The 87,404-nt window shown below is 49.2% G+C and carries 92 protein-coding genes and 4 tRNA genes; 38 read left to right on the top strand and 58 right to left on the bottom strand.

Annotation, left to right across the window (positions count from 1 at the left end; genetic code table 11):
* The coding region (locus McpAg1_RS08830) for a hypothetical protein (protein ID WP_338094945.1) at nt 1–220 on the bottom strand (220 nt) is incomplete at its 3' end.
* Nucleotides 221–491: 271 nt separating this feature from the next.
* Here McpAg1_RS08830 and McpAg1_RS08825 point away from each other — a divergent pair.
* Together McpAg1_RS08825 and McpAg1_RS08820 are read left to right on the top strand one after the other, a co-directional pair.
* Nucleotides 492–740: a hypothetical protein gene (locus McpAg1_RS08825; protein ID WP_338094944.1), complete on the top strand. Its 249-nt coding sequence runs from the start codon at nt 492–494 to the stop codon at nt 738–740.
* A 310-nt stretch (nt 741–1,050) separates the two neighbouring features.
* The gene (locus McpAg1_RS08820; RefSeq protein ID WP_338094943.1) at nt 1,051–1,533 is read left to right on the top strand and encodes a hypothetical protein; all 483 of its coding nucleotides are present in this window, start codon (nt 1,051–1,053) and stop codon (nt 1,531–1,533) included.
* A gap of 632 nt (nt 1,534–2,165) precedes the next feature.
* Here McpAg1_RS08820 and McpAg1_RS08815 read toward each other — a convergent pair.
* Nucleotides 2,166–2,238, bottom strand: a tRNA-Phe gene (locus McpAg1_RS08815).
* A 94-nt stretch (nt 2,239–2,332) separates the two neighbouring features.
* Here McpAg1_RS08815 and McpAg1_RS08810 point away from each other — a divergent pair.
* Both McpAg1_RS08810 and McpAg1_RS08805 read left to right on the top strand, forming a co-directional pair.
* Nucleotides 2,333–3,304 (top strand): DHH family phosphoesterase, encoded by a 972-nt coding sequence (locus McpAg1_RS08810; RefSeq protein WP_338094942.1) that lies wholly within the window; start codon nt 2,333–2,335, stop codon nt 3,302–3,304.
* Between the two features lie 41 nt (nt 3,305–3,345).
* On the top strand, nt 3,346–4,053 hold the full coding sequence (locus McpAg1_RS08805; protein ID WP_338094941.1) for an HD domain-containing protein: 708 nt from the start codon (nt 3,346–3,348) through the stop codon (nt 4,051–4,053).
* Between the two features lie 2 nt (nt 4,054–4,055).
* On the opposite strand, the gene McpAg1_RS08800 is transcribed toward McpAg1_RS08805, so the two are convergent.
* Together McpAg1_RS08800 and McpAg1_RS08795 are read right to left on the bottom strand one after the other, a co-directional pair.
* On the bottom strand, nt 4,056–4,382 hold the full coding sequence (locus tag McpAg1_RS08800; protein WP_338094940.1) for a HepT-like ribonuclease domain-containing protein: 327 nt from the start codon (nt 4,380–4,382) through the stop codon (nt 4,056–4,058).
* Nucleotides 4,383–4,386: 4 nt separating this feature from the next.
* Nucleotides 4,387–4,707, bottom strand: a complete 321-nt coding sequence (locus McpAg1_RS08795; protein WP_338094939.1) for a nucleotidyltransferase family protein — start codon at nt 4,705–4,707, stop codon at nt 4,387–4,389.
* 114 nt (nt 4,708–4,821) lie between these two features.
* Between McpAg1_RS08795 and McpAg1_RS08790 the strand changes: the two genes are divergently transcribed.
* Both McpAg1_RS08790 and McpAg1_RS08785 read left to right on the top strand, forming a co-directional pair.
* Nucleotides 4,822–6,504 carry a glutamate--tRNA ligase gene (locus McpAg1_RS08790; protein WP_338094938.1) on the top strand — a complete coding sequence of 561 codons (1,683 nt, stop codon included), beginning with the start codon at nt 4,822–4,824 and terminating at the stop codon, nt 6,502–6,504.
* A gap of 8 nt (nt 6,505–6,512) precedes the next feature.
* The gene (locus tag McpAg1_RS08785) at nt 6,513–7,169 is read left to right on the top strand and encodes a hypothetical protein (RefSeq protein ID WP_338094937.1); all 657 of its coding nucleotides are present in this window, start codon (nt 6,513–6,515) and stop codon (nt 7,167–7,169) included.
* Between the two features lie 2 nt (nt 7,170–7,171).
* On the opposite strand, the gene McpAg1_RS08780 is transcribed toward McpAg1_RS08785, so the two are convergent.
* From McpAg1_RS08780 to McpAg1_RS08755, 6 genes are all read right to left on the bottom strand, one after another.
* Nucleotides 7,172–7,708: a DUF5714 domain-containing protein gene (locus McpAg1_RS08780; RefSeq protein ID WP_338094936.1), complete on the bottom strand. Its 537-nt coding sequence runs from the start codon at nt 7,706–7,708 to the stop codon at nt 7,172–7,174.
* A gap of 531 nt (nt 7,709–8,239) precedes the next feature.
* Entirely contained in the window at nt 8,240–8,944 is a 705-nt protein-coding gene (locus McpAg1_RS08775; protein WP_338094935.1) for a DUF5714 domain-containing protein, read from the bottom strand.
* Complete coding sequence (locus tag McpAg1_RS08770; RefSeq protein WP_338094934.1) at nt 8,941–9,903, bottom strand: deoxyhypusine synthase; 963 nt, start codon at nt 9,901–9,903, stop codon at nt 8,941–8,943. Before McpAg1_RS08770 ends, McpAg1_RS08775 begins: the two co-directional genes overlap by 4 nt.
* A 210-nt stretch (nt 9,904–10,113) precedes the next feature.
* Complete coding sequence (locus McpAg1_RS08765) at nt 10,114–10,887, bottom strand: CBS domain-containing protein (protein ID WP_338094933.1); 774 nt, start codon at nt 10,885–10,887, stop codon at nt 10,114–10,116.
* Nucleotides 10,888–11,048: 161 nt separating this feature from the next.
* The gene (locus McpAg1_RS08760; protein ID WP_338094932.1) at nt 11,049–11,969 is read right to left on the bottom strand and encodes a CBS domain-containing protein; all 921 of its coding nucleotides are present in this window, start codon (nt 11,967–11,969) and stop codon (nt 11,049–11,051) included.
* Nucleotides 11,970–12,001: 32 nt separating this feature from the next.
* Nucleotides 12,002–12,562, bottom strand: coding sequence for a CBS domain-containing protein (locus McpAg1_RS08755; RefSeq protein ID WP_338094931.1), 561 nt, complete (start codon nt 12,560–12,562; stop codon nt 12,002–12,004).
* 393 nt (nt 12,563–12,955) lie between these two features.
* On the opposite strand from McpAg1_RS08755, the gene McpAg1_RS08750 reads away from it, so the two are divergent.
* Genes McpAg1_RS08750 through McpAg1_RS08740 form a run of 3 tightly spaced genes read left to right on the top strand, consistent with a single transcriptional unit; the run spans nt 12,956 to nt 14,381 of the window.
* The gene (locus McpAg1_RS08750) at nt 12,956–13,582 is read left to right on the top strand and encodes an Era-like GTP-binding protein (RefSeq protein ID WP_338094930.1); all 627 of its coding nucleotides are present in this window, start codon (nt 12,956–12,958) and stop codon (nt 13,580–13,582) included.
* Between the two features lie 7 nt (nt 13,583–13,589).
* A complete protein-coding gene (locus McpAg1_RS08745) occupies nt 13,590–13,964 on the top strand; it encodes a DUF2073 domain-containing protein (protein WP_338094929.1) in 375 nt (124 codons plus the stop codon).
* 30 nt (nt 13,965–13,994) lie between these two features.
* A complete protein-coding gene (locus McpAg1_RS08740; protein WP_338094928.1) occupies nt 13,995–14,381 on the top strand; it encodes a Zn-ribbon domain-containing protein in 387 nt (128 codons plus the stop codon).
* A gap of 19 nt (nt 14,382–14,400) precedes the next feature.
* On the opposite strand, the gene McpAg1_RS08735 is transcribed toward McpAg1_RS08740, so the two are convergent.
* Nucleotides 14,401–15,186, bottom strand: a complete 786-nt coding sequence (locus McpAg1_RS08735) for a TrmB family transcriptional regulator (RefSeq protein ID WP_338094927.1) — start codon at nt 15,184–15,186, stop codon at nt 14,401–14,403.
* 326 nt (nt 15,187–15,512) lie between these two features.
* On the opposite strand from McpAg1_RS08735, the gene McpAg1_RS08730 reads away from it, so the two are divergent.
* The 4 genes from McpAg1_RS08730 (at nt 15,513) to gyrA (ending at nt 22,825) form a co-directional block, all read left to right on the top strand.
* On the top strand, nt 15,513–15,779 hold the full coding sequence (locus McpAg1_RS08730) for a DUF7123 family protein (RefSeq protein WP_338094926.1): 267 nt from the start codon (nt 15,513–15,515) through the stop codon (nt 15,777–15,779).
* A 79-nt stretch (nt 15,780–15,858) separates the two neighbouring features.
* A complete protein-coding gene (locus McpAg1_RS08725; RefSeq protein ID WP_338094925.1) occupies nt 15,859–18,117 on the top strand; it encodes a hydrophobe/amphiphile efflux-3 (HAE3) family transporter in 2,259 nt (752 codons plus the stop codon).
* Between the two features lie 228 nt (nt 18,118–18,345).
* Complete coding sequence (gyrB, locus tag McpAg1_RS08720) at nt 18,346–20,304, top strand: DNA topoisomerase (ATP-hydrolyzing) subunit B (RefSeq protein ID WP_338094924.1); 1,959 nt, start codon at nt 18,346–18,348, stop codon at nt 20,302–20,304.
* Nucleotides 20,294–22,825 (top strand): DNA gyrase subunit A, encoded by a 2,532-nt coding sequence (gene gyrA, locus McpAg1_RS08715; protein WP_338094923.1) that lies wholly within the window; start codon nt 20,294–20,296, stop codon nt 22,823–22,825. Before gyrB ends, gyrA begins: the two co-directional genes overlap by 11 nt.
* 285 nt (nt 22,826–23,110) lie before the next feature.
* Here the strand turns inward: gyrA and McpAg1_RS08710 are convergent, their stop codons facing one another.
* The 21 genes from McpAg1_RS08710 to McpAg1_RS08610 all read right to left on the bottom strand — a co-directional run bounded on the left by McpAg1_RS08710 (nt 23,111) and on the right by McpAg1_RS08610 (nt 38,127).
* On the bottom strand, nt 23,111–23,941 hold the full coding sequence (locus tag McpAg1_RS08710; RefSeq protein WP_338094922.1) for a nitroreductase family protein: 831 nt from the start codon (nt 23,939–23,941) through the stop codon (nt 23,111–23,113).
* Between the two features lie 385 nt (nt 23,942–24,326).
* On the bottom strand, nt 24,327–25,298 hold the full coding sequence (locus McpAg1_RS08705; RefSeq protein ID WP_338094921.1) for a polyprenyl synthetase family protein: 972 nt from the start codon (nt 25,296–25,298) through the stop codon (nt 24,327–24,329).
* Between the two features lie 25 nt (nt 25,299–25,323).
* A complete protein-coding gene (locus tag McpAg1_RS08700) occupies nt 25,324–26,667 on the bottom strand; it encodes an RNase J family beta-CASP ribonuclease (RefSeq protein WP_338094920.1) in 1,344 nt (447 codons plus the stop codon).
* Between the two features lie 42 nt (nt 26,668–26,709).
* On the bottom strand, nt 26,710–27,777 hold the full coding sequence (fni, locus tag McpAg1_RS08695; RefSeq protein ID WP_338094919.1) for a type 2 isopentenyl-diphosphate Delta-isomerase: 1,068 nt from the start codon (nt 27,775–27,777) through the stop codon (nt 26,710–26,712).
* 7 nt (nt 27,778–27,784) lie between these two features.
* Complete coding sequence (locus McpAg1_RS08690) at nt 27,785–28,537, bottom strand: isopentenyl phosphate kinase (RefSeq protein ID WP_338094918.1); 753 nt, start codon at nt 28,535–28,537, stop codon at nt 27,785–27,787.
* Nucleotides 28,530–29,402 (bottom strand): mevalonate kinase, encoded by an 873-nt coding sequence (gene mvk, locus McpAg1_RS08685; RefSeq protein ID WP_338094917.1) that lies wholly within the window; start codon nt 29,400–29,402, stop codon nt 28,530–28,532. Before mvk ends, McpAg1_RS08690 begins: the two co-directional genes overlap by 8 nt.
* 1 nt (nt 29,403) lies before the next feature.
* Nucleotides 29,404–30,261, bottom strand: a complete 858-nt coding sequence (gene amrB / locus McpAg1_RS08680; protein ID WP_338094916.1) for an AmmeMemoRadiSam system protein B — start codon at nt 30,259–30,261, stop codon at nt 29,404–29,406.
* Nucleotides 30,262–30,746: 485 nt separating this feature from the next.
* Nucleotides 30,747–31,355 carry a 30S ribosomal protein S2 gene (gene rpsB, locus McpAg1_RS08675; protein ID WP_338094915.1) on the bottom strand — a complete coding sequence of 203 codons (609 nt, stop codon included), beginning with the start codon at nt 31,353–31,355 and terminating at the stop codon, nt 30,747–30,749.
* A gap of 1 nt (nt 31,356) precedes the next feature.
* Entirely contained in the window at nt 31,357–32,556 is a 1,200-nt protein-coding gene (gene eno, locus McpAg1_RS08670; protein ID WP_338094914.1) for a phosphopyruvate hydratase, read from the bottom strand.
* A 1-nt stretch (nt 32,557) separates the two neighbouring features.
* Nucleotides 32,558–32,746: a DNA-directed RNA polymerase subunit K gene (locus tag McpAg1_RS08665; RefSeq protein ID WP_338094913.1), complete on the bottom strand. Its 189-nt coding sequence runs from the start codon at nt 32,744–32,746 to the stop codon at nt 32,558–32,560.
* Nucleotides 32,747–32,781: 35 nt separating this feature from the next.
* Nucleotides 32,782–32,856, bottom strand: a tRNA-Pro gene (locus McpAg1_RS08660).
* Nucleotides 32,857–32,870: 14 nt separating this feature from the next.
* Nucleotides 32,871–33,059: a DNA-directed RNA polymerase subunit N gene (locus McpAg1_RS08655; RefSeq protein ID WP_011833612.1), complete on the bottom strand. Its 189-nt coding sequence runs from the start codon at nt 33,057–33,059 to the stop codon at nt 32,871–32,873.
* 89 nt (nt 33,060–33,148) lie between these two features.
* Nucleotides 33,149–33,547, bottom strand: coding sequence for a 30S ribosomal protein S9 (locus McpAg1_RS08650; RefSeq protein WP_338094912.1), 399 nt, complete (start codon nt 33,545–33,547; stop codon nt 33,149–33,151).
* A 13-nt stretch (nt 33,548–33,560) separates the two neighbouring features.
* Complete coding sequence (locus tag McpAg1_RS08645; protein WP_338094911.1) at nt 33,561–33,983, bottom strand: 50S ribosomal protein L13; 423 nt, start codon at nt 33,981–33,983, stop codon at nt 33,561–33,563.
* Nucleotides 33,984–33,991: 8 nt separating this feature from the next.
* Nucleotides 33,992–34,345 carry a 50S ribosomal protein L18e gene (locus McpAg1_RS08640; protein WP_338094910.1) on the bottom strand — a complete coding sequence of 118 codons (354 nt, stop codon included), beginning with the start codon at nt 34,343–34,345 and terminating at the stop codon, nt 33,992–33,994.
* On the bottom strand, nt 34,346–35,185 hold the full coding sequence (locus tag McpAg1_RS08635) for a DNA-directed RNA polymerase subunit D (RefSeq protein ID WP_338094909.1): 840 nt from the start codon (nt 35,183–35,185) through the stop codon (nt 34,346–34,348).
* On the bottom strand, nt 35,186–35,581 hold the full coding sequence (locus tag McpAg1_RS08630) for a 30S ribosomal protein S11 (protein WP_338094908.1): 396 nt from the start codon (nt 35,579–35,581) through the stop codon (nt 35,186–35,188).
* A gap of 2 nt (nt 35,582–35,583) precedes the next feature.
* A complete protein-coding gene (locus tag McpAg1_RS08625; protein ID WP_338094907.1) occupies nt 35,584–36,129 on the bottom strand; it encodes a 30S ribosomal protein S4 in 546 nt (181 codons plus the stop codon).
* Between the two features lie 17 nt (nt 36,130–36,146).
* Entirely contained in the window at nt 36,147–36,599 is a 453-nt protein-coding gene (locus McpAg1_RS08620; protein WP_338094906.1) for a 30S ribosomal protein S13, read from the bottom strand.
* A gap of 90 nt (nt 36,600–36,689) precedes the next feature.
* Nucleotides 36,690–36,774, bottom strand: a tRNA-Ser gene (locus McpAg1_RS08615).
* Between the two features lie 492 nt (nt 36,775–37,266).
* Nucleotides 37,267–38,127 carry an alpha/beta fold hydrolase gene (locus McpAg1_RS08610; RefSeq protein WP_338094905.1) on the bottom strand — a complete coding sequence of 287 codons (861 nt, stop codon included), beginning with the start codon at nt 38,125–38,127 and terminating at the stop codon, nt 37,267–37,269.
* A gap of 108 nt (nt 38,128–38,235) precedes the next feature.
* Here McpAg1_RS08610 and McpAg1_RS08605 point away from each other — a divergent pair, with 108 nt between their 5' ends.
* Both McpAg1_RS08605 and McpAg1_RS08600 read left to right on the top strand, forming a co-directional pair.
* On the top strand, nt 38,236–38,508 hold the full coding sequence (locus McpAg1_RS08605) for a DNA-directed RNA polymerase subunit L (RefSeq protein WP_338094904.1): 273 nt from the start codon (nt 38,236–38,238) through the stop codon (nt 38,506–38,508).
* A 65-nt stretch (nt 38,509–38,573) separates the two neighbouring features.
* A complete protein-coding gene (locus McpAg1_RS08600) occupies nt 38,574–39,317 on the top strand; it encodes an alpha/beta fold hydrolase (RefSeq protein WP_338094903.1) in 744 nt (247 codons plus the stop codon).
* Nucleotides 39,318–39,321: 4 nt separating this feature from the next.
* Here McpAg1_RS08600 and McpAg1_RS08595 read toward each other — a convergent pair whose 3' ends face one another.
* Nucleotides 39,322–39,936: a translation initiation factor IF-2 subunit beta gene (locus McpAg1_RS08595; protein WP_338094948.1), complete on the bottom strand. Its 615-nt coding sequence runs from the start codon at nt 39,934–39,936 to the stop codon at nt 39,322–39,324.
* Between the two features lie 561 nt (nt 39,937–40,497).
* On the opposite strand from McpAg1_RS08595, the gene purL reads away from it, so the two are divergent.
* Nucleotides 40,498–42,585, top strand: coding sequence for a phosphoribosylformylglycinamidine synthase subunit PurL (gene purL / locus McpAg1_RS08590; RefSeq protein ID WP_338094902.1), 2,088 nt, complete (start codon nt 40,498–40,500; stop codon nt 42,583–42,585).
* A 310-nt stretch (nt 42,586–42,895) separates the two neighbouring features.
* On the opposite strand, the gene McpAg1_RS08585 is transcribed toward purL, so the two are convergent.
* From McpAg1_RS08585 to McpAg1_RS08570, 4 genes are all read right to left on the bottom strand, one after another.
* A complete protein-coding gene (locus tag McpAg1_RS08585) occupies nt 42,896–43,201 on the bottom strand; it encodes a hypothetical protein (protein WP_338094901.1) in 306 nt (101 codons plus the stop codon).
* 267 nt (nt 43,202–43,468) lie between these two features.
* Nucleotides 43,469–45,133, bottom strand: a complete 1,665-nt coding sequence (locus tag McpAg1_RS08580; protein ID WP_338094900.1) for a CotH kinase family protein — start codon at nt 45,131–45,133, stop codon at nt 43,469–43,471.
* Nucleotides 45,134–45,137: 4 nt separating this feature from the next.
* The gene (locus McpAg1_RS08575) at nt 45,138–45,821 is read right to left on the bottom strand and encodes a DUF4956 domain-containing protein (protein ID WP_338094899.1); all 684 of its coding nucleotides are present in this window, start codon (nt 45,819–45,821) and stop codon (nt 45,138–45,140) included.
* A 59-nt stretch (nt 45,822–45,880) separates the two neighbouring features.
* Nucleotides 45,881–46,567 (bottom strand): polyphosphate polymerase domain-containing protein, encoded by a 687-nt coding sequence (locus McpAg1_RS08570; protein ID WP_338094898.1) that lies wholly within the window; start codon nt 46,565–46,567, stop codon nt 45,881–45,883.
* Nucleotides 46,568–46,911: 344 nt separating this feature from the next.
* Between McpAg1_RS08570 and McpAg1_RS08565 the strand changes: the two genes are divergently transcribed.
* Nucleotides 46,912–48,060, top strand: coding sequence for a type IV pilin domain-containing protein (locus tag McpAg1_RS08565; protein ID WP_338094897.1), 1,149 nt, complete (start codon nt 46,912–46,914; stop codon nt 48,058–48,060).
* Nucleotides 48,061–48,100: 40 nt separating this feature from the next.
* Here McpAg1_RS08565 and McpAg1_RS08560 read toward each other — a convergent pair whose 3' ends face one another.
* Both McpAg1_RS08560 and McpAg1_RS08555 read right to left on the bottom strand, forming a co-directional pair.
* A complete protein-coding gene (locus McpAg1_RS08560; RefSeq protein WP_338094895.1) occupies nt 48,101–49,324 on the bottom strand; it encodes a phosphoglycerate kinase in 1,224 nt (407 codons plus the stop codon).
* Nucleotides 49,325–49,705: 381 nt separating this feature from the next.
* Entirely contained in the window at nt 49,706–50,662 is a 957-nt protein-coding gene (locus McpAg1_RS08555; protein ID WP_338094894.1) for a type IV pilin domain-containing protein, read from the bottom strand.
* Nucleotides 50,663–51,180: 518 nt separating this feature from the next.
* On the opposite strand from McpAg1_RS08555, the gene McpAg1_RS08550 reads away from it, so the two are divergent.
* From McpAg1_RS08550 to McpAg1_RS08540, 3 genes are all read left to right on the top strand, one after another.
* A complete protein-coding gene (locus McpAg1_RS08550) occupies nt 51,181–51,699 on the top strand; it encodes a ubiquitin family protein (protein WP_338094893.1) in 519 nt (172 codons plus the stop codon).
* Between the two features lie 62 nt (nt 51,700–51,761).
* Nucleotides 51,762–52,079 carry a nucleotidyltransferase family protein gene (locus McpAg1_RS08545; protein WP_338094892.1) on the top strand — a complete coding sequence of 106 codons (318 nt, stop codon included), beginning with the start codon at nt 51,762–51,764 and terminating at the stop codon, nt 52,077–52,079.
* Nucleotides 52,064–52,405 (top strand): HepT-like ribonuclease domain-containing protein, encoded by a 342-nt coding sequence (locus McpAg1_RS08540; protein WP_338094891.1) that lies wholly within the window; start codon nt 52,064–52,066, stop codon nt 52,403–52,405. Before McpAg1_RS08545 ends, McpAg1_RS08540 begins: the two co-directional genes overlap by 16 nt.
* 53 nt (nt 52,406–52,458) lie before the next feature.
* Here the strand turns inward: McpAg1_RS08540 and McpAg1_RS08535 are convergent, their stop codons facing one another.
* The 9 genes from McpAg1_RS08535 to McpAg1_RS08495 are packed head-to-tail and all read right to left on the bottom strand — an operon-like array spanning nt 52,459 to nt 60,744.
* Nucleotides 52,459–53,085, bottom strand: a complete 627-nt coding sequence (locus McpAg1_RS08535) for a V-type ATP synthase subunit D (RefSeq protein ID WP_338094890.1) — start codon at nt 53,083–53,085, stop codon at nt 52,459–52,461.
* Nucleotides 53,086–53,091: 6 nt separating this feature from the next.
* A complete protein-coding gene (locus McpAg1_RS08530) occupies nt 53,092–54,468 on the bottom strand; it encodes a V-type ATP synthase subunit B (protein ID WP_338094889.1) in 1,377 nt (458 codons plus the stop codon).
* Nucleotide 54,469: 1 nt separating this feature from the next.
* Nucleotides 54,470–56,215 (bottom strand): V-type ATP synthase subunit A, encoded by a 1,746-nt coding sequence (locus McpAg1_RS08525; RefSeq protein ID WP_338094888.1) that lies wholly within the window; start codon nt 56,213–56,215, stop codon nt 54,470–54,472.
* Nucleotides 56,206–56,508, bottom strand: coding sequence for a V-type ATP synthase subunit F (locus tag McpAg1_RS08520; protein ID WP_338094887.1), 303 nt, complete (start codon nt 56,506–56,508; stop codon nt 56,206–56,208). Before McpAg1_RS08520 ends, McpAg1_RS08525 begins: the two co-directional genes overlap by 10 nt.
* Nucleotides 56,508–57,566 carry a V-type ATP synthase subunit C gene (locus McpAg1_RS08515; RefSeq protein WP_338094886.1) on the bottom strand — a complete coding sequence of 353 codons (1,059 nt, stop codon included), beginning with the start codon at nt 57,564–57,566 and terminating at the stop codon, nt 56,508–56,510. Before McpAg1_RS08515 ends, McpAg1_RS08520 begins: the two co-directional genes overlap by 1 nt.
* Before the next feature lie 8 nt (nt 57,567–57,574).
* Complete coding sequence (locus McpAg1_RS08510; RefSeq protein ID WP_338094885.1) at nt 57,575–58,153, bottom strand: V-type ATP synthase subunit E family protein; 579 nt, start codon at nt 58,151–58,153, stop codon at nt 57,575–57,577.
* Between the two features lie 17 nt (nt 58,154–58,170).
* Nucleotides 58,171–58,419: an ATPase gene (locus McpAg1_RS08505; protein WP_338094884.1), complete on the bottom strand. Its 249-nt coding sequence runs from the start codon at nt 58,417–58,419 to the stop codon at nt 58,171–58,173.
* A 5-nt stretch (nt 58,420–58,424) separates the two neighbouring features.
* Nucleotides 58,425–60,428, bottom strand: a complete 2,004-nt coding sequence (locus McpAg1_RS08500; RefSeq protein WP_338094883.1) for a V-type ATP synthase subunit I — start codon at nt 60,426–60,428, stop codon at nt 58,425–58,427.
* The gene (locus tag McpAg1_RS08495; RefSeq protein WP_338094882.1) at nt 60,415–60,744 is read right to left on the bottom strand and encodes an ATPase; all 330 of its coding nucleotides are present in this window, start codon (nt 60,742–60,744) and stop codon (nt 60,415–60,417) included. Before McpAg1_RS08495 ends, McpAg1_RS08500 begins: the two co-directional genes overlap by 14 nt.
* A 269-nt stretch (nt 60,745–61,013) precedes the next feature.
* Here McpAg1_RS08495 and McpAg1_RS08490 point away from each other — a divergent pair, with 269 nt between their 5' ends.
* The 5 genes from McpAg1_RS08490 (at nt 61,014) to McpAg1_RS08470 (ending at nt 65,438) form a co-directional block, all read left to right on the top strand.
* Nucleotides 61,014–61,826, top strand: coding sequence for a hypothetical protein (locus McpAg1_RS08490; protein ID WP_338094881.1), 813 nt, complete (start codon nt 61,014–61,016; stop codon nt 61,824–61,826).
* Nucleotides 61,817–62,449, top strand: coding sequence for a hypothetical protein (locus McpAg1_RS08485; protein ID WP_338094880.1), 633 nt, complete (start codon nt 61,817–61,819; stop codon nt 62,447–62,449). The genes McpAg1_RS08490 and McpAg1_RS08485 overlap by 10 nt, the downstream gene beginning before the upstream one ends.
* The gene (locus McpAg1_RS08480) at nt 62,446–63,318 is read left to right on the top strand and encodes a hypothetical protein (protein ID WP_338094879.1); all 873 of its coding nucleotides are present in this window, start codon (nt 62,446–62,448) and stop codon (nt 63,316–63,318) included. The genes McpAg1_RS08485 and McpAg1_RS08480 overlap by 4 nt, the downstream gene beginning before the upstream one ends.
* The gene (locus McpAg1_RS08475) at nt 63,308–64,249 is read left to right on the top strand and encodes a type IV pilin domain-containing protein (RefSeq protein WP_338094878.1); all 942 of its coding nucleotides are present in this window, start codon (nt 63,308–63,310) and stop codon (nt 64,247–64,249) included. Before McpAg1_RS08480 ends, McpAg1_RS08475 begins: the two co-directional genes overlap by 11 nt.
* A 262-nt stretch (nt 64,250–64,511) precedes the next feature.
* Entirely contained in the window at nt 64,512–65,438 is a 927-nt protein-coding gene (locus tag McpAg1_RS08470) for a hypothetical protein (protein ID WP_338094877.1), read from the top strand.
* A gap of 472 nt (nt 65,439–65,910) precedes the next feature.
* Here the strand turns inward: McpAg1_RS08470 and McpAg1_RS08465 are convergent, their stop codons facing one another.
* Nucleotides 65,911–66,813 (bottom strand): archaellin/type IV pilin N-terminal domain-containing protein, encoded by a 903-nt coding sequence (locus McpAg1_RS08465; protein WP_338094876.1) that lies wholly within the window; start codon nt 66,811–66,813, stop codon nt 65,911–65,913.
* Nucleotides 66,814–66,988: 175 nt separating this feature from the next.
* On the opposite strand from McpAg1_RS08465, the gene McpAg1_RS08460 reads away from it, so the two are divergent.
* A complete protein-coding gene (locus McpAg1_RS08460; RefSeq protein WP_338094875.1) occupies nt 66,989–67,288 on the top strand; it encodes a hypothetical protein in 300 nt (99 codons plus the stop codon).
* A gap of 129 nt (nt 67,289–67,417) precedes the next feature.
* Here McpAg1_RS08460 and McpAg1_RS08455 read toward each other — a convergent pair whose 3' ends face one another.
* Nucleotides 67,418–67,855 (bottom strand): type IV pilin domain-containing protein, encoded by a 438-nt coding sequence (locus McpAg1_RS08455; RefSeq protein WP_338094874.1) that lies wholly within the window; start codon nt 67,853–67,855, stop codon nt 67,418–67,420.
* Nucleotides 67,856–68,138: 283 nt separating this feature from the next.
* Here McpAg1_RS08455 and McpAg1_RS08450 point away from each other — a divergent pair, with 283 nt between their 5' ends.
* On the top strand, nt 68,139–68,387 hold the full coding sequence (locus McpAg1_RS08450) for a pro-sigmaK processing inhibitor BofA family protein (RefSeq protein WP_338094873.1): 249 nt from the start codon (nt 68,139–68,141) through the stop codon (nt 68,385–68,387).
* Nucleotides 68,388–68,546: 159 nt separating this feature from the next.
* Here McpAg1_RS08450 and McpAg1_RS08445 read toward each other — a convergent pair whose 3' ends face one another.
* From McpAg1_RS08445 to McpAg1_RS08435, 3 genes are all read right to left on the bottom strand, one after another.
* Nucleotides 68,547–70,379: a type II secretion system F family protein gene (locus McpAg1_RS08445; RefSeq protein ID WP_338094872.1), complete on the bottom strand. Its 1,833-nt coding sequence runs from the start codon at nt 70,377–70,379 to the stop codon at nt 68,547–68,549.
* Nucleotides 70,380–70,780: 401 nt separating this feature from the next.
* The gene (locus tag McpAg1_RS08440; protein ID WP_338094871.1) at nt 70,781–72,406 is read right to left on the bottom strand and encodes a type II/IV secretion system ATPase subunit; all 1,626 of its coding nucleotides are present in this window, start codon (nt 72,404–72,406) and stop codon (nt 70,781–70,783) included.
* Between the two features lie 74 nt (nt 72,407–72,480).
* Nucleotides 72,481–72,885 carry a hypothetical protein gene (locus tag McpAg1_RS08435; RefSeq protein ID WP_338094870.1) on the bottom strand — a complete coding sequence of 135 codons (405 nt, stop codon included), beginning with the start codon at nt 72,883–72,885 and terminating at the stop codon, nt 72,481–72,483.
* Between the two features lie 168 nt (nt 72,886–73,053).
* Here McpAg1_RS08435 and McpAg1_RS08430 point away from each other — a divergent pair, with 168 nt between their 5' ends.
* The 4 genes from McpAg1_RS08430 (at nt 73,054) to McpAg1_RS08415 (ending at nt 75,657) form a co-directional block, all read left to right on the top strand.
* Nucleotides 73,054–73,911 carry an RAD55 family ATPase gene (locus McpAg1_RS08430; RefSeq protein ID WP_338094869.1) on the top strand — a complete coding sequence of 286 codons (858 nt, stop codon included), beginning with the start codon at nt 73,054–73,056 and terminating at the stop codon, nt 73,909–73,911.
* A complete protein-coding gene (locus McpAg1_RS08425; RefSeq protein ID WP_338094868.1) occupies nt 73,912–74,640 on the top strand; it encodes an RAD55 family ATPase in 729 nt (242 codons plus the stop codon).
* 268 nt (nt 74,641–74,908) lie between these two features.
* Nucleotides 74,909–75,421, top strand: a complete 513-nt coding sequence (locus McpAg1_RS08420; RefSeq protein ID WP_338094867.1) for a hypothetical protein — start codon at nt 74,909–74,911, stop codon at nt 75,419–75,421.
* Entirely contained in the window at nt 75,418–75,657 is a 240-nt protein-coding gene (locus McpAg1_RS08415; RefSeq protein ID WP_338094866.1) for a hypothetical protein, read from the top strand. The genes McpAg1_RS08420 and McpAg1_RS08415 overlap by 4 nt, the downstream gene beginning before the upstream one ends.
* Before the next feature lie 174 nt (nt 75,658–75,831).
* Here the strand turns inward: McpAg1_RS08415 and McpAg1_RS08410 are convergent, their stop codons facing one another.
* From McpAg1_RS08410 to lonB, 5 genes are all read right to left on the bottom strand, one after another.
* A complete protein-coding gene (locus tag McpAg1_RS08410; RefSeq protein WP_338094865.1) occupies nt 75,832–76,668 on the bottom strand; it encodes a hypothetical protein in 837 nt (278 codons plus the stop codon).
* A 66-nt stretch (nt 76,669–76,734) separates the two neighbouring features.
* On the bottom strand, nt 76,735–77,031 hold the full coding sequence (locus McpAg1_RS08405; RefSeq protein ID WP_338094864.1) for a ribbon-helix-helix domain-containing protein: 297 nt from the start codon (nt 77,029–77,031) through the stop codon (nt 76,735–76,737).
* 88 nt (nt 77,032–77,119) lie between these two features.
* Entirely contained in the window at nt 77,120–78,418 is a 1,299-nt protein-coding gene (locus tag McpAg1_RS08400; RefSeq protein ID WP_338094863.1) for a TldD/PmbA family protein, read from the bottom strand.
* A complete protein-coding gene (locus McpAg1_RS08395; protein ID WP_338094862.1) occupies nt 78,411–79,748 on the bottom strand; it encodes a TldD/PmbA family protein in 1,338 nt (445 codons plus the stop codon). The genes McpAg1_RS08400 and McpAg1_RS08395 overlap by 8 nt, the downstream gene beginning before the upstream one ends.
* Nucleotides 79,749–80,048: 300 nt before the next feature.
* The gene (gene lonB / locus McpAg1_RS08390) at nt 80,049–81,905 is read right to left on the bottom strand and encodes an ATP-dependent protease LonB (protein WP_338094947.1); all 1,857 of its coding nucleotides are present in this window, start codon (nt 81,903–81,905) and stop codon (nt 80,049–80,051) included.
* A 265-nt stretch (nt 81,906–82,170) separates the two neighbouring features.
* On the opposite strand from lonB, the gene McpAg1_RS08385 reads away from it, so the two are divergent.
* From McpAg1_RS08385 to McpAg1_RS08355, 7 genes are all read left to right on the top strand, one after another.
* The gene (locus tag McpAg1_RS08385) at nt 82,171–83,016 is read left to right on the top strand and encodes a ribose-phosphate diphosphokinase (protein ID WP_338094861.1); all 846 of its coding nucleotides are present in this window, start codon (nt 82,171–82,173) and stop codon (nt 83,014–83,016) included.
* 5 nt (nt 83,017–83,021) lie between these two features.
* Nucleotides 83,022–83,507 (top strand): NOB1 family endonuclease, encoded by a 486-nt coding sequence (locus McpAg1_RS08380; protein WP_338094860.1) that lies wholly within the window; start codon nt 83,022–83,024, stop codon nt 83,505–83,507.
* 296 nt (nt 83,508–83,803) lie between these two features.
* On the top strand, nt 83,804–84,400 hold the full coding sequence (locus McpAg1_RS08375; RefSeq protein ID WP_338094859.1) for an orotate phosphoribosyltransferase-like protein: 597 nt from the start codon (nt 83,804–83,806) through the stop codon (nt 84,398–84,400).
* Between the two features lie 80 nt (nt 84,401–84,480).
* A complete protein-coding gene (gene thsA / locus McpAg1_RS08370; RefSeq protein WP_338094858.1) occupies nt 84,481–86,067 on the top strand; it encodes a thermosome subunit alpha in 1,587 nt (528 codons plus the stop codon).
* 138 nt (nt 86,068–86,205) lie between these two features.
* Nucleotides 86,206–86,289: transfer RNA gene (locus tag McpAg1_RS08365), tRNA-Ser, on the top strand.
* Between the two features lie 227 nt (nt 86,290–86,516).
* Entirely contained in the window at nt 86,517–86,780 is a 264-nt protein-coding gene (locus tag McpAg1_RS08360; protein ID WP_338094857.1) for a hypothetical protein, read from the top strand.
* A gap of 513 nt (nt 86,781–87,293) precedes the next feature.
* Nucleotides 87,294–87,404 (top strand): hypothetical protein (locus McpAg1_RS08355; protein ID WP_338094946.1); only part of this gene is annotated, 111 nt, incomplete at its 3' end.

Here is an 87,404-nt window from a genome sequence, read left to right as displayed (position 1 = left end):
AGATCCATCTTGCTTCGTTGGTCACGTCAGCGAAAGCCCGCCGGATGATATCAGCCGGGCCGTTTGTGATCGGTGTGGATCCACCGCCGCCCTCGGAACCCTTCGCAAGAGTCTTGATGTAGTCCTTGAGTACTGCAGAACAACGATCTCCGTAGGTCTGTTTGAACCATCGTCTAAGGTCGTCCTCGCTCTCCGAGAACCAAATTTTTAATTCAGACATCTATCTTGATTCTCCCTTCTACATACCCGCGGATCAGCGTCGTAATTACCTTGGACGCTTTTCCTTTGGGTATCATTTCCAGAAATTTATTCCAAATTTTGGCATCGGAATCTCCGATGTATAGGCTAAAGTTTGATGCTATTTTTTCTCAACTCCTCCGCGCCATCACGGTTTTGTTCGTAAATGTATTGCACACTTACTTACATACACATGGGTGTATGTGGTATTTAATGATAACGATTTATAGTAACGGGTATGACAACTTACTAACATGGTTGCGATTAAAAGCCGGAAAGTTGCCTTGGGTGCACGGGTGAGCCGTGAAATTTACGAAAAAGTGAGAGATTTAACCGAAGGTGAGAATCCACCGTTTGAATCCTTGAGTGATTATCTGAATTTTGTTATTGCTCAGGACTTGGCACGTCGTGAAATGAACGTGAGTGTTGCTACCTACGAACTCATGGAAGCACTCAAAGATCCAGAACTCAGAGCCGAGTTTAAGCGGATGCTCAAAGACTAACCACACACATACACACGGGCATAAGAAAAAATCTCTATGGACGGTAAAGTCCGACCGGACGGACGGCACATCCGGGCGGAAAAACCTCTCATCAATAGCTTTTTTTTTATATTATATTATTATTATTTAGTACTAGTACTAAGTACAGTACAAGAAAGAAGAAGAAAGAAGAAACACCCGCATACATACACACATACACACAGGTAGACCGGACGGGCGGACTTTTTCAGAGACACACTTTTTTTCTTACCCACACACATACACACAGGCGCGGGTAAATTGATTATGAGTAAATGAAATATTATTGTTTATGGGTTGGATAAAGACACTTTTGTTATTAATAGTCGCTTTTGGCGTCTGCGTTCTGTTGATTGGTGCATTTACCGGAGCAGGAGGTTCGGATAATCCTATCGCGGGAAATTGGTATGATGTAGAAGAAGGAACGGGATACTGTAATCTTGAGTTCTATGAGAATGGATTAGGAACTGCGTATGTGCATTACGACAAGGGAGTGCTGTCTGCATCAGATTATGGGTTAAGCGGTTATCTCAAAACCACGACGTTTGACTTCCAATACACCAAAATTGGAGAAAAAGTATATTCTGCGAAGTGTGTGAGTGTATATGCAGAATCCTATACAGGCCAAAATACATACATATCAAAATCCGAATTCCCGGGATTAGATATGGGGACGTTTGAAATAAAACAGGCCGGAAAATACCAGAGAAATCTAATCTGGACGTTGGGCGACGATGAACCCGATATACTCAAGCGCGGGACATACGCACCATAAAGGATGAATATTATTTCAGAAACAGGGAGGATTAGGTGTCCTCCTCTGTAAGAATCTCTTTTGCGAATCTAACAAATTCTGGCGTAAACATCGCCCTTACATACGGATTCGTCCGGTCTATTTTCTTGTGCATCTCGTGATCCCGTGATCCGGGTTGCTGCCGTTTTCGGCTCCCCATCTCCAAACCTCTGTTGCGCCTATGATCGGGTTCCGGGATCACATCAGCACAACCGTCTGATGTTGATTTTTTCATAGGCTCTGAAATCATCGACCCGTATCATGATAAATCCCAGACCGTGCGTACTGAAAGTGCCCGTTAACCACTTTTGAAACGCAGGGTTGTCCCCCCTTTATGACCTCGCACAACGACCACTATGCATACAAAAATGTCCACATGTGTCTGGACGTGTCCAGACAGGAGAAAAGAGAAATGCAAAACAGAGGAAAAGCGAAAAAGACGGTAATCCAAAGGATTAGAAAAAGGTTACACACAACCATCGATCCCGAGACTTACGAGTTTATCAAGAACGGAGGCTTAAATGCGGGCAAATTGCTCGATACGATGATTTCTGAGCTTAGAACAAAAACCAAGGCAAATTTGGTCTTAATTTGCCAAAATAAGGACAATGTGATGCCTTCACCCGGACTTGAACCGGGGACAACCAGATCTTCAGTCTGGTGCTCTCCCAACTGAGCTATAAAGGCCTGTGTGCCAGTAATGTTGTCCTGAAAATTATATAAGAGTTATGATTCACCATCCCTTTCATCTTATCTCGTCAAACAGCCAATATACTATGCAATGCCCTTCTCCTTCCGAAAAAAATCCACCAAAGTAAAACCGACCCTTCAGGAAAAAATCGTCGCGCGAACCACGCAAATCGTCCACCTCACCCATAACGATCTCGACGCAGCAGGATCGGACGCAGTCTGCCGGATGGTTTACGGAAACGACATTCTCACCCTCTTCTCCTCGGTCAACCGGTTCGGCTGGTTCGTCTCACAAGTTGGAGGATGCAACGGAAAAGAAGACACCTTAATCATCTCAGACCTCGGCTACCAGAACGGCATCGAAGATACTATCAAAAAAGCCCATGCTGCAGGCTGGAAAATTCAGTGGTACGACCACCACAAGTGGACCGAAGAGGAAATGAACCGTGTCCGGCCTTTCGTCGTATCCCTCGAAATCGACACAACCCGCTGTGCAACAGGAGTCGTAGCAGAAGCGCTCGCAAAAGATAACTCCACCGCCAAAGAAATCGCCAGAGTTGTCTGCGACTACGACCTCTGGAAACACAAAGACCCCCGCTCGGCAGTTCTTGGCATGGTGACATCCAAACGCGAAAACCTCGAACTCATCCGCAACAAATTCGTCGAAGGAGTGATCATCGACAGCGACGTTGAAAAGATCTTTGAAGGAATCGAACGCGACAAGAATGCCTGCATCAAAAAAAGCATCAAACATGCAAAAATATTCCGCGGAAAACATACAATTGCCGTAATGCCATCCTACGGCTACCCCAGTGAAACTGCCGCTGCCGCACGAAAAGAGCTCGGCTGCACCATGGAACTTTTAGTCTTTGACAATGGAAAGTTTTCTCTCAGAAGTGTTGAACCGATAAGCCACCTCATCGCAAAAAAATTCAACGGCGGCGGTCACCCGAATGCGTCCGGTGGGAGCTTCACCTACGGATGGAAAGAGAAGTGGATGCTCAAACTTTTCGGACGGGTTTCCTGTGCGAAGGAGTTTGTGCAAACTGCTGAAAACATTTGAACGTGATAAGAGGATGCACGCGGAAATTTTTGTGAGGTGATGTGACTGCCCGCAAGTATGAAAACATTCACCACCGCGTAACTCCCAGTTGTAGAATAATGAATCATGCCGACGTTCTCCGGACCGTATCAGATCATGTCCGCTCATGCTCACTTGGCGAAGCAACCGGCCATGACTGGTGGCATGTCGTCCGCGTCGCGAAACTTGCGAAAAGGATCAACGACTCTGCCGGTGGAGATGGGATCAGAGTGGAGCTGACTGCTCTTCTGCATGATGTTTTTGATGAAAAGTTCTATGATGGTGATGCCTCAGCCGCTCTTTTTGATCTCATCGATCAGCTCGGAGTTCGTGCGGCGCTTTCAAATGAAGAGTGGGACGGTATCATCTTTGACATTCTGCATCTTGGTTTCAAAGGAGGTTTTGATCAAACACCTCTGTCCTTGGAAGGACAGATTGTGCAGGATGCCGACCGGCTGGATGCTGTCGGGGCAATTGGTATTGCGCGGGCATTTGCGTACGGCGGGGCAAAAGGCCGCGAACTCTACAACCCTGACGAAGGAGTAGTAGCAGTTGGAACTGCTGCTGAGTATCGAAACGGCAGCCGTCACACCATCAATCATTTTTACGAAAAACTTCTGCTTCTGCGTGACCGGATGAACACATCCGAGGGACGTGCAATTGCCGAGCGACGACATAAGTTCATGGAGGAGTTTCTCGCTGAGTTTTATCTGGAGTGGGACGGGGAGTAGATTTACCAGCCTTTCTCTGCGAGAATCTGATCAATACCTGACCGAAGAGCAGGAATATCATTTTGCAGAACATCCCATACCGTCTTCCAGCTCACGTCATCGTAACTGTGGGTAAGCCGGTCCCGCATTCCTGCAATCAGTCGCCACTCGATTGTGGTGTACTCGTTTTTTATTACATCCGAGAGATTCTTGGATGCTTCGCCGATGATCTCCAGAGCTTTTGTTATCATATGCTGAGCGCGTTTGTCGCTTGTCAGTTCCGCATAGGTAAGATTTTGAAAATTTTCTTCAAGAAATTCTATCTCATCATGAATATGGCGAATGTACACACTGTCATGCCGGCGCAATCATAATCACCTCATCCTCAATGAACGGCCTGAGGTATCTGCTGATTGCATCATCCGGAACCACGTCAACGGATCGTTTCGTTTTTTCTTCAAGATAATCAGCAAGATACACCAAGTTCGCGAGCGTATATTCTCCCTCGCGAAATCCGACAACAATATCCACATCACTTTCCGGAGTATCCTCTCCCCTGCTTACTGATCCGAACAGGCCGATTGTCCGTACGCCAAAATATTCCTGCATGTGCGCCAGCTCACGCTCAAGCAGTGCCAGTACGTCTTTTTTGATACTCACGTAGGATTGTGTCATTTTCCCGATAGTTACACAGTAATAGTCTGCCTGAGATAATGATATTTTCTCGAGCCCTGATGATTGAATGGGAAGCAAGTATAAACACCCCGCACGCCAATATAATTCCCGCAAATGTCCGATACAAATATTCGTGATGATATATTTCTTTTCGCTCTGCAAAACGCAGTAAAACACAAATCGGTTCCAAAAGCCGGAGCAATTCTCGGCTCGGTCATGGGTGCCCACCCCGAGCTCCGAAGTCAGGCAAAAGAGATCAACGCCATGGTTCCTGCAATTCTTGCAGAAGTCGAAGCAATGTCTGTTGAGGAACGCGAGGCAAAACTCACCGCACTCTCTCCAGAAATGATCGAGAAAATGCATGAGAAAAAGGAACGGATTCATGAACTGCCCGAACTGCCCGAGGCCGAAGGCGGTGTTGTCATGCGGTTTGCGCCAAACCCGTCCGGCCCCCTCCACCTCGGCCATGCACGCGCCTCGGTCTTAAACGATTATTATGTCAGAAAATACGGCGGCAAATACTACTACCGCGTTGAGGACACCGACCCGAAACGTGTCGACCCGTCAGCCTACGACATGGTCACCGAGGATCTCAAATGGCTTGGCATTGGAATTACCGACGTCGTCTACCAGTCCGACCGGTTCCAGACCTACTATGACTATGCACGCGAACTCATCAAACTCGGCGGCGCCTACATGTGCAACTGCGACAACGATGAGTTCCGCGAACTCAAGCTCAAAAAGCAGCCGTGTCCCTGCCGCAGCATGAGTGTTGAGGAGAACCTCGCACGCTTCGACGACATGCTTGCAGGAAAATATCAGGAGGGCGGAATCACCATGCGGGTCAAGACCGACATCGCCCACCCCGACCCTGCGGTCCGCGACTTTGCCGCAATGCGTGTCCTCACCTCAACCCCGCATCCACGTCGTCCGGAAATCTTTGTCTACCCGCTGATGAACTTCTCAGTCGCAATCGATGACCACCTGCTCGGCATGACGCACGTCATCCGCGGCAAGGATCACATCGCCAACACCCGTCGTCAGGAGTACATCTATCGCTACTTCGGCTGGAAAATGCCCTACTTCTACCACTACGGAAGAATGTCCATCGCAGGACTTGAGCTCTCAACATCCGGGATGCGCAAAGGAATTAATGAAGGTCTCTATACCGGATGGGACGACATTCATCTCGGAACGCTTCGTGCACTTGCCCGCCGCGGCATCCAGCCCGAAGCAGTTCGCGCCGCGGTCGTTGACATCGGTATCGGCGACACCGACATCTCGTTTTCCTGGGAAAATCTGTTCGCCCAGAACAAAGCAGTCATCGATGCATCAGCTGACCGATACTTCTTTGTCCCTGACGCAGTAGAGGTCACGGTCGCAAACGCTCCTGCAATGGATGCCCACGCACCGATCTACCCGAACATGCCTGAGCGCGGAACGCGCCTTCTCTCCTTCACTGGAAAAGTTCTCTTGCCAAAGTCAGAGATTGAAGCAGGCCGCATGCTTCGGCTGAAGGATCTCTTCAACATCAGAATGACCGGCGAGACGACCGCAGAGTATGCAGGCGACTCGCTCACCGAAGCAAGAGCAGCCAAGGCACCAATCGTTCAGTGGCTGCCTGCAGGAACGGGTGTCCATTGTTCCTTCCTGACACCGGAAGGAACAAGCGAAGGCTTCTGTGAAGCTGCCGTCCTTTCGTACGAAGGAAAAATTGTTCAGTTCGAGCGTGTGGGCTTTGCAAAAATTGACTCGGTGAAGGACGGCAGCGTCACCGCCTACTTCACCCACCGCTAATTTTTTTTATGTCTGCTGCTGAGGTTTCCAAACTGCTGTCATCCGCAGAGATCCTTCCATTCCACGTACGCCACGCAGTGCATCATCTCACCAAACCCGAGCGTGCGATACTCTATGACGAGGCGAGTCCCCAGCATCGTTCGGTTGTCGGAAAATATTTCGAGGCTCTGGTGTATGAACTGCTGCTCAGTTCTGCGGAAAACTCTGACGCAGTTGTTTCGGTTGTCTCGAAGTTTTCTGATGCCTGCTTTGTTCCCTACGACAAGTATGCGCCTGACGGTCTGTGGTACTCCCGCGACGGAGGAATCCGGTTTAAGATGGCAGGCCGCGTTGCAGCCGAGATGGATATCTTGGTAAAAACTACGGACGGTGTCCGTGTGTTTGGCGAAGTGATCGTAAACCCGTCAAGCGTTCGCGGGTTCCGCAGCGAGATTGCCGCAAAAAAACAGCTGCTGTCCGAACTCTACGGCGATCCCGTGGAGTTTCTGCTGATACTCGCCTCCCCTCCAGCCGAGGGCGGTCTCCGCTGTCTTGAGGAACAGGACGCTCATGCAGTTGTTCTGAACGGTGATGCATCCTATACAATGGTGCATCCAGGCGAAGTCATGAAACGAAAGCTTGCACCATCTGCAAGCAGAAAAAGGATTGATGGTAACCAGTGGTAAAATTATGCAGGAAAGTACGGGCAGCGTTCTTTAATGCATTCACCATTATTCTTTGAAAAGGTGCAGACGATATTCTCCGGTATCTCCATACTGACGTTGAAGTACTCTTCACACTTTTTGGCAGTGACGTTGATCGCGGTGAACGTACAGCGTTTGCAGCAGCACGGCCCTTCGATCTCGCTTATTCCCATCAGGCACTCTGCCACCAGTTTTCCTCCTCGGGTCCAGCTTTCCTTGCTGTGTGTATTTAATCCGGTGACCACCGAGTGAAAAATTCCTGCACTCAACGCTCCGCCGCTTGTGCCCGTCTCCATCTGAATCAGGTACGGAATGTGGGCTCCTCGCTTCATGGCCTCATTAAGGAGTGCCTTGAAGTCACCTACCCCTCCTCCGCTGTTTTTGTATGCAGTGAGAAGTGAAGCAGCAACAATGCTGTGATGTTCCTGCTGCCGGAAAGCAATTACCGGAGTGCTCATGATCTCGGTCGCGATCTCAATCGGATCTTTTGATTCGGTACGCATGCAGATGTACCGGATCATTTCTTTACCGGGATTTTTTCTACAATGTTCGCAGATGTAATGTCCATCTTTACATACAACGACATCAGTGTATTTTTTTCCGCAGATGGCACAGTACATTACCTCTGCTGGGTGAATTACTTTCAAGGGTGCGCCACAAAGGACGCATGTGTCCGGATTTTTTCCACCATCCATAATTATCACTCTTATCACGAAATGATCTTATCATCGGTTTTTGTTTGAAAACAGTTGCATCGCATTGCTCATCGCAAAAGCATTGCGCAGTTGTCACCCGGTGAATCCGACTCGTGAATTATTGTAATTACATGCTTTTTGTATTTATACTTATGGTAATTCAGTAGTCCGTTCGTAATACAAACGCAGTATTTTGTTATAACGTATGCCGGTGTCTGAAAAATTGTAATGGCCCTTGTCTGACATTTCAAATTCAGTTCCAAACATTTTTTTCTGCCCTTGATCTTACTTGGAATAACCACGAGTCATGGTCACTTCAGGTAGAGCTACACACCTCAAAATCACACTGTGGAACTCTTATTCAACATAATACGGGCAGAGCGTTTTGTTGCAGTCAGGATTTTTGGACACATAACCGCAGCGGATCTTCTCCGGCATCTCCATTGTGATGTCGAGATTTTCTCTCACATACTTCACCGCAGTCTCGAGTGCAAAAAATGTACAGCGTTTGCAGCATCTCGGCCCGCCTGCCTCCCCGATCTTTGCCAGGCAGCTGGACACCAGCAGGTTTCCGTTCCCCCACTCCTTCACACTCAGGGGACTGGTATGTGCGATGATCGAGTAAAAAATTCCTGCGCTCACCGCTCCCCCGCTTGTTCCTGCATAAGCACAGATGCCATACGGCACGGTTGACCCGCGGCTGATTGCTTCAGTCACTGCCGGTTCAAGATCAACATCACCGCCGCTGTTTTTGTATGCGGCAAGGAGTGATGCGGCAACAAGGCTGTGATGTTCATCGGTATGCATGCCGATAAGAGGATTATCCATCATCACTACCGCTATTGACAACGGATTTTTCGACTGTGTCTGAGTGCAGACATTTTTGATCACTGCATGACCAGGATGCTCTGCACACTCGCAGCAGACATAGTGTCCGTTTATGCAGCTGATGAAATCGGTGAATTTTTTTCGGCAGATGGCACACTCCATCACTTTTTCCTCCTGCATTTTGATCAGCGGCGATCTGCAGACAAGGCATCCGGTCCTGTCGTCCTCGTTCAATTTCTCACGACTCCTGATGTGATAAGTGCTGATGTGATGAGCGGGAGAGCAACGGTTATGTCACAGAAACACTGGATCTTTTTTGACTCAGGCCGCTCTTTTCCCCAGCTGACCGCCTCTTCAAAGGTGCAGCCCGACAGTCCTCCCCAGTGCGGCGCGTCGGTGGTGTACTGAATTGCGTATGCATGCCCGCCGATGTACTCCTGACCGTTTCTTGGAGGAATCACCTCGGTCTGCTGTATGAAATTTTTCGGTGTTCCGCCGCCGAGGTAAATCACACCCGTTCGTTCTGCGTCCTCAACAAATGCGGCAAGTTCGCTCGCATCTGCAATTTGATCGATGACAAGTTCTGCACCGCTGCGGTACGCACTCACGAGACCGATACCAATTGCCGAATCTGCAAGGGCAGGGACATGTACCGGCACGTTATTTTTCGTGCAGACTGCAAGCAGGCTTCGTCCTTTGGGCCGGTCGGCGAGTATTTTCTCTCCAAGGAGACTCAGAAATTTTCTGCTGCTCATCCTCGAACTTCCAAGGCTCTGGGCAAAGGTTGCGATGTACTGCTCAACGTTCTGGAACTCTTTTTCCACCGCGAACACATCATAGATCCGATCGATTCCCTGCTGATACAGCTCGGCATCGTTGACGAGATGGTCGCCCCGGTAATGTCTGACGCCGAGATGTTCGCAGACGTCATGAAAAATATTTGCACCAGTTGAGACGATCGCATCAACAAACCGGTGTTCTACCAGCTGAATCAGACACTCCTGCATTCCCGCAGGGATCATGGCGCCGGAAAGTCCGAGAATGATGGTAACGTTTGGCGTCTCGATCATCTCCTTCCAGATGTGATAACTCTCGCCAAGCTTTCGTCCCTGAAAACCTGTGCGGCTCATTCTATCCAACAGTTCATCCACCGATGCTGCCGGATGCATGGGGTTTGTGGGATTATTCAGCATAGTTCTATAGTTTTATGTCGGCAGGGTTTATACCAATGACGAATCTGATGACTTTGTATTTTCTTCATGAATCTCACAAAAAAGATGGAGCGGTTTTTCTCATCGTGCCCGCTCATCACCAACCTGTTTACTTTTTTCAGAAAAAAAACGACAAAAGATTTTGTGTGTGATATCACACAACAATTCAGAAAAAAATAAATTGAAAATTTTTCAGATTGCATCAATCAGTGACTTGCGTGTTGCAAACCCGATGATCTTTTCGCCGTCTGCAATCGGAATAGTACTGATATTTTTGGACAACATCGTATCAATCACCTTCGCAACCGGCGTCTTTGCAGGCATCGTGATAATAGGGCTTGACATGATATCGGTTGCCGTAACGTTTCGAAGCGCGTTCTCGAAATGCTTGTCGATCTCACTCTTGAGTTTCACAAGAATCTTTGCAATATCGGTTTCTGTCACAATACCGACCGGCTTGTGTCCGTCCATCACCACAAACCTCGTTGCCCCGTCTCCCACCATGCGGCGGTGAAGCTGGACCACGCGATCATCAAGAGCAATACGTGGTGCAAGCTCCATCATCGTATCAATGGATCCTTCCGGCTTTACGATTTTGAGAAGATCACCGGTGGTTACCTGTCCGATCAACCGGTGTTCTTCATCCCAGACAACAACAATTTTGTATCTCTGGAGCAGCGGAATCAACAGATCCACATCCTGATCCTGGTAAACCGAGGTGAAGTCTTCGCGGGTAACGCTTGCAACACGAATCTGTGATGCAGGAATGTTGCCGGTTTTCTTGCTTCCCATCTTCTCTGCAATGGTACGGCGGGACGCGGTCCCAACAACCACACGGTCGTTGGTAACCACAATCGGATCGATTCCTTCAGCAAGCATTTTGTCAAGTGCTTCAGGGATTAACGCTGACTTTGCAATTGACACTGGCTTTGACATTACATCCTTTACGGTTAACTTCTGGTTCATTTTGCTGCCTCCTTTTTATTTTGGGGGTATTCAACGATTTTTCTACACAGGTTTCATACAGCCTTGTAAATCCTGTATGATGGTCTCCTGAATGGTTGGTTTCGTATAGGCACCGGCCGGATCATCCGCTTTTTTTCTGGGAGCCAACCGGTGCAGCGGAGTTACATATTTTCTGCGAGAGCCTTGACAAGATCAAACTCAGTCACAATACCGGTCAGCTTTCCATTGTCGATCACCGGGAACGCACCAATGCCGTACTCAAGCATCTCACGTGCAACCTCATCGATCCTTCTGTCCGGACTCATAGTGCGGATGTTTGTAGCTGCCATCAGATCACGCACCGGCAGGTTCAGAACTTCGTCAACCGAGCCGGTCTTCATGTTGGTGAAGACCTTGCCCTGCCCGAGGTATCCCATGATATCGGTTGCCGTGATCATACCGATAAGCAGATCATCCTTTACCACCGGAAGGCGGCGGTAGTCATGATCCACCATCTGTTTCGTGACATGGCTTATGGGAACATTCGGCGCGACAACTTTTGGTTTTTTGGTCATGATCTCATCCACCATCAGTTCTGAAGTTGTGCCGGCAAGCATTCTCATGATATCGTACTCGGTCACAATTCCTGCAATCGTGTTGTCGGAGTTCGTGATCGGGAAACTTCCGTGTCCGCTTTCGACCAAGAGACAGATCGCATCCTGTATCGAGGTGGAAGGCGTCAGGCAGTCCACTTTTTCTGAAGCAATCTCACGAATCTCATCGTTGAGTGCCGAGAGCAGGGAACCTTTGTGACGGTGTGCCACAAGATTGTACCTGCTGCCGCCTCCCATCATGTTGATGACGTCAGTGATGGTAACGATTCCAAGAAGTTTTTTGTTTCCAGGATCGGTGATCGGCAGTCTTCTAAAGTTGTGCCTGCTCATCATCTCTACGCCTTCGATGATGCTCATGGTGGGGGGTACGGATATTACATTCGTTGTTGCGATAGCGAGAAGGCTGCTCTTTTTCTCAGAGATCTTTGACTTTCCTTCTGTTCCCGGTATCCGGCGCTGTCCCTTTTGTGATTTTACAATATTTGTCATAGTATATCTTGCATGTAAAGTGATCAATCAGATTAGATACGTTCCTGCTCGCGGCAGTTCTGGCAGACGAGGTTGCCGTCAATTGGCATGAGATCTGCTGCCATTGCACCGCAAACGGCACACATCCCGAACCTGTCGTCCGGACGGTTAATAACGAGAAGCTCAGACATGATCTCGTTAATTTCGTTCGTGACGCCAAGAAGGTCGCGGACGGTTACAATGCCGGTGACGGTTCCTTCTGCATTAGTGACCGGCAGTCTTCTCACTTTATGTGCAATCATTTTTTTCGCGGCTTCCGACACCGGCATATCTTCGCTGACGGTGATCAGCGGAGAGCTCATGACGTCTTCCACGCGAACGGAACCGGGCAGCAGATTTTTGGCCATGACTTTACAGTTGAAGTCCTGCTCGGTTACAATTCCCTTTGGTATTCCTTTTTGCGTCACGATGCAGCTGCCGACCTCATTGCGGCACATGAGTGCTGCTGCTTTGTCGGTTGTTGAACCCATGGATATTGTTGTCGGGTTCGGCTGCATGATATCGTTCAGTCGTATTCCTCTCCGGTTATCCGGAATTTCAGTATTTGTTCTCATCAGACTTTTTTCACCTCCTGAGTCGTTTCTGGTGATTATTGAGTAATACTCTGTCAGAGTATAAATTCATTATCTTTTGACCTATTTTCCGGAATGACGCGCGGATAGTTCTTTGTTTATTCTGAGGAATTCGTTTTTATTCGGGTTGTTTTTGCCGGTCCGCAGGATGTTTATATACACGTTGGGGAATGTATTTTATAGGAATGACTGGTATAAGTAGAAAGTATTGAGATTCTGGTTTCGTCTTTTTTTCTTCGCGAGGGTTTGTCTGTGATATTTGTTGATTGACAAACTGTGAGTGAGTCAGAATGTAAAAAAATCAACGCCTTCGCAACATGAATGTTTATATTCATTTACAACCGAACTATTACGTATCCCAATTTAGGTGTTTTCATGGCAGTTATGATGCGTATAAAAGGCTTTTTCTCAAAGCTGTTCGGTAAAAAACGCTCGCGTGTTGGTATTTATGGCCCACCAAACGCCGGAAAGACCACTCTTGCAAACCGTATCGTCCGTGATGTTACGGGCGAAGCGATAGGGCCAGTGAGTGAGGTTCCGCATGAGACCCGCCGCGCCCGGAGAAAAGAGGGCGTTGAGATCAACAGCGGTGGAAGCAAGCTTCTGATCGACATTGTTGACACTCCGGGTGTTACGACAAAGATCGATTATCATGAATTCCTTGAGTACGGGATGGATCAGGATGAGGCCGTTGCCCGTGCCCGCGAGGCAACGGAGGGTGTTGCAGAAGCAATGCACTGGCTTCGCGAGGATATCGACGGCGTCATCTATGTGCTTGACAGTACGCAGGATCCGTTTATGCATGTAAACATCATGATGATCGGCATCATCGAGTCCCGCAAACTGCCGGTAATTATCGTTGCAAACAAGATCGATCTACCTGACGCAGCACCGCAGCGGATCAGAAGTGCATTCCCGCAGCACCCTGTTGTGATGGTCTCCGGTCTTGAAGGAAATAATATGGATGATCTGTACGGAAAGATCTCCGAGGTATTCAGGTGAGAGAAAAATGATTCAGGGCGTTCAGATTGATATGCTGTCAAGCGACCGTCTCAGCAGGATGACTTCGATGGAGAAGATCCGGCTCATTCTGGATGATGTCCGCCAGGGCTACATTGTTGTTCTGGAAAAGGGACTCACTCCGGAAGAGCAGGGCAAGCTTCTTGAGTCGACGATGATGGAGATCTCTCCCGGAGGTTTTTCGGGTATTGAGATCGAGACCTATCCGTCCACCTCCGGTTCAGAAGGCGGTCTGTTCTCCAAACTGTTCGGCGGGGGAAAGACACCTGCCGGCAGGCTGATGGTTATCGGTCCGGTTGATCAGCTGAAGATGCTTACCCGTGAGAAGGACCGGCTTATTGCCTGGGCATCTGCTGCACAGTAAACACCATTACAAAACGGTTCGTAAACAGTCATGCCACACAAATGTACCCAGTGCGGTCGCGAGTTCCGCGATGGTTCGGTGGAGATTCTCCGCGGTTGTCCCAGTTGCGGCGGAAAAAAGTTCCTCTACGTGAGTGACCGCGTACGCAATGCGGATGTGCTGGAAGAGAAGAGTATCACCGACATTGCGCAGGAGACCAGGCAGGAGGTCCTCGAGGTAAAAAGTCAGGGCCCTGCATCCCGCCCCACCGATATTTTAGAGAGAGTGGAAAGTGTCCGCATCGTTAGCAAAGGAAAGTACGAGCTGAACCTTGAACGGCTGGCAGAGTCGCAGGATATTATCATCGGTGTTGATGAAGGCAAGTATATGCTGGATCTTCCGTCGATGTCAAAGAAAAAACGAAGACAGAAAAAATAATTTTTTTTTTGAAATTTTTTTACTCATCGCTCTCAGAAAGAGATCGAATATTATCCAAGATGAATTTACTCAACACTCTTTCCTGCATCCTTCCAAAGAAATAGATGCCTAACTCTTTTTCTGCATGATCTGCTATGGCCAATGACTCCGTTCTGTCGGCCATTACCATGATTTTTGGCGTGATCTCAAGACCTGATGATTCTTTTTGAGATACGAGCATCTCATTCAGCATTTTTTTGGGGACATAGCAGCGAATGGGAACGTCTGCTGCATCTTTTTCTTTGAGGAAAACCACGTAGAGAGCAATCTTTCGCTCTTTTTGCATTGTTCTTGCAAACAACCGAAGGTCAGGGATGTACTTTTTGAGTGATGATGCATCCTGACAAAGAATGATCAGCTCTGTATTTGTCTGTCGAAAAATCATATTGAGGCGGTTTTCAATGGCCCATTCTGAATTGAGTTCATATGCCTGCATCATCATTTTTTCCCGCTGCAGATGATCACTATCCAGTGTCAGAAGATATGCGGCGGCATCTTCAAGGGCAAGCTGGGTATCTTTTTTGAGGCGATCAAATGTTTTGATGATGTCATGAAAATAGTAGCGGATCGGTGTTGTGGGAGATACCTTGAGAAATCCCCGTTCTTCTAAGGCAGCGAGGCATTCATATGTCTTGTTACGGGGAACTCCGCTGAGTTCATGTACTTCTCTGGGCGTTGCAGTTTTCAACCGGAACAGTACCTGATACACTTTCGCTTCGTTCTCACTCATACCGATGCGCCGCATCTTCTCCAGAAAATCATCCATATGTATGATGATGTTTTCTCATGATACTTTAAGAGTGTTTTCGTTTTTTTTTACAATTTTTCATGGCTGTTACCTTCAGAGGTCACACCATTCCTATATTTGCCAGTGTGGAATATGTAGATGACGTCCTGACGTCCCCTTCAGGATATCGGAGGTAGTTTCACAGATTTCAGAACTTGCTGCAACAGACAATTCATCCAACACAGACATAATCAGCGTCCTGCCAAAATGCCCTGCCGGGACGGTTCTCATAGACTACAGTTGAGAATTTGACAACGCAATTTTTTTGCGTTGTTCTCTCTGTCTCTAAATATCACACACATCCCATGACAGATACACTTTGTTCGTCCCCAACCCCTGCTCCCGTCGATAATTTTCTCACCGCTGCAAAGATCAGTGAACATCTGATTCATCGTGCAGCTTTGGGTTGTCGATATTTCCGGGCAAAAGAGATTGCTGCTGATCTTCACCTTACCTCGCATGAAGTCGGTTATTATCTGTGGTATCTTGCAAAAACATCCACTGATTTTGAAATTATACAATGGGGATGTTCAAAATCTGTCTCTTGGAAAATAACTCTTCGAGGTAGATAATTCTTACCTATATTTTGTATCTCCCTCGTCATCTGAGGGGGGATAAGAACATAATTCCATATTGAGGTGAATCAATCCTTTGTTACGTCCATTTGAAACAATTAATGAATTTTTGGCACGAAAACCATTCTTAGTCGGTTGTTTTCTGATAATTATTTTAGCTTTTGCGATAATTGGGGCAATGGGTATTAGTATGGAGGCAGAGGGAATCAACTCTTCTGATTTTAGCAGCCATGCATCCTATGTTTCTGACAGTTATGACCGGCATTTTTCATCTGATTCGATTATCCTGATGGTACAGGCAGATTCTGTTACCGATACGAATATTGTCGAACGAATATATGCGCTGGAACGGCAATGGGAGAGCTATGACGGGGTGAATACAGTCGTAGGGCTGTATGACATTATTGCTGCTGCAAACGGCGGACTTATTCCTGTCAATCAGGCAAGTGTAAACAGTATCGTCGCATCTCTACCCACCGACACTCTCACGTCCCTTATGCCGAATGGTGAACTGACTCTCATAGTGATATCTGTTGATTCGGGGCTTTCGAGTGATAAGGTACAGAGCCTTTTGATGAATTTAGAGAGCAGTCTGTCGATTGCTGATATTCCGCCTGGTGTTACTCTGACATTTACGGGAAACTCAGCGATGATGAGGGATATGAGTAAGAGTATCGGAGCTGATATGATCACGCTGCTAGTTGCGGCAATCATTCTGATGATTATTGCCTGCCGGGTTTTGTTCAATCATGTGCGTAATCCGCTTCTTCCAGTAATCTGTGTCTCTATTGGTCTCCTTCTGACATTTGGCGTAATGGGTCTGGTAGGCCTCCCCATGTCGATGGTGACAATTGGTGCACTGCCGATTTTACTTGGTATCGGTGTTGATTATGGTATTCAGTTCCATTCAAGGCTTGATGATGAGGTTCGGGTCCACCCTCTGCCGACAGCAATAAAACTCACAATTACCAAAACCGGTTCTGCAGTATTTTTTGCGATGTGTGCAAGTGCTATAGGATTCCTTGCGATGCAGGTTTCCCGAATGGAATCAATTCGTCAGTTTGGATATGTGGCAATGATTGGTATTGCCTGCTGTTACCTCTCAGCGCTGCTGATAATCCCACTTTATGCACTGATTACGAACTACACGCCAAAACCACACACACCATCGTCATATAGTTCGTCAACCACGACGTTCTCTGAAAGATACAATGCTTTTCTGGGAAAAATGGCCGTAAAAATTGCAAAGTATGCAGTACCAATTCTTTTGATTCTTTGTATTGTTGGTGTGACCGGTCTGTTTCTGGATGAGGAAGTCCCAATTCAAACGGATACGAAGTCATATCTGCCTAATGATATGCCAGCAATTGTGAATCTCAACATGATGTCACGTGCTATGGGCGATACCGGAGGTTTTCCTGTGTACGTGCAGGGTGATTCGCTGACAAGTCCCGAGACCATAGAGTGGATGTATGACTGGGGAAACCATGAGCTTGCGCTCTATGATACACGGTTTACTTCTGTGTCCAGTATTGCAACGGTTATCGTTCATGCAAACAATGGTGTTCTGCCGACTACCCAGACAGAAGTTGATAGAATTCTTGACTCAATGGAGGATGCAGCTGTGTCTTCCTATCTGCTTGACAATTCTCAGGCAGTGATCCGGTTCGGGATGGTTTCGCTCTCAGAACCTCAACAGCGCTCATTATTGGAGTCGGTTACTGCAGACATCAATTTTTATCCGCCTCCGATAGGGGTTGAGGCACTTGTTACGGGAACGCCATACACATATGTGAATACCATGGATGATATCATGGGTGGCAAATCTCAGATGACATTACTTGCATTTGTCCTGATCTTCGTGTTTCTGGCATTGTTGTACCGCAGCTGGAGGAAAGCTCTCTGTCCGATCATTCCGATAATATTGATCATTGGCTGGAATGGGGCTGCAATGTACCTCTTCGACATCGAGTATACGGTTCTGACAGCAACAATGGGGGCGATGACGATAGGTGTTGCCGCCGAGTACTGCATTATGATGGTGGAGAGAATTTATGAGGAGATGGAAGTCTGTGATACTGAAACTGCGGTGGAACATGGAACCAGTAAAATCGGGACGGCAATCACCGTTTCCGGCTGCGCGACAATGTGTGGTTTCTCGGCATTGCTGTTTGCAAATTTCCCGCTCATTCAGGATTTCGGTCTGGTGACGGTTCTTGCGATGGCATTCACCCTGTTCGGCGCACTTGTTGCGGTTCCGGCACTGGTGTCGCTTATCCTAAAAAATTCCGAAAAAACGACGGCGGACGTAGGACACACGTCCCCATCCCTATGATCTTTTTTTATGTTTGCTCCAGACAGAATCCCCCTATACGAAATTCACCCGGTTATTCTGACAAAAACCCATGGGCATGTCACTTACTTAATATGCTATCCGCACTAATATAATAAGGAATTATAATTTTTCCCGCTCTGCCCTTCCAACAGACGCAGATTGGGAAAAACACCCACAAATTTCATTGTCGCATCGCACACCCGCGATGTGTAAGGAGATCTCTGTTCCATGACCAATAATTATGATGCGTCTCACATCACCGTTCTTGAGGGCCTGGCCCCGGTTCGTGAGCGCCCAGCCATGTATATCGGCAGCACCGATACCCGTGGTCTGCACCATCTTGTCTATGAAGTTGTAGACAACTCAATTGACGAAGCACTGGCCGGATTTTGTAAGCATATCGCAATCACGCTGAATGCTGACGGGTCCTGTACGATCGACGATGACGGCCGCGGAATTCCGGTCGACATCATGCCAAAGCAGAACAAAAGTGCTCTTGAAGTAGTTATGACTGTTCTGCATGCCGGCGGAAAGTTCGATAAAAATACCTATCAGGTATCAGGAGGTCTGCACGGAGTCGGTGTTTCAGTCGTGAACGCTCTGTCAACAAAGTTGACCGTAGAAGTGTTCCGCAACAAAAACGTCTACTCAATGATATTCTCCCGCGGCGGCCTTGTCCAGAAACTGGAGAGCCGTCCTGAAACCGCAGCAGAGTTCCGCGAGCGGTGCATCCGTCTCAGCAATCCGGTCTCAGCAGATCAGGACGAAGTTACCGGAACCCGCATCACGTTTCAGCCTGACGCGAAAATATTCGACACCGTTCAGTTCGACTACGACATCCTTGCCCATCGGTTCCGTGAGCTCGCATACCTCAACAAAGGCCTTGAGATCAAAGTTGTGGACAACCGCACCGGAGACTCAGATTTATTCTGCTACGAAGGCGGTCTCAGCGAATTCGTCGCCCACTTGAATGAAGGCAAAGAGCTGCTGCACAACGAAGTCATCTATGTGGACAAGTCCGACAACGAAAACAAGATCGAGGTCGAGATTGCCCTGCAGTACAACCAGACGTACGGCGAAACACTGTTCACCTTCGTCAACAGTGTCAACACCCGCGAAGGTGGAACACATCTTGAAGGATTCCGCTCTGCCCTCACTCGTGCGATCAATAACAGCGCACACGCAAACAAACATCTCAAAGATGACGTGTCTGTGAAGGGCGAGGATGTTCGCGAAGGACTCACCGCAGTCATCAGCGTGAAAATTGCGAACCCGCAGTTTGAAGGCCAGACCAAGATGCGGCTCGGCAACAGCAATGTCAGAGGTCTCGTGGACTCAATGGTCTATCAGGCACTGACCGAGTTCTTTGAAGAAAATCCAAAGGTCATTGCAGCAATCGCACGAAAAGCTCAGGAGGCAGCAAACGCCCGTGAGGCAGCACGCCGCGCCAAAGAGCTTGCGAGAAGAAAAAGTTCGCTTGAGATGTCTGGTCTCCCCGGCAAACTTGCGGACTGTTCCGAACGCGACCCGGCAAAGAGTGAGATCTATATTGTGGAAGGAGATTCTGCAGGAGGTTCTGCAAAGCAGGGACGTGACAGAAAATTCCAGGCAATTCTCCCGCTTCGTGGTAAAATCCTGAACGTTGAAAAAGCAATCGAGAACAAGGCACTGAAAAATGCCGAAATTCAGACGCTCATCTCTGCGATCGGTGCAGGATACGGAGAGATGTTTGATCCTGAACGCGCCCGCTACCACCACATCGTCATCATGACCGATGCAGATGTGGATGGGGCACATATCAGAATTCTGTTGCTGACCTTCTTCTACCGATTCATGAAACCGCTCGTTGAACTCGGATACGTGTATGTTGCACAGCCTCCGCTGTTCCGCGTGGCAAAAGGCAAACAGGAACGTTATGTCTACACCGAAGAGGACATGCGTGCCGCAGTCACCGAGTTTGGCGACAAGGGAATTTCTGTTCAGCGCTACAAAGGTCTTGGAGAAATGAATGCAGGCCAGCTCTGGGACACGACGATGAATCCTGAGAATCGTATCTTAAAGCAGATCAGAATTGAGGATGCAAGCTATGCAAACGAAATTTTTGAGAAACTCATGGGCGATGATGTGATGCCGAGAAAAGATTTCATTAAACGTCATGCAGGGGAGGTGAAAAACCTTGACATCTGAAGAACAGCAGCAGGTCGCCGAAAAGATAACCCACCGCGTTGCACCGATCAACATCGAAGACGAGATGAAAAACTGTTTCATCGATTATGCGATGTCGGTCATCATCGGTCGTGCGATTCCTGATGCACGTGACGGTTTGAAACCGGTTCACCGCAGAATTTTGTACGCGATGCTCCATGATGAGGGCAACACCAGCGACAAGGCCTACAAGAAGTCGGCAAAAGCTGTGGCTGCAACCATGGGTAACTACCACCCGCACGGAGACTCGGCAATTTACGACACGCTTGTCAAGATGGCTCAGCCGTTCTCGTACCGATACCCGCTGATTGATGGTCAGGGTAACTTCGGTTCGATTGACGGCGACTCGGCAGCAGCATACCGTTACACCGAGGCACGTCTGACGAAGGCAGCAGAGTCGCTTCTCGAAGACATCGAAAAAGAGACGGTTGACTTCGTCCCGAACTTTGATGAGTCTTCCGAAGAGCCGGATGTTCTGCCGAGCAGAATCCCGAATCTTCTGGTGAACGGAACAACCGGTATTGCGGTCGGTATGGCAACAAGCATGATGCCGCACAACCTCGGCGAGGTCTGTGATCTGGTGACGGCTTTTATTGACCAGCCGGAGATGACGGTTGAGGATATGATGAAGATCCTTCCGGCACCCGACTTCCCGACCGGTGGTATCATCATGGGTACTGACGGTGTGAAGAACGCTTACCTCACCGGTCAGGGCAAGGTTGTTGTCCGCGGTGTTGCGGAGATTGAGGAGCGAAAGAAAAACTTTGAACAGATTGTGATCACCGAAATTCCCTATCAGGTGAACAAGGCTGTAATGATCGAGAGGATCGCTGAACTTGTGAAGAACAAGCAGATCGAGGGTATCAGCGATCTGCGTGATGAGTCTGACAAGGATGGTATCCGCGTAATCATCGAGCTGAAGCAGGGTGTGCAGGGCAATGTGGTTTTGAACCAGCTCTACAAACACACCCAGCTTGAGAGCTCGTTTGGTATCACAAACCTCGCGATCGTTGAGAAGAAGCCGATGATTCTCTCTCTGTCCGAGATGCTCAAGCACTTCATCGCTCACCGCATGTCGGTTGTCCGCAGACGTTCGCAGTTTGATCTGCGAAAGGCCGAGGAGCGCAAACATATTCTGGATGGTCTCTTAAAGGCTCTCGATATGATCGATGAGGTCATCGCAACGATTCGCGGCTCGCCCGAAGTTGCGGCAGCTCAGGTTGCCCTTGTCAGCAAATTCGGATTCTCGGAGATGCAGGCTGACGCAATTCTGAAGATGCAGCTCCGTCGCCTCGCGGCTCTGGAACAGCAGAAGATCATTGATGAGAAGAATGAACTTCAAGTCATCATCGATAAGCTGAACTGGATCTTAGCATCTGATGCAAACATCCTGTCTGTTGTAAAGGAGGAGACCGCAGAGATTCGCGAGAAGTATGCGGATGACCGCAGAAGCAAGATCGATTACTCGGCAAACACCGACATGGATATTCTTGATTTCATCGAGGATAAGCAGGTTTTAGTGATGCTGACTTCGCAGGATTACATCAAGCGGATGCCGCTTGAGTCATGCCGTCAGCAGCGCCGCGGAGGCCGCGGTGTGACCGGTATGACGACGAAGGACGAGGATTCGGTCGATAAGGTGTTCCTTGCAAGCACGCATGATTATCTGCTCTGTTTCACGAACAAGGGCCGTGCGTACTGGCTGCGGGTGCATGAGATTCCGGAAGGCTCGCGCCAAAGCAAAGGAAAGGCGATTGTGAATCTGCTGAACCTGACCGATGAGGAGGTTGCAGCAGTTATTCCTATGAGAAGCTTTGACTCAGACAAGTATCTCTTCTTTGCAACGAAGATGGGCAAGGTCGGCAAGATGTCGCAGGAGCTGTTCTCCCGTCCGCGAACCGGAGGTCTGATTGCGATCACGATTCTTGACGGCGATGAGCTGGTGGATGTGATGGTTACTGACGGGTCCTGCGATGTTGTTCTGACAACCTGGCTCGGCCAGAGTCTGCGATTTAGCGAGGATGAGGTGCGAAACACCGGACGCGGCGCTCAGGGTGTAAAGGGTATTACGCTTCGCGGCACTGATGCGGTTCGTGCGCTGACGCTTGTGGAAAAGGATCATCTTCTGACGATCACTGAAGGCGGCTTTGGTAAGAGAACTCCGTTCGAGGAGTTCCGCGGCAAGGGTCGCGGTACGCAGGGCGTCAGAAATATTGTGACGAATCTTGAACGCGGCGGTGTTGTCTCTTCGATTGCTATTGGTGACGATGAGGAGATTGTTATCACGACTGCCGGCGGTGTTGTGATGCGCACGCAGGCCGGCGACATTTCTATTCAGAAACGCAGCACTCAGGGAGTGCGTGTTATCCGTGTGGATGTCGGGGACAAAGTGACGAGTGTTGCTGTTGTTCCTGCTGATGATGAGGCTGAGGAGGAGGGCGACTCTCCTGCTCCGGTCGATGAGACACAGCAGAATCTGCTCTCTGATGAAGGCGAAGAGTAATCTTCTCCTCTGATTTTTTTGAAAAAAAAAGTTTTTTTGTGGTTTTAGTGGTGTTGTCCATTAACCTCTCCCTCCCACGGAAAAACGGAAAACACAGAAATAAAAACATCACGGAGCAGACGTGAACACCACAGAATCCGAAAACAATTCATTTCCGTGATGTTCTCGTCTGCTCCGTGATATTTTTCTGTGAAATATCCGTGTGGTCCGTGTTTTCCGTGGGCGGAGCAATGAACAGTACCGAACAGTGTTTGCCAATAAACGAATTTATGGGCAAAATTGGTTTTAGTTCCAGATGATCTCAGGAGTTTCTCTTGGCGGAATCTGTGAGAATGCCACGCCCTGATATCCGATAAGCATGGCGTACTGCGGTGTCCAGTTGTCCGGGATGCCGAGAATTTTTCCAAGGTCTGGCTTGAGGTTGAGCATTGCCATGACATAGCCTACCCAGCAGGTACCGATTTTCAGACTCGGGGCAAAGATGTCGATGTAGGAGAGGGCGATGATGCTGTCGATGAGTCCAAAGTCCTGACCTGATTCAGATGCTGCGATCAAGAGTGCGGGAGCATTCCGGCAGATCGGGTCGCCTCCGGCATCAGCTCCGGCGATAAGCATTTGTGCGACTCCTGCTGCGGGATGATCTGCGGGAAGGGTTTTGAGGTATGCGACCGAGGCTTTGGTGAACTCCTGTACTTTTTTCGGGTCGGCGGTCACTGCCCATTTGACCGGATGGATGTTCGCAGCAGATGGAGCGTATGCGGCGATGTCGAGGAGGCGGTCGATATCCTCTTTTGCTACCGGCGTGTCCTTCCATATTCTGATCGAGCGGCGGCTTTTGAGGTACTGGGCAAGGAGGTCTGCGTCAACCCCTGAGTGATATGCTTTGATGTTTTCCGGTGAGGTGAAGTCACTGCTGGTTGTTGAGAGTGCGTTTGCCGGGCAGACTGCGATGCAGTGGCCGCAGGAGATGCAGGGACCTGCATTATTGATGTCAGGATTTTTTCCTTTTTCACCGGTAATTTTTCGTGTGGTGCATATGGTTGAGCAGAGGCCGCAGGATGTGCAGGCGTCTTTGTCGCAGATGATTGTCAGGGGTGATGAGAGAGCTGATTTCATTGATGATAATTAGGGATCTGGTGATAAAAAGAGCTTTGTGTATTGCCATGTTTGAGGCGTTAGGCGGTGGTAAATATTTCGAAACGCGAATAGCGCGAATAAAAAAATCGCCAATGGCGATTTTTAGGAAAGTATTAAATATCATATTTTAGATAGAAGCACAAATTTTTTTATTCGCGCTATTCGCGTTTCGAAATATTCGTCACCGCGTAACTCCTATTATGAAAAAAGTAAGTGAATCAATGGTGAGTGAACATGATTAGAAAAAAATCCACTCACCACTCACCCTGACCGAGCGAAGCGAGGGATGCGCGCCGGTAAAATCGTGTGAGTGTCTGAACGCCGTAGGCGTTCAGACACTCACATTACGATTTTAGCGGGTCGGTTAGTATCCTCTCGTAATAAAGAAGTCCACCATCTCAAAGATCAGATCCCGCTCCTCGGATGCAGGCACAACACTTGCAAGACCAGCCTTCGAATCAGCGATCATCTTCTCGGAAATACCGCGGACCTTGCCAAGCACACCTGACATCTCAAGAAGGGCAATTGCCTCGGCAATCTCCTCCTTTGTAAGATGATCCTTGTGGTACTTTGACAGATCAACACCCATCTCGCGTGCCGTGATTGCCAGAAGCGTCTGCTTGTTCTCACGAAGATCAGATGCCTGATCCTTACCAGAAATCTCAGGCGGCGTCATCAGATCAATGATATCATCCTGAATCTGGAATGCAATGCCTGTGTTCTGACCAAGCGTATAGAATGCCGCAATCTGCTTGGCATCTCCTCCTGCAAGAGCCGCACCGATACCGGCAGCAGCCGCATACAACACACCCGTCTTCTTTCGAACCATCTCAAGATACTCAGATGCTCGAACATCATTCCTAGTCTCAAAGGAAACATCCTCCTCCTGGCCTTCACAGATCTCATAACATGCATGAGACAGCATCTGAACAGCCTTCACCTTCGACTCAGCACTTGCATTCTTCACCGAACACAGATACTCAAACGCCCTTGCATACAAAACATCGCCTGCAAGAATTGCGGTTGCCTCGTTCCACACCACATGAACCGTCGGTCTTCCGCGGCGCAGCGAGTCGCCGTCCATAATATCATCATGAACCAGCGTGAACGTGTGGGTCCACTCAAGAGCAAGAGCAGCAGAAAAAATATCTGCCGAAGCACCCTTGCGGACAGCGTCTGCTGCAAGAAGAACCATTGCAGGTCTCAGGCGTTTGCCGCCGCCGAGCAGCAGATGGGCTGATGCCTTCTGCAGCGTCGTGTCGGTCGCTTTGCTGTACTCGTCCGCCTCCTGATCAACCTTCTCAGCAACAGACTTCAGATACTCAGATAACTCCATAATACACACTCTCAAATTTTTTTGGTTATTTCGGAAGAACCAGACGGTCTCCGTTCTGCATAATGTGAACATCACGGTTCAGCGTGTAGCCGAACTCGCGGCTGAGCGTCACATACCCGCCCTTCATCTCAAACGGACCATGGGACGGAACAATGTGTTCAGGGTTCAGCATCGAAAGCAGATCATAATGCTCCTGATAATACGCGTGTCCCGTAACATGCAGACCATCAAAGATGCGGGCACCCTGCCGCAGCAGCAGACGATCAACCTCGGCACGCTGTGCATAGTTCACCGGGTTTGGAATAATGTTTGCGGAAAACATTACCTTGTCACCCTTCTCAACCTTGAACGGTGTCTCGCCCATCGCCATGCGGGAAAGCATCGAGCCCGGCTCACCCTGGTGACCGGTTACCACAAGAAGGAACTTTTCCTTTCCTTCCTTTGCAACGCGGCGAAGCATCCGGTCGGTGGTCTTGCGGTTGCCGTAGATGCTGGTTCCTTGCGGGAACGCAACCATCTTCATGACCTCTGCAGTACCGTTGTACCTCTCCATCGATCTGCCGAGGAGAATCGGGGTCCGGTCAATCTCGCGTGCACACTCGGTGATGGATTTGATCCTCGCAATCTGTGATGCAAACGTCGAGACAATGATCGCGTTCTTATCATCCTCGCAGCGGGTGATAGCATCCCGCACGCGAAGCCGTGCCACCTGCTCACTTGGAGAGTAGCCGCGGTCATCAAGATTCAGCGACTCAACGATCAGGAGCTTCACGCCTTCTTTACCGATCGCACGCAGACGTGCAAGGTCCGGAGCCTCGCCGATCACCGGCGTCATATCCAGTTTGAAGTCGTTGGCATACACCACACAACCGGCCGGCGTGTGAAGCACCGCAATTGCCGAGTCGATGATACTGTGCTGAATGCGAACGAATTCAAGCGTCAGATGCTGCGAGATGGTGTACTTGCCTCCGGCTTTCAGCGCGAAGGTCTTGTTCGTCACCGAGAACTTGCGCTCTCCCTCAATCTGCTGTTTGATCAGTTCTGTCGTGTACGGTGTTGCGATGATCGGGCAGTTGTAACGGTGGGCAAGTTTCTGAACCGCACCGATGTGGTCAAGGTGGCCGTGCGTACAAACGATCGCCTTCACCGTTCCCTCGACAGAGTTCATCACCGTGTCGTCAGGGATTGCACCAATCTGGATCAGATCCAGCGAGTGCATGTTCTCCATTTCTACATTGTTGTTTCCTGATATCGGGTCAAGATACAGACCCATATCAAAGATAACGATCTCTTTGCCGACGCGGACCGCGGTCATATTCCTTCCGACCTCGTTGTATCCGCCAACAGCAATGACTTCTATGTCAACCATTGATATTCTCCAAATTAATTGTGGACCATTGTGACACCGGCATTATTCGCGGGTCATCTCCCGCAGTGCTCCGGTAATATAGGTCCGTGCGGACTGAAGGGAGGAGATGTTTGCAGAGCCGGTCAGAAACATTGCCGCACGAAGCTGGTAATGAATCGAGTCAACGCTTGCATACATCTCCTCTTCGCCGGACAGTGCCGGAGAGAGCAGGGGAAGAGCCATGCCCCCGAGGGTTGCCCCGAGAGCTATTCCTTTTGCGATGTCAAGACCTGAGCGCAGCCCGCCGGTTGCGATCACAGGTCCTTTTCTGGTCCCGGCTACCTCAAAAACACTCAATGCTGTTGGAATTCCCCACGTAAGGAGGGAGTCCCCAAGTTCCCGGAGTGCTTTATCACCGGCAGCCCCGCGCTCATCAGCGCGGATTCCTTCTATCTTCGCCCACGAGGTTCCGCCGACACCTCCGGTGTCAATGGCGGCAACGCCTGCATCCCAGAGCTGGGACGCGACCTCGCGGGAAATTCCGTTTCCGGTCTCTTTGACGATGACCGGAAACTTCACATCTTTACAACACTGCCGGATTGCCTCAAGACACCCGACCGCGGAGCGATCACCCTCAGGCTGAATTACCTCCTGCAAAAAGTTCAGATGAATGCAGAGAGCATCAGCATCAATCATCTCAACAGCGCGTTCCGCCCACTCGGCACCATGCTCAGCAAGCTGGACGGCACCAAGGTTTCCGCACACAAAAGCATGCGGAGCGGTCTCGCGGACAATCGCAAACGAGTCGGCAAGCTCAGGCTTTTCCAGAGCCGCACGCTGGGAACCAACACCGATACCAAGCCAGTACTTTTCTGCGGCAGCTGCAAGAACACGGTTTACCTCAGCAGTATCCGGATGGCCGCCGGTCATTGCCGCAATAAACAGCGGAGAGCCAAGACGTTTTCCGAGAAACTCAACCGAGAGATCAATCGCGTCCATGTCGCATTCGGGCAGGGCACAGTGCACGAGATGCACATCGTCAAAGAGCGTGGTTCCTGTCTCGATGTTCTCCTGACTGCAGATACGCAGATGATCCATCTTGCGTGATGAGGTAAGTTTCGCCTTTGTCATGATTTCGTTACCGAACAGTTGTTCCGCCGTGCTCGTGGTCTTCAAGGAAGTCCATCACACGGGATATATGAAAGAGGTGCGAAGAGATGCCGGCGTCTGCAAGAAGCAGAAGCTCCTCAACTTTTCCTCGCATCCCTCCGGTCACATCAGTATTCGAAGAGTCGCCGAGATCAATGGACCCGACATTTTCGCGGGTGATGACCGGGACAACCGAACCTTCAGAGAGAACTCCGGGCACATCGGTTGCAACACCGACGCGGGTCGCACCAAGAGCCTTCGCCATCGCAGGAACGATCTGATCGCCTGAGACGATCACTGCTCCGCGGACGGTGTCCATCACCACATCGCCGTGCAGTACCGGAACAACGCCGAGATTGAGCATTGCTTTGATCTGTTCCTCGCCTGAGTAGAGAAGGCGTCCGTTCTGTGCAAGACTGCTGCAGAACGGATGCATGCAGACCGCATCAACTCCTTCTTCGCGAAGGAGTGCAACGAACTCTTCGTTGAGTCTGCGGACGGCAAAGTGCGTGACGGCAATGCCTTCCGCATTTTTTTCAGTGACACCGTCCTGAATGTGATAGGCTTTGGCTTCCGGATGGCCGCAAGAACCTGCGCCGTGAACGATCACGAGCGGCACCGACTTTGCGATCGGCGCAATCTGTGCGGCAAGTTCACGAATCCGTGCAGTGTCAATCACACCTGCTTCGGATTTTTTGGTGACAACGCTTCCGCCGAGTTTGAGTACGGTAATTTCACTCATCTTTTTCCTTCCGTGCGCCTTCAGTGTCAATGGTGGTGATGATGGCGCGTGCATCGCATCCTTCGATTGCGCCTGCAACACGGTTGCGGGAACTCTTCGAACAGATTGCATACATGCATCCGCCGCCGCCCGCACCGGTCGTCTTCGCTCCGTGCGCTCCGGCGGATCTGGCGGCAAGCACAAGTTTGGAAAGCATCGGATGACCAACACCGAGCGCGTCAAGAAGCGCATGGTTCATGTTCATCAGGTTTCCAAGCTCTCTCTGGTTGTCGAGACTGTGCATCGCCTGCATGGTGATGGCACCAATCGAGTCAAGAATCGGTTCTGCAATGTCAGGCGAGTTCCTGCGAAGGTCGGCAACTTTACCCACCATCTCAGACGTGCTGTGCGAGACGAGCGTGTTACCGATGACGAGGGAAAAGTTCTGCGGCGGCAGAAGACGACGCTTTTCACTGCCGCGGACCAGAACCATGCCGCCGAATGTGCAGACATAGGTGTCGGTCGCGCTGGCACGGCCGTTCTGTGCGGACATCTCCACCTGATGGGCGAGATCCGCGATCTCGGTCTTGGTCTTTTTGAGCTCGAACTCGTCGTTGATGGCACACAGCGTTGCAACCGTTACGGCAGCTGAGGAGCCGAGTCCGGATGAACTCGGCAGCTGGGATCTGACGTAGACGCTTCCCTTGACATCCATTAACCGGAAGCATTCGGCGATGTAGGGGGAGTTTGGTTTCTGGTGGTACCTGGACTCGCGGACCGTGACGATCACGCGGGGTTTGATTGCCATCGCAATGCCCGGCTTTCCGTACACGACCGCGTGTTCACCAAAGAGGAACACTTTGCCAGGCGCACTCCATGTTGCCATCTCAGACGACCTCCACTGCTGCGTAGCCGACAACCTCTCGGTCGTCGCCGGTCGCATCGCCCGAGGTCTGGTACATGATCAGTTTTGCTTCGCGTGCGCCGAGATGTTTGCAGACAAGCATCATCACGGCGATGCATCCGTACCCGCACATGGATGGTCTGACATCCATGAGCGTCTTGTAAAACTGATCAGCATCAAGTTTTGCTGCTGCGGCAAGGACGGTCAGGTCATCATGCTCGGCAACTTTTGCCGGAACATAATGCGAGCCGTCGCCGGAAGCAATGATGACGACTCTGTCGCTTGCGGTAGAGGTCGCATCAATCGCTTTGGCGATTGCATCAGCAACCGTGCGGGCTGATGCCAAAGACTGGTCACCGAGAAGTACCGGCACAACTTTTGCCTGCGGGAACCGGTAGCGGATGAACGGCATCTGCGTCTCAAGAGAGTTCTCCTGAACACGCATCAGATCATTGCGGTTCGGAATGCCCGCATCAGCGAGAGCGGCAACAAGTTCTGCATCAGCCGCGACCGGACCAAGAGGCGTTTCCCAAGAACAGTCCGCGGTTACGGTCATACATCCTGCATGGCTTGGACCGATAATCACGAATGTTCCGGAAAATGTTTCGGGAATTTTCGCATAAGCGCATGCAGCAGTTTTTCCCGAGTAAACGTAGCCTGCATGCGGAACCAACACACCGTACGGAGAGGTTACAGACGTAACCGTAGAAGAGAAAAATGCGTTGAGCAGAGATGCCAGTTCCTCAGCGCCGGCCGGGTAAAACATACCCGCAAGTGTTGCAGGCCGCACTGTCGCCGTACCGGCTGAGGAACAGCATGCAGAAGTTTCCTCTATTTTCATGGATATCAAACGGGTTTTACGCCGTAACCAAATTTTTCGTCCGCCGATCCCGCGAAAGATACTATTGAGATATTGCGGACCGGCATGTGAAGGTGATTATGTGTTGGTTTGGCGGGGCTTTAATGATTGCGCCATGGAGGTTTTATGAGTCGCCCACCGAAAACACGGAGTACACAGAAGTAGGCACAGAAAAACATCACGGAACAGACGTGAACATCACGGAACTCTAAAACAATTCATTATTTTTGCCTCAACCACCGAGCACCTCATAGATGAAAAGGGCATCACAAATCCGAAAACAATTCACTTCCGTGATGTTCACGTCTGCTCCGTGATATTTTTCTGTGAAATTTCAGTGTGTTCCCGCGAAGCGGGAAGCAGGCCGCAGGCATGCGTTCCGTTTTTCCGTGGGCTGCCTGGAATTAAAGACACAAAATCCAACAAACAAAAGTTCACAAAAAAGAAAAAAATTGTATCTGAGATATTTAGAACTCAGACTCGAAGTCTTCAAAGGTCAGAGAGGACACAATGCCCTTCTGCTTCAGAAGCTCGCGGGTAAGCAGGAAGTAGACCATGGAAAGGGCCTTGCGACCCTTGTTGTTCGTCGGAATGACGAGATCAACATTGTTGGTCTGGTTATTGATATCACAAAGTGCAATAACCGGAATACCGCACTGGACTGCTTCGGTGATTGCCTGTGCATCTCCGATCGGGTCAGTGACAATAACAACTTCCGGCTCAACGTACTTCGGAAGGACCGGGTTGGTGAGCGTACCAGGGATGAACCGTCCCACATGAGAGATTGCACCAATCGTGCTGGAAAACTTCTGTGCAGGGTACTGACCGTACTGACGTGACGTCACCACAAAGATCTTCGGAGACTCGTAGCGTGCAAGGAACTTTGCCACCTGCTTGATACGCTCATCGGTCTTTCTGATATCAATGATATAGAGACCATCAGAGCGGACGCGGTAGATGAACTCCTTCATGTCATCGTCTTTCTGCTGGGTACCGATATGGACACCGGCTGCCAGATACTCTTCTACAGATACTAACGGTTCGTTTAATTCAATTCCAAGTTCATTGTCGGTCATTTTACAAATGCTCCTCAATTCTTATAAGTTCATTTAATTTAGCAATACGCTCGCCGCCCACAATACCGCACTTCAAAAAGCAGCAGCCAAAAGCTGTGCCGAGATGTGCAATAGTAGTGTCGGTTGTCTCACCGGAACGGTGGCTCATAACCGTCTCATACCCGTAGTCACGGGCAAGACGGATAGTCTCAAAGGTATCAGTCAGGGTTCCGATCTGATTCGGTTTGATCAGGACGCAGTTTCCTGCCTCAAGAGCAATGCCCTCTTCAAGCCGCTCCACATTGGTAACGAAAAGATCATCACCGCAGATTAATGTGTCACGGCCTGCGACCTCCTCGGTCAGCAGTGCAAAGCCTGCAAAGTCCTCTTCCTGAATCGGATCCTCAACATAGACCAGATTATACTGATCCACCAGTTCGGCAATGTATGAGATCTGCTCCTCAGTAGTGCGCTTTGCATTCTTATACACATACCGCTCAAGATCAGCATTCCACATCTCGGAAGCCGCGACGTCAAGACCCATGCGGACCTCAATTCCGGTCTCGTCCTGAACCTTGTTCACTGCTTCGGCAACAATTTCGAATGCTTCGGCATCGCTGACGTGAGGAGCCCATGCACCCTCGTCACCTTTGCCGCAGCCTTTTCCGCGCGCGACAAGAATGCTCTTCGCCGTCTTGTGCACAAGTGCATTGGTGAAGACAGCTTCGCTTGCATTTGCAGCGCCGGTCGGCACAATCAGGAACTCCTGAATGTCGGTTGCATCCACTGCGTGGGCACCGCCGCCGATCACATTGCCGAGCGGGAGCGGGGTCTGGTCCACGAAGGCCCCCCCAAGGAACTGGAAGAGCTCCATGTTCATTGCAGATGCCGCAGCTTTTGCGTTTGCAAGAGAGAGTGCAACCGCGATGTTTGCACCGATACCGGAAAGATCGTCGGTCGCATCCACCACATGGAGCACCTCATCAAAACCGCGCTGATCCTGGGAATCAAGATCAATCAGCTCAGGAATAAGGCGTGCCTGTGCATCCGCAATAGCCTCGCGGCAGGGGCGAACCTTTGCCTCGTAGATACCGGTTGATGCACCGCTGGGAGCGCATGCGCGTCCGTATCCACCGCTTGCAGTCAGAATTTCCGCTTCAATGGTCTCATTGCCGCGGCTGTCAAGAATTCTCCGAAGAGTAATTCCATCAATTGTGGTCATATTACAAAACCTCTACCTTCTCACCGATGCGGCGCTTCACAGTAATAGGCACCATATTGCTATCGTACTCAACCAGCGCGATCTCAAGCGGATCGATCTTTGTGGTTCTGACGAGAATAGGAGCACCCATCGAGATCTGTAACGCACGAGCACCGATGATTCTGGCCCGTTCATAACGAGTGTATATCATTGGTAATCACATCCATAAAACATAAAATGGAAAAATGGGGTCGCTGAGATTCGAACTCAGGTCACTACGTCCCGAACGTAATAGGATGGTCCAGGCTACCCTACGACCCCGCATCATTCATGCATCACGTGTAGGGATACAGCTCATCAACCGTCTCTTTATGCGAGAGAAGCATGCGTCTGCAGCAGTACCGATCAAGTCCAAGAGAGTCGAGAATCTCTTTCGGGTCCTCACCGGCAGCTTTGCGCTGTTGATATTCTTCCCATACCGTGGAAATTACTTTACCACAGGTGAAACATCGAACTGGTATCATTAGTTATCCTTCTAAGCTTATTAATTTGTTGTTTTGCAAAGGGAGGGGAGATCCCTCCTTTTTGCAGAACATATGTTCTGAAAGCGAATTTAACGGTACGACTTCTGGAACCGTGCACGTGCACCGCGTCCATGCGGCTTCTTGGCTTCCTTCTGACGGGAATCGTTGACAAGAAGCGTACGGTCGTAGCTGAGGTAAACCTCTTTAATGCGCGGATCGTTGGTCCAGTTAAGGATGCCGCGGCCGAGTGCAGTACGAACTGCCTCTGCCTGGCCCATGACACCGCCGCCGGAGACTTCAATCTCAACATCGGCGCCGTCAATTGCACCCGGTGCAAGAGCGATTGCCTCGGCAATCTTCATGCGGATGATCTCGCTGCCGTAAACCTCGAGCGGAACCGAGTTGATACGGACTCTGCCCTTGCCCTCTCTGAGAGTTGCGCGTGCAATTGCCGTCTTTCTCTTACCGCTGGTGTTAATGATCTTCATCTTCTTCCACCTCTTAGTACTTTGCTCCAAGGTTGGTGCTGATTGCACCAACGGTAACGTAGCGTGCGCTGCTTAACCGGTCACGGTGTGCTGCCTCAAGAACCTCTGCCTCGGCATCCTTCAGCTCGTAAGGAACACCGACATAGGCCTTGACACGGCGGAACGCTGCTGCTCCGGGCCGGGTCTTGTACGGAATCATACCGCGGACAGTGCGTTTAACGATCTGATCCGGGCGTCTTGGGTAGAACGGACCGCCTTCAACTGAACCGCGGACGCGTTTTACATAGTACTCTTCCATAACCATCGCGCGGGAACCGGATACGATTACTTTCTCGGCGTTAATGATAGCAATCTCCTCACCGGCAAGGATGCGCTGAGCGATAAGGCTGCACATTCTTCCGAGAAGAAGATTCTCTCCATCGATAACAGTTACCATTTTTCAGTTCACCTCAGGATACGGACACGGCTGCCTTTCGGGTTTGCTGCAACAAGCTCTTCGATTGTCATGCAGCTGCCTTTGGCTTCCATGATTTTTTCACGCGCAGCGTCGGAGAAGTTGAGTGCTGCAACCTTGACGGGTGCGGCGATCGTACCTGCTGCCAGGACTTTGCCCGGAACAATGATGATCTCATTCTCGCTTGCGTAGCGGCTAATCTTTCCGATGTTAACCTCAGCGTAGTTTTTGCTGGACGTGTTAAGGCGTCCGGCAATCTCGCGCCAGATATTGGCCTCGTTTTCCCGGGATGCCCGCTTGAGCATACCAATTAAGGATTCGAGGCGGGGGTTTGTCTTATTCATTTACAGTCCCTCCGTGGATATGTCCTGTAATGCATCAGTCAGGTCTGTGGATCGTGACTTGATATGCAGCAGTGCTCTTTCGATGATCTCTTTGACCGGCAGAGAACCGTCGCTCTCGACAACAAAGACGAACTTCGTGCTGTCGGCACCAATGGTGATTGCGGGGTTTTCGCCGATTCCGCTGTTCATGCATGCAGTCTGACACAGACGACACATGGAACAGTCTTTTTCTTTGCTTTCGCCGTTTACTACGCGGACACGCACTTTGTTCTCGGATATTTCAAGAACATTGCGGGGACATTCGTCGACGCATTTTTTGCATCCGTCACAGGTGTCGTGGATGGTGATTACCGGGAACTCTTTGTAACCGCATGCAAGCGTCGGCTGCCATTTGGCATGCTCGCTGCCGGTGTTGAGTTCGGCGACCGCTTCCAGAACAACCTTCTGGTTTTCCCAGAGCTTGACGATTGGCACGTTGTTATGTACCGGAACGGTACGCGGGTCCATGGAGATCAGATCACCTGAGGTGACCATTTCCGGGCCTTCAACGCTTAAGGTGAAGGTGACAGTACATTGGGGACAGCCAACACCTTCGCAGGAACATTCGCTGCGGCGGACAAACTGGGACAGATCCGTTTTAATCGGAACCATACCGAGCCGGTGCGCAAGGATCTCGTCAAAGAGAACACTGGTGTTGTCATAGATGCGAACGTCTTCAATGGCAAGGGTTGGTACCTCACCGATCATAGAACGTCTGAGAGCGTTTGCAAATGCCGGGGTCGCTCCGCTGATAGTAAACCGTGCGACAGAGTCATCAAGCCTGCTGAATACAAGATCCATTCAGACTCTCCTGCCTCTTCTCCCACCCGCCGGGCGGATGCTGTCGTGCGGTACCGGAGTCACATCTTCGATTCTTCCAATACGCATACCTGCACGGGAAAGTGCACGGATAGCGGCCTGGGCTCCTGGTCCCGGAGAGCGCTGCTTTCCGTTTCCGGGTGCACGGACACGAATGTGAAGTCCGGTGATTCCCTTTTCTTTTGCTGCCTGGGCAATGTTGATCGCCATCTGCATTGCTGCATAGGGGGATGACTCATTGCGGGCCTGCTTGACGACCATACCACCGCTGCTCTTGCAGATGGTTTCTGCGCCGGACAGATCGGTGACGGTGATGATCGTGTTGTTAAAGGAGGCAAAGATATGTGCAATGCCCCACTTTTCAGTTGCTTCTGCCATAGTTACGCCCTCACATTCATAATACGCTGGCGTTCACCGTTTGCTGAATCTGCAAGGCCGGAGGTTGCATAGTATGCAATGCCTGCCTCTTCGGAAACGGAAACCATGTAACCGGGCACGGAGACACGCTGGCCGTTGATGGCGATGTGTCCGTGGGTGATCAGCTGGCGTGCCTGTTTCGGGCTGCGTGCAAGACCCTTGCGGTAGACGATGGTCTGGAGGCGGCGCTCAAGGATGTTCTCAACTTTTAAGGTAAGAATATCATCCATTGCGGCGTTTGCACCGACCATGCCGTAGCGCTGAAGGGTGTTGATCAGCTCGTCGCGGCGTGCAACGGTTTTCGGGGTCTCGCCTGCGGCGGACATCATAGCGAGCACTTCACGAGCTCCCCCGCGGTGTTTGCGAAGGACTTCGGTTGCTCTCCAGATCTCACGCTTGTTACGAAGACCATAGGTGATTGCAAGTACTCGCTCGCTCTCGATACGCGACTTTTCGAAGCGGCGTTTCGGTGAGGAGTACTGTTTGGTGTTCTTTCCTGGGTATCCCATTTTATCTCACCTGAGTGTTAGTTTCTCCTCTTGGAAACACCGACAATCTTTCCGAACCGTCCGGTGGACTTGGTGCCCTGACCACGTACCTTCAGGCCGTTCTCATGACGAATGCCGCGATAGCAGCGCATCTTCTTCATGAGGTTGATGTCGTCTTCTTTTGCGAGCGCAAGGTCGCTGCCGTAGAGGTGCTTCGGTTCTCCGGAGTACACATCTACCGGGCGGTTGACCATCCATGCCGGAACTGAGGTCGGGTACGCAAGTACCTGTTCCTCAATACGCGCGACATCTTCGTCTGCAAGAAGACCCATTGTTGCATGGGTGTCGACTCCTGCACGGCGGGAGATGACGAGTGCGGCGTGGAGGCCGATGCCCTTAATTCCGGTCAGCGCAAGCTGTACCGGCTGGGTACCGTCCAGATCATTGTTAATGATCCGCACAAAATATTTCAGTTCTGACTCTTCAACCATGATAGTCGCCTCTCAGTGGAGAGATAAGTCTCATACGTTATGAGCGCTTCGTACTCCTGAACGTCGGGGATTGTTTCACCCCGCAATAAGCGCAGACGGAGGGATTTGAACCCTCGAGTCCCAGGGGGACACAGGTTTAGCAAACCTGCGCCATACCAGGCTTGGCTACGTCTACAGAGAACTCCGCATCTTACACCTGCAGAGACTGCAGGCAGCGCAAAAAACCGCGAACAGTTTCGTGCACTTTCGACACTCGCGATGCTGTACTACACAGGTTTCTGTGCAACACTTCCGGGACATGCCCGATACACCGCTCCACTAAATTGAGTGCTCTAATACATAGGGAGTGGGATGATATAATACTTGTGTCAGGGGCTTTGCACCTTTGTGCATGAGCCTCCCACGGAAAAGCAGAACACACTGAACTTCATGGAAAAACATCACGGAGCAGACGTGAACATCACGGAATTCTAATACAATAGGGCTTACAAGAAGATGAATATCATTGTCTGATATGAAAATCAAATATCGATTCAAGTTACATCGGGGAGCTTGATGCGAAGTATCAATAATATTTCCGTGATGTTTTTTTTCTTCCGTGTGTTCAGTGCTTTCCGTGGGCGACTCAGAAATAATAATAATAATAATAATGCACCATTCAAAAAAATTAGGAGGCAGGAACTGCTGTCACCGTGTTCTGATAAAATCCGGTCATCACATCAGCCACCTCATATGGTTTTTCCACAAAGATCTCATGTGTACAGCCCTTGAACTGAACAAGAGACGCCCCCGGAATTTTTTCCGCAACAACAAAACATCCCTCGACCGGCGTGACATCATCCTCAGTTCCGACAATGACGAGAACATCCAAGGTAACATTTCCCAGCTGATCGGTTACCGGCACAGACTCTTTGATGGCAACAGACTCATAGTAGATTCCCTGCTCAGTTGCAGGATCGGCAATTGCACTCTCCACGACATTCATTAAAGACCGGCAGTACGGCTCATGGGGTGACGGCGTAACGGATGCAAGGACAAGCCGGATGATTGCATCAGGATGCATGACCGCAAACTCAAGACCGATCGTGCTGCCCATTGAGTGGCCGAACACATACATCCTCTCATAGCCAAAGGCCTTGACCAGAGCGGCAGCATCGTTGGTAAGCTGATTCATTGTGTACGGAGTTGACGGATCATTGGATGAGTATCCCATTGCGCGATGATCATACACATAGACATGATAGTCGTCGGCGAGCGAAGAGATGAACGTTGGATCCCACCCGTCCATCGTCATCCGGTATCCCAGAATCATTAACAGAGGATCAGCATTTGATGTACCAAACTCCCGGTACGCGATTGTGACATTGTTTACCTCGACATACTGAACCGGAGTGCTGAGATACCATTCCGTCAGATTGACAGTGGAGACCTCGGTCTCTGTGATCGTCTGGGAAACGATACACCCCGCAGCAAAAACAGACAGAACAAGAAAAGAGAGCAGAAAAACGACAGACAATATTTTTCGCATAGTACAACTAATTTCACGCAATTGCCAGATAAAGATATGGTTTTCCAAGGAACAGAGAGTCGGACCGACATCATCTATATAGTCTCGTCCGCCAAATAGATAATCCACATGAAGCTGAAGATCATCGAGCTCGAGAAGGACAAGGTACGAATGAGTCTCGAAGGAGAAGGACACACATTTATGAATACACTGACCGAAGAGATCCTCACCGATCCGGAAGTCGATGTAGCAAGATATGTGATCGAGTACCAGTTCTCTGACCCGGAACTGTTCGTCACCTTAAAGGAAGGATCCAAAAAAGATCCGATAGCAGTTATCCGCGATGCATGCACCCGCATCTCATCCAGATGCGATGATCTGCTTGGATACCTGAAAAACTGAAGATTACTTTTCTGCCCGAACCCTCAGGTTTATGGGCAAAAACCATACTAATACTTTTTTATCTTATGCTTGATGAGATACGGTATGCAGCGTCCAAAGACACGAAGGTCGCGTATCGTATTGTCGGGTCCGGATCGCCGCTGGTGATCGTGAGCGGACTCGGCGACTCGATGAATGACTGGAAAGAGTCGATCGTGCAGGCGCTCGCTAAAGAGTACTGTGTGATCCTGCCGGACAACCGGGGTATGGGACTGACAAGGATAGGGTCGGTTGCCCCGCAGAAGATGACGATATCCCAGTATGCAGAGGATGTTTTTGCGGTGGTCCAAAAGGAAGGGCTGACTGATGTATACCTCCTTGGCCATTCGATGGGCGGCATGATCGCGCAGGAGTTTGCGCTGTCCCATCCTGACAGAGTGAAAAAGCTGATGCTGTTTGCAACCGATTACGGGCCGGAATCTTCGTACCGCGCCCGTCTGATGAACCGGTGCGTTTTGCCTCTGCAGGCGCTTTCGGTGATTGCACCCTGGCACACGAAAGGGTTTCGGGCAGGCGCGTGCGCTATTGCGTCGTGGGAGGGAACAGCGGAGCGGCTGTGTACAATACAGTGCGAAACCATGCTTCTGTTTGGGGACACGGATTTTCTGATGCATATTGATGTCGGTCACGAGATGCATGCCATGATCGATGCGTCAGTGCTGAAGATTGTTCCCGGCGGAACGCATCGTATGCATGATCTCTATCCAAGAGAGTTTACCAAGACGGTTCAGACATTCTTCGGGGAAACTGCTGAGCAGAAAAAAGAGTAAATTTTTAGAGAATTTTCTGGGTGAATGCAACAGAGCCGGAGATTCTGGTGATTCTGACCTTGACGTTCTGACCTGCTTTGGTTCCTGAGACGTACAGAATGTATTTTCCGATGTGGGCAACACCGTCGCCTTTTTTGCTGATGGATTCGATGTGAACCTCAAGCTCTTTTCCTTCTTCGATTGCGGGACCCTGTACTTCGGTCTTGACTTTGCGTTTTCTGATCGGGCGTTTAGAGCCGCATGCCTCACAGAGAAGCATCTGGACACGGTCGTCTTTGACGAGTTTGGTGTCCGGGCGGCCGCATTCTGAGCAGATGACATAGTCGTTGACATAGGTTTCAACAATTGCGACGAACTGTGACTCTTCGAACTTACCGTTGAAGACGGCACGGCTGCCGTCGATTTTACCGGCGGTTCCGAGTTCGCCAAGGATGAACTTCATGAAGTGTTCCGGATCTCTGTTTAACGAGTCGGCAATATCTGCGAAGTTATCCAGAACGGTGGTCTTGCCCTCAATATAGATCTTGGTTTTGGGCATGACGAAACGTTCGCCCGTGTCTGTCGGCTCAGACATTCCCGAGTACGCCGATTTTAACATATCCTCGTATGACTCGACCATGCAGTATACGTTGGTGCTGAAGACATAAAGTTCTGGTGTCATGAAAGGCTTTGCGGATTTATTTGTGAGTCGCCCACGGAACGCGGCAAAGTACCGATAAAATTTGATTTTGTTCCCGTTTCATGTCATCACCAAAATCATAATAAACATGAAGCCGGTAAATATACCAAATAAGGACGAAGAAAAAATCGATATGGTTCACAAAGGAAACTGCCTAAAAAGATCTGTCTGCAATGAAGTCTGCGGCTGAACGTCCCTGATCCCGACCGGCAGAATTACCGATAACGGCCGGTATCATCCGATGTGTGTGTTGTTTGTGATTGAACAATCTCTCTCGCCTTTTCGCGAGACATCTAAGTTGAGGTGCCTGTGCTTGAGGGGCACCTACCACATGCTTTTATATTTTTTTCAGGCAGGAATTATTGCCCGGCTCATCATTCATGAAAACGGTAACCGCATAAAGCGTGATTCCAAAAAGCGAACTAAATAATTTTTTGAGAGTACACGACGCCACCCTGATACAGGTGTTTTTCCCCGTCCAAAACCAATACTCTGATCATTATGCTGGCAGCAAAAGATGAAGCCTACATCAACTCAATTCTCGGACGCGAACTCACCCCGCTGGAGTCCGCAGCATTTGAAAACCTCTGGAGCGAGCACTGCAGCTACCGCTCCACGAAAAAATTCCTGCGAACACTGCCTACCACAGGAGATGCAGTCATTGTCGGGCCCGGCGACGACGCAGCAATCGTGCAGTTCAGCGACGACACTTTCCTTGCTCTTGCGATGGAATCCCACAACCACCCAAGCTACATCAACCCCTACTCAGGAGCCGCGACCGGCGTCGGCGGAATCGCACGTGACGTATTCTCCATGGGAGCACAGCCGATCGCAATCCTCGCACCCTGGTACTTCGGTAAAATCGAAGAAGAAAAAACACAATGGCTGATGAGGAACGCAACCGCAGGGGCTGCCGACTACGCAAACACCATCAATGTCCCTGCACTTTCCGGCTACCAGATGTTTGACGAGAGCTTCATGGGCAATCCACTCATCAACGTAGTGTGCCTTGGAAAGATGAAAGCAGGCAAATTCATGTTCGGCAAAGCATTCAAGATCGGATCAAAACTTCTGCTTTTTGGTGCGGCAACCGGACGCGACGGCCTAGGCGGCGCAGCATTTGCATCAGGCGACATCGCAAAGAATGCCGGAGACGAAGGCGTGAAAAACACCTGCGTTGACGGAAACCCGGCAGTCGAAGCAGACCTGATCAAAGCAACGCTTGAACTGTTCGAACGCGGACTGATTCTCTCCTGCCGCGATCTCGGAGCCGCAGGACTTGGCGGCGCATCATCAGAGATGTGCGTCAATGTCGGCGCAAGAATATTCGCCGACGCGGTCCCTCTTCGCGACACCAACATGAATGAAGTGGAAATCATGCTCGCCGAGTCGCAGGAACGGATGATCGCAGAAGTCAAGCCGGAAAAAGTTGCTGAAGCCGAAGCGGTCTGCAAAAAATACGGTCTTGCGTATGCAATCGTTGGTGAGACGACCGGCAGTGATCAGTACGTGGTCGAGTTCAACGGAAAAGTTGTCTGCGAACTGCCGATCAAACTGCTGACCGAAGGCGTCGTGGAGAACGATTTTCCCGAAAAACCGTATGACGCAGAAACGCCGTTCACAAAACCCGCGGGAACGATTTCAGAACTTGTCAGAAAAGTTCTGTCGCACCCCGACCTCGCAGACAACAGCATGCATGCAGCCCAGTTCAACTCACAGGCGCAAGGGAGGACCTACTGTGTTACGCCGTTTTACTCGGTGCTCGAGCTTGACGGCATGGGACTCTCGGCGGCATGTGGATGTAATGCCCGCCACACGTATCTCAATCCGTACGCGGGCGCGGCAAATGCGGTGCTCGAGCTTGCCTCGCACATTGTATCGGTTGGCGGTATGCCGCTGTGCGCTCTGGATAATCTAAACTTCGGCTCTCCGGAGAAGCCTGAAGTAATGTGGCAGATATCTGAGTCAACCAAAGGCCTCGGTGATATGTGCCGCGCTCTGGCGATTCCGATTGTTGGAGGAAATGTTTCGCTCTACAATGAGTCGGATGCTTACGGTACCAGTATCAAGCCGGCTCCGGCAGTTGCAATGTTCGGCAAGGGAGATCTGATCGGCTGGGAGTGGCCGGATAACGGCGACATGATTGCAGTTGTCGGTGCAACAAAGGAGGAGCTTGGCGGATCGGTGCTGGACGCAGTGACCGGCTGCGGTGGTGCGGCACCGGCAGTGGGCGATGTGAAGGCGCTGCCGGCCATCCGTGAGCTGGTGGAGAAGGCGCAGGTAAGCGGATGTATGGCGATTACCCGCGGCGGGTTGTTGTATGCGCTGGTAAATCTTGCGGCGCAGGCTGAGGTGCAGCTGAGCGGCGATGCCGTGACGAAGCTGTTCTCAGAAACCTACGGACGGTTCCTGGTGACGTTTTCGGATGAGCATTTCCTGAAAGAAAGCGGTATTCCGTATGAAATCATCGGAAAGATTACCGAGAGCGGAAAGCTGACGATTCGTACCGATACAGAAGTTGTCGTGCTGACCCAGCAGGATCTTTTCACTGCCGGAAGCACGATCACGAAGGCCTGCCGTGCACGGTGAAGAGAAAATATATTTTGGAGATTTGTTACCGCAGGATGCGGCAACAAAATTATCCCATTAAAATCAGCGAATGTCGAAATTATTCGCATATATCAGTAATTTATATTTTTGTTGCCGATGTTGCCGCTAAAACAGTACTGTTACTGTGAGTATCCCTTTACCTAGAAACACAATGTCAATAGATCGGCAACAAAAAATAAAAATCAGCAGTATTCGCAGGAAATAGATAATAACTCCTAAATATGAGTTATTTTTGTTGCCGCATGGTGCGGTAACAGATCGTGGTTCCACCAAAATACAAAAAGAAGTTTTACTCAACTTCCAGTCTCAGGCCGCCGAAGATGCCGGCAGCGAGGTTGTAGATGAAGGCGATGATTGCGCCGACAATGAATCCGACAATCATGCCGATGATGGCGATGATGACGACCGTAATGACGATGATGAGAATTCCTTCACCAAATGATGTGAGCATTGATAATCCCGGAATTGCAGTCATGTTGAAGATGGCAATGAGTGCCGAGATGATGCCGGCAATAATGGAGATGACCAGGTAGATTGCCGCACTCAGTTTGGCGGCAGACCAGACGTCGATGTGCTTTACCTCTTTTGTTTCCATAATACAGAAAAATGCTTTCTGCTACTACATATATTTACGGTTTGGCTGAGTGATGATCCGAAACGCGAATCGCATGCCTCCCACACGCCGTTCCGTCGTGTTCAACTCCTCCTTTCAGGAGTCGTTTCGGCCTGCTCACCGCTTCGCGGAAGAACGCGAATAGCGCGAATAAAAAAAATCGCCAATGGCGATTTTTAAGAAGTTATCATAATTATTTTTTTGGACATATCTATCCATTGAGAAATACAGATAATTTTTTCATTCGCGCTATTCGCGTTGCAAAAATGTATTTTGATTTCTGCCTTCACCAAATCCTCCAGCACCGCCGCCGCCCATCGATCCCATATCATTCATATTGAGATTGGACGCATCGATCAGCGCAGAAGGATTCTCAGTCTGCCCGGCATCAGTGGACGGAATGCTCCCGTCCAGCTGACCAGCGATGCTTTCGGCGCGGAGCTCGCCAAACAGCTTCAGCGACTCAACTGCCTTCTGATACTCTGCGTAACTGTAGAAAGCGGTCGGGTCTGCTTCCACCGAAGGAGCAATGAGCTCGTTGAGCGAATCAATCTTTGCCGCGAAATAGCCGCTCGCAAAGTAGCCGTCCACAATCTCCTGAAGATACTGGTGATACCGCTCCTTATACTCAGGCACTTCGAGAAGCTTTCCAATCAAAGGCCGGTCCTCCAGAGACACACCGGTAACCGGCGTGTCAATCGGGAAATTCACCGAACTCGTCGCGCTGCCTGACTGGAACGCACCAAACGCCAGATTGAAGTCCCACGGCAGAATCGAAATCTGCCCTTTGCCATCCTCATAGAGATAGTAGTTGTGCTTCAGACTGCTCACATAACTGTCAAGATTTACCAGAGCAGTGTTTGCCGCAAAGTAGCGGAGAACCTCATCCACATCAACATACGTCTCCAGATCAGTTCCTTCATTCAGATGCTTCAGGGCGGTTACCACCCGCTGCTTGTCGGCCTTTTTGGTCTTGCTCAGGACCGTATTGTTGAAGATATGCGCATAGCTCTCAATACTGTCATCAGTATAGATCAGATCCGCACCTCCGCCGCTGCCGCCGAACCCTCCCATCCCGCCGGGAACCATATTTCCATTTCGTTCCGAGAAGTCGAAAGTGGTGTTGGCATTGGCGTTGCCATTACCATTTTGCTGCTTTGTGGTGGGCATCATGGCAGAAGGATCAAAGTTTCCCATCTCCATACCTGCCGGAATGTCTCCCATTCCGCCGAAGTTCTCCATACCCTCAGGACGTTCGCCGCCCCCGCCAAACCCTCCGCCTCCGGCATTATCCATGCTTTCCGGCTTGTAGAGATTACCGTAGTTTACGCCGAAAACACGGGAGGCGAAGTCGTCTTCGACTGACTCGATCATCACGTACAGACCAAACGGCTCGCCATTGATCGAAATGTTCGCATAGGTCACCAGAGGAGTTGGCACACCCATGTACTCCATCAGATCATAGGAGAGATACTCCTTCATGTAGGTAGCATCCTGATAGACATTGTTCACCACAAACTCGGAAAGTCCGGCAAAACTTTGATCATTCACATACTCATCGGCCTTCAGCTTGAAACTGTACCGGTCCGAGTCGCTGGACGCAACCTGTGAAAGACTGGTCAGCCCCTTGGTCCGTATACCAACCGAAGGATACGTGACTCCGTTGATCACAATGTCGCAGCGGTGATACTCTTCTGCGAGAGGATTTTCCAGAATGTCATTCCACAGGGCATCGCTGATCACAATATTGATCTCGGTTATCGCATCCTCGTCAAACATGGATGCATACGTGACGATGCGTTCCTTCTCGGTGATGCCGAGAAGGCCAGGAGCAAACATCAGTACCGCAATAAGAGCCGCAGCTGCGACCACGCAGACTATGGTGATGAGGTTGATGTACTTTGCATCGATCATGATTTTACGTGAGATACTCTCCGTTGTACGTGACAAGAACGGCGCTTGAGACTCCGGGAAGCGTTGCGATGCGGTTGATGAACTCGCTGGTCTCGCCTGCGAGTCTGACCTCAACGGTCAGCTCGACCGAGCCGGTCCGAACGGTTTTGGACCTGAGGACGAGTTTCTTCACGCTGAGCGAGAGGATGTCCATGATCTTCTTCTCGGTTGCATCTCCATCACAGTCGACAACCAGAATGAATGGCTGGTCGCGGGATTTTTTGCGGGAGAAGACGAGCAAAAAGACACCGATCGCAATCGAACCGAAGAAGGCAAGCGGGATGAGGCCTGCACCGAGAACGATTCCGGCAGAAATTGCCCAGAACAAGTAGGTGATGTCCATGGGATCTTTGACTGCGGACCGGAACCGAACAATCGAGAGTGCACCAACCATTCCGAGAGACAGGATGATGTTGGAGCCGATAGCGATGATGATCATGGTGGTGATGAGGGCCATGGCAATGAGGGATATGCCAAAGCCTGATGAGTACATGACTCCGCTGTAGGTTTGTTTGTAGACGAAGAAAATGAAAAGACCGAGTACGAAGGCAAGGCCCATGGCTATGATCATGTCCGTGAGCGAGAATGAGGTCACGGTGGTCAGGAGGTTTGAGGAGAGGATGTCGTTAAAGGTCAGCTGTTCTGCCACAATTCTCGCCTCCAGGTAATTGGTATGATGTGTATAATGTCATGATGAGTATCCTGTAATTATCCAAACATCCGAGCGACGGCGTATTTGGAGAAGGCTGTTGCTTTTCTGTTTTCGACCTGAATCATGTTTCTGATGATGTCAGGGAGATAGTTGTCGTATTTTACTTCGAGGATGATGACTGAGACGCCATAGGTTGAGATGGTCGGCATTGCCGGGTCGAAGAGGTCGGTTGTTCTGATGCCGGTGGTAATGTTGGAGTCAAGGGTGACTCTGACATTTCCGGGCCCATAGGTGAAGGGTTCGCGGGTGTAGTCGACGAGAGTTTTTGGCCGGAGTTGTTCGTACCGCATTTTTGCGTAGAGTTCGGTGAGAAGAGCGTGTCCGGCATTTTTCATCCAGTCGGTGTCTCCGACAAGCAGTTTTTCACACTGGTCGCGGGTGACGGGGGCTGATATTTTGCAGGTGAGTGCGTTTACTTTGGTCTTTTTTTCGAGGCGAACGAATGAGTCGTCGTTGTTGTAAAGTCTGATGCGAAATTTCTCGCGATTGTTGATGCCGTAGAGTTTTTCGTAGAGGGCTTTGTCGCCCGGGGTGTCAAAGTAGAGGCTGCGGATTTTGTAGGTTCCGTTTTCATCTGCATGTTCGTCACTGCCTGCGATGGTTGACATCCGCTGACGGATGGTGAGATAGTCTGCGTGGTTGATGTAATATTTGAGTTCGTGTCTGAATTTTTGTTCTTTCAAGTTGTCTACCACTCCTGAGTACGATCCCCAAACACAAGCAGGAGATTCGTTATGATAGTGTTTGTTGTAAAGATATATTAACATAATGGAGTTAAGAGATTACATTATGATCAGGTACTGTGACAATGTATAGAGTTGGTGTTGGGAAAAAATCTCGATGGATTTTATCCCGGTTACTTCAAACAAAACCGTATACAAAAATTCCGATAAATAAAAATCATTTTTTCGCTTGAAAAATTTCTGTTCACGGCATCAGATGTTTTCCGGATTTTTTGATCAAAGCATACTATGGAAATACGTTGATTAGGAAGCACGCACTATAACATATTATTTTGTCAGGGGGAATGATGCGAGGCAAAGGAAACAGCGGAGTATCACCGGTGATTGGTATGATCCTCATTGTTGCAATTACGGTTGTGATGGCCGCGGTTGTCGGAGTGACGGTTTTGGGATTTGGTGATGCGGTCAGCGGAGGAAAGACTATCGGAGTGGTGCCGCATACTACCGGAGATGATACGAAGCCGCTGCAGTTGACGTTCTGGGGAGAGGATCTTGTGAAGATGAAAGGGGTTCAGGTGGCTGTTGCAACTGCTGGCGGAGTACGGATTGGTACTCCTGTGAATAACCTGACAGTATTTTCTGACGGGGTGCCGGTACTGATTGAGTTTGAAGAGGGATTTGATGAGGGCTATTATCCGATGGTGATCACGGCGACGTTTGATGATAAGACGGAGCAGGTGATCTATACTGGAAAGATGCGGGTTGGGGCGAAATGGAAGACTCCACAGGAAGTCAGTGATCGGGCACGTATAGCAATAAGTTGTGATGTGATGAACTACAGACTCAATATCACGGATAAAAGCACGTATGTGGAAGAATACCCGGTAAAAAAATGGACATTGGACTATGATGACGGAACACCTATTAAAGAATATTCTCCGTTAGAATATCCGAAGGATACAAAACTATTTTTGCATGACTATCCCAAATTAAATGCTATTCTTTCTGAAAAATCCTATAATGTGACATTTACTGTTTACTATGAAGATGATAAATGTACCTCTGTAACTGAAGAAGTCACTACGTATCTTTCCATAGAGGATGAGGGTATTAGAAAATACCTGAAAGTTTTCAAATTTCAAACGAAATATCTATTGAAGGATGGGGAGGATCCGGAGAATAACATGGACACTTTTATGGATCTGCGTTTTGTCAACACAGTTACAATCTGGAGAGAAAGTCTACCGAAACAAGGCGTTCAGGTAACCATCGCTCGTAATATAGATACTAGGTACAATTATTGGATGGATGTTGATGGATGGTATTTCTATGATGATGAAGATAAAGATAAAGAAAATCCAACTGACTCACCCACAGGAATAACCGTTCTCGCAAATGCAAAACCAGGTGATGTACGCTCAATTACCGTGGCACCATACAATAACACCGCTGGGATACTAATGACTCACACGGTGACAATTACCATACGATAACATCTTAGGATCAAAATAAAAAAATGATGGGGGAAGTACGTTAAAATTTCCCGCCGAACAGTTCCCATGACTTTTCCAGCGCATCAAGCGCCGGCAGCTTCTTGCCGGTCAAAAACTCGATGCATGCCCCTCCGCCCGTAGACAGATGCGAGTACTGCGGCTCAAGTCCGAGCTGCTCAATAACCGCCGCCGTATGACCTCCGCCGCAGACCGAGAAGTCTGACTTTGCCGCTGCATGGAGAAGTTCATACGTACCAGTAGCAAAATCCCGCTCCTCAAACATTCCTGCTGGACCATTAAACACAATCGTTCCCGAGTTGCAGAGAAGCTCGGAAAAAATTCCGATAGACTCACTGCCCATATCAAGAATCGGGCAGTCAGCCGGAGTTGCCTCAACCGGATACTCACGGCGTCCGCCGTTCTCCTTCACCGCAACAAACTCAGGCAGAACAACCTTATCACCATAAGCATCAAGAATCTTTTTCGCCTTCGCAACCTCATCCTCATATCCGAGAATTTTGATCAGATTCGTTGACGGCGCACCGATATCAATCCCCTTCGCAAGATAAAACACATTCGCGACAACGCCGATGATCGCAATTTTGTCTGCCGTACCATTTGCAAGAACATGGCCTGCAACAGCAATCGAGTCATCCACTTTTGTTCCGCCGAGAACAAACGTCACCGGTTTTGGTGCTGAAGTAAAAACGCGGGACAGATTCTTTACTTCCTTCTCCATCAGAAGACCTGCGACCGTCTTCATCGCAAACGGCAGGCCAGTGATCGTTGGTTGTGAGCGGTGCGCAGTACCGAACGCATCGTTCACAAAGATGTCAGCCATCGAAGAAAGTTTTCTGACAAGATGCGTGTACCGCGAGTCCTCCGGCTTCATCGTCAGATTCTCCTCAGCGCTAAACCTGACATTCTCCAGAAGAATCACATCGCCCGGATGCGACTTACGGACCGCCTCTTTAGCGCACCTGCCGATAATATCATCAACATACGTCACCGGCATATCCAAAAGTCGCTCAAGCCGCTCGGCATGCGCTTCGAGCGTTGTGAAGTCTTTTTTGCCCGGCCTGCTCTGATGGGCAAGCACTACAACTTTGGACTCCTCCAGAGCCTGAATGGTTGGGACATGCTCGCGGAACCGTTTGTCGTCAAGAATTGTATTCGATGAAGGATCGATCGGCGAGTTCAGATCCACGCGAACCATTACGGTTTTTCCGCGGGTTTCCACATCAGCAAGCGTACCAAATTTCATGGAAAAATCACTCCTCCCTATCTGAGATAATCATAGAATCGTAATCACTCGTAGTTACAACGTTTCGCTATGAGAGTATTAAATCCATCGAAGACTCTCTCATAGATTCATTTATTTTATAGTACAGCAGTTTGGGTAAAATAGTGAAGAGGGAAAAATTATGGGTGGGGAAAATTGTTTGTGATTACTTCGTGTAAAAATTCACGAGGTGTCTGCCGAAATTTGAGGGAGGAATCCTCCGGAGGCAATGTTGTTTATGAAAATGATATGAGGCTTTGCTATAGATGAATGATGGTTAAATGTTGGAGTGGGTAAAGGATTTTGGCATCGAAAAAAAGTGGGTGAATGGGATTTAAAAACAGGAGTATTTTTCATATGAAATCAATGAATGAGTCTAATGACAACTGTTTTTTGAGCATATTTTATGATGCCATTCTTCGAACCTTCTCTATAGATTGTTACGTAACATAGGTCCCCTTGTATCAAATAATTGTTCGGTATTTTCAGTATTACATCATGCAGACCTTGTGTATCCGGTATTGCAGGAGGAGAATAAATTAGTTCGTATGTATCGTTCACAAGGGAATACACATTTACGGTAATGGTGGTATTCTGAGTATGACCCTCACCATATTCCGGACTTACTATAATCCAGATATCTTCATCCTTATTCGTGACATTGTAATCATAACTATCCACGAGGACCCCATTTATAATCAATTGTTTCTCATCAAATTTAATTCCCTTATTATCGTTGTTCTTCTGGATTTGAATTAAATCTTCAAAAATTCCTGGATTTATGTCAAGTGGAATTTCCGGCATTTCTGGCCCGGTCGGTACTACCGGCACGACCGTTTCTATCCACTCATCCGGCACCATATCCCCGATCGGCATCACCATCGCGTTCGCTCCCATGTACAGCAGTGCCGGATGGTTTCTGCTGTCAGGCCCCACAATCGACAATTCACTCAGTTTTCCACTGATGATCCGGATCTTATCCCCTGTCTCCCAGACATTCAGCTCGAAACTTTTATCGTCATCACCCTCAAACTTTAAGATAGTACCCCCGCCTTTTATCAGCTCAATATTCTTGACTTCGATCGGTTTTTTTGTCGAAGTATCATAAAAAACCAGATTTCTTAGAGGCAGTGCATCTCCTCCCGCATGGTACAAACACACTCCGTCTGCGGATACCTGAAACCGCACATCTGGCGGTGTTCCCGACACATTCTCCATCGTCGCAAGCATAGTCAGGCCGATGATAGCTGAAGCTATCACTACAAGGCCAATCAAAACCACGACTGCAATGACCGGAGAGATACCGTTATCAGTTCTCATAAAGAACCATCATCTCCTGGATCATACGAGGGACGAAGTAGAGATTACCACATCCCCTTAAGGAAGGATATGCCAATAGGCACTATTAATACATTACCCACAATATTTTTCAAAGATCATACTATCGAAAAATCAATTCCCCGCCGACGATTTCACTTATCAGTGTGAATCAAACAGAGAGCATAATTTTTTCGAGAATTTTTTCGGTAGAAAAAAAAAATTATTTTCTTTTTTTTATCGGAAAATATGCGCGCCACAAATCTCAGAAGTGACCTATATTCAATCAAGAATAATTTTCCAACAAGACATCACAGTACGTTTTTTTGAAAAAAAAGACGCACAAAAAAGTTATCTCAAAAAATATGAACTTCGGCGCAGATGTGCCGCACTGGATAAATATTACAAATATTTAAAACAGATTAATGTAAGTAAAAGGCATCTGAAAAATGACATACAAATCCATAGCAATCATTAATCTCCTAATAGTCCTCCTGATATTCACCGCAGGATGTACCACTGTGCCGCCTCAGAATACCTCCGTGGAAAATGAAACACCAGAGTTTTCGAGCCTGTTCACCCCGGGTATCTACGACAAGGGCTCTTACCGCATGCCTCCGGGAGTTGAGGGTCAGATTATTTTTCCGGTGGAGTGGAGATTTGATCTTGAGAACAGTACAGGATTTGCCAAAGTGGAGCGGCGAAATGCAACAGAGAGCCGAGTCCCTGTATTCGTGGCAAACCCGGGCGAGACCGGCCTCATCTCATTGAAAATTACGGCACCAGCCGGGAAGGACATCCAGGTCCACCTTGATCCTGACACTGATGTCCCGGACGGAATGTCGGTTCGACTGCAGCAGGATACCGTGAACGTGTCCGCAGGAGAGACGGTGTTTGTTTTTCTTGAGATGAACGTGAACACGAATGCGACCAACTCTGATGCGGTGTCTCTTGTTCTGCTTTCAACTGAAGACGGATGGAAACTGGGGAACTGGTGTCAGATGCTCACAAGTACTGATCCCCAGATCCCTCAACTGTGACGCGAGGGGAAATACTATAATTTCTTAATCCCAATATACATCTTAATTGGGAGAGCAGCAGAATGGAAGTGTATCACAGCATCAAAGATGATGTTCTTGTAAAACTCAAGCGTGAGCTCTCCTTCCTCTCGGAAAAATATGGTGTTGCAACGATTGGAATCTTCGGCTCCGTATCCCGGGGAGAGGATACCCAAGAGTCTGACATAGATGTTCTGGTAACATTTCAACCGGGAAAAAAGAACATCAGAAACTACATGGGGCTCGCAGATTTTCTTGAAGAACTCTTCGGGCGAAAAGTGGATCTCCTCACCGAGGCAGGCATCAGCCCCTATATCAAACCAAATATCGAAGGGGAACTGATCATATGCAAAGCGACCTGACTAACCTCCATCACATCAAAAAGGAAACAACCTACCTCTGCCACATCCTTACAACCTACTCGCATGAAATGTTCATGCAGGATGAAATGTGTCAGAGGGCAGTGGTCAGATCGCTTGAGATCATCGGCGAAGCAGTAAAAAATCTCACGCAAGAGTTCACCTCACTGCATCATGAAATTCCCTGGAAACTTATTGCAGGAACACGGGACAAACTGATTCATGGATACTTTGACGTGGACTATGATCTCATCTGGGACACAGTAGTGCAGGACATCCCGTCACTTCACAAATCGATCAGCCAATTCATCTCTGATCAAAACACGTAACCAAAAATATTTTCAAAAAAAATTTTTCAAAAAGACAATCGAAAAAATAAAAATTATTTTTCCGACTTGCCCTTCACTCTCTTCATACGGAACAGCTCTTCGCGTTCCATCTCATCGAGACGCATCTTGATAAAGTTCCGTGCCTCGATCAGCTCCGGAATCACCTTGAACTCCAGTGCATTCACACGGCGCTTTGTTCCTTCAATCTCATCAAGAAGACGCTTCATCGTCGTCTCAAGTTCTGCGGAGAGAATAATCGTCTCCACTAAATCCTCGAATGCTTCAGCCGCCTCATCGATCGCGGACGAAGTTCCCAGAACTCCGTACCCGCGCTCAGTCAGCGTCTTCTTCACACTCCTTGACTCGATCTTCGGCACAACAACACCCATGATGTTCTTGCTCTTGAGATCAATCTGCGGGCTCTCGGATGCCGAGAATGCCGCAGCCTTCACTCCGATACTTCCCTCCACAGTTTCTGCGATTGCAATCATTTCCTGTGCACGGGCGTACTTCACAGCAAGATCATTGCGGAGATCCTTTGCCTCCGCAAGCACCTTGAAGAACTCAAGGATCAGTCCATCGCGCTTCATCTTCAGAAGCTTATATCCGCGTTCCGATAACTTGATCCTCCTTTTCAGATTGATCAGTTCGGATCTGGTCGGCTTCACATTCAGCGCCATGGCAAATCACTTCCGGTAATTCGGGTGGTAGGTCTTAATCAGATCACGGTCGATACGCTTCTCAAGCTCGCTCTCCGGCAGCTGAACAAACATGTTCCAGCCGACATCAAGCGTCTGAGCAATCGTACGGTCCTCATCGGAACCCTGACGGACGAACTTGTTCTCGAATGCATCTGCAAACTCAAGGAACTTCTGGTCACGCTCGGAAAGTGCATCCTTACCAACGATAGCCACAAGGCCGCGGAGGTCGACGCCTTCTGCGTAACCCGAGTACATCATATCAGAGACCTTCTTGTGATCGTCACGGGTAAGACCCTTGCCGATACCAAGGTTCATCAGACGGGACAGGGACGGCAGCACGTTGATTGGCGGGTAGATACCCTTACGGTGCAGCTCCGGAGAGATAACGATCTGACCTTCCGTAATGTATCCGGTAAGATCCGGAATCGGGTGGGTAATATCGTCACCAGGCATCGTCAGAATCGGAATCTGCGTAACAGATCCCTTCAGACCCTTAATGATACCTGCACGCTCGTAGATGGATGCCAGGTCCGTGTACATGTAACCCGGATAACCACGACGGCCCGGTACTTCTTCACGGGCAGCACCAATCTGACGGAGTGCCTCACAATAGTTGGTCATATCGGTCAGGATAACCAGCACATGGTATCCAAGCTCGTATGCCAGATACTCTGCAGTGGTCAGTGCAAGACGCGGGGTAACCGTGCGTTCGACTGCCGGATCATCTGCAAGGTTCAGGAACACCACTGCACGTTCAAGTGCACCGGTTCTCTCGAAGTCTGCCATGAAGTAGTTTGCTTCTTCACGGGTGATACCCATTGCAGCAAACACGACTGCGAACTCTTCGGTCGATCCCGGAACTTTTGCCTGACGGGCAATCTGCAGTGCAATCTCGTTGTGCGGGAGACCAGCGGAGGAGAAGATCGGAAGCTTCTGACCACGGACAAGAGTGTTGGTTCCGTCAATGGTAGAGATACCGGTCTGGATGAAATCTCTGGGTGAACCGCGTGCATATGGGTTGATTGCAGCACCGTTGATGTCAAGGCGTTTGTCGGGGACAATGTCAGGTCCGCCGTCGATCGGTTTTCCTCCGCCGGAGAGAATACGTCCGAGCATGGTCTTGGAGACCGGCATCTTGAACGTCTCACCGAGGAAGCGAACGCCGGTGTCGCGGCCGAGACCAGTCGTGGTCTCAAAACACTGGACAACGACGAGATCTTCGGAGGTATCAAGAACCTGTCCGCGTTTCATTGTTCCATCGGGCAGAACAAGACTGACCTGCTCTTCATAACTTACCGGTTCGGTCTTCTGAACGAAGAGCAGAGGTCCGGCAACTTTGGAGACTGTCTTATATTCCTTCATTTTATGCCCTCAGTACTTTGAATTCAGCGTCCATCTCAGAGTAGATCTTGGCAAGAACAGGCTTGTAGTCCTTGGTGAACTTGATCTGCGGCATCTCGTTCTTTGCCTTGATGGAAAGAATCTGGGACGGCGGAACTCCTGCTGCCTGTGCGGCGTATGCAAGGTCTGCAAAGCCTTTGATCATCTTGAACATGTCAAGCTGTTTCTCCAGACTGCAGTAGGTGTCGACCGGGTCGAAACCGTTCTGCTGCAGGAACAGTTCACGGATCATACGTGCAACTTCGATCGTGATCTGCTCGGCTTCCGGCAGTGCGTCGGAACCGACCAGCTGAACGATCTCCTGAAGTTCAGCTTCCTTCTGCAGGACTTCCATGAACCAGCTGCGAAGCTTGTTCCACTCTGGCGAGACTTTCTCGTCATAGTAATCATTCAGCTGAGCCATGTACAGTGAGTAGGACTGCAGCCAGTTGATTGCCGGGAAGTGGCGTCTGCGGGAAAGGTTTGCATCCAGTGCCCAGAAGACTTTCACGATACGGAGCGTGTTCTGCGTAACCGGTTCGGAGAAGTCACCACCGGCAGGGGAAACTGCACCGATAACGGAAACAGAGCCGCTGCCGCCTGCGAGAGGCTGGACAAGTCCTGCACGCTCGTAGAACTCGGAGAGTCTGGAGGACAGGTATGCGGGATAACCTTCTTCACCGGGCATCTCTTCAAGACGGGAACAGATTTCACGCATTGCTTCTGCCCACCGGGAGGTGGAGTCTGCCATGAGTGCAACGTCGTAGCCCATGTCACGGAAGTACTCTGCAAGAGTAATACCGGTGTACACAGATGCTTCACGGGCTGCCACAGGCATGTTGGAAGTGTTTGCGATGAGAATTGTTCTCTCCATCAGAGAGTTTCCGGTCTTCGGGTCAGTAAGTTCCGGGAACTCGGTAAGAACTTCAGTCATTTCATTGCCGCGTTCTCCGCAGCCGATGTAGACCACGATCTCTGCATCAGACCACTTTGCCAGCTGCTGCTGGGTAACGGTCTTTCCGGATCCGAACGGTCCCGGAATTGCTGCAGTTCCTCCTTTTGCGATCGGGAAGAGACCATCAAGGATTCTCTGACCGGTCAGCAGCGGAATGTTCGGGGTGTGCTTCTCCACGTACGGACGCGGAAGACGAACCGGCCAGCGCTGCATCATAGGGAATGCTTCGCCTGAGTCAAGTTCGATGATGATGTCGTCAACCGTGAAGTTACCGGACTTGATGGTCTTGACAACGCCGCCTTTTGCGTTCGGCGGGATCATGACCTTGTGTACGATACTGCGGGTTTCCTGCACTTCACCGATGACCTGTCCGGGTTTTACGGTTGCGCCTGCACTTACGACCGGCTTGAAATCCCACTTTTTCTCGTGGTCAAGTCCCGGTGCGGTAACTCCGCGTGCAATGAAGTTGCCCATCTTTTCGATGAGGACTTCAAGCGGACGCTGGATACCGTCGTAGATACTGGTCAGCAGTCCCGGACCCAGCTCGACTGCGAGCGAAAGTCCGGTGTTTATGACGGGTTCTCCCGGGCGGATGCCCGTGGTGGATTCATAGACCTGAATGACGATATCATCGCCATCGATCTTAATGACCTCACCCATCAGCTCCTCATTGCCGACCTTGACCACATCGTACATGTGGGCGTCAAGGTCGACTGCAGTGACCACAGGTCCTGCAATGCGTTTGAGTATTCCTGGCTTATTACTTACTTCCACAAATCAACACCCACCGAACGCTTAATACGCTCTCTCAGGGAGAGACCTGCCTCCTGCCCGCCAATGGTTACAATGGTGGGTTTGACGGAGTTTTCAATGACTACCTGCAGACGACGCGGGATCTGCTCAAGGTCTGCGCTCTGAAGAACGAGAATGCCAACTTCGGGATCGTTCAAGACACGGGTGATGGTCTCGGTCAGTTTGTCCGGAGTTTCTGCAGAGTACGTTTTGCGTACTCCTGCAAGTTGGAATCCGATAACGAACTCCTTGTTTCCAATAACTGCGATTTCCATTACATCACCAGATACTTTTCCAGAACCTCGGATGCTAAGCCTGCTTCTTTGCCGCGGGCGAGTGCACGGAGGTTGGCAACTTCATACTTCTTTCGTTCGAGGTACACCAGAAGCGGAGAGATCGAGAACGGGTTGCGCTTTGAGACATTGTCCATCTGATTCAGCTGGGCTGTGATCAGCATGCCTTCAATTGCATAGATCGGTTTCTTCTCTCTCAGTGATTCGAGTGCCTCGATGAGAACGGGCGACTTGACTTTCTTTTTGAGTGTGTCGACAACCTCGTCTAGACCGGCAACCGAGCAGAGACGCTCGAGTTCCTCGGCATGGTACGACCCTCCCTCAACCCAGATATCCGAAGTATTTACATCAGGTTTGCCCTGAGCCCGGATACGGAAGAGATTGGTGATGTTTTTGATGTCGATCTCAAACACGACGTACTTGAAGAACGGTAATCCGCCTTTCATGCCGCCGCGTGCTGCTTTGATCAGCGTCGCATAGTAGTACTTGTAGAGTTCGTTCTCGAGTTTTCCAAACGAATGGGTCTCAAGTGCTTCGGAAAGTCCTGCGGAAAGAATTGCTGCCATCTGCTTCTGCGGCAGAGTTTCAATAATTCTTTCAACTGACGATTCCGTAAGCAGGCGATCAAGCACGGCAGCGTCAAGCTCGCCGGCCGGTACAAGTACTGCCCGGATCTTTCCTTCGGAAAGACCCTGGACTTTTCCACGAAGGATAGTCAAAATGTTTTGAATATCCCATTTGTGCAGGTAATCACGGGTAAATCCTTTCATCTCGCCCGGAGCAAGAGCGATAATACGCTGATACTCCTTTGCAAGGTTCCAGGACAGGGCGTTTTCAATGAGATCCACACCACCAAATGATGCGGAGAGTTCATCGACTTCGCGTTTGTACTCCATCTCCTCGATTGTTCTGGTGAACTCGGGGAGGCCCATGTTCAACATGCGGAGATACTCTTCTCGCTGGATGAGCTTCGCTTTGCGCACCCGCATACGGGTTGAAACATAGATATATGGAGCCGGACCGCTCATTACCTCAGTCATTATTTACCTCATCCAAACAAGATCTCCGATGCGTCCTTGAGACTTGACTCCCATACCTCAGCCATAAAGGTCTGATACGAGAGGTCAAGCGTTAACTGGCCATCGGCACTCTGTACTACGACACCGCCGTCGATGTCGGTGATTCCTCCAAACGTAAATCCGGAAAGGGTTTTCAGCTCTGACAGTGCTGCTTTTACCGCAGCTTCGTCACGTTCGTTTGCAAGTACGACACCTTCTTTGATCTGCTTTACAGCTTCTTTGAGAAGGGAGCGTACGGCTTTTGCGTGAACGTCTGCCGGAAGGTTTGCGATTTCGCCGGATGCTTCACTGTAGACTTTGTCGAGCAGCTCCTTTTGTGCATTGAGCTGGTCGCGTTTTACGACCAGATTTGCCGCAGCGACCTCACGGATCATAATGCGGTCAGACTGAAGGACAGCGTCTGCTTCTGCAGCGAGACGGATTTCCTCTGCACGTTTGGTTGCGTCTGCAACAATAGTCTTTGCTTCAGCTTCAGCTTCGGATTTAATCCGGGCTGCCTCGCGGGTACCCTTTGCCTTGATTTCGTCAACTACAACCTCAAGTCCCATGATTTGCAAGTCTCCGCTTAGAAGAGCAGCAGCAGTGCAATCACAAGACCGAAGATGACGATGGTTTCCGGAAGCACAGTGAAGAGAAGTGCGAGACCGAACATGTCGCGGTCTTCTGCGGTTGCTCCGACTGCGGCTGCTCCGATACCCATTTCACCGAGACCGGTTCCGACACCGGCGAGACCTACTGCGAGACCTGCACCGATTGCTTTGTATCCGACTGCCATTGCCTGTGCTGCTTCAACTGTCATAGTTTCAATTGCCATAGTTTTTACTCCTCTGAGAATTTGCGTTTAAGTCCAAACGGATTGTACTTGATACCTCCACCAACGTAGAATTTGGTGAAGAATTCAACGTAGTGAAGACGAATCGAGTGGAGACCTCCACCAAGGAGACCGAGACCTACGTTGAGGGCGTGACCGCATATGAATATGAGGACACCAACAATAATCATTATTACACCGACTGCATCGAGGTTTGCAAGAGCCGGGTCAATGAACATACCAAAGGAAAGGTAGTTGACGACCATTGCGATTGCAACCGACGACAGACCAACTGCGGCGATACGGCAGAAGGAAAGTACGTGCGAGATGATTGTCGGGATTTCCATTAAGTCGAGCACATTTTCCTGTGCAAGGAATATGCATCCGAGTACGAGCAGAATAAGTCCGGCAAGTGCGCTCACGGTAAGGCCGGGGACGATCACTGGGGAGTTCGTAAAGTCAGGCATCATGCCCGAGATTCCAAACATCTGTTCGATCGAGAAGAACGACCAGACGAGGATTAAAAGACCCCAGAGGATAGCGATCCATCCAAACTGTCCGATGATTGCTTTTGTTCGGTGTTTTCCTGCATGGTCCATTCTATAGTGGTTAATCATTCCGAAGATACGGCCGACGGTGATGTAGATGATACCAAACCATACGGACATAATCAGCAGAGGGATTGCGTCAGGGCCGGTTGCGTGAGCGGCGTCGGCTCCGATCGCCAGATGGCGCTGGAACATGACGGCATGCCACGGCAGGGCATATCCTAAGCATTCACTATAGAGTATTCCGAAGAATATTGTTGAGATACTTGCTCCGACGAGAATTTTGATAAGGTTTTTACCGCCTTCTCCTTTGAACATTGCCATCTTTCGAACGAGCAGTGCAAGGATTAAAAAGATGATACCGTATCCCACATCACCAACGATGAGACCGAAGAAGATCGGAAACATGATGGCGAGAATTAAGGTCGGGTCAATTTCATTGTATCTTGGACGTGCATAGACGTCCATGAAAAGTTCAGTGGGCTTTGCGAACGATGGGTTGTTATACTCCACCGGTATTGCGGTTGCATCGACGTCACCGTCGTCAACCGTTACGTATACGCTGCCGCCGGTTGCCTGGGTTAAGCCTGCGGTGATCGGTTCGATGTGATCAGCGGGGACCCATCCGTCGATGACGAATGCTTCCTCAGTGGTCGCAAACCGCAACGGGGCTTCGGCACGTTCCACATCACCGGACAGTACTTCGTCGCATGCGGCGAGTAAGTCGGCGTATTTTGCTTTGAGCTCGGAAATTTTTCCGTTTGCTTCGGTGAACGCGGCTTTTGCCTGGGTCTGGTCGGCAGTGTACTTGTCAACTGCGGCCTGGACGCTTCCGGTTTCGTTTGGTATGGTAACGGACTGGAAGTCTGCGTCGGAAAGTGTGCGTTCGACCTCTACAACATGCTGCTTTTCGACGAATACGACGATGAAGTTTCCATCTTTGCGTGCCGCATAGTATTTTTCATGCGGGACGTCGATGGTAACATCATTTCCGATTGTGCCGGCGATTGCAGTGATGCTGTCGTAACCGCGGTAGAGATCCATCTCAAGCGGTACGAGTGCAAAAGGTCTGAGTTCTGCTATGCGCTGTTCGCATTCCCGAATACGTGACTCTGCGGTCGATCGTTTTACCGTGAGATCGTTTACTTCTGCTTCGATTGCAGGAAGTTCACGCTCAATTGCTTGTCGGATCGATTCTACAGGACGTTTGGGAACGTCGAAAAGCGTTTCGGGGCTTGTCTGAAAGACGTTCTCGAGAGAACGAATTTTCAGCAGGTTGGTGGAAAGGTCGCCGGCCCCCTCAAGAGGGGTGCCTATGCGTACACCTTCGTAACCTTCCTTCCCCTGATCTACAAAATCGGTTATGTGGAAGACTCGGTGACGGTATAGTTCAGTCACAACTGACGTCATCTGCCCTTTTGGCGCTGCAATGAGCAGATGCGTCATCGATTTAGGCTGAAACATGCAGTTTCTCCTTAAACCGTTCTACAAACAACGAGGATGCCTGCGGGAGTTTTTTACTTCCGGCGGCAATCGTGGTTTCGGCATCTGTTTTGCCCTGTTCCACGATTGCGGCATGCTTTGCTGCTGCAACATTTCGTGCATCTGAAAGACGCTGCTTTTTGTAATCCTCGGCAACATTAGTTGCCTTGGCAATCAGGTTGTCAGCTTCAAGTCGGGCGTTTGCAAGAATTTGCTCACGTTCGGCCTGGGCTGCAGTGATCATGGATTTACATTGGGCTTCGGTTTCTTTGATGCTTTTTAAAACCTCAGTTTTCATCCAACCCTCCTCTCACGGCAACATAATATTAGGTGAGCATTAGTGTTTATACTTACGTTCTTTGGTTCCGGCAACAGGGTAAGAGGTTATGAAGAAAACCATTCTGCTTTGTGCGGAGGGAGGGGAGGAGGGGGAGAGCGCAAGTGGTTTTACGAGGACAATTATATCTGAGAAAAAAAAGTGATCAGTATTTTGGCTGGGAAATTTTTTCACTTATCATCCCTCGTCACAAATCTATATGCTTTCAAAGGAGGTACTACTATAGTAGTATGATCCGGCCAGCGTCAGATGATGGAGTTACGGAGATCATCGGGTTCGTGCTGATTATGGGACTCGTGGTCATAGTTCTGTTTATTATGGCTCTCACTATTCCTCCAATGAATGGAGCGGAGCTGGAGAATGAACTGGCGCTTGGCGCGGTGCAGGATATTTCGAATCTGAAGTATGATATGGATCTTTTGTGGGAGGATGCGAGACTGAAGAATGTGACGCGGAGTGTTTTGATCCAGCTTTCGACACCAAAAGAGGGAATGATTTCGATGCTGCCGGCGTTCAAACCAACAATTGGTTCAGCGACGCTGACTGCGGGGGTCTCGGATCTGAATATAACGATTGGCGAGGATAATACTACATACGATAACTTCCTGCGGCTGACTTATGCAACGTCAAATCATTATACTGAAAATTCTGTGGTGATGTATGATGCAGGCGCAGTGTTTACAGGAACACAGACGTATCAGTCAATGCTGCTTGCTCCAAGTGTGGGAAAGGGAAGTGACGGCACGCTGTTTATTGTTCTGCCGAGACAGACACTGGGTGAGACAAGTGTGCTGGGAAACAGTTTTGGGGTGGTAAACTATACGGTGGGTGTTCAGAGTACGAAAGAGTTCTCTGGAAGTATAGGAAGCCCGGTCATGATAAAGGTCTCTTCATCGAATGAGCAGGTGAGAAAAGCCTGGGAGAATGTGCTGAGAAATTTCGACCCCCAGGGTAGCGATGGGGAATTCAAGTACGATGGAAAAGTCAAGGTTTTGTCGGTAGATTATGCAATGAAAGTTCAGGGAGCAGTACCATGGCAATGAGAAAACCTGACGAGGGAATATCGGAGGTGATCAGTTTTGTGCTGATTCTTGCGATGCTGATCTTAGCGTTCACCATCTGGACACTGTATGCGGTTCCGGCAGGAGGCGAGCGGATGGAGGAGATTCATACGGCAAACATTCAGATGCAGTTTTCCGATTTTAAGTCGGGTGTAGAGAATGTGTGGATTGCAAACTCTACCGGGGTTGTGCGGGAGAGTGTGTTTATGCTCGGGCCGGATGTGTCGGAGAGCGGGCTTGAGATATTATCGTTTCCTTTGACAAAGGCCTCAGGGACGCTGAGTGTTACAGCTAATACGAGTATGGGGCCTTTAGTACATGTAGACGGGGTGGCAGACTACTGGCCGGTTGTTGTACGCTATTCAGGGAAGAATGTGTACACAAGTGATCTGACGCTGGAGTATTCAGGCTATGATAATTCGGTGAAGGCATACGGACCATCAGGAAATCTTTTGTACGTTCTTCCGGGATCGAATCAGTACAAGGTTCTGGTGCCTGAGGGTACGAAGTCGGAGATTTCGGGCAATGGTCGTGCGGTGATTGAGTACCGGTTGGTTGGCAATGAGACGAATAATTATCTGTATAATATGGGAGTGCGGCCATGAGGCAAAATTCTGATGCGGGCTCAACGGTTGTAATCGGGTTTGTGATTCTTTTAATGCTGATTGCTCTTGGAATTGGTATCTGGGCACTGATCAGTCTGCCGGCTGAGATTAAGGAGGCAGAGAGTACGCATGCGATTAAGCTGTCAAATGCATTTCTGGATCTGAAACTGTCAGCTGATAGGGTGCGAGTGAATAATCTTTCCGGCGCACGATTTTCGATGCTGATGCCGGGGAGCTCCGGGATGAGCGGGACAACGATCGGATTTGAGAAAAACGTTGGAAAATTGTATATGGTGTGGAGCGGAGGTGAAGGGCAGATCCCGCAACCTCCTTTAGAGGGAAAGGAGGTTGAACGAATTTTTGCACAGATTGGCGGTTCGCGGGGGACGACGGTTATTGGATATGAGGGAGGAGGAGTGTTCCGGAGTGATAATGGGAAAGCGGTATGGCTGACGCCCGGGTTGTTGGAGATTTATCCAGATACAACAGAGAAGGAACGGACGACGGTCAGGGTGGATATGGTTGTGGTGAATCTGACAGGGACGCCAGGAGTGAGCGGCAACTGGGGTGTGCCGGTTGATTGTGTATTTGTTGAACGTAATGATATTCAACCAAATGCAGAGAACAGAACGATGACAATTTCGTTTACTGGCGGGAATGAGGAGCAGACAGACCTATGGTATGCTCAGTTCATGGAAACACAGTTGCGCTATTATAAGAACTACCCTAATTGTACCATTGACGTGGAGGCAAAGAATGAAGGAGAATATGCGACGCTGACGATCACAGCTGGTAGTGATGAATGGGTGAAGGTCTATATTCGCGAGGCGACATATGATGTATCACTTGTGAAACGTTATGAAGTCTGATGATGGTGTTTCTCCGGTTGTGGCGGTTGCGCTTCTGATCGGCCTTGTGGTAACGGCGGGAGCGGTTATCGGTCTTGTGATGCTTTCGACACTTGAGGATGCGTCAGGTACGATACCGGATGTGCGGTTTCAGACGTCGGTTGACGGGAAGAGTTTGTATCATGCAGGAGGGGACGCACTGCCTCTGAGAAATTTGGTGTTTTATGATACAGCTGCAAGAGAGAATATGTCTGTTCAGCTGGTAAAGGGAGGAAATACCTATGCGGGGTCTCTTGATGATAAAATATGGGAAACAGGGGATAAGATTCAGGTCCCGAACGGAAAGCTGAGCGTGTTGTCAATTGTTGGGCTTGACAGCAAAAACTATCCTGCGCTGCTGTACATGGGAGCGAATGCGGCGGTGCTGCCAATCGGAGATATGGTGCCGGACGAGTGGAAGGAGCAGCAGAGCGGGGGAGAGGAGGAACCTGATTTTCCGTATGTACTTGATCCAGAAATAACAGTCTCTTGGCAAGATATTATAGCAAGAGTACAGAATAGCGACTGGATCCCAAAGGGGACGAATATTGAAAACAATATTCTTGTCGATGAAACAACAGGTAAATACTATTATGTCTACGTCTCGTACACGACAACGATTACTGAGAAAGATATACAGAACCCTATTGAAGATTTTGTAAACTCAAAAAATAATGCGGTAGCGATAGACTTCTCCCAAAAAATTTACACCTATGAAAACGATACGGAATATGTTCTCAATGAGGGTAGGCTTTGGAAAAAAGAAGGCAATAGTGAGAGGGGGCCTAAGAAAGGATCGTTGTATGTATATAATGGGGTACTATATCTTGCAATCCAAAATGCATGGGCAGGGGCAGTAGATCCAGGAGATGGGAGGGGAAGTTTATGGCGAAAGCTTGGGGACGCAATATAATCGTATAGACATCAACCCACGAAATATTCGAGTTCTTTTCCAATCTCACCCCTTTTTCAAACGAGAATAAATCACCCCTACTCTCACCCCACAGACCCTCAGTTGCCCGTGATAAGGATAGATAAAATTGAATGTATCCCACACTCGGCACGACAAACTTCATGCCAGAGTTGAAGAGAACTGCCCCAAACAGGATTGCGAACTCGACGGGTGTGGTGCGGGAGAGTGTGTTTATGCTCGGCCGGATGTGTCGGAGAGCGGGATGGAAATTTTGTCGTTTCCGTTGACGAGGGCTTCGGGGACGCTGAGTATTACGGCGGATACGAGAGAGGATACTGTATATATAGAGGGAGAGGGCGTAACCTGCCGGCAGGCTCTGGTGCTGATTGGTCTTGGAATCGGTATCTGGGCATTGATCGCGATTCCAGGTGAGATTAAGGAAGCGGAGAGTACGCATGTGATTGAGTTGTCGAATGCGTTTATGGATCTGAAGCTCTCGGCGGATAAGATGCGGGTGAATGATCTTTCCGGCGCACGATTTTCGATGCTGATGCCGGGGAGTTCGGGAATGAGTGGGACAACGATTGAGTTTGAGGAAACGGGTGGGAAGTTGAGTATAGTGGGGACTGAAGGTATACCTCCGAAGACGTGGAGTGTCGAGAGGCTGTCTGCGCGGGTTGGAGGAACACGAGGGACAACGGTGATCGGCTATGAGGGCGGGGGCGTGTTCCGTAGTGATAACGGACATGGAGTGTGGCTGACGCCGGGTCTTCTTGAGGTGTATCCCGATACAACAGAGACGAATGCGACAGTCAGGGTGGATATGGTTATTGTGAATCTGTCCGGGGCTGCTATGGCCAGCAGTAACTTGGCGGCTCCCGTTGATTTCCAGTATGTTGAGAGAACGGATGATTTTACCTGGTCAAAAGCGACGAATAATACGCTGGAGATTTCGTTTACAGGGGGTAGTAAGGAACAGAGAGATCTGTGGTATGCTCTGTTCCGGGAGTCCGCGTTGCGCTATGATGAGAAGCCAGACTCCCAAAAAATTGAAGTGAAGGCAAGTAATAATAACGGAGAATATGCGACGTTGACGATCAATGTCAAAACAGGCGGTGATGAATGGGTGAAAGTCTATGTTCGCGAGGCGACCTATGATGTATCACTGATGAAACGTTATGAAAGCTGAGGACGGTATGTCTCCGGTTATTGCGATCGTACTTTTGATTGTCCTGATAGCGATAACACAGAAACTCTTATTGGTCTGGTGATGTTTGCGGCGATGGGAAATGCGTCAGGGACACTACCTGATGTGCGGTTTCAGGTGTCGGTCGACGGGAAGAGTTTGTACCATGCGGGAGGATATGTGTTGTCGGATAAGTGGACGTGAACTCGACTGAACACTGAAACGGATCAATGCGGTATAAAATAAGAGGCAGAAACAGTGATGATCTCAATACGGTACAGTAAATGAATCTACCTGCCATCGCACAATCCAGACAAAATCAGAATCTTGATAATGAGATATAAGGAGACGACTATCTAGCATACTACGGTCAAGGAAAGATGAAAATGTTTCTCGTAAAATGTAGCCAAAAAGGGATTGAATAGAGATAAGAATTGTATGAAATAAGAAAATGGATGGGATTAGATTGACATAATCAATTCAATGTTGCAATCAGTAGCCAGTATCCCCCTGGAGGGGGGGAATGATTATTGTCACCATCATTTAAGGACTGTTTTGCAACATAAAGGCCTCCATCCTCACTAAGATAAAGAGAACCTAACGTGGGATAATTTCCACCCCAAGCAGCTTTATCCTTTAAGGAAGAGTCGTAATCTTTTGATGTCAGACGCTTGGATAGATCCAATAAAACCACTGAGGAGTACTCCGGCTTTGTTGCATGTTCCTCAAGAGAGGGTTTGGGAGAGGGAATATTCCCTATAGTACCCCAGGAATCGAAGTAGCAGAGATATGTGCCACTTTTTTTGTCGTAATAAATCGTATTAGGACGCTTATTATTGTCTCCTGGTACGGTAGTATCCCAATCGATCATAATTCCAGTCTCAAATTTATAATCATCCCAACTACTTCCATCACCTGTCGGTGGATTCACTGTTGGTGTAGCTATCGGCACCCCTCCGCTCCCCCGCACAGTCACCATCCTCTGATAGAGCATCTGTACTGTCCCGTCCTCAAACGTCCCGACCAGCGTGAACAAAGCATTACCATTCGTACTGGACCCGGAAACCTTCAGCAGATATGGGATGCCCACCTGCGTATTATTGATGAATCCATTATCTTCAAACGTCACGCCGGTGATATATGCGTTCAGAGACACCAGCGTATCCGCATCATAGCCACCCATCACGGTGAGGAGAAACGCATTCTCTCCTGACGGCACCATATAGATCTCTACAAACTTTGTATCCTCCTGCTCGCCTCCAATGGCTCCCATCACAACACCTGTCACGATCACAACAAGTACGACCGCGATGGCAATCAGCAGAATTGTTGCAATAGTCGGAGAGACTGCATCCTCATTCTGTGTTCCTGATCTCATGATAATCTACTATAGATACTCGATACCTCATAATAGTATGGTTATGGTAATACTTTCGGAATACAATTTACAAGGGATGGAAAATATTTCACCTGATTTTTTTATCTGAACAGGGTTCTACGACGTCGAATTTCATAGTTTAGGATTTTTGTCCTTGGTTTCACTCGTGATAATCATGGAGCGCATGCTTTCGGCGTGTGAACCATCCCGCTGTTTCGCGGGAAAACACGGAATTTTATTGAAGAATATACGAAATAAAAAAAATCTTGGTCGAACGAAAATCGTTTGGTCGATAGAGGAAGAAAAAAATTCAGATCCAGATCATCGAACTGCACTCGTCCGAAAAGGAGTTGGTGATGAAGAAAAACAGGAATGGAACGAAGAGTCATCGTGTGCCCGAAGATTTTGGTGGACCGATGACGGGGTAAATGGAATTGACACTGCCTGTGTTGTTGGTCAGATAGAGAATAGATAAAAATCATCAACATCTTCAAACGGTCTAACGACAAGACCAAACACTATGGCGCTGCCAATAAGAGCCGTAACGAGGTGTCATTGAAATTACAAGTAAAAAATAAAAAAATAGCAGAATAATCTGCCAGAATTATGTTGTTGATACTGTTGCTGGAATTCCAACGGTGTTGGTGTAAATGACCTGAGTCGTGTTGTCCAGGAACTTTGCAGACACAGTTACAGTACCGGAAACTGATTTTCCTGCATCAGTTGTTGTGCCGAACTCATATGGCTTACCAACAACAATAGTTTCACTAACAGCACCCAGATTAGTACCATCAAGGTAAACATTCATTCCATTAATCTTACCTGAATCGGAACCACCGGAGACAGTGACAATTACACCATGTTGAGATGTGTTAGAGAATGGAGTGACAATCACACCAACGCTCTTGGTCTCGCCAACGCCGCCGACCATACCCATTACAACAGCGGCAACAATTGCGACAAGCACAACGGTGATAGCCACCAGCAGAATCGTACCGATAACCGGTGAGACTGCATCATTTTTCTTAGCTACAGACTTCATAATAAATAATTGTATGATGCAATCAGGATATAAGGATATGGGTAGACAGGCCAGAATGAAAAATTCAGTCAAGTCCATTATTACAATTCCATTTTGAAATAGACACAATTATAATGAGCATTTACCTGAAATCGAACACTCATGAATTCATCAAAGATTACTCCTGAAATACCCATGGCGCGCAAACACCTCACATCTGATGATCGAAAAACCGATGATCAGGCACCCAGAACTCACCCACCGCAACATTTTATCCCTTTCCTCCTCCAACCATATATCAAACATGATAGAAACCATACTGATGATCATTGTCGCCATCGCAATCGCGGCAATTCTCTTCTTCTTCCTCAGAAACGGGCTGAAACTCCTCATCAACGCAGTCTGCGGAGTCGTCATCCTCTTCATCGTCTCGTACTTCAACCTCGCACCAATCGGCGACCTCTCCGTAGCACAGGTAATTGTCTGCGCAGTGGGAGGAATTCTTGGAGCCGCACTCCTTATCATCCTCTCATTCTTCGGAATCGTCATCTAAAATTCTTTTTTTTGTGGGCGTACTTGGAGTAATCACAAGTCGCATATCGAAGGCATGCTTCCCGTTTCATCGTGTTCATTGCTTTGCAACTTCGCGAAATAACACGAATAAAAAAATCGCCATTGGCGATTTTTCATTCGCGTTATTCGCGTTTCAGACTCACGACATGAAGAAAAACTTCAGTGTAACAAACACAATCATCGCAATAGCCATCATAATGCACGAATGCTTCACGCCCGCAAGTACTGAGCCCTCACCCATCATACCAGCCACAAGCCCGGAACAAAAACCATGAATCACCACTGAGTGATAGATCAGACGATCATACATATCAAGGGAAATACCGCCGCCACCGGTCATACCACCAACAATTGACATCCCGTCTCCCCCCTGAACCATCATCGGCAGAAACATCACCACAAGAATACTCTGCACGAACACAAACACAAAGAATGCCAGATACACCACCATCACATACAGCAGCATATCACCGCGGCGCTCGGTCTTCATAGTCACCATACTCTTCGCATCCTCGGCAATGATCTGCAGAACCTCAGACAAACGGTTCGTAAAGTGCTCTGCCTGAGAGATCAGAATAGTCATCCGATCAATCGAACCAAGACGCACCGTATCACTGAATCTCTGGATAGCATCCGTGATCAGAGCGCCCCAGTAAACATCACGGCGGATCAGATTGATCTCACCCAAAATATTACTCTTACCCTCTGTTGCAATCAGCCCGACAGCCTGCCCGAGCGTCATGTTGTGCCGCACTGCAGAAGCCATCTGATCCGCAAAGTCAGGAATGGCCTCCTCAACGCGCCTGGCATTCCGTGACTTTATTGCATAAAACACCGCAAACGGAATCAGCACAACCAGAGCGCCAGCCATCACAATATCCTCGGTCGCTGTAACCCAGTCAATAAACGTCCATGGCGTCAGAGGAACAGACACAAACAAAAAGTACAAAACGCCGATCACTATCAACGCACACGGAACACTGAACAGCAGCACCAGCTCAGGATGGAGTTTCATATGAGCAACAGGAGAACTCACAAACGAACGATATTTTATTTTTTTATCATTTTCCGCAAGCTTTGCAAACATCAGCGACTCGGATTCAGTTGGCATCACCAGAGGAATTGAAGGAAAATGCTCAGGCTCCTGAACCGAAGCCATCGCATGAAGCTTCTCTGACTTATCCTCATGAATCTCTGAAATAATATCCAGCATCAGCAGGAAAATCGCAGTCCCGAACGGCAACATCACGTAAATGATCACAGCGAGGATCAAAGGATTCGCACTGGAGATCATACCCATCACCATCACCACGATGATAATGAACAGAGGGCCCGCGACGAAGATTGTAATATACATCTCCGCAATAACACCAAGCGTATTCAGATACACTTTCTGGGAAATACGAAGCTCGTTGCGAAGCTCCTCCACCTTCATCCGCAGATAGTCAGTCGCAGTTCCCATGGTCTTGTACGAAGACGAAAGGCCGGTCAAAAAAAACCGGAACTTATCCGAAGGCGTCGTCTCCGAAAGCCTCAGAAGAGCAACATACAGATCAGATGAGGTCATCTCACAATCAAAAACAACCTGCCGGAGTTCGTGTGCCGCCTCACCATAGTAAGGCGCCGCATGCTTTGCAAGAGATGCAATAACTGCGTACAGATTCGGCTCACTGTGATGCAATGCATACAAATACGTCGCCACATTGAAAAGCGACAGATCAATACGCATTTTTCGGCTGTTACATTCCACAATTGGGAGGTATAAAATCGCGACATGGGCAGCATACATCGAAGCAACTGCGATCAACAGCCAGACGGAAACGATGATCGCACCATAGACAGGAAATACTGCGAAGAAAGAGAGCGGCACAACCAGCTGTGACAGATAAGCGAGCAGGATAAACGTCGCTATACCTGCAAGAATTCCTGAGAGGATAGAGATGGAAAACAGTCTCTCTGCTTTGATATGCATCCTGGCAGAAAAAAGCTGCCCCTCCAAAACGTCCAGACGCCCCTGACGATAACTGGAAAAAAAACCTCTGCCGACACGCGGTAAATCCCCGGAAACAGGCTGATGGGGAACAGCACCGCTCCTCTCCGGAAGCGGTGTGTCGCCTCCCAACAATGATTCTCTATCAGATATCTGTGGCAGAATATCTCCTAAAGATGGAATACTCCAGGATTGAGTGTCATCACTCTCTGAAGTACTTTCCCGTTTGAATCGAGAGAAAAACGACCGGTTCTTTGATGGGGAAACATCATCCTTCGATGAACCATTCTCACTAGCATCCGACACTTCACAGTTTTCAGACACCGGCACACCTGTATCATCAGGCGAGTTCGACTTTGATGTCAAAAAACTGCGACTGCGGGTCATCGACTCAGAACATCCAAGGGGATTTTCATATTTCGATAGAGCTTGGGTGAAGTGATACCACTCGTGAGAAGTTCACTCAGATCATCAAGCGAGTCCGCGACCATATCGGGCATAGCATCATACATCCAGAGAAGTTCGGAGACGTCGCGGTAATCCCGGATTTTCTGTTCAACCATAGCACGAATAAACTGGGATCGTTTTCTTCGTTCCTGTATCAGCCAGGTCTGATCCCGGCCAGCAATTTCCATAATGCGGGAATAAATCTGCGACTGGCCTGAGTGCACCACATCATCACTTGCAGGATCATACTTGAACACCGTATTGACCACGACATTTTTTGTCTCGGAAAGTCCTATGATCTCCACAATTTCATTACACCGGCGAATCTGTTTTCCATCACGATAGAGACGTACCTGTGAGGACACAATATTCAGCGACTCAATAGTTGCCTTTGGTACATTCAGCGGCTCATTTTCCAACCGGTGGATTGCCGAGTCCACACTGCCTGCGTGCAGGGTGGAAAACGTTGTGTGACCGGTGTTCATTGCCTGGAACAGTGTCTGTGCCTCAACGCCGCGAACCTCACCCACCAGAATGAACTCAGGCCGCTGACGCATCGCAGACTTCAACAGATCAAACATCGTAATCTCAATACGTTCCTCTGAAGATCCGGTGGGATCAGGAACGACACTGGCAATCCAGTTCTCATGACTCAGCGTAATCTCACGGGTATCTTCAATAGTAATAACCTTTGAGAGCTTGGGAATAAACTGGGCAACTGCATTGAGTGATGTGGTCTTTCCAGAAGCCGTTCCTCCGATAAAGAGAACAGACTGGTTGTACTCAACAGCCATCCAGAAGTAGACCATCTCATCAATCGTAAACGTCTTGTTCAGAATCAGATCGATCGGTGAGAACGGAACTTCATTGAACTTTCGAATTGTGAACGAAGAGCCGTGAGCACTGACTGTCGTACCGTACGTCAGCTGAATACGAGAGCCGTCAGAAAGTGTGGTGTCCACAATCGGTGTTGCAAGCGAGATATGTTTGTCGGTTTTCTGGGCAAACAGCACAACCATGGTATCAAGGTCTTTGGTATTTTTGAAAACAATGGTTGTACGAATATTTCGGTACTTTCGGTGAAACAAAAATACCGGCACATTAATTCCGTCACACGAGATATCCTCAATTGAGGAGTCGTGCTGCAGGGGCTCCAGAATACCCCATCCAAGATAGTTCCTGTTCAGATAATAGCGAATTTTGTAGATGGAGACAAGCGGTAGTTCAATGCCAAAACGCTCCATGTACTTATCCATCGCACGATACAAAGCATTGGCCTTGTCATCTTCATTATAGACATCCTCCAGAATCAGAATATTGCGAACGCCGGAGTAAAGTCTCTCAAGAACTTCTTTTTCAAATGGTGTCAGTGACGGCTCGTAAACGAGATACAAATTTTCATTTTCAGGAGTTCTGACAATCGCCACAAGGGACAGTCCGGGAACAGCCCAATACAACTCAACAGGAGTATTGTTAGGGTCTAAAACAGGAGAAACAAGAGCACCGTCCCGTTCAAAACAATAATCCGGAATCGGCTCTTTTTCCGTTTTTTTATCGAACACTATCATCACACCCGTTTTTGTCAGGAAATCCCAACGACTATGATACTCTGCTCTCAATAAATATTATATGAGTGTTAGGAGAACTGAATCCGAATTTGTTTCAGAATTTCATCTTTACCATCCGAAAATGTTCCCTTAACCATTACGAACCTGGTACCGGTAACACCATGGGCAATACTTTCATACACGATCGGCACACTTATAGAAGCACTTTTTGTCCTTTCGGCATCCGAAAAGGAGTCAGAACCATCCACATAGATCGTGACGTATCGTAAGAAAGCAGCATCGTCTCCGGGAAGCACTGTTACAACAATGTCATCTCCGGAAAGTACGAGATTGATTTGAACATCACGGGTTGTCTGGACCTCAGTCATGATGTTTTCCATCACAAAAAGGCCTGAACCTACCAGTAATCCAATCACTGCTATTACCAGTACAACCCCCATCGCCGGGGTGAACGAGGTATTTTTACTAGCCATGATATTCACATGAGAAAATCCTAATGGATCTGCAAAGTCCATCACTTAGGCTCCTCTGTATGTAATATGAAACTCCTTAGCTATAAAGTATGGCAGTCAGAATACATTATATTTGCTTTTTACAGAGACAAAATATAAGTTGATCAAAGGAAGAGGTATATGTTAACTATGCCGGAAGCAAGCGGACAACGACTAATCCATCCTACAAATATTCCAACACTGGACAAGGTTCTCGGAGGAGGAGTGCCGTCAGGAACAACAGTACTTATTCTCTCAGAACCCGGAGCTGGCGGTACTGAGCTTCTGCAGACATCTGCAATGCAGTACTGTAACTCCCAGATTTACGACGAGCCGGCACCAAAAGGCACCTGGCATCCGTCGGAATATCACTATATGTCACTCACAACAGGAAAGAATGAGTTCAAAAATAGAATCATCGAGTTATTCAACGCAAATAAATACCACATGTTCAATGAGATGATCGATAAAATCCATTATACTGATTTTGCGGACATTTATTTCAGCAGAACTCACGTACCCTACAACTGGTACGGATCCAAAGATCCTGTCTACGGAATGCTGGAGATGCCGGTATCAGATGACTTCGGCGGACTCACGGTCATCATGGACAAGATCACCCACCTTCCTGAGGAAAGCATCGTTGTTATTGATTCACTGACCGCGCTGCTGCCGTACTGTACAAAGTCCCCCGACACCTGGCTTGAGCTGGTAACTTTTATGCGGGGACTGACACGCGCATCCGAGATATGGAAAGTCACTATTGTATTCCTGCTGACTGCCGGAGTATTAAATAAAGGACAGGAAACTGAACTGGTCGACACCTGTGACGGAGTGATTCATCTGTTCTGGCAGAAAGAAACAGAAACGAAACGTCAGCGGCAGATGTATCTTCAGAAATTTGACGGAGTACTTCCTTTAATCGATCAGCGTGACATGGTAATCTTCAACGTGAACGTAACCACGAAAACAGGTTTTGAAATCACAAACATGAGAACAGTGGCGTAGATGTTAACGGACATCATTGTGCAGGGAGAGCGAAAACTTTCCACCGGTCTTGCCGGGCTCGATGAGATGATAGACGGCGGGTTCATGGAAAATACCGTAACCGCATTGATTGGAGATAGTGGAATCGGCAGAACCACGATAGCTCTTCAGTTTCTCGTTGGCGGAGTAACTGAAGGAGAGAATGTTCTCTTTATCAGCTTGACCCATGATATCAACAGACTTAAGAAAAAATTGCTGGACATGTATCCATGGATAGAGGATAAACTGGATCATCAGCTCCATTTTATGAAACTGGACCCAAAAAATTTTGATTCCCTCTCCTACTATCTGGGAAATGGTCTGCCGGAACTCCTGAGAAATCTCAGCATCTCCCGTCTGGTAATTGATCCGCTGACCATTTATGAAGAATCGCTGCGTATAAACGATAATGTTCCAATTATGTCGGTATACCACATCTACTGGACACTCAAATCCATTCCCTGTACCTCCTTCATTGTACTTTCTACAAGTTCGGCGAGATCCTTACAAAGCATGAGCGGATACTCTGAAGAGTTCGCCGACAATGTGATACTGCTCTTTCGGGAGTTCCCCAAAGACACCTATCTCAATCCGTACAAAAAAGTTCTGCTGATTCTCAAAACCCGGTACAACAGACATGAACATTCAGGAAAAGTGCTGGAGTTCGATGAACGCGGAGTGGCGTACCTGACAAAACCGGAAAATGTTTGACTCAATCTGCATGCGAGGATACCAAAAATCCGCGCATACCCAAAAGCGAACATGCAATTTTATTTTTTTACATAATTTATCCCAAACCACTCAAGAAAACCCAACTCTAAAGAAAATATAACACGGTTACCTGAATTCTGACCGGGATCAGGAGCCCTGTCAGCACGGGACAACAAAATATTCCCATACGCATTATTATATTTTTGAACGGGAAAATAGTAGTATATCTGAGAGTGGAGTGATTAACATACTCAACATTAAACAAATCATGTTCTACCTGAACATCGCCGTTGTGCTGGTAATGTTCGGTGCGGTTCCGTGCGCAGCAGCAGATAGCGCAGGATCACTTTCTACGGATCCACAGCATGCCATGATCTTCGTCTCTTCCGACGCAATAGCACTCATTGTCATACTGCTTGTTCTGCTGATTGTCCTTTTGCTTCTCGCAATCATTTACATGATCAGCACCCTTATCCCAAAGCTTTCGCAGGCAAAAAAGGCAAAGACCCCCCTCCATATCTCGGAGACGACAAAACAACAGATTAGTCGTCTCATGAAAAAAGAAGGAGTGACAAACCGGGATGAGTTTGTTCAGAAATTGATTGTAGAGGAACTTTCCTGTAATCAAAGCAGTCATGCAGAACTTGAGTCCATACAGGAAGTGGTCACTGCCTATGTTGAGTCCCCTGAAGCTCAGGAGAAGTTCCGCAGGTTTGTGGCACGAAGTCTTCTGGGTGATGATGAAGGCGATCAAAGAGCCGAGGAGGAGGATGTACGATGACTGCTGAGCTAATCTTAAGCTTTTCACCGGAGACACAAAAACAGATCGAGGAAAAAATGAAAGAGGAGGGGGTAACGGATCGTACAGTATTCCTTACCGAACTGCTTACCCGTGCCCTCACCAGACATGAATCGACCGGTAACTGGATGGACGTCATTGAACGGGTAGTCTCTGACACCATGGACGGAGAGGATGGAACAATTCTCATCTACGCTTCCGACTCTGACGATGAATAAAAATTAAACTTTTTTTATTGATAGAAACTGCGCGATGCTGTCCGGTAAAAATATGATTGTCACGAAAATATTTCGTGATATTTTTTTGAAAAATGCAAGAGGATTAAAGAGATGAAGGTATGATGAATAATTTACAACACGAATTATTTTTCTGTTCAAAAAAAATGTTCACCATTATGGTGAAAGCATCTGAATATTTGCAACAATCTGATTTCCTGTAACTTTTATGATATAATGACCTGAACTGAAAAGCTTCAGCTCTTTTTCAACTTCACTGCTGTAGCCGCGGGCGTAACCATCCTGCTTCACAATAATTCCGTTATCACCATAGAGAAGTTTCTTCTCAGCAAGTTTTTCCTTCCCGCCGCCAAGCTGAACCGCATCAGCGTACTGCTTCGGATCATCATAGACGCGAATCACATCAATCCTGAACCATGCATTTGGATCGATCACATCCGTCGACTTTACCGAATACCGTGACTCAGTTTCGGACCATGATCCATATTTGCCGGTCGCAGGGTTCCAGGAACTATAGCTCACCGTGTTTGCCGAAGTTGCATCCTTAGTGAGATACATCTTTTTTACCTTTCCCGGATTGAAGGAGAAGTAGAGAACAAACGGCACCTCAACAACATCCAGTTCAAACATCCGTTCGGTGGAACTGTTGTACTGCATGGTGTCATCCATGTGAACAACATACGCAGGAGTAACATCATTCATCGTTGGTACAGCGGCAGTCATCGTAACTGTTGGAGTAAAGGTCACGATCTCATTCACCTGCGAAGAGATCGGAATCGTATCCCAGGTAGGAACAGCCGTTGGCGTCGAAGTTACCGAAGGAGTCACGGAAACCCGCGTCGGAAGGGGTGTCGGAGAGGATGTCGGAGAGAGGAATGAAAAAACATTTCCTGAGTCACCATAGCCTTCACCGATCGCGCCTGTCAGATATCCGACAGAAACAACCACCAGTACAATGACAAGAAGTATTGAAAGAAGACGGGGTACCATCATACAATGGAATGTTGAACACGGCAGAATATCAGTCTTTGCCTGAAAAAATTTCTCAAAAATGAAAAATTATCTGCGAGACTGCAGAACTTTGATCTGCGCCTCAAGATCAGCCATCTGTCGTTCCAAAATCTGGTTCATCATATTGAGTTCACGAATGTCAACCTTCAGAAGCTCCATATCGTCTTTGACCTGTTTGATATCTTTGTGCTGGAAAAAGAAACGGAGTGCAGCAGTAATGACATCAGACGTATTGTTGTACTCGCCGCTTTCCACTGCATTATGCAGAAGTACCTCAATATCAACAGGTAATTTATATGAGGTAGGTTTTTTGCACAGACGTTTTGCTGCAGCCATTACTATCATGTAGGATGTACTCAAATATGAGAATTCCCATCATCTTACAAGCAGCACATACAAAATATTGGTGACTGAATAAAAAATAAAGAGCTGGTCAGCCGATGACCTGCATGTCACAGACACGCATTTTTGGCACGACTGCGCCGTCGAAAGTTTTTGTTTCCGCACTGATGCCGCCGATATTTTTCAGAATATCAAAGACATTTCCTGCGATCATTGCTTTTTTCACCGGTTGAACAAACTCTCCTTCCTCCATCAGAAACGCGTTCGCGACCTCAACCGAAAACTCGCCGGTCAGAGGGTTTGCGGTGTGCGCGCCGATCACTTCGCGGACAAACATGCACGGCTCCTTGGTGACGTCAGAAACTTTTCCAAACATTCTCAGACAATGCGGAGCGATGTACGTCGCGCCGTTACCGCCGCGAAGAGCATTGCCGGTCGAAGATGTGCCGGCCTGACCAGCGGTTTTGCAGTCATACAGGTATGACGACAACACACCGTTTGCGATAATCTCGCGACGGGATGCGGGCGTTCCTTCGGTGTCAAATCTCCTCATGCTGTTGCCAAGCGGATCCATGGGAACATCAGCAATCGAAAGAGATGAGTCGGCGACTACTTCGCCAAGTTTTCCGGCGAAGACCGATTTGCCGGTCAGAACATTTCTTCCGTTCACAGCATCCGAAAACAGATCAAGGACGAGCGAGTCCACCACATGTTCGGAGAAGACGACGTCGCGTTTTTCGGTTGCAACGTCCACACCATTCCGTGAAGCGGTTGCCCAGAACGCAGTCTGTTCACCCATCTTCTCAGGATTGATGCGGTCGAGGAACGGGGATGAGTCATACTCGTAACCGGTCGAAGTACCGGCAATGGCGTCAAGACCAAGGGAGATGCCGGTCATTTTTCGTTCGTACCGGACGCCGTGACTGTTGGCGAGAACCGACAGACCTTTTGAAAGGGAAACTCCGGCAGTCACCACGCGTGCATCAGGATGCGCGGTCGCTCCTTCGTTCATTCGTTTCAGAAATGCGGCGGCGGTATCAGGATCGATGGAGAGTTTTGCATCGAACGGGTCGTCGCCTGCGGGAAGGGTTGCCGGACCCGGGAGTCCTTTCCATCCCTCCACCGGCTCGGCAAGTTTTGCCGAAGAGACCGAGGCTGCGAGGCAGTCCTTCCACCGAGTGGGATCAGAGGTTGCCGAGACTCCGATCTTTTTGTTGGTAACGGTACGAATGTAGATCGTTGTGCCCGCATGTTCGGAGACTGCGGAGACCGCCATCTCCCGCTGTTCAAGGGAGAGATCTTCAAAGGAGAGTACGAGGACCTCGATCTCATCTGCAAGTTTTTCTCCGGCGCGAAGAATAACATCAGTGTCGATCATATTTTCATGCATTGCCGGACCCTCCTACCATTGCTTCAGTCAGATATACGTGCGGTGCTCCGTCAGAGACAGGGACCGACTGGCCTTTGCCGCACATTCCCGAGGACATTTTTCGTTCGCTGCCGCAGAGGGCGATGTTGTGAAGGACCGAGAGGATGTCTCCTGAGAGCGATACGTCGCGGATCATGCCGGCGGTCTCGCCATTCACAATTTTGTAGCCGTATTTAGCATTGAACTGGAATGCACCGCGGCCGGGGTCCACCTGACCGCCGCGGGAACCGATCAGAAGAACTCCGTTTTTGCACTCGGCGATGATCTCGTCATATGAGGAGTCGCCTTCTTTGATGTAGGTGTTGCTCATCCGAACCAGAGGCTGCATGCCGGGTTCTGCACGGGCATGACCTGCGTCTCCGGTCTCAAGACCGACGGCGGCAAGGGTTTCGCGGGAGTGCATGTACGCGTTCATAACTCCTGCTTTGATGAGTTCGGTCGGACCGCAGGCGATGCCTTCTGCATCGAAGGGTTCGTAGCCGTAGTCGTGCATCGAAGGGTCGTCGATGATGGTGACGAGAGGTGAGCCGACTGCGGTTCCAAGTTTTCCGGCAAGGACAGAGACTCCATCGCGGACTGCGTCCCCTTCGCTTGCATGCCCGACTGCTTCGTGAGCGAACACGCCGCCAATCGCAGGGTCAAGGACCGCAGGCATTCTGCCGCCCGGGACTGCGGAGGCGTCAAGGAGTTCGACCGCACGTTTCGCACATTTTTCTCCGCAGTCGAGATACTCCTTCAGATTCAATGGTCCGACAACTGCTTCCTGTTCATAGTTCATCTGCATGTTTCCGCTGCGGGCGGCGACTGCGGAGATGGTGAAGAGTGTTCTGCATGTGGAGGATTTTGCCGAGTACCCGTTGCAGTCCTCAAACCAGACGTCATGATACTGCTCTGCGTATCTGGCGGATGTGCTGACTACTTCGGAAATTTTTGCGCGGCCTTCCATCTGAAGAAGGAGTGCTGCTTTTTCTTCAAGCGGGACTGCTGCCTGTTCGTTCGCAGAACATGACCAGCTGCGGGGTGAGCCGTGCGGGACGTCGGCTATTTCTGCAGAGACATTGGCAAGTTTGGCGGCGCGGGCAGCGCGGGCGATGTACTCCTGCTTTGCTTTGGTGTTGTCAGGATCAAACGGGGAGGCGGTGTAGTAGCCCCAGCCGTGTTTGCCGAGAACGCGGATGAGGGCTTTGCCGAAAAAGTTTGAGCCGGCAGACTCTACGTCGCCGTTCTCGACCGTGATTGTGGTGGAGTTCCCGCGGACGTACCTGATATCATAGTAGCGTATCGTATCCATTGCTGGGTATTATGTGTGCGTGGGATGGATAACTGATTTTGGAAATGGGGAGGTGTGGTTGTACTTGGAGTAACCACGATTCGCATGCCTGCGGCCTGCTCACCGCTTCGCAGCTTCGCGGGAATGCACGGATATCTCCAAAGATCAATAATACAAAATAGATTTTTCAAAAAAATTTCCGTGCATTCCGGCGCCGCAGGCGTTCTCCGTGCATTCCGTGAAGCTCAGTGATATTCCGTGTGATCCGTGGTTACTCCAAGTACAACCACACTCACATCATCTTCAAAAAAATAAAAAAAATTAGGCCTCTGTTGCTTCCGCAACAGCAGGCATCTTCGGAATCTCCATGTGCTTGCCGATCATCGAGAGCTTCTTCTCAAACGCCTCTTTGTCCTCGGGCACCAGAGCACGCCGGAGAACCTCTTCGATTCTTGTCACCGGAACGATCTCAACCATCTGTTTGTACCGCTCCTCGATCAGCACATCGTCAAGATTCGACTGCGGAATGATGACCGTGTGGATGCCGGCCTTTGCCGCTGCCTCAATCTTATACGTCACACCGCCAATCGGAAGAACATCACCGCGAACCGATAGAGATCCCGTCATCGCAACATCCTGACGAACAGGAATATCCTCAAGAGCACTGATGACCGCAGTTGCAACCGTGATGGATGCTGAGTCGCCCTCAACACCATTGTAGGTTCCAATGAACTGGACGTGAATATCCACCTTGCGGATGTCGGTTCCTGAGAACTTCTTGATCAAAGCACTCACGTTCTTGATCGACTCCTGCGCAATCTCCTTTAAGAGACCGGTTGCAATCACCGCTCCCGCACCCTGCGACGGCGTAACCTCAGCAGTGATCGGCAGAACCGATCCCGCATCATTGCCGACAACCGCAAGACCGTTCACGCGACCGACGAGAGTTCCTTCCACAATCGTCAGATCATAATCGCGGGTTCTTCTGATGTACTCATCAGAGATCTGGTCTTCGACTGATCTTGCAATCTGCTTTGCATCAACCACATGCTTCATCGTGGTTGCAGGGTCCCCTGCCTGACGGGCAAGATCTCCTGCGACACGCACAAGACCGCCAAGGTCACGAAGCTTCAGGGTAAGATGACCCTTGCGACCGGATCTGCGGCGTGCCTCGCGAAGAATCTCGGAAACTGCTGACGGATCAAAGTGGGGAATCTTTCCATCGTTCTGCACTTCCTGCGCAATGAAGCGGACGAGACGTGCACGGTTCTGCATCGTGTCATCCATCGTCTCGCCCATGTACACCTCATAACCATATCCGCGGATACGGCTGCGGAGTGCCGGATGCATGCCCTGCATCGCATCCAGATTTCCTGCCGCGATCATGATGAACCGGCAGGGGACATTCTCTGTCCTGACCATTGCACCTGACGATCTCTCGCTCTGACCGGTGATCGGGAACTCTCCCTCCTGCAGAGCGGTGAGGAGGCTCTGCTGCGAGGGAAGTTCAAGCGTATTGATCTCATCGATGAACAGCACTCCTTTGTGAGCACGGTGAATCGCTCCTGCCTCCACGCGGTCGTGCGACGGTGTCTCAAGACCTCCGGACTGGAACGGGTCGTGGCGGACATCACCAAGCAGTGCACCTGCATGGGTTCCGGTACCGTCAACGAACGGTGCCTTGGAGTCCGGTTTGTTGGAGACGATCAGCTTTGGCACCATCGCCTCGTCACGCGGCATCATGCTCTTGAAGACAAAGAACAGCATGAGAACCACTAAAAGTCCCATAATCAGCTGGCCGCTGAAGATGGAGAAGACGATCACACCCAAAATGATCACCATCAGCATGGTGTTCCGGGACGAAACACGTTTGCGTGCCTCGGCACGGTGGGCGGCAACAATTTCCTTGCCGCGGCCTGCCGGAACCACACGGATGATCGGATTGTTGCTGTCTTCAGCATTCGGGTAGGTGAGAATGTCCTGCATCTCCTCCTTTGGCAGAAGTTCAGCCATCGCTTTTGCAAGCATCGACTTTCCGGTACCCGGACTTCCGATCATCATCACATGGCGGCGCTGTGTTGCCGCTTTCTTGATGACCTCAACAGCATGCTCCTGACCGATCACCTGATCGATCAGAGACGGCGGGATGACAATGTCGGCGGTCGTGTCAAACCGCATGCCGCCGAAAAGTTCCAGATCGAACTCATCCGATGCAAAAATTTTCGGTACGTTCAAATCTTCCCGCGCAGGAGTAGACAACTCCTCAACTCCGGGACTGATAACCGGCGCATTCCCCATATTTGCGCCATCAGCGGAGTCGGTCGCAGTATCAAAATCATTCATAATGTATTCTTACCTCACCTTATTCGAGAGTGTTAATATTGTGCTTGATGATGGTTTAAGTAGTTTCAGTAAAAGATAGAAGATGGAAGAGTACTCTGCCATGAAAGTTATCTATACCGAAAAAAGTCAGCTCCTCGCCGCACGGGTAGCCCAGCACCTCGGCTGTAAGATTGCCGAGGTCAAATACAACACGTTTCCTGACGGCGAACAGTACGTGCGGGTAATGGATCTGGATGAAGAGATGGTGATCGTCGCAAGTACGGTTGATGCAGGATCAGTTCTGCAGGCGGTTCTGATGCTGGACGCATGTGAAGGAAGGAACACGACGCTTGTTCTGCCGTACATGGGCTACGCACGTCAGGACAAAAGATTCAACGACGGCGAACCGATCAGCGCCCGTGCACTGGCACGCATCCTTTCGGAGGGTGCATCCCGCATTTTCACGGTAAATATTCATGACCCGTCAGTCCTCTCCCACTTCAAGTGCCCTGCACAGAATCTGACCATCGCGCCAAAGGTCGGCGAGTACATCAAGACGATGAATCTCGCAGACCCACTCGTGCTCGCGCCCGATGACGGGGCATGGGAGTTTGCAAAAGGCGTGGCAGCAGTTGGCGGCTGGGACTGCGATCATCTTGACAAGACCAGACTCTCAGGCTCGGAGGTGAAGATGGCGCCGAAGCATCTTGAGGCGAACGGTCGCGACTGCATTATTGTGGATGATATTATTGCGACCGGCGGTTCGATGGCAACAGCTGCAGGGATGCTCAAGGAGCAGGGGGCAACGTCTGTTCGTGCCGCAGGAGTGCACGGGGTGTTTGCAAGCGGCGGGTATGTGAAACTGATGCAGGCAGGACTTGCTGATGTTGCGTCATCTGATACGATTGAACGTGCGAGCAGCAAGATCACTGCTTCAACCGTGATTGCAGACGCAGTCCGCAGATAATTTTCATGCGCTATATTTTAGATACTTCATTTTTTTTCGGTGAGTACCCGTTTGACGGAGAGTTTGCAACAACGTCCGGCGTTGTCGATGAGCTGAGGGATGCGGCGTCAAAGATGCGGTATGAGGTGATGCAAAGCAGAGGCCTCACAATCTCTGATCCGGAACCCGGCGCAAAGAACCGCGTCCGCGAGGCTGCGGGCAGGTCAGGTGACCTGCGGGTGCTCTCAGAGACCGATATCTCAGTCATTGCTCTGGGACTTACGCTCGAAGGAACGGTGGTCTCGGATGACTTTGCAGTGCAGAATGTCTGTCGCCATCTGAAAATTCCGGTACAGAGTCTGTTGCAGAAGAAAGCAAAGCGAAGGGTCTGGAAAAGTATCTGCAGTGGCTGCGGTGCAGAAATTCCTGATGGAGAAGCTGACTGTCCGGTTTGCGGGTCGATGCCGGTGAAGCGCGGGACAGAGAAGAGAGCTTCCGAGAGACGAAAATAAAAATGGCAAATGGGTATGATGAAATTTTGAAACGCGAATCGCATGCCTTCGGCCTGCTCACCGCTCCGCGGAATAACACGAATAGCGCGAATAAAAAAATCGCCAATGAAGATTTTTAAGAAATTACTACTACAACTTATTTTTGGGCGTCCCTATCCATCAGAAAAACACGGGAAACAAATTTGAAAAATCGCCATTGGCGATTTTTTATTCGCGTTATTCGCGTTTCCTTTTTTATCCCATCACACTGGAGAAAACCCAAGATTAATAATTCCCCAAACTCGATATTTTATCATATGTCTTCCCTTGAAGAGCTTATGGAAAAAGCAAAAGATCTCCGTGCGGACGGTCACTCATCCGGCCAGATTGCCGACGAGATGAGCCTCTCTGTCGACACAGTCACATGGCTTCTCACCCAGAGCAAAACAAACACCGCGGTCCCGAAGGATGTTCACATCGACTGGACGACCGTCAGCTCCAACGCAACCCTTCTTGGCGGCATGGCCTCCATGATGTCCGCATACTTTGACGCAGAGACCGGCGGCGAGGAAGAGATTGACACAGTTGTCGGCATCTCCATCTCAGGAGTTCCTCTTGCAACCCTCATTGCAGCAGAAGAAGGACTCGACCTCTCCATCTACCACCCGTCCAAGCACAGCGCCGAATCAGGACCAGGATGCATCTCAGGAAACTTCAGCAAAGTCAGCGGCAAACGCTGCATTCTTGTCGACGATGTCATCACATCCGGAAACACCCTCAAAGAACTCGTCGCCTACCTCCGCAGACACAACGCAACCCCGGTTGCCGTTCTCGTCATCTTTGATAAGCGCGGCATGACCGAAGTTGACGGTGTTCCGGTGTACTCGCTGTTCTCCATACGGCTTGTTGACTAAGGGAGAAGACCCAATACACATATTTTATATAGAAGTTCAATTCCATTTTTATCACACGAGTATAGGAGATAATAGATTTTATGTCAAGCAGATCAGGACAGCCTGTCGTTATTTTACGGGACAACGTTGAGCACGTGCCTGGACAGGAGGCGCTTCGCTCCAATATCATGGCCGCAAAAGTTCTCGGAAACACCGTTCGGACCACCCTTGGTCCCCGCGGCATGGACAAAATGCTGGTAACCCAAGGAAGTGACGACATCGTCATCACCAACGATGGTGCAACAATCCTCCACCAGATTCAGGTCCAGCACCCGGGAGCAAAACTCGTTGTCGAGGTTGCAGAGACCCAGGACGACGAGTGTGGTGACGGAACCACAACCGCAGTCGTAATGGTCGGCTCCTTTATGGAACAGGCCGAAAAACTGATCGACACCGGTGTTCACCCGTCGGTCATCGCAAAAGGCTACAACCTCGGCATGGCAAAGGCCATGGAGATCCTCGACACCCTCGCAATCGAAGTGACCCCGAAGGACACAGCAATGCTGAAGCAGATTGCAAAGACGGCAATGACCGGCAAGTCCATTGAGATGATAATGGACAAAGCCTGCGATGTTGTTGTTGAAGCGGTCAGCACCGTTGCAACCACGGTCGGCAAGAAAACCATCGTCAACGAAGACGACATTCTTGTCAAGACAAAACGCAGCGAGTCGATGGATGCAGAGCTCATCAAGGGAGTCTTAATCGACAAGACCAGACTTGATGCACTGATGCCGAAGAAGATCAAAGGCGTGAAGGCAGCATTCATTGCAAACCCGCTTGAGATCACCAAGACCCAGACCAAATCCAAGATCAAGATCACGTCCCACGAACAGCTTGAGGCATTCTCTGTTGCAGAACGCGAGACCTTGAAGGCAATGGCACAGAAGTTTGTTGATAACGGTGTCAATGTTGTTCTCTGTCAGAAGGGAATTGCAGATCCGGTCCAGTACTATCTTGGCGAGAACGGCATCTATGCCCTTGAGTTTGTTCCAGAAAAGGATCTCAAGTACGCAGCAAAGGCACTCGGCGGCCAGATCGTCAACAAGCCCGAAGATCTTTCTCCGGAAGTTATCGGTACCGCAGGCAACCTTGAGATGCTGGAGGATCTTGAGATGACGAAACTCTCCGGATGCAAAAATCCACAGGCAGTGACGATTCTTCTGCGCGGATCCTCCCAGCACCTTGTCGATGAGCTTGACCGTGCGATGGAGGATGCAAAACGTGTTGTGCAGGATGTCATTGAGGACGGAGCATACACGATTGGCGGCGGTTCGGTTGAGACTGAGCTGTCCCTGAGAATCCGCGAGTACGCGGCAAGCGAGGGCGGACGTGTTCAGCTTGCAATCGAGGGCTATGCAAAGGCATTCGAGATCATCCCGAAGACTCTTGCAGAGAACTCAGGATTTGACACGGTTGACAAAGTCATTGATCTCCGTCAGGCACATGCAACCGGTCAGAAGTACGCAGGTCTTGATGTCTTCACCGGAAATGTTGTTGACATGAAGGCCGAAGGCGTTGTTGAGCCGAAACGTGTCAAGCGCCAGGCAATTCAGAGTGCATCCGAGACTGCGATGCTGCTGATTCGTGTTGATGACATGATGGTCAGCAAAGGCGCAGGCCAGATGTAAAGATCAATATCAAAAAACACTATCTTTTTTAGAGTACAGGTATATGTGTATAGGCAGGTAGTGCGAAGCAGCTGATGGTATTTTGATCACGTCAGCGAAATTGAGTCGCGCATACCAAAAATCAACAGAATCGGACGTGCCGAGGTAGTCTAGTCCGGAAGGGCGGTGGCCTCGAAAGCCTCTGGTAGCAATACCTCGGGAGTTCAAATCTCCCCCTCGGCGTCTTTATTTTCCCAGATACGGGTTCAAATTACGAATTTATCATTCGCATACATTTTTTACAAAACTCTGTCGATTACCAATTCGACAGATATTTTCTCTGACCGGAAGGAATCATATGCGATTATGCGCAAAATTTCACCGTTTTGTTTATATAGTATCACAATATATTTTGAATTACCAAACAACAGAGCAACTAGATCATACTATACAGAACGGAGAAAACGAACATGGACTCATATACGATCCGGAAAATCAACGCGCGAAGTTTTACGGTAACCGTGACGAGCCCAAGCAAACAGTCATGGAAAACTTTGCAATCCAGAGGGCTCAAGGTGACCGATATCAGATCCTCGTCGGATGCTGCGGGACAGTTCTATACCTGGACAATTCAGGCGGAGAAGCCCGGCATCTATGAACTGAGAATGGTCCAGCAGAGCGATGACGGGGCATACAGAAAGGTAGTTATCCCGATCATTGCAGAAGCAGCCTGAGAGATCAGGCATACCTTCAACATTTTTTTGAATAAAAGTTTCGCACTACGATTTTTTTGCAGGATCATAGTTGATCCCCGTACCATCATCCTCATTTGAATGATGTTTGGGAGAAGTACATAACACCCGCATTTTAGATTCAAATCGAAAATACTAAATAATCAACGTAAAATCATTGAATCCCCCATCGGTCAAAATATGGTCACCATAGACGAGTTAATGATGTTTAGTTAATCCATTTTGAAAATGCCGAAACAACCCAAAAAACCCATCAAAATGCGCGTAGCATACTCACATATGTTTAACCTGTAAATTAAATCAATTCCGAAAATTGAATTTATACCTGCTGAAACTTTGTCACAAACCCACCATTAATATATAAAAAATTGAAAAATATGGAAAGATATTTATGTCAAATTTCCAGAGTTTTTAATAACCGAGTTTTATCTGTGGAAATTAATGTGCACATGATTACATGGATATAACTCGGAGTTTGTTATCCGAGGTTTATCCATGGAAATTAAGTATGTAACCACTACCTGCCCGTACTGCGGTGCCGGCTGTACCTTTAATCTCGTCGTCAAAGACGGCAAGATCTGTGACGTCCAGCCCTGCCAGCGCGGT

The organism is Methanorbis furvi (assembly GCF_032714615.1).
Taxonomy (GTDB): Archaea; Halobacteriota; Methanomicrobia; order Methanomicrobiales; family Methanocorpusculaceae; genus Methanocorpusculum; species Methanocorpusculum furvi.
Note: the sequence above shows the minus strand (reverse complement) of the source record. Positions and strands in the feature narration are given on the sequence as shown.

What these genes read in the sequence shown, in the direction of transcription:
- McpAg1_RS08825 (WP_338094944.1), top strand. Translation starts at nt 492, where the DNA reads ATGGTTGCGATTAAAAGCCGGAAAGTTGCCTTGGGTGCACGGGTGAGC.
- McpAg1_RS08820 (WP_338094943.1), top strand. Translation starts at nt 1,051, where the DNA reads ATGGGTTGGATAAAGACACTTTTGTTATTAATAGTCGCTTTTGGCGTC.
- McpAg1_RS08810 (WP_338094942.1), top strand. Translation starts at nt 2,333, where the DNA reads ATGCCCTTCTCCTTCCGAAAAAAATCCACCAAAGTAAAACCGACCCTT.
- McpAg1_RS08795 (WP_338094939.1), bottom strand. Translation starts at nt 4,707, where the DNA reads ATGACACAATCCTACGTGAGTATCAAAAAAGACGTACTGGCACTGCTT.
- McpAg1_RS08790 (WP_338094938.1), top strand. Translation starts at nt 4,822, where the DNA reads ATGTCCGATACAAATATTCGTGATGATATATTTCTTTTCGCTCTGCAA.
- McpAg1_RS08785 (WP_338094937.1), top strand. Translation starts at nt 6,513, where the DNA reads ATGTCTGCTGCTGAGGTTTCCAAACTGCTGTCATCCGCAGAGATCCTT.
- McpAg1_RS08780 (WP_338094936.1), bottom strand. Translation starts at nt 7,708, where the DNA reads ATGATCCGGTACATCTGCATGCGTACCGAATCAAAAGATCCGATTGAG.
- McpAg1_RS08770 (WP_338094934.1), bottom strand. Translation starts at nt 9,903, where the DNA reads ATGCTGAATAATCCCACAAACCCCATGCATCCGGCAGCATCGGTGGAT.
- McpAg1_RS08765 (WP_338094933.1), bottom strand. Translation starts at nt 10,887, where the DNA reads ATGAACCAGAAGTTAACCGTAAAGGATGTAATGTCAAAGCCAGTGTCA.
- McpAg1_RS08760 (WP_338094932.1), bottom strand. Translation starts at nt 11,969, where the DNA reads ATGACAAATATTGTAAAATCACAAAAGGGACAGCGCCGGATACCGGGA.
- McpAg1_RS08755 (WP_338094931.1), bottom strand. Translation starts at nt 12,562, where the DNA reads ATGAGAACAAATACTGAAATTCCGGATAACCGGAGAGGAATACGACTG.
- McpAg1_RS08750 (WP_338094930.1), top strand. Translation starts at nt 12,956, where the DNA reads ATGGCAGTTATGATGCGTATAAAAGGCTTTTTCTCAAAGCTGTTCGGT.
- McpAg1_RS08745 (WP_338094929.1), top strand. Translation starts at nt 13,590, where the DNA reads ATGATTCAGGGCGTTCAGATTGATATGCTGTCAAGCGACCGTCTCAGC.
- McpAg1_RS08740 (WP_338094928.1), top strand. Translation starts at nt 13,995, where the DNA reads ATGCCACACAAATGTACCCAGTGCGGTCGCGAGTTCCGCGATGGTTCG.
- McpAg1_RS08735 (WP_338094927.1), bottom strand. Translation starts at nt 15,186, where the DNA reads ATGGATGATTTTCTGGAGAAGATGCGGCGCATCGGTATGAGTGAGAAC.
- McpAg1_RS08730 (WP_338094926.1), top strand. Translation starts at nt 15,513, where the DNA reads ATGACAGATACACTTTGTTCGTCCCCAACCCCTGCTCCCGTCGATAAT.
- gyrB (WP_338094924.1), top strand. Translation starts at nt 18,346, where the DNA reads ATGACCAATAATTATGATGCGTCTCACATCACCGTTCTTGAGGGCCTG.
- McpAg1_RS08710 (WP_338094922.1), bottom strand. Translation starts at nt 23,941, where the DNA reads ATGAAATCAGCTCTCTCATCACCCCTGACAATCATCTGCGACAAAGAC.
- McpAg1_RS08705 (WP_338094921.1), bottom strand. Translation starts at nt 25,298, where the DNA reads ATGGAGTTATCTGAGTATCTGAAGTCTGTTGCTGAGAAGGTTGATCAG.
- McpAg1_RS08700 (WP_338094920.1), bottom strand. Translation starts at nt 26,667, where the DNA reads ATGGTTGACATAGAAGTCATTGCTGTTGGCGGATACAACGAGGTCGGA.
- fni (WP_338094919.1), bottom strand. Translation starts at nt 27,777, where the DNA reads ATGACAAAGGCGAAACTTACCTCATCACGCAAGATGGATCATCTGCGT.
- McpAg1_RS08690 (WP_338094918.1), bottom strand. Translation starts at nt 28,537, where the DNA reads ATGAGTGAAATTACCGTACTCAAACTCGGCGGAAGCGTTGTCACCAAA.
- mvk (WP_338094917.1), bottom strand. Translation starts at nt 29,402, where the DNA reads ATGGCAACATGGAGTGCGCCTGGCAAAGTGTTCCTCTTTGGTGAACAC.
- amrB (WP_338094916.1), bottom strand. Translation starts at nt 30,261, where the DNA reads ATGAAAATAGAGGAAACTTCTGCATGCTGTTCCTCAGCCGGTACGGCG.
- rpsB (WP_338094915.1), bottom strand. Translation starts at nt 31,355, where the DNA reads ATGACCGACAATGAACTTGGAATTGAATTAAACGAACCGTTAGTATCT.
- eno (WP_338094914.1), bottom strand. Translation starts at nt 32,556, where the DNA reads ATGACCACAATTGATGGAATTACTCTTCGGAGAATTCTTGACAGCCGC.
- McpAg1_RS08665 (WP_338094913.1), bottom strand. Translation starts at nt 32,746, where the DNA reads ATGATATACACTCGTTATGAACGGGCCAGAATCATCGGTGCTCGTGCG.
- McpAg1_RS08655 (WP_011833612.1), bottom strand. Translation starts at nt 33,059, where the DNA reads ATGATACCAGTTCGATGTTTCACCTGTGGTAAAGTAATTTCCACGGTA.
- McpAg1_RS08650 (WP_338094912.1), bottom strand. Translation starts at nt 33,547, where the DNA reads ATGAAGATCATTAACACCAGCGGTAAGAGAAAGACGGCAATTGCACGC.
- McpAg1_RS08645 (WP_338094911.1), bottom strand. Translation starts at nt 33,983, where the DNA reads ATGGTAACTGTTATCGATGGAGAGAATCTTCTTCTCGGAAGAATGTGC.
- McpAg1_RS08640 (WP_338094910.1), bottom strand. Translation starts at nt 34,345, where the DNA reads ATGAATAAGACAAACCCCCGCCTCGAATCCTTAATTGGTATGCTCAAG.
- McpAg1_RS08635 (WP_338094909.1), bottom strand. Translation starts at nt 35,185, where the DNA reads ATGGATCTTGTATTCAGCAGGCTTGATGACTCTGTCGCACGGTTTACT.
- McpAg1_RS08630 (WP_338094908.1), bottom strand. Translation starts at nt 35,581, where the DNA reads ATGGCAGAAGCAACTGAAAAGTGGGGCATTGCACATATCTTTGCCTCC.
- McpAg1_RS08625 (WP_338094907.1), bottom strand. Translation starts at nt 36,129, where the DNA reads ATGGGATACCCAGGAAAGAACACCAAACAGTACTCCTCACCGAAACGC.
- McpAg1_RS08620 (WP_338094906.1), bottom strand. Translation starts at nt 36,599, where the DNA reads ATGGTTGAAGAGTCAGAACTGAAATATTTTGTGCGGATCATTAACAAT.
- McpAg1_RS08610 (WP_338094905.1), bottom strand. Translation starts at nt 38,127, where the DNA reads ATGCGAAAAATATTGTCTGTCGTTTTTCTGCTCTCTTTTCTTGTTCTG.
- McpAg1_RS08605 (WP_338094904.1), top strand. Translation starts at nt 38,236, where the DNA reads ATGAAGCTGAAGATCATCGAGCTCGAGAAGGACAAGGTACGAATGAGT.
- McpAg1_RS08600 (WP_338094903.1), top strand. Translation starts at nt 38,574, where the DNA reads ATGCTTGATGAGATACGGTATGCAGCGTCCAAAGACACGAAGGTCGCG.
- McpAg1_RS08595 (WP_338094948.1), bottom strand. Translation starts at nt 39,936, where the DNA reads ATGGTCGAGTCATACGAGGATATGTTAAAATCGGCGTACTCGGGAATG.
- purL (WP_338094902.1), top strand. Translation starts at nt 40,498, where the DNA reads ATGCTGGCAGCAAAAGATGAAGCCTACATCAACTCAATTCTCGGACGC.
- McpAg1_RS08585 (WP_338094901.1), bottom strand. Translation starts at nt 43,201, where the DNA reads ATGGAAACAAAAGAGGTAAAGCACATCGACGTCTGGTCTGCCGCCAAA.
- McpAg1_RS08580 (WP_338094900.1), bottom strand. Translation starts at nt 45,133, where the DNA reads ATGATCGATGCAAAGTACATCAACCTCATCACCATAGTCTGCGTGGTC.
- McpAg1_RS08565 (WP_338094897.1), top strand. Translation starts at nt 46,912, where the DNA reads ATGATGCGAGGCAAAGGAAACAGCGGAGTATCACCGGTGATTGGTATG.
- McpAg1_RS08560 (WP_338094895.1), bottom strand. Translation starts at nt 49,324, where the DNA reads ATGAAATTTGGTACGCTTGCTGATGTGGAAACCCGCGGAAAAACCGTA.
- McpAg1_RS08555 (WP_338094894.1), bottom strand. Translation starts at nt 50,662, where the DNA reads ATGAGAACTGATAACGGTATCTCTCCGGTCATTGCAGTCGTGGTTTTG.
- McpAg1_RS08545 (WP_338094892.1), top strand. Translation starts at nt 51,762, where the DNA reads ATGGAAGTGTATCACAGCATCAAAGATGATGTTCTTGTAAAACTCAAG.
- McpAg1_RS08540 (WP_338094891.1), top strand. Translation starts at nt 52,064, where the DNA reads ATGCAAAGCGACCTGACTAACCTCCATCACATCAAAAAGGAAACAACC.
- McpAg1_RS08535 (WP_338094890.1), bottom strand. Translation starts at nt 53,085, where the DNA reads ATGGCGCTGAATGTGAAGCCGACCAGATCCGAACTGATCAATCTGAAA.
- McpAg1_RS08530 (WP_338094889.1), bottom strand. Translation starts at nt 54,468, where the DNA reads ATGAAGGAATATAAGACAGTCTCCAAAGTTGCCGGACCTCTGCTCTTC.
- McpAg1_RS08520 (WP_338094887.1), bottom strand. Translation starts at nt 56,508, where the DNA reads ATGGAAATCGCAGTTATTGGAAACAAGGAGTTCGTTATCGGATTCCAA.
- McpAg1_RS08515 (WP_338094886.1), bottom strand. Translation starts at nt 57,566, where the DNA reads ATGACTGAGGTAATGAGCGGTCCGGCTCCATATATCTATGTTTCAACC.
- McpAg1_RS08510 (WP_338094885.1), bottom strand. Translation starts at nt 58,153, where the DNA reads ATGGGACTTGAGGTTGTAGTTGACGAAATCAAGGCAAAGGGTACCCGC.
- McpAg1_RS08505 (WP_338094884.1), bottom strand. Translation starts at nt 58,419, where the DNA reads ATGGCAATTGAAACTATGACAGTTGAAGCAGCACAGGCAATGGCAGTC.
- McpAg1_RS08500 (WP_338094883.1), bottom strand. Translation starts at nt 60,428, where the DNA reads ATGTTTCAGCCTAAATCGATGACGCATCTGCTCATTGCAGCGCCAAAA.
- McpAg1_RS08495 (WP_338094882.1), bottom strand. Translation starts at nt 60,744, where the DNA reads ATGAAAACTGAGGTTTTAAAAAGCATCAAAGAAACCGAAGCCCAATGT.
- McpAg1_RS08490 (WP_338094881.1), top strand. Translation starts at nt 61,014, where the DNA reads ATGATCCGGCCAGCGTCAGATGATGGAGTTACGGAGATCATCGGGTTC.
- McpAg1_RS08485 (WP_338094880.1), top strand. Translation starts at nt 61,817, where the DNA reads ATGGCAATGAGAAAACCTGACGAGGGAATATCGGAGGTGATCAGTTTT.
- McpAg1_RS08480 (WP_338094879.1), top strand. Translation starts at nt 62,446, where the DNA reads ATGAGGCAAAATTCTGATGCGGGCTCAACGGTTGTAATCGGGTTTGTG.
- McpAg1_RS08475 (WP_338094878.1), top strand. Translation starts at nt 63,308, where the DNA reads ATGAAGTCTGATGATGGTGTTTCTCCGGTTGTGGCGGTTGCGCTTCTG.
- McpAg1_RS08470 (WP_338094877.1), top strand. Translation starts at nt 64,512, where the DNA reads ATGGAAATTTTGTCGTTTCCGTTGACGAGGGCTTCGGGGACGCTGAGT.
- McpAg1_RS08465 (WP_338094876.1), bottom strand. Translation starts at nt 66,813, where the DNA reads ATGAGATCAGGAACACAGAATGAGGATGCAGTCTCTCCGACTATTGCA.
- McpAg1_RS08460 (WP_338094875.1), top strand. Translation starts at nt 66,989, where the DNA reads ATGGAGCGCATGCTTTCGGCGTGTGAACCATCCCGCTGTTTCGCGGGA.
- McpAg1_RS08455 (WP_338094874.1), bottom strand. Translation starts at nt 67,855, where the DNA reads ATGAAGTCTGTAGCTAAGAAAAATGATGCAGTCTCACCGGTTATCGGT.
- McpAg1_RS08450 (WP_338094873.1), top strand. Translation starts at nt 68,139, where the DNA reads ATGATAGAAACCATACTGATGATCATTGTCGCCATCGCAATCGCGGCA.
- McpAg1_RS08445 (WP_338094872.1), bottom strand. Translation starts at nt 70,379, where the DNA reads ATGCATATCAAAGCAGAGAGACTGTTTTCCATCTCTATCCTCTCAGGA.
- McpAg1_RS08435 (WP_338094870.1), bottom strand. Translation starts at nt 72,885, where the DNA reads ATGGCTAGTAAAAATACCTCGTTCACCCCGGCGATGGGGGTTGTACTG.
- McpAg1_RS08430 (WP_338094869.1), top strand. Translation starts at nt 73,054, where the DNA reads ATGCCGGAAGCAAGCGGACAACGACTAATCCATCCTACAAATATTCCA.
- McpAg1_RS08425 (WP_338094868.1), top strand. Translation starts at nt 73,912, where the DNA reads ATGTTAACGGACATCATTGTGCAGGGAGAGCGAAAACTTTCCACCGGT.
- McpAg1_RS08420 (WP_338094867.1), top strand. Translation starts at nt 74,909, where the DNA reads ATGTTCTACCTGAACATCGCCGTTGTGCTGGTAATGTTCGGTGCGGTT.
- McpAg1_RS08415 (WP_338094866.1), top strand. Translation starts at nt 75,418, where the DNA reads ATGACTGCTGAGCTAATCTTAAGCTTTTCACCGGAGACACAAAAACAG.
- McpAg1_RS08410 (WP_338094865.1), bottom strand. Translation starts at nt 76,668, where the DNA reads ATGATGGTACCCCGTCTTCTTTCAATACTTCTTGTCATTGTACTGGTG.
- McpAg1_RS08405 (WP_338094864.1), bottom strand. Translation starts at nt 77,031, where the DNA reads ATGATAGTAATGGCTGCAGCAAAACGTCTGTGCAAAAAACCTACCTCA.
- McpAg1_RS08400 (WP_338094863.1), bottom strand. Translation starts at nt 78,418, where the DNA reads ATGCATGAAAATATGATCGACACTGATGTTATTCTTCGCGCCGGAGAA.
- McpAg1_RS08395 (WP_338094862.1), bottom strand. Translation starts at nt 79,748, where the DNA reads ATGGATACGATACGCTACTATGATATCAGGTACGTCCGCGGGAACTCC.
- lonB (WP_338094947.1), bottom strand. Translation starts at nt 81,905, where the DNA reads ATGCGGTTTGACACGACCGCCGACATTGTCATCCCGCCGTCTCTGATC.
- McpAg1_RS08385 (WP_338094861.1), top strand. Translation starts at nt 82,171, where the DNA reads ATGAAAGTTATCTATACCGAAAAAAGTCAGCTCCTCGCCGCACGGGTA.
- McpAg1_RS08380 (WP_338094860.1), top strand. Translation starts at nt 83,022, where the DNA reads ATGCGCTATATTTTAGATACTTCATTTTTTTTCGGTGAGTACCCGTTT.
- McpAg1_RS08375 (WP_338094859.1), top strand. Translation starts at nt 83,804, where the DNA reads ATGTCTTCCCTTGAAGAGCTTATGGAAAAAGCAAAAGATCTCCGTGCG.
- thsA (WP_338094858.1), top strand. Translation starts at nt 84,481, where the DNA reads ATGTCAAGCAGATCAGGACAGCCTGTCGTTATTTTACGGGACAACGTT.
- McpAg1_RS08360 (WP_338094857.1), top strand. Translation starts at nt 86,517, where the DNA reads ATGGACTCATATACGATCCGGAAAATCAACGCGCGAAGTTTTACGGTA.